Source organism: Methylocystis sp. H4A, from assembly GCF_015709545.1.
Taxonomy (GTDB): domain Bacteria; phylum Pseudomonadota; class Alphaproteobacteria; order Rhizobiales; family Beijerinckiaceae; genus Methylocystis; species Methylocystis silviterrae.
In genome coordinates this window covers 319,609-434,951 of record NZ_JADNQY010000027.1, presented here as the reverse complement: position 1 = coordinate 434,951, position 115,343 = coordinate 319,609, and the positions used below count along the sequence as shown (strand labels likewise).

The 115,343-nt window shown below is 63.7% G+C and carries 97 protein-coding genes and 3 tRNA genes (1 of these 100 running past the window's edge); 49 read left to right on the top strand and 51 right to left on the bottom strand.

What is annotated here, in order from left to right; genetic code table 11:
- Positions 1 to 45: 45 nt before the first annotated feature.
- Positions 46 to 1,074: a hypothetical protein gene (locus tag IYW40_RS16695; protein ID WP_246720859.1), complete on the top strand. Its 1,029-nt coding sequence runs from the start codon at positions 46 to 48 to the stop codon at positions 1,072 to 1,074.
- Between the two features lie 86 nt (positions 1,075 to 1,160).
- On the opposite strand, the gene IYW40_RS16690 is transcribed toward IYW40_RS16695, so the two are convergent.
- Positions 1,161 to 4,040 (bottom strand): bacteriophage N4 adsorption protein A, encoded by a 2,880-nt coding sequence (locus IYW40_RS16690; protein ID WP_246720858.1) that lies wholly within the window; start codon positions 4,038 to 4,040, stop codon positions 1,161 to 1,163.
- A gap of 447 nt (positions 4,041 to 4,487) precedes the next feature.
- Here IYW40_RS16690 and IYW40_RS16685 point away from each other — a divergent pair, with 447 nt between their 5' ends.
- The 3 genes from IYW40_RS16685 (at position 4,488) to IYW40_RS16675 (ending at position 7,473) form a co-directional block, all read left to right on the top strand.
- The gene (locus tag IYW40_RS16685; RefSeq protein WP_196401405.1) at positions 4,488 to 4,643 is read left to right on the top strand and encodes a hypothetical protein; all 156 of its coding nucleotides are present in this window, start codon (positions 4,488 to 4,490) and stop codon (positions 4,641 to 4,643) included.
- Positions 4,644 to 4,723: 80 nt separating this feature from the next.
- Positions 4,724 to 5,899 carry a UDP-N-acetylglucosamine 2-epimerase (non-hydrolyzing) gene (wecB, locus tag IYW40_RS16680; RefSeq protein WP_196401404.1) on the top strand — a complete coding sequence of 392 codons (1,176 nt, stop codon included), beginning with the start codon at positions 4,724 to 4,726 and terminating at the stop codon, positions 5,897 to 5,899.
- 113 nt (positions 5,900 to 6,012) lie between these two features.
- A complete protein-coding gene (locus IYW40_RS16675; RefSeq protein ID WP_196401403.1) occupies positions 6,013 to 7,473 on the top strand; it encodes a glycosyl transferase family protein in 1,461 nt (486 codons plus the stop codon).
- Positions 7,474 to 7,627: 154 nt separating this feature from the next.
- Here IYW40_RS16675 and IYW40_RS16670 read toward each other — a convergent pair whose 3' ends face one another.
- From IYW40_RS16670 to IYW40_RS16660, 3 genes are read right to left on the bottom strand one after another with little or no spacing between them, the layout of a single operon-like run.
- Positions 7,628 to 9,205 (bottom strand): amidase, encoded by a 1,578-nt coding sequence (locus IYW40_RS16670; RefSeq protein WP_246720856.1) that lies wholly within the window; start codon positions 9,203 to 9,205, stop codon positions 7,628 to 7,630.
- Positions 9,206 to 9,253: 48 nt separating this feature from the next.
- Entirely contained in the window at positions 9,254 to 10,729 is a 1,476-nt protein-coding gene (locus IYW40_RS16665) for a SagB family peptide dehydrogenase (protein WP_246720855.1), read from the bottom strand.
- The gene (locus tag IYW40_RS16660; RefSeq protein WP_196401402.1) at positions 10,701 to 12,968 is read right to left on the bottom strand and encodes a TOMM precursor leader peptide-binding protein; all 2,268 of its coding nucleotides are present in this window, start codon (positions 12,966 to 12,968) and stop codon (positions 10,701 to 10,703) included. The genes IYW40_RS16665 and IYW40_RS16660 overlap by 29 nt, the downstream gene beginning before the upstream one ends.
- 608 nt (positions 12,969 to 13,576) lie before the next feature.
- On the opposite strand from IYW40_RS16660, the gene IYW40_RS16655 reads away from it, so the two are divergent.
- The 3 genes from IYW40_RS16655 (at position 13,577) to IYW40_RS16645 (ending at position 17,007) form a co-directional block, all read left to right on the top strand.
- Positions 13,577 to 14,008: a hypothetical protein gene (locus IYW40_RS16655; RefSeq protein WP_196401401.1), complete on the top strand. Its 432-nt coding sequence runs from the start codon at positions 13,577 to 13,579 to the stop codon at positions 14,006 to 14,008.
- Positions 13,996 to 14,463: a nickel-responsive transcriptional regulator NikR gene (nikR, locus tag IYW40_RS16650; protein ID WP_196401400.1), complete on the top strand. Its 468-nt coding sequence runs from the start codon at positions 13,996 to 13,998 to the stop codon at positions 14,461 to 14,463. Before IYW40_RS16655 ends, nikR begins: the two co-directional genes overlap by 13 nt.
- 126 nt (positions 14,464 to 14,589) lie before the next feature.
- Positions 14,590 to 17,007 (top strand): TonB-dependent receptor, encoded by a 2,418-nt coding sequence (locus tag IYW40_RS16645; protein WP_196401399.1) that lies wholly within the window; start codon positions 14,590 to 14,592, stop codon positions 17,005 to 17,007.
- Between the two features lie 6 nt (positions 17,008 to 17,013).
- On the opposite strand, the gene IYW40_RS16640 is transcribed toward IYW40_RS16645, so the two are convergent.
- Entirely contained in the window at positions 17,014 to 17,241 is a 228-nt protein-coding gene (locus tag IYW40_RS16640; RefSeq protein ID WP_196401398.1) for a BrnA antitoxin family protein, read from the bottom strand.
- A 105-nt stretch (positions 17,242 to 17,346) separates the two neighbouring features.
- Between IYW40_RS16640 and dnaG the strand changes: the two genes are divergently transcribed.
- From dnaG to IYW40_RS16625, 3 genes are all read left to right on the top strand, one after another.
- On the top strand, positions 17,347 to 19,251 hold the full coding sequence (dnaG, locus tag IYW40_RS16635) for a DNA primase (RefSeq protein WP_196401397.1): 1,905 nt from the start codon (positions 17,347 to 17,349) through the stop codon (positions 19,249 to 19,251).
- Between the two features lie 201 nt (positions 19,252 to 19,452).
- On the top strand, positions 19,453 to 21,468 hold the full coding sequence (rpoD, locus tag IYW40_RS16630) for an RNA polymerase sigma factor RpoD (protein WP_196401396.1): 2,016 nt from the start codon (positions 19,453 to 19,455) through the stop codon (positions 21,466 to 21,468).
- 66 nt (positions 21,469 to 21,534) lie between these two features.
- Positions 21,535 to 22,125 carry a Uma2 family endonuclease gene (locus tag IYW40_RS16625; RefSeq protein ID WP_348644294.1) on the top strand — a complete coding sequence of 197 codons (591 nt, stop codon included), beginning with the start codon at positions 21,535 to 21,537 and terminating at the stop codon, positions 22,123 to 22,125.
- Here the strand turns inward: IYW40_RS16625 and IYW40_RS16620 are convergent.
- From IYW40_RS16620 to IYW40_RS16610, 3 genes are read right to left on the bottom strand one after another with little or no spacing between them, the layout of a single operon-like run.
- Positions 22,122 to 23,429, bottom strand: coding sequence for an MFS transporter (locus IYW40_RS16620; protein ID WP_196401394.1), 1,308 nt, complete (start codon positions 23,427 to 23,429; stop codon positions 22,122 to 22,124). The genes IYW40_RS16625 and IYW40_RS16620 overlap by 4 nt on opposite strands.
- Before the next feature lie 7 nt (positions 23,430 to 23,436).
- On the bottom strand, positions 23,437 to 24,150 hold the full coding sequence (locus tag IYW40_RS16615; protein WP_196401393.1) for a DUF1345 domain-containing protein: 714 nt from the start codon (positions 24,148 to 24,150) through the stop codon (positions 23,437 to 23,439).
- Positions 24,151 to 24,162: 12 nt separating this feature from the next.
- On the bottom strand, positions 24,163 to 25,095 hold the full coding sequence (locus IYW40_RS16610; protein WP_196401392.1) for a polyprenyl synthetase family protein: 933 nt from the start codon (positions 25,093 to 25,095) through the stop codon (positions 24,163 to 24,165).
- 338 nt (positions 25,096 to 25,433) lie between these two features.
- On the opposite strand from IYW40_RS16610, the gene IYW40_RS16605 reads away from it, so the two are divergent.
- From IYW40_RS16605 to IYW40_RS16595, 3 genes are all read left to right on the top strand, one after another.
- Positions 25,434 to 25,724 (top strand): hypothetical protein, encoded by a 291-nt coding sequence (locus IYW40_RS16605; protein WP_175093313.1) that lies wholly within the window; start codon positions 25,434 to 25,436, stop codon positions 25,722 to 25,724.
- A 477-nt stretch (positions 25,725 to 26,201) separates the two neighbouring features.
- The gene (locus tag IYW40_RS16600; RefSeq protein WP_196401391.1) at positions 26,202 to 27,866 is read left to right on the top strand and encodes an outer membrane beta-barrel protein; all 1,665 of its coding nucleotides are present in this window, start codon (positions 26,202 to 26,204) and stop codon (positions 27,864 to 27,866) included.
- Between the two features lie 219 nt (positions 27,867 to 28,085).
- On the top strand, positions 28,086 to 28,298 hold the full coding sequence (locus tag IYW40_RS16595) for a hypothetical protein (protein ID WP_246720854.1): 213 nt from the start codon (positions 28,086 to 28,088) through the stop codon (positions 28,296 to 28,298).
- A gap of 158 nt (positions 28,299 to 28,456) precedes the next feature.
- On the opposite strand, the gene IYW40_RS16590 is transcribed toward IYW40_RS16595, so the two are convergent.
- Positions 28,457 to 28,531 (bottom strand) — tRNA-Thr (locus tag IYW40_RS16590).
- Between the two features lie 489 nt (positions 28,532 to 29,020).
- Between IYW40_RS16590 and IYW40_RS16585 the strand changes: the two genes are divergently transcribed.
- Positions 29,021 to 29,410 (top strand): transposase, encoded by a 390-nt coding sequence (locus tag IYW40_RS16585; RefSeq protein ID WP_196401389.1) that lies wholly within the window; start codon positions 29,021 to 29,023, stop codon positions 29,408 to 29,410.
- Between the two features lie 5 nt (positions 29,411 to 29,415).
- Here IYW40_RS16585 and IYW40_RS16580 read toward each other — a convergent pair whose 3' ends face one another.
- The 3 genes from IYW40_RS16580 to IYW40_RS16570 all read right to left on the bottom strand — a co-directional run bounded on the left by IYW40_RS16580 (position 29,416) and on the right by IYW40_RS16570 (position 32,742).
- Complete coding sequence (locus tag IYW40_RS16580) at positions 29,416 to 30,258, bottom strand: transglutaminase family protein (RefSeq protein ID WP_196401388.1); 843 nt, start codon at positions 30,256 to 30,258, stop codon at positions 29,416 to 29,418.
- A gap of 10 nt (positions 30,259 to 30,268) precedes the next feature.
- Positions 30,269 to 31,216, bottom strand: coding sequence for an alpha-E domain-containing protein (locus IYW40_RS16575; protein ID WP_196401387.1), 948 nt, complete (start codon positions 31,214 to 31,216; stop codon positions 30,269 to 30,271).
- Between the two features lie 65 nt (positions 31,217 to 31,281).
- On the bottom strand, positions 31,282 to 32,742 hold the full coding sequence (locus tag IYW40_RS16570) for a circularly permuted type 2 ATP-grasp protein (RefSeq protein WP_175093307.1): 1,461 nt from the start codon (positions 32,740 to 32,742) through the stop codon (positions 31,282 to 31,284).
- 383 nt (positions 32,743 to 33,125) lie between these two features.
- Here IYW40_RS16570 and IYW40_RS16565 point away from each other — a divergent pair, with 383 nt between their 5' ends.
- Positions 33,126 to 35,150 (top strand): carbohydrate porin, encoded by a 2,025-nt coding sequence (locus tag IYW40_RS16565; protein WP_348644299.1) that lies wholly within the window; start codon positions 33,126 to 33,128, stop codon positions 35,148 to 35,150.
- Between the two features lie 234 nt (positions 35,151 to 35,384).
- On the opposite strand, the gene IYW40_RS16560 is transcribed toward IYW40_RS16565, so the two are convergent.
- From IYW40_RS16560 to IYW40_RS16550, 3 genes are read right to left on the bottom strand one after another with little or no spacing between them, the layout of a single operon-like run.
- The gene (locus IYW40_RS16560; RefSeq protein ID WP_196401385.1) at positions 35,385 to 35,666 is read right to left on the bottom strand and encodes a hypothetical protein; all 282 of its coding nucleotides are present in this window, start codon (positions 35,664 to 35,666) and stop codon (positions 35,385 to 35,387) included.
- Positions 35,663 to 36,139, bottom strand: a complete 477-nt coding sequence (locus tag IYW40_RS16555; protein ID WP_196401384.1) for a glutathione peroxidase — start codon at positions 36,137 to 36,139, stop codon at positions 35,663 to 35,665. The genes IYW40_RS16560 and IYW40_RS16555 overlap by 4 nt, the downstream gene beginning before the upstream one ends.
- A 37-nt stretch (positions 36,140 to 36,176) precedes the next feature.
- Positions 36,177 to 37,679 (bottom strand): sigma-54 dependent transcriptional regulator, encoded by a 1,503-nt coding sequence (locus tag IYW40_RS16550; RefSeq protein ID WP_196401383.1) that lies wholly within the window; start codon positions 37,677 to 37,679, stop codon positions 36,177 to 36,179.
- Between the two features lie 282 nt (positions 37,680 to 37,961).
- On the opposite strand from IYW40_RS16550, the gene rdgB reads away from it, so the two are divergent.
- From rdgB to IYW40_RS16525, 5 genes are all read left to right on the top strand, one after another.
- Positions 37,962 to 38,591 (top strand): RdgB/HAM1 family non-canonical purine NTP pyrophosphatase, encoded by a 630-nt coding sequence (rdgB, locus tag IYW40_RS16545; RefSeq protein WP_196401382.1) that lies wholly within the window; start codon positions 37,962 to 37,964, stop codon positions 38,589 to 38,591.
- Positions 38,592 to 38,709: 118 nt separating this feature from the next.
- Positions 38,710 to 40,227, top strand: coding sequence for an aldehyde dehydrogenase (gene adh, locus IYW40_RS16540; RefSeq protein ID WP_196401381.1), 1,518 nt, complete (start codon positions 38,710 to 38,712; stop codon positions 40,225 to 40,227).
- A gap of 167 nt (positions 40,228 to 40,394) precedes the next feature.
- On the top strand, positions 40,395 to 40,793 hold the full coding sequence (locus IYW40_RS16535) for a DUF779 domain-containing protein (protein WP_348644293.1): 399 nt from the start codon (positions 40,395 to 40,397) through the stop codon (positions 40,791 to 40,793).
- 190 nt (positions 40,794 to 40,983) lie between these two features.
- A tRNA-Tyr gene (locus tag IYW40_RS16530) sits at positions 40,984 to 41,068 on the top strand.
- Positions 41,069 to 41,251: 183 nt separating this feature from the next.
- Positions 41,252 to 42,346, top strand: a complete 1,095-nt coding sequence (locus tag IYW40_RS16525; RefSeq protein WP_196401379.1) for a HupE/UreJ family protein — start codon at positions 41,252 to 41,254, stop codon at positions 42,344 to 42,346.
- 130 nt (positions 42,347 to 42,476) lie between these two features.
- Here the strand turns inward: IYW40_RS16525 and phaC are convergent, their stop codons facing one another.
- Positions 42,477 to 44,489 (bottom strand): class I poly(R)-hydroxyalkanoic acid synthase, encoded by a 2,013-nt coding sequence (gene phaC, locus IYW40_RS16520; protein ID WP_196401378.1) that lies wholly within the window; start codon positions 44,487 to 44,489, stop codon positions 42,477 to 42,479.
- 247 nt (positions 44,490 to 44,736) lie between these two features.
- Positions 44,737 to 45,867, bottom strand: a complete 1,131-nt coding sequence (ald, locus tag IYW40_RS16515; protein ID WP_196401377.1) for an alanine dehydrogenase — start codon at positions 45,865 to 45,867, stop codon at positions 44,737 to 44,739.
- Positions 45,868 to 45,992: 125 nt separating this feature from the next.
- Between ald and IYW40_RS16510 the strand changes: the two genes are divergently transcribed.
- The 3 genes from IYW40_RS16510 to IYW40_RS16500 all read left to right on the top strand — a co-directional run bounded on the left by IYW40_RS16510 (position 45,993) and on the right by IYW40_RS16500 (position 48,414).
- Positions 45,993 to 46,394, top strand: a complete 402-nt coding sequence (locus tag IYW40_RS16510; protein WP_196401376.1) for a DUF3775 domain-containing protein — start codon at positions 45,993 to 45,995, stop codon at positions 46,392 to 46,394.
- Entirely contained in the window at positions 46,375 to 46,830 is a 456-nt protein-coding gene (smbP, locus tag IYW40_RS16505) for a small metal-binding protein SmbP (RefSeq protein WP_246720853.1), read from the top strand. Before IYW40_RS16510 ends, smbP begins: the two co-directional genes overlap by 20 nt.
- 147 nt (positions 46,831 to 46,977) lie before the next feature.
- Complete coding sequence (locus tag IYW40_RS16500; RefSeq protein WP_196401436.1) at positions 46,978 to 48,414, top strand: amino acid permease; 1,437 nt, start codon at positions 46,978 to 46,980, stop codon at positions 48,412 to 48,414.
- Between the two features lie 43 nt (positions 48,415 to 48,457).
- On the opposite strand, the gene hpnE is transcribed toward IYW40_RS16500, so the two are convergent.
- The 9 genes from hpnE to dnaK form a co-directional block, all read right to left on the bottom strand.
- The gene (gene hpnE / locus IYW40_RS16495) at positions 48,458 to 49,705 is read right to left on the bottom strand and encodes a hydroxysqualene dehydroxylase HpnE (protein ID WP_196401375.1); all 1,248 of its coding nucleotides are present in this window, start codon (positions 49,703 to 49,705) and stop codon (positions 48,458 to 48,460) included.
- Positions 49,702 to 50,577 carry a presqualene diphosphate synthase HpnD gene (hpnD, locus tag IYW40_RS16490; protein ID WP_196401374.1) on the bottom strand — a complete coding sequence of 292 codons (876 nt, stop codon included), beginning with the start codon at positions 50,575 to 50,577 and terminating at the stop codon, positions 49,702 to 49,704. The genes hpnE and hpnD overlap by 4 nt, the downstream gene beginning before the upstream one ends.
- Positions 50,574 to 51,476: a squalene synthase HpnC gene (gene hpnC / locus IYW40_RS16485; RefSeq protein WP_196401373.1), complete on the bottom strand. Its 903-nt coding sequence runs from the start codon at positions 51,474 to 51,476 to the stop codon at positions 50,574 to 50,576. The genes hpnD and hpnC overlap by 4 nt, the downstream gene beginning before the upstream one ends.
- Positions 51,477 to 51,513: 37 nt before the next feature.
- Positions 51,514 to 52,731, bottom strand: coding sequence for a glycosyltransferase (locus IYW40_RS16480; RefSeq protein ID WP_196401372.1), 1,218 nt, complete (start codon positions 52,729 to 52,731; stop codon positions 51,514 to 51,516).
- A gap of 82 nt (positions 52,732 to 52,813) precedes the next feature.
- A complete protein-coding gene (locus tag IYW40_RS16475) occupies positions 52,814 to 53,020 on the bottom strand; it encodes a ChaB family protein (RefSeq protein WP_196401371.1) in 207 nt (68 codons plus the stop codon).
- 15 nt (positions 53,021 to 53,035) lie between these two features.
- A complete protein-coding gene (pyrF, locus tag IYW40_RS16470; protein ID WP_196401370.1) occupies positions 53,036 to 53,728 on the bottom strand; it encodes an orotidine-5'-phosphate decarboxylase in 693 nt (230 codons plus the stop codon).
- A complete protein-coding gene (locus IYW40_RS16465; RefSeq protein WP_196401369.1) occupies positions 53,725 to 54,327 on the bottom strand; it encodes an rRNA adenine N-6-methyltransferase family protein in 603 nt (200 codons plus the stop codon). The genes pyrF and IYW40_RS16465 overlap by 4 nt, the downstream gene beginning before the upstream one ends.
- 165 nt (positions 54,328 to 54,492) lie before the next feature.
- Positions 54,493 to 55,605, bottom strand: a complete 1,113-nt coding sequence (gene dnaJ, locus IYW40_RS16460; RefSeq protein WP_196401368.1) for a molecular chaperone DnaJ — start codon at positions 55,603 to 55,605, stop codon at positions 54,493 to 54,495.
- Between the two features lie 122 nt (positions 55,606 to 55,727).
- Entirely contained in the window at positions 55,728 to 57,626 is a 1,899-nt protein-coding gene (gene dnaK, locus IYW40_RS16455) for a molecular chaperone DnaK (protein ID WP_196401367.1), read from the bottom strand.
- A gap of 361 nt (positions 57,627 to 57,987) precedes the next feature.
- Between dnaK and IYW40_RS16450 the strand changes: the two genes are divergently transcribed.
- The 7 genes from IYW40_RS16450 to IYW40_RS16420 all read left to right on the top strand — a co-directional run bounded on the left by IYW40_RS16450 (position 57,988) and on the right by IYW40_RS16420 (position 67,223).
- Positions 57,988 to 59,085 carry an efflux RND transporter periplasmic adaptor subunit gene (locus tag IYW40_RS16450; RefSeq protein ID WP_196401366.1) on the top strand — a complete coding sequence of 366 codons (1,098 nt, stop codon included), beginning with the start codon at positions 57,988 to 57,990 and terminating at the stop codon, positions 59,083 to 59,085.
- Between the two features lie 10 nt (positions 59,086 to 59,095).
- The gene (locus IYW40_RS16445) at positions 59,096 to 62,224 is read left to right on the top strand and encodes an efflux RND transporter permease subunit (protein WP_196401365.1); all 3,129 of its coding nucleotides are present in this window, start codon (positions 59,096 to 59,098) and stop codon (positions 62,222 to 62,224) included.
- Positions 62,221 to 62,865, top strand: a complete 645-nt coding sequence (locus IYW40_RS16440) for a TetR family transcriptional regulator (RefSeq protein WP_196401364.1) — start codon at positions 62,221 to 62,223, stop codon at positions 62,863 to 62,865. The genes IYW40_RS16445 and IYW40_RS16440 overlap by 4 nt, the downstream gene beginning before the upstream one ends.
- 112 nt (positions 62,866 to 62,977) lie before the next feature.
- Complete coding sequence (locus IYW40_RS16435) at positions 62,978 to 63,802, top strand: carbon-nitrogen hydrolase family protein (protein WP_175093281.1); 825 nt, start codon at positions 62,978 to 62,980, stop codon at positions 63,800 to 63,802.
- Between the two features lie 211 nt (positions 63,803 to 64,013).
- Positions 64,014 to 64,346 carry an integration host factor subunit alpha gene (locus IYW40_RS16430; RefSeq protein ID WP_029649070.1) on the top strand — a complete coding sequence of 111 codons (333 nt, stop codon included), beginning with the start codon at positions 64,014 to 64,016 and terminating at the stop codon, positions 64,344 to 64,346.
- A gap of 82 nt (positions 64,347 to 64,428) precedes the next feature.
- Complete coding sequence (locus IYW40_RS16425; RefSeq protein ID WP_196401363.1) at positions 64,429 to 66,528, top strand: ABC transporter ATP-binding protein/permease; 2,100 nt, start codon at positions 64,429 to 64,431, stop codon at positions 66,526 to 66,528.
- Positions 66,525 to 67,223, top strand: coding sequence for an RlmE family RNA methyltransferase (locus tag IYW40_RS16420; RefSeq protein WP_196401362.1), 699 nt, complete (start codon positions 66,525 to 66,527; stop codon positions 67,221 to 67,223). The genes IYW40_RS16425 and IYW40_RS16420 overlap by 4 nt, the downstream gene beginning before the upstream one ends.
- A 9-nt stretch (positions 67,224 to 67,232) precedes the next feature.
- Here IYW40_RS16420 and IYW40_RS16415 read toward each other — a convergent pair whose 3' ends face one another.
- From IYW40_RS16415 to map, 4 genes are all read right to left on the bottom strand, one after another.
- Positions 67,233 to 68,255, bottom strand: a complete 1,023-nt coding sequence (locus tag IYW40_RS16415; RefSeq protein WP_196401361.1) for an adenosine deaminase — start codon at positions 68,253 to 68,255, stop codon at positions 67,233 to 67,235.
- A 77-nt stretch (positions 68,256 to 68,332) separates the two neighbouring features.
- Positions 68,333 to 69,721, bottom strand: coding sequence for a DHA2 family efflux MFS transporter permease subunit (locus IYW40_RS16410; RefSeq protein WP_196401360.1), 1,389 nt, complete (start codon positions 69,719 to 69,721; stop codon positions 68,333 to 68,335).
- 61 nt (positions 69,722 to 69,782) lie between these two features.
- Positions 69,783 to 70,508 (bottom strand): DNA repair protein RadC, encoded by a 726-nt coding sequence (gene radC / locus IYW40_RS16405; RefSeq protein WP_196401359.1) that lies wholly within the window; start codon positions 70,506 to 70,508, stop codon positions 69,783 to 69,785.
- Positions 70,505 to 71,341 (bottom strand): type I methionyl aminopeptidase, encoded by an 837-nt coding sequence (gene map / locus IYW40_RS16400; RefSeq protein ID WP_196401358.1) that lies wholly within the window; start codon positions 71,339 to 71,341, stop codon positions 70,505 to 70,507. The genes radC and map overlap by 4 nt, the downstream gene beginning before the upstream one ends.
- Positions 71,342 to 71,554: 213 nt before the next feature.
- On the opposite strand from map, the gene opgC reads away from it, so the two are divergent.
- From opgC to IYW40_RS16370, 6 genes are all read left to right on the top strand, one after another.
- Complete coding sequence (gene opgC, locus IYW40_RS16395; protein WP_196401357.1) at positions 71,555 to 72,643, top strand: OpgC domain-containing protein; 1,089 nt, start codon at positions 71,555 to 71,557, stop codon at positions 72,641 to 72,643.
- A gap of 58 nt (positions 72,644 to 72,701) precedes the next feature.
- The gene (locus IYW40_RS16390) at positions 72,702 to 73,463 is read left to right on the top strand and encodes a molybdopterin-binding protein (protein ID WP_196401356.1); all 762 of its coding nucleotides are present in this window, start codon (positions 72,702 to 72,704) and stop codon (positions 73,461 to 73,463) included.
- A gap of 27 nt (positions 73,464 to 73,490) precedes the next feature.
- Positions 73,491 to 74,012 carry a xanthine phosphoribosyltransferase gene (gene gpt / locus IYW40_RS16385; protein ID WP_175093272.1) on the top strand — a complete coding sequence of 174 codons (522 nt, stop codon included), beginning with the start codon at positions 73,491 to 73,493 and terminating at the stop codon, positions 74,010 to 74,012.
- 45 nt (positions 74,013 to 74,057) lie between these two features.
- A tRNA-Leu gene (locus tag IYW40_RS16380) sits at positions 74,058 to 74,146 on the top strand.
- 175 nt (positions 74,147 to 74,321) lie between these two features.
- Positions 74,322 to 75,248, top strand: coding sequence for a hypothetical protein (locus tag IYW40_RS16375; RefSeq protein WP_196401355.1), 927 nt, complete (start codon positions 74,322 to 74,324; stop codon positions 75,246 to 75,248).
- A 152-nt stretch (positions 75,249 to 75,400) separates the two neighbouring features.
- Positions 75,401 to 75,745, top strand: coding sequence for a Rieske 2Fe-2S domain-containing protein (locus IYW40_RS16370; protein ID WP_196401354.1), 345 nt, complete (start codon positions 75,401 to 75,403; stop codon positions 75,743 to 75,745).
- Between the two features lie 157 nt (positions 75,746 to 75,902).
- Here IYW40_RS16370 and IYW40_RS16365 read toward each other — a convergent pair whose 3' ends face one another.
- The 3 genes from IYW40_RS16365 to IYW40_RS16355 form a co-directional block, all read right to left on the bottom strand.
- Entirely contained in the window at positions 75,903 to 76,544 is a 642-nt protein-coding gene (locus tag IYW40_RS16365) for a hypothetical protein (RefSeq protein ID WP_196401353.1), read from the bottom strand.
- 120 nt (positions 76,545 to 76,664) lie between these two features.
- The gene (locus IYW40_RS16360) at positions 76,665 to 77,417 is read right to left on the bottom strand and encodes a hypothetical protein (RefSeq protein ID WP_196401352.1); all 753 of its coding nucleotides are present in this window, start codon (positions 77,415 to 77,417) and stop codon (positions 76,665 to 76,667) included.
- 10 nt (positions 77,418 to 77,427) lie between these two features.
- On the bottom strand, positions 77,428 to 77,799 hold the full coding sequence (locus tag IYW40_RS16355) for a Rieske 2Fe-2S domain-containing protein (RefSeq protein ID WP_109025743.1): 372 nt from the start codon (positions 77,797 to 77,799) through the stop codon (positions 77,428 to 77,430).
- Between the two features lie 163 nt (positions 77,800 to 77,962).
- Between IYW40_RS16355 and IYW40_RS16350 the strand changes: the two genes are divergently transcribed.
- The 3 genes from IYW40_RS16350 to IYW40_RS16340 are packed head-to-tail and all read left to right on the top strand — an operon-like array spanning position 77,963 to position 81,027.
- A complete protein-coding gene (locus tag IYW40_RS16350) occupies positions 77,963 to 78,253 on the top strand; it encodes a helix-turn-helix transcriptional regulator (RefSeq protein ID WP_041926881.1) in 291 nt (96 codons plus the stop codon).
- Between the two features lie 22 nt (positions 78,254 to 78,275).
- Positions 78,276 to 80,249 carry a squalene--hopene cyclase gene (shc, locus tag IYW40_RS16345; protein ID WP_196401351.1) on the top strand — a complete coding sequence of 658 codons (1,974 nt, stop codon included), beginning with the start codon at positions 78,276 to 78,278 and terminating at the stop codon, positions 80,247 to 80,249.
- Between the two features lie 46 nt (positions 80,250 to 80,295).
- Positions 80,296 to 81,027 (top strand): phosphorylase, encoded by a 732-nt coding sequence (locus IYW40_RS16340; protein ID WP_196401350.1) that lies wholly within the window; start codon positions 80,296 to 80,298, stop codon positions 81,025 to 81,027.
- On the opposite strand, the gene hpnH is transcribed toward IYW40_RS16340, so the two are convergent.
- Positions 80,968 to 82,119 (bottom strand): adenosyl-hopene transferase HpnH, encoded by a 1,152-nt coding sequence (hpnH, locus tag IYW40_RS16335; RefSeq protein ID WP_175093264.1) that lies wholly within the window; start codon positions 82,117 to 82,119, stop codon positions 80,968 to 80,970. The genes IYW40_RS16340 and hpnH overlap by 60 nt on opposite strands.
- 323 nt (positions 82,120 to 82,442) lie before the next feature.
- Here hpnH and IYW40_RS16330 point away from each other — a divergent pair, with 323 nt between their 5' ends.
- The gene (locus IYW40_RS16330) at positions 82,443 to 84,641 is read left to right on the top strand and encodes a hypothetical protein (RefSeq protein ID WP_196401349.1); all 2,199 of its coding nucleotides are present in this window, start codon (positions 82,443 to 82,445) and stop codon (positions 84,639 to 84,641) included.
- Between the two features lie 3 nt (positions 84,642 to 84,644).
- Here the strand turns inward: IYW40_RS16330 and IYW40_RS16325 are convergent, their stop codons facing one another.
- Positions 84,645 to 85,463 carry a hypothetical protein gene (locus tag IYW40_RS16325; protein WP_196401348.1) on the bottom strand — a complete coding sequence of 273 codons (819 nt, stop codon included), beginning with the start codon at positions 85,461 to 85,463 and terminating at the stop codon, positions 84,645 to 84,647.
- Between the two features lie 190 nt (positions 85,464 to 85,653).
- Positions 85,654 to 86,631: a hypothetical protein gene (locus IYW40_RS16320; RefSeq protein ID WP_196401347.1), complete on the bottom strand. Its 978-nt coding sequence runs from the start codon at positions 86,629 to 86,631 to the stop codon at positions 85,654 to 85,656.
- Between the two features lie 102 nt (positions 86,632 to 86,733).
- Between IYW40_RS16320 and IYW40_RS16315 the strand changes: the two genes are divergently transcribed.
- The 4 genes from IYW40_RS16315 (at position 86,734) to IYW40_RS16300 (ending at position 90,973) form a co-directional block, all read left to right on the top strand.
- Complete coding sequence (locus tag IYW40_RS16315) at positions 86,734 to 87,663, top strand: 50S ribosomal protein L11 methyltransferase (RefSeq protein WP_196401346.1); 930 nt, start codon at positions 86,734 to 86,736, stop codon at positions 87,661 to 87,663.
- A 75-nt stretch (positions 87,664 to 87,738) separates the two neighbouring features.
- The gene (locus tag IYW40_RS16310) at positions 87,739 to 89,553 is read left to right on the top strand and encodes an aminopeptidase P family protein (RefSeq protein ID WP_196401345.1); all 1,815 of its coding nucleotides are present in this window, start codon (positions 87,739 to 87,741) and stop codon (positions 89,551 to 89,553) included.
- Positions 89,554 to 89,620: 67 nt separating this feature from the next.
- Positions 89,621 to 90,139 (top strand): hypothetical protein, encoded by a 519-nt coding sequence (locus IYW40_RS16305; protein ID WP_196401344.1) that lies wholly within the window; start codon positions 89,621 to 89,623, stop codon positions 90,137 to 90,139.
- 222 nt (positions 90,140 to 90,361) lie between these two features.
- Complete coding sequence (locus IYW40_RS16300; protein ID WP_196401343.1) at positions 90,362 to 90,973, top strand: phosphatase PAP2 family protein; 612 nt, start codon at positions 90,362 to 90,364, stop codon at positions 90,971 to 90,973.
- Positions 90,974 to 90,976: 3 nt separating this feature from the next.
- Here IYW40_RS16300 and IYW40_RS16295 read toward each other — a convergent pair whose 3' ends face one another.
- Together IYW40_RS16295 and IYW40_RS16290 are read right to left on the bottom strand one after the other, a co-directional pair.
- Positions 90,977 to 91,594: an N-acetyltransferase gene (locus IYW40_RS16295; protein WP_196401342.1), complete on the bottom strand. Its 618-nt coding sequence runs from the start codon at positions 91,592 to 91,594 to the stop codon at positions 90,977 to 90,979.
- Between the two features lie 221 nt (positions 91,595 to 91,815).
- Entirely contained in the window at positions 91,816 to 92,961 is a 1,146-nt protein-coding gene (locus IYW40_RS16290) for a type III PLP-dependent enzyme (RefSeq protein ID WP_196401341.1), read from the bottom strand.
- A 651-nt stretch (positions 92,962 to 93,612) separates the two neighbouring features.
- On the opposite strand from IYW40_RS16290, the gene IYW40_RS16285 reads away from it, so the two are divergent.
- Complete coding sequence (locus IYW40_RS16285; protein ID WP_196401340.1) at positions 93,613 to 95,181, top strand: glucan biosynthesis protein; 1,569 nt, start codon at positions 93,613 to 93,615, stop codon at positions 95,179 to 95,181.
- A 3-nt stretch (positions 95,182 to 95,184) separates the two neighbouring features.
- On the opposite strand, the gene IYW40_RS16280 is transcribed toward IYW40_RS16285, so the two are convergent.
- Together IYW40_RS16280 and IYW40_RS16275 are read right to left on the bottom strand one after the other, a co-directional pair.
- Entirely contained in the window at positions 95,185 to 96,000 is an 816-nt protein-coding gene (locus IYW40_RS16280) for a creatininase family protein (protein ID WP_196401339.1), read from the bottom strand.
- Positions 96,001 to 96,045: 45 nt separating this feature from the next.
- Complete coding sequence (locus tag IYW40_RS16275) at positions 96,046 to 97,230, bottom strand: hypothetical protein (RefSeq protein WP_196401338.1); 1,185 nt, start codon at positions 97,228 to 97,230, stop codon at positions 96,046 to 96,048.
- 161 nt (positions 97,231 to 97,391) lie between these two features.
- Between IYW40_RS16275 and IYW40_RS16270 the strand changes: the two genes are divergently transcribed.
- Positions 97,392 to 97,859, top strand: a complete 468-nt coding sequence (locus IYW40_RS16270; RefSeq protein WP_246720851.1) for a DUF411 domain-containing protein — start codon at positions 97,392 to 97,394, stop codon at positions 97,857 to 97,859.
- Here IYW40_RS16270 and IYW40_RS16265 read toward each other — a convergent pair.
- A complete protein-coding gene (locus IYW40_RS16265; protein WP_348644292.1) occupies positions 97,787 to 99,163 on the bottom strand; it encodes a TIGR03862 family flavoprotein in 1,377 nt (458 codons plus the stop codon). The genes IYW40_RS16270 and IYW40_RS16265 overlap by 73 nt on opposite strands.
- 76 nt (positions 99,164 to 99,239) lie before the next feature.
- Here IYW40_RS16265 and IYW40_RS16260 point away from each other — a divergent pair, with 76 nt between their 5' ends.
- Together IYW40_RS16260 and IYW40_RS16255 are read left to right on the top strand one after the other, a co-directional pair.
- A complete protein-coding gene (locus tag IYW40_RS16260) occupies positions 99,240 to 100,262 on the top strand; it encodes an RluA family pseudouridine synthase (protein ID WP_196401336.1) in 1,023 nt (340 codons plus the stop codon).
- 387 nt (positions 100,263 to 100,649) lie between these two features.
- Positions 100,650 to 101,666: a ribonuclease T gene (locus IYW40_RS16255; RefSeq protein ID WP_196401335.1), complete on the top strand. Its 1,017-nt coding sequence runs from the start codon at positions 100,650 to 100,652 to the stop codon at positions 101,664 to 101,666.
- A gap of 181 nt (positions 101,667 to 101,847) precedes the next feature.
- Here IYW40_RS16255 and typA read toward each other — a convergent pair whose 3' ends face one another.
- From typA to epmA, 3 genes are all read right to left on the bottom strand, one after another.
- Entirely contained in the window at positions 101,848 to 103,668 is a 1,821-nt protein-coding gene (gene typA / locus IYW40_RS16250; protein WP_196401334.1) for a translational GTPase TypA, read from the bottom strand.
- A 174-nt stretch (positions 103,669 to 103,842) separates the two neighbouring features.
- Positions 103,843 to 105,321, bottom strand: a complete 1,479-nt coding sequence (locus IYW40_RS16245) for a hypothetical protein (RefSeq protein ID WP_196401333.1) — start codon at positions 105,319 to 105,321, stop codon at positions 103,843 to 103,845.
- Positions 105,322 to 105,454: 133 nt separating this feature from the next.
- A complete protein-coding gene (gene epmA / locus IYW40_RS16240) occupies positions 105,455 to 106,498 on the bottom strand; it encodes an EF-P lysine aminoacylase EpmA (protein WP_196401332.1) in 1,044 nt (347 codons plus the stop codon).
- A gap of 94 nt (positions 106,499 to 106,592) precedes the next feature.
- On the opposite strand from epmA, the gene efp reads away from it, so the two are divergent.
- Positions 106,593 to 107,162 (top strand): elongation factor P, encoded by a 570-nt coding sequence (efp, locus tag IYW40_RS16235; RefSeq protein WP_196401331.1) that lies wholly within the window; start codon positions 106,593 to 106,595, stop codon positions 107,160 to 107,162.
- 114 nt (positions 107,163 to 107,276) lie between these two features.
- Here the strand turns inward: efp and IYW40_RS16230 are convergent, their stop codons facing one another.
- From IYW40_RS16230 to nuoL, 7 genes are all read right to left on the bottom strand, one after another.
- On the bottom strand, positions 107,277 to 107,684 hold the full coding sequence (locus tag IYW40_RS16230) for a very short patch repair endonuclease (protein WP_196401330.1): 408 nt from the start codon (positions 107,682 to 107,684) through the stop codon (positions 107,277 to 107,279).
- Positions 107,685 to 107,835: 151 nt separating this feature from the next.
- Positions 107,836 to 108,981: a DNA cytosine methyltransferase gene (locus IYW40_RS16225; protein ID WP_196401329.1), complete on the bottom strand. Its 1,146-nt coding sequence runs from the start codon at positions 108,979 to 108,981 to the stop codon at positions 107,836 to 107,838.
- 143 nt (positions 108,982 to 109,124) lie between these two features.
- Positions 109,125 to 110,795 carry a ribonuclease J gene (locus IYW40_RS16220; protein WP_196401328.1) on the bottom strand — a complete coding sequence of 557 codons (1,671 nt, stop codon included), beginning with the start codon at positions 110,793 to 110,795 and terminating at the stop codon, positions 109,125 to 109,127.
- Positions 110,792 to 111,580 carry a biotin--[acetyl-CoA-carboxylase] ligase gene (locus IYW40_RS16215; protein ID WP_210327320.1) on the bottom strand — a complete coding sequence of 263 codons (789 nt, stop codon included), beginning with the start codon at positions 111,578 to 111,580 and terminating at the stop codon, positions 110,792 to 110,794. Before IYW40_RS16215 ends, IYW40_RS16220 begins: the two co-directional genes overlap by 4 nt.
- Before the next feature lie 30 nt (positions 111,581 to 111,610).
- A complete protein-coding gene (gene nuoN / locus IYW40_RS16210; protein ID WP_196401326.1) occupies positions 111,611 to 113,044 on the bottom strand; it encodes an NADH-quinone oxidoreductase subunit NuoN in 1,434 nt (477 codons plus the stop codon).
- 13 nt (positions 113,045 to 113,057) lie between these two features.
- Positions 113,058 to 114,566, bottom strand: a complete 1,509-nt coding sequence (locus IYW40_RS16205) for an NADH-quinone oxidoreductase subunit M (RefSeq protein ID WP_196401325.1) — start codon at positions 114,564 to 114,566, stop codon at positions 113,058 to 113,060.
- A protein-coding gene (nuoL, locus tag IYW40_RS16200) for an NADH-quinone oxidoreductase subunit L (protein ID WP_196401324.1) crosses the window boundary here: on the bottom strand, positions 114,566 to 115,343 show its end. Its footprint extends 1,244 nt past the window's final position; 778 of the gene's 2,022 nt are visible here — the last part of the coding sequence; the start codon falls outside the window, past its right edge; the stop codon is at positions 114,566 to 114,568. Before nuoL ends, IYW40_RS16205 begins: the two co-directional genes overlap by 1 nt.

The window sequence follows — 115,343 nt, the reverse complement described above, 5'->3', positions numbered from 1 at the left end:
GAGCGTTGCGTTTGCGAGTGGGGGGCCATCCGTGGCTTGGCTTAAATGAAATGGGCCTTCTTGCTGAGATCGATCGCCTTGGCGTCGATCTCATTGGCCGACGCCGCCGCTGAGGATGCGTTGATGCGCCCGGAGGCGATCAGGAACGCTCCCATCGCCGCGCTGTCGGCGAAGCCGACGATGATCAATCCAGGTCAGGCGGCGACTCTGGCGTTTTCCGCAACGAACGCCGACGTCTGCATGAGTTCAAGCCGCCCGCGCGATCCGAATTTTGTCGTCCACGACCTGTCGGGTAATGTTCTCGTGCGGCCCGCCCGCACGACGACCTATACGATAAAGTGCAAGAAAGGCGCGGCGTCCACGTCGCATCGCACTGTCGTGACGGTAACGCCGGAACGCATCATCCTTTCCGAGATTTTTGACGGCGCGGTTCCTCTCGCGCCTGAAACCCGGATCGAAGATGGCGGGCTTCTCGCTCACAAATGGAAGTCCGTTTATCACGGCTATGGTTCGAACTCGGTCGCCCGCCTTTTCGATGGCCAGGCGCTGGCGATACGCCCGAAGGAGTCAAATTCTGGGAACGAAACGCATGCCGGGCTGATCAGTGGGCCGCATCCGTCTTGGCCCGTCGATATCAAGGGCAATTTGACCATCGAGGCCTCGCTGCACACAGAGAAGCAGTTGCGTCGGCAGAACGCGCCAAATCCATGGGAAGTGGGCTGGCTTTTGTGGGACTACGTCGACAAAACGCATTTCTATTACTTCATCCCGAAGCCGAACGGCTGGGAGCTCGGCAAAGCGGACCCTGCTTATCCAGGCGATCAGCGCTTCTTGGCGTCGGGAAGTCGACCGATTTATCCGATCGGAAATCGATATGTCGTCAAAATTGTTCAGGCCGTCACCCCGACGTCGACGACGATTTCGGCATTCGTCGACGGCGTTCTCTTGACCACCTTCACTGACCGAGAAAGGCCCTATTCGAATGGACTTGTCGGATTCTATTCCGAGGACGCCGCAGCATATTTCCATTCGGTCGTCGTGACGATTCCTCGCTCCGAAGCGGCTCTGAAATAGGGACGTTGCCGCAAGGTCGGGTTCGGGGCGAGGGCCACGTCGCGCTGTCCCGGCGCGTCACAGGCGGACCCCGGGCATGCATGGGGTCAAAAGGAAACTCCGACTGTCGCGTTGAGACCGCCTTGACGGCGACTCTCCCCGAAGGGGAACAAATAGCCAATTTGTGCAGTCAAGATGCCGTCATAGGCGCGGTAGAAGTCTCCGCCCAGCCATGTGCGCACGACCAGCGCCGGACCTGCCCCAAAGGCAAATCGGCGGGTATCCGCGCTATCATATGTCGCCATGCCCATTGCAGCCGCCCCGAGCACGACGCGGGAGTCAGCGTCCCAGTAGGAATAGCCAAGCAAACCCACCGCGTTCTGCAGATACCGACGCTCGCCGGCCCTGTAGGTGCCATAGGTCGCAAAGCTCGTCAGCGGCTGCCATGTCGTCTCATGCGGATAGCTCATGTCTGTCGGTTCGATCGCGCCCGCCGCTCCCGCGCTTGGGGCGCTCGAATAGGCGAATCCGCCGTAGCCATAGCCCCATGACAAGGCGAGCTGATTGAACGGCGCGTTTCGCGTGAAATAGTGCTGCCACTCGGCGCTCACCGAGAAATTAACGCCGTCGAACGGACGCAAGCGCAAACCGAGCCGCGAATAGCTTTCGGTGAAGCGTGTCTGGTCCTGGGACCAAAAGCCGCCGATCAAACCCTCGAGGCCAAATATGTACGGCAGGTAGCGCCCATCGAACCGGATGACCGTTTCAAAGCTCGGCTGAAGCTGATGCCCGCCCCAGCGTTTTCGACGATCGGCGATGCCGTTGAACACCACATTGGTGCGAACGCTCGCATCCGCCTCGACAACCTGCGTTCTGATCACATCTCGATCGCGGGCCGGCCGGGCTTTGAGTGAGGGATCGCTCGACCAGCGGTCGAGCGCTTCCCGAAAGAACTGCGACTCCTTAGAGCGATCGACATAGACGCTCGCATAGCCCGCGTTCAGCAACACTTCGCCGCTGCGCTCGACCGCGAGGCTATTCTCAAAGGCCTCGACGGCGGCGGCATATTCCTTTTGACGCGCATAAAATTGGCCGAGCGTTGACCATCCGGCGGCGTAGTCAGGATGCGTTTGCGTGAAGTCGACGAGTTCGGCGCGCGCGCGCGTCAGATCTCCCTGTTTTTCGTATGCAGACGACCTGGCGGTAGCGATTTCGAGTTCGACCGCCACCCTTTGCGCTGAAGGCAAATCTCCCCGATCAAGCGCTTTCACAAAGTCCGCAAGCGCGCCAGCGCCATCTCCGAGCGTCTTACGAAGATAGGCCCTTTGCGCATAGGCTTGGCCCGTGGCCTTGCCTCGCGCGATGAGCGCGTTTGACGCCCGTAGCGCCTCATCCGTGTGGCCAAGCCCTGCAAGCGCGGCGATCGTCACGCGAAAAACGGCCTCGTCGGCTCGGGGGAAAGCCTCTGCCGCCCTGCCATAGCGCAACGCGCTCACCCAATCGCGAGCGGCCAGAGCCTTGAAGGCCTTTTCGGCGACGAGCGTGTAGCGCGCCTCATCAAGCGCCCGCGTGACGTTGGGCTTCTGATCGGCCGGAAGTCCGTATTTCAAGGCCTGCTCGAAGTCTGCGACGGCGCCGCTCACATCCTTGGCCTGACGACGCATGAAGCCGCGCTGTGCGAGCACCCTCGGGCTTTGCGGGACAGACGCAAGGTAGCGGTTCGCTTCCGCAAGCGCCTCGGCTTTGCACCCTTGGCGAAGGAGCGCCGTCAAGAGGAGGAGAACAGGCTCCTCCGCTTCGGGATCGAGACTATGCGCTTCTCTTGCCGCACGCACAGCCTCGTCCGGCCGCCCCGCTTTTAGCGCGTCATAGCCGCTGTTGAGCGCTTGCTGCAGGGGCGTCGCCGGCGCGCCGACCGGCGAACCGCCCTGTTCATTCGCGCGTTCCGCCTCCGCAAGCGCGAGTTTTAGCCTTTTCACTTGCGCGGGCTCGAGCGCCGGCTGCGCGAGCGCATCCCGAAAGTCCGCAATGGCGCCGCGCAGGTCTCCAGTCGCACGCCGGGCGTATCCGCGCTGCGCGAGCAACGTCGAACTCGGCGTATTGTCCTTGATGAACGCATCCGCTTCTTTTACCGCTGCTTTTACCTGCCGGGATTTGGTCAATGCCGTCATGAGCGCAAAGAGCGGCGCTTCGGCGTTTGGATATTTGGCGCGCAGGGCGCGCGCCGCCTTCACCGCGCGAGCGTAATCGCGTTTCGCGATCGCTGCGTAAACCTCCGCGAGTTCGGCTTGCATAATGCTATCATGCTCAGCCTTGGCGGCTTCCGCGAGCGCATTGCGCAATGGTAATGTTTGGCTCGGCTCAATGTCCGGCGCGGCGAGCGCGTCTTCGAAATCCGCCGCCGCGCCTTTCAAGTCCTGCATGGCGCGACGCAAATATCCGCGCTGGGCGAGAAGACGCCCGCTCGCCTTATTCTGCGAGATATAGCGATTCAGCTCGTCGAGAGCCGCCTGAGCCCGGCCCTGTCGGCTATAGGCTTCGGCGATAAGCCCGACGGGAGCTTCCGCTTTTTTATCGAGTTCGTGCGCCGCTCGCGCCTTCTCTATGGCTTCATTCAGCCGAGACTCGTTGAAGTCCTTATATGCGGCGCTCATTGCAAGATCGAAGAGCGCGACGTCGACTGCGGCGGCCTGCTCTTGGGTCAGCGCGCCGCTGTCTCGTGCGCTGCGCAGATCCGCCTCGGCGCCGGCGACGTCCATGAGTCGCTTGCGCAGATGACCGCGCTGGGCGATCAGCGCCATCGAATGCTTATGGCTGGCGACAAAGGCGTTAATGACGTCGATCGCCTCGCGGATTCGTCCCGATTTGTTTAGAATGTCGGCCAGGAGGCGGACGGGCATCTCGTATGCGGGCGCGAGGCTTCGCGCCCGCTGCGCGTATTTGAGGGCGCCATCGTAATCGCCCTTGGCCAGACGCGCGAACGCCAAGGCAAGCTCCTGGTAGCCAGGCTGGCCTGGCCGCGGCTCCTCGCGAACGCCGTCGTTGTCACCAGCGCGAGCAGCGATTGGCGTCGTGGACGCCAGCGCCAGCGCCAAAAAGAGGATTGTTACGCAAGGCCTTCGAAAAACCCGCCGCACGATTGCGCTCCATCTGCGTTGCAAAAAGCCGAGATTCCGACATCGGAATCTTCGAACGCGCACACGCGAATCAGGAACGAATCATGTTGTTTTTGCTAACCTATAACCGTTAATGAAACAAAAACGGGCGGGGTGCGCCTGGAATTCTGGGGCGATGGCTCTTCGCAAGGTCGCCGCATTCCCATGTTTTGCTTCGCACTAGAAATTGAATTAAAAATCTATACTTACGCCCATGGGGCGCCCAGAAGGTTTGTACACGGAACCCAATCTCGCCGCATATGCAGGAGCAGAAGCCAAATGCAACTTATGGTGTTAATCCTCGTGCTGTTTACATTGATATCCCTCGCCGGCTTCATCGGAGCGTTCTTTTTTGGCGCGGCGGGAGCCGTCGTACTGATGGTGCTGGGTTTATCTATCTCCTTTATCGGAATAGCTTTTTTTACAGGCCACTAAGATGTCTAAATGTTCATTCGACAGCTCAGAACTTCTAATTTATACAGGCCACTAAACTGGCGTCTCTGAGCGGAGCTGAGATGAACGAGTTGACAAGCCTCAAGAAAGGCGAAATTCGCCTAACTAAGTCAAAACTTTGCTGTTTATGCATCGTTGGCACACGACCAGAAGCCATCAAGATGGGCCCTGTCATCGCCGAACTCAATCGTTCGGATTGGGCCTTTCCCTACGTGGTGACGACCGGCCAACACGCTGATGTCGTCGAAGGAGCCCTGAAGGATTTTGGCGTGGTTCCTTCGCGCCGGCTGGACCTCGAACGTCGAAACGGCTCGCTTAACGAGCTGTTTGGCAAGGTAATGGCCGAGATAGATCGCGTGATCGACGAAGTTCAACCTGACTGCGTCATCGCGCAGGGCGACACGACGTCGGTTGCGGTGGTGTCCCTCGCCGCTTTTCACAAGAACGTGCCCTTCATGCATATTGAGGCAGGACTCCGAACGGGAAAACTCAACGATCCCTATCCGGAAGAACTCAACAGGCGAATCGCCGGACTGACCGCGGCCATGCATTTCGCTCCGACCTCAGCGTCGCTCAATAATCTCCTGCGTGAAGGCGTCAATCCTGGCGACTGTCTCGTCACGGGCAATACGGGCATTGACGCCTTGCTGCAGACGGCGGCGCACAAATTGCCTGCCCCGAAGGGGTTTCCGAATTTGCCGCGAGTCATTCTCGCAACGGCGCACAGGCGGGAGAGCTTCGGGGCCCCCATTGAAAACGCGCTACGGGGCATAAGGGCGGCGGTCGACCGGCATGACGACCTCGGGCTGTTTTTCGTCAGCCATCCCAATCCGAACGCTCATGAGCCGGCGCGCCGAATTCTTGGCGGCCATCCACGCATCGTGGTCACGGATGCGATCGACTACGCCGACATGGTCGCGGCGCTGCAGAGATGCTGGATTGTCGTCACCGACAGCGGCGGTCTTCAGGAGGAAGCGCCCGCGCTGGGAAAGCCCGTCCTCGTGCTGAGGAACACCACCGAACGGCCTGAGGCGGTTCGCGCCGGAGCGGTTCGCGTGGTCGGCACAAACTCCGCCGCGGTGTCGAGCGCGATCTCTCAGCTGTGCGACGATCCGGCGCTCTACGCCCGCATGTCTGTCCCGGTTTTCCCTTATGGCGATGGCCAGGCGGCGAAGCGGATCGTCGCCGCGATGCGTGCGCGACTGGTGCGCGCGATTCCAGCATTGTCGGCGGCCTAGGCCGCTTCAACGCTTCGCCATGCCGACCCTTAGCGGCACGGCGCACAAACAAAAAGGTCCGACGCGCGCTCAATCTGCCGAACACGCGAGGCTGAAGAGCTTAAGGACGACCGATGTTTTTTGACCTGACGGACGCCACCGTCGCCTACGTCGACGCGCTGGTGGGACTTTTCCTTGTTTTTGGCGTCGCCATTATTCTTTACAGCCTGGACGATGTCTTCATCGACGTCGTTTACTGGCTTATGAGATTGTCAGGACGGATCCGCGCCGAACGATTTCAGTTTTCTGAACAGACGCTGCTTGAACGGCCGCAACGCCCCCTCGCGGTCATGGTGCCGGCTTGGCGCGAAGAGGCTGTCATCTACGAAATGTTGAAGACCAACGCCGTCCATTCCGCGACGACGGTTTTTTTCGTCGGCGCCTATCCCAATGATGCCGCGACGCAGCTGGAAGTGCTGAGGGCGGCGGCGGAACTTCCAGAAAATGTCCGTCTTGTCGTCGGTCCGCATGACGGGCCGACAACGAAAGCCGATTGTCTCAATGCGATCATCGCGGAAATCGGCGAATATGAGAAAGCCGCAAACATAAAGTTTGAGGGATTTGTGCTCCACGACAGCGAGGATGTGATTCATCCGCTGGAATTTCCGCTGTTCAGCGCGCTCCTCGCCACCTTCGACTTCATCCAGATCCCGGTATACTCCTTCAGGCGCTCGGTCCTTCAGATGACCGCGGGCACCTATATGGATGAATTCGCGGAGTTTCATAATAAGGATCTGTTTGTCCGGCAGCGTCTTACAGGCGTTGTTCCGTGCGCCGGCGTGGCCGCATGCTTCAGCCGAAAAGCGATCGAAGCTCTGAAGTCCTGGCGTCGGGGCGAGGTGTTCGACCCCATCGCTTTGACGGAGGACTACGACGTCGCCTTCGCCATGAAATCGCTTGGCCTGACGTCCGCGTTCGTTCTCAATGAGGCCCCCTTTACGCTCGATATTCCGCTCGGGACCGATCAGGTGCAACGGATCGCATCACCGCTCGCGATCGCGACGAGAGAAAATTTTCCGAGCGACTACCGCGCCGCCTACCGCCAGCGCGCGCGCTGGCTTCTGGGAATCGGCTTCCAGGGAGCCGCGAAGCTCGGCTGGGGGAACACGCTTACCGAGAGAATCTTTTTTCTACGCGATCGCAAGGGCATCCTGTCCGGCATCATCGCCGTCGTGGCCTATTTCCTGGCTTTCAACGCTGTTGCGATCCTTGTTCTTGGAAGGTTGAGCGAAGAATGGCTCATCGCCGGCTACGCAATGCTCAACCCGACCCTGCGGCTGCTGTTTTTCGTCAACGTCGTCCTGCTCATCAACCGGCTCGTCCAGCGAATGATCTTTACGACGTCGATCTATGGGTTGGGCCAAGGGTTGATGTCGGCGCCGAGGGTCATTTTCTCGAACTTCATTAATTTCTCTTCGGCATTGCGCGCGCTCTATATTTTCGTTTGGCGCCACAAAGTGCGCGGAGAACCGTTGAATTGGGATAAAACGAGCCACACCATCCCCGCGCATAATGTTGAAGCGGTTCAAGCTTAAATTTTGAAGCATCTGGAGCACATGCGTTGTGTCGGGGCCGTGAGATGCCGCCCGTCGCGTAACCCGGCGGAGGCGCGAAACCGCCGAACTTCCGCTCGAGACATTCCGCGACGGCGGTCGTGACATTGCGCAGCGTTGCGGACGCGCTAATGATTTACGCATAGTCCGGCGGAGGCGAGAAACCGCCGAACTCCCGCTCGAGGAGTTCGGCGAAGCCGATCGTGGTGCGATCTTCGAGGTAAGGTCCGATGATCTGCACGCCGATCGGCAAGCCGGTCTCGGTTCGATCGATCGGCGCCACGGTCGCCGGGAGGCCGGGGGTCGTGGCAAGCTCCGCCCACACAATTTGCGCATCGAGGTAGGCGTAGGATCTGCCGTTGATCTCGATGCGTCGCGACTCGATCGGCGAATGATCGTGTGGAAAAGCGGGCGTCGGCATCGCCGGGCAGAGCACGACGTCCCATTCGCGAAAGAACTCTCGCCACCGCTCCTGAAGCGCGCTCCGCGCCCCGTCGGCTGCGAGCCAATCCCGATGGCTGATGACCGCGCCGCGCGTGCGTTCGGCCGCGAGGCTCCGGTTCCTTGGCGACAGCGCTGCGGCCGCGCCGCGAAGCCTGGCATAGACGCCGGGCCGCAAATCGGCGCCCCAAAATGCGGACAACAGCCGAACATAGAGACGCGCCGATTCGGCAAGGTCGGGCAGCAAGGGACTCGCATGCGCGAGTTTGGCCCCCGCACGGACGAGCCGCTCCGACAATCGACCGACCGCCGCCCTCACGACGCTCGCGGTACGGCCAAGCGGATGCGTGTCGATGACGAGAACGCGGAAGTCCTTGAGGTTATCGTGCCGGGCGGAGGGCAGAGCCAGCCGATAGCCGGCGCCGGCGCGTTCCTCGTCCGGTCCGGCGATCACATCGAGCGCAAGCGCGAGGTCCGCAGCGCTTCTGGCCATTGGACCGATGACCCCGAGATCGCAATGGCGCGGCAAGGAGGGGGCGCCCGGCGGGGTCAGCCCGCGATTAGGCACAAGACCCGATGTCGGCTTGTGCGCATAGACGCCGCAATAATGCGCTGGCGCGCGCAACGAACCGCCACGGTCCGAGCCGATCGACAGCGGCCCGAAACCGCAAGCGAGCGCCGCCGCCGAGCCGCCCGAGGATCCTCCTGGCGTGAGCCGAAGACTCCAAGGATTATTGGTTGTGCCGTAGATGTCATTGTAGGTCTGCCAATCGCTCAGCATCAGAGGAACATTGGTCTTGCCGAGGATGACGGCGCCCGCATTCTTTAAGCGCGCGACGACCAAGGCGTCTCCTTGCGGCATGAAGCGCTTGAACTGCGGGTCGCCCCATGTCGTCGTCAGTCCGGCAATATCGAAGGATTCTTTCACCGTCATCGGGACGCCTAGCAATGCGCCCGTTCCGCCGCGAGACAGCGCGACATCGGCCGCCTTGGCCGCCTCGCGGGCGCGTTCGAAGTCTCGGGCAACGACGGCATTGACGCGCCGGTCCGCCGTCTCAATGCGCGCGATCGCGCGATCCGTGAGCTCCAGCGCGGAAATCTTTCGCGCCCGCAATGCGGCCACGAGGTCTTTGATCGTGCAGTAATCCCACTCCGATGCGGGAAGGGAATGGGTCTTCTGCGCCAACGCCCCGCGCGACCATGGCGCGGTCGCGACCGCCAGAGCGGATGTCCCTGCTCCGATCAAAACATCGCGTCGTGCTGCGCCAGTCATTGGACGATCCCTGACCGCCGATCTGTCAGTCGCGCTGGCGACGCGCCGTCAATCGGCGACGGGCGTTGAATCGCTTTGAACGCCGCGTCCGATCGCGATCTGGCCGACCGACCCTTCGACGTGAAACCCGAGGCCCGTCATTTTGGCGAAGAGGTCGATGTCGCCGACGCCAATCGCGCAGGCGCCGATCTCCATCTCGGCGGCCATCAGATAGAGCGTCTGCATCAGCACGCCGACATGTTTCAGAACAAGCGCATAGGCGAAGCCGCTATATTTCCAGGACACACGGCCGAAACGCGCCGCCATGGTGACGAGGACTTGCGGGACCGCCGGCGCGCCCATGGCGAATTGCGCGTCCTCCAGCATCGCCGTAAGCCATTGCGCGTTCGTCTCGATCAAAACAAGAGCGTGGCTGCTGGCGTCGTAATGATAAAAGCCGCGCGCCAAGCCCTCACATCGATCAACGGCGAGATAGAGCTCCAATTCGTAACTCGCGCCGCCCGACGGATACGGACGAGGGGCTGTCTCCAACTCCGGCTCATCCTGGTCTTCGTCTGGCGCACGCTCTCGCGATATGATTCTTGCGGCGCCGTCGAGGAGCCGCGCCACATCCGCCAGCGTGATCGGGCGCCGCTCATCGAAGGCGCGCGTCGAGCGTCGGCGCCGCAGCAGTGTCGCAAAGGCCGAAGGCGGCGCCGTCTCAAACGTCTTCAGGTCAATCGCCGGCCCCGGCCAGCTCGGCCGCACCGCGGGCGGCGGCGCTGCGAGATCGGCGTGGGCGTAGAGGCCGCCGGAGGGATTGGCGTGCCGTCCATCGGTGCTGCGGGTGTGGAACAGCAGATCGTGGAAGTCCCATAGAACGAGATCGCCGTCGCCTTCGGCTGCGCGCAGCGCTTGGTCGGCATCGTGACCGGGCGTGAACAGAATCTGGCTATCGAGGAGCAGCGCCAGCAGCTCGACGCCCGGAAAGTCGGCCGAATCGCGGAGCTCTTTTACCGTGCGGGCCTCCGACAGATGCGCGATCATCGCTGTAACGCTTGGGTCGCACAGTCGGAAGAGCGCCATGGCGCGCGGCGATTCGAGCACCAGGTCGGCGCCGCGCCGCCGCATATAGGCGAAGCGCGACAGCACTACCGGGCGATCCTCGTCGATCTCGATCATCCGTGGCGCATAATCGCGCATCTGCGGCTCGACGACGATGAGATCGGGAGCGCTCGGCCCGCGAGCCAGGCGATATTCAACGAGTCCGTAAAGCGCCAGCCTTCGGACGAGTTCGCTCAACTCCCCGTCCCGCTCCCCATCGAAGGCCACGCCCGTCTCGAAGTCGGCGGCGCGCTCTGTGACATCGGCGCCAAACTTTCCGAACTCCACGACCCGACCGTCGAAAAGGGCGGAGACGCCGCCCGTGGCGTTGCGCTCGAGCGTGACGCCAGGATTGAGTCGCGCGAAGAGCCGTGGCGGCGGCGCGAGGGGTTGGGAGGCTTCGCTAAGCAAATCAGGTACGGGGGAACAAAGGGTTGACATCGGCTTCGCGCACCGGCCGCTTGCGCAGACCCAGCGCGATGGGCACGTCGTAGAGACGGCCGGGGCCGAAGCGGCGATAGAAGTGCCGCAGTCCCGGAACGATCACGCGAACCACCGGCACGTCAATGTCCGGACGCGTCTGATCGAGGACGAGAAAATCATGTCCGGCCCGCGCGGCGAGCTTGACGCAGGCCAGCACTTGGTCGCGGCCGTCGAGTTGGGAGAAATTCTTGAACCGCGACCGCCCGAACGACGCCTTGCCCTGCGGCCGCAGATAGGCGTGCTTGCGCAACGGCAGAGGGTCGCCTCCATAATCGTCGTCGGGCCCGAGTTCGGGGCGGCCGCCGAGGCTCTCGATGGCAAGAAACTGGTTGAGCTCGGTCATGGCGCGCAGCGTCGCGATCCTTGGATCGAAATGCGCGCCGGCTGCGACTTCGATATATTCCCGTCCGTCCTCGATCCAATGGGCGACGGCGACGACGACGGGAATGCCAAGATCGCTCGTTACGTCCAGCGCCCAGATGTCTCGACCCATCTTGGCGAAAACGGCGCGCAGGTCGCGCACATAGCTGTCGCCAAGCTTGTCGAGATCGATCTCCGGACGACGCAAACGGTTGTACCACCAGATCGCATATGCGTCCCGTTCAACGAGTTCGAGGAAACCCTGAATAATGGCTTCCTCGATCGTATTGCCCGCCGCGCAACCGTTCGAATCCGCGCTGATCTTATTCGCGCAGCCGGACTCGTGAAAGAAATACAGAAGGCCGGTGGGAACGTATTTGAAGCCTTCGTCGCGCAGCGACCACACTGGCGACCATTCCGCCTCCGCGGCGGGATCGAAGCGCTGTGCGCCCTCGCCGCAGCCGCCGCTTTTCGCGCCCTGCTCATATTGCGCGTCGCTATAAAGCAGGATGTCGTTGGGCAGGATCGCCTCACCGGCCGGGAAATCCGTAAATCGTCTGACTGTCCTGATCTCGTCGCCCTGGAAAATCCCGCAGTAGCGCTCGATCGCCTCCATCAGCGCGCTGGCTTCGCCCTGTTCGGCGACGCTGCCCTTGCCATAGCTGTCTCCGCTCAGGCCAGCCTGAAGGGCGTCGACGGTTTCGGGGCGCGGCGAAAAATTGTGTCTGGCGATGAAGCTTGCGTCGAGCGGCTGTTCGCTCTTGATCCGATCGAGATGCGATACGACGCCGGTCAGCGGGCTCACATGCTTGCGATTGCGGGCAAGGGTGTCGCCCGGCGCGACCGATCTGTAGCCCCCGCTCGTCACGACGCTCGCGCTGCCGGCATGCAGCGGGATGGGCGTGGGCGTTCGCGCGGGATCGCGCTGCTCGGGGTCGCCACAGCTTGGGCATTGCGGCCGAGCCGGCACATAATGACGGGCGACCATCGAGCCCATCATGTCCAGACTGACGATATGCTGGTGCAGATCGGTGCGGAAGCCGCTGGCGATCGCCTTGGCGATCTCCGCGGCGGCGAGGCCAGCGCCGCTCAGGCCGAGCGGATTGGCGCCGAGCGGCGAGACGGCGACGCAGCGCGCCTCCTTGCGGCCGAGGAACGCCTTGACCTGTCGATTCCAGTTCATGCGATCGGCGAGACATCTCCAGCAGGCGCTCTTGCCCGGGCGGAAGATCGGGCCGACCAGCGGGAAAACGCCAGAAGGCTGCACCAGGAGCCAGTCCTGTTTTTTCTCGAGCCGCCGGCGGTTGAATTCCGCGAGCTGGCTTTCGAGATAATCGCCGACCAGCGCGATGATCAGATCGCCTCCGCGCTTCACGACCTTAACGCCGAAAACGTCCAGCGCCTCCTCCAGCGCCCGCGCTCCGCCGATCCCGATGGCTTCGATCTGAACGGAGACCTTCTGCAGATTTTTCGCGGCGACGTCGGGCTGCAGGCCGAGGCTCGCCCAGTAGGCCGCCGCAACGCCATCGGATGCGCCCGCCGGGACGACGAATCGGCGATCAAGCAGCCGCTTGAACGCCTCGTCTATTGAGTCGATGGGAAACTCTGTGGAGAGCGCCTGACGTATGGCGTCGGCGTCCTCTCCCGCGCCGATCCGCTCGGCCAGCGCGCAATAGAGCGCGCCACGCAGGAAAAACTTTCTGTCCTCAGAATAAAGGCAGACAGCGTCAGGCGGCAGGACGTAGACAGAAAAATTCGGCGCGAATCGAAGGACGTCGCCTAACCGCTCTTGTGAAACCGGCTTCGGCGCAAGCGGTTTAGATACGTCAATTGTCATTTGGCTGTCGCGCGCCCCCGTCTCGTCGCGTCCAGGAGCGACGAGATTTGTTCGATTCAGGAATCCGAGAGACGAACGTAGACCCACAGACCCGCGCGGAACATTATGTAAATGTTCCGCACGACCTGACTGCATGCCTCGCCTCGGCCCGCGGTCTCAGGCCGAAGCGCCGATGGCCTATCGGAACCGACTCAGCCGTCACATGCGCAGTGGTGCGTCACCCGCAACCACGGCAGCCGCAGCCACGACAACCGCAGCCACGGCATCCGCCGCAGCCGCGGCAGCCACAGCCCCTACAACCGCGGCATCCACCCCACCACCAAGCGACCTGCTCGGTCTTGACGGCCGGGACTTCTTCGCGATCGAAAAGGCGGAACGAATTCAGCCCCACGTCGAACACTTCCTGTTCGCGGAGGTCGATCGTACGCGTCCGGCTCGTCGTCGGAGCCGTCGAAGCGTCAGCAGGAGAACTATCGACGCAGGCTGCGCCTGCGAGCGACAAAGATACACCCATTACGCCGAGGGCTTTCTTGCCTCGATGTTTGTTCTGTGGGTTGTCCGATGAACGCGCCATAGACTCCTCCCAAAAAATCTGAAAAACCGCACGGATGCAGAGAATAGCGCTCCTCGCGCGCTGGTCAATACTCATCCGGCAAAAGGCGAGCCCGAATGTCTCGACGATCGCCGATGGAATGAAGCCGGCTACGCATGAGCCCGCCAAAGCCTTCCCGCGCATCTTCAGAGATCACATCGTTAACGTCATGGACCGGCTCGCCGGGATATTGGCTCAGTCGATCCTGCGTATCGCCGCTTCGGGAACGCGCGACGCGGCGGCGAACCGCATCCGAGGCTGCGCGATCAAGAAACATGTTGGCCGCCAGAACGCCCGAGCGAACAGCCGGCTTCGGACCGCCGACGAAGACTATTGGCGGCCTATGCGCCTTGGCGTAATGAACGAGCGGTCGCGCTACCGGATTTGTGCTGGGTTGGACCGCATGGCGGAGGCGCGAACAGCCGGAGCCGTCATATGCAGCGCGTAACGATAACGATCGACGAAGAGCTGATGAGCGCGCTCGATCAGTATATGGAGGCAGGCGGCCATCGAAATCGCTCCGAGGCCGTTCGCGATCTCGTCCGCGCGGGGCTGCTCAAAACGCCCGAAGCCGATGACAGCGCCCGCCCCTGCATGGCGGCGCTCGTTTACGTCTACGACCACGAGACGCGGCAGCTGTCGAAAAAACTGATGCATGACCATCACTCTCACGCCGACATGTCGATCGCGACGCTGCACGTGCATATCGATGAGGCGACCTGTCTCGAAGTATCGCTGCTTAAAGGCCAGAAGAATGATGTCGAGCACTTCGCCGGCCATGTGATCGGCGAGCGCGGCGTTCGATACGGGCAGCTCGTCGTCTTGCCGGCGGATCTCGAGCAAGGCGAAACGCCCCACGTCGATCGTCACACGACCGGACGCCACCCGCACCATTCCAGCTAGAGCGCGTCGTCTGTGGCAAATCGGCAACGCTTACGGCAAATTGTTTCGAGCCAATTGACCCAACGCATCGCGTAAGACAATTTTCTAAAAAAATCACAATAGCGCGCACGTACGGGAACCCACGAAATGAGCCGCCGCCGCCTCGCGACCTCCGTCTCCTCCGTCGTCGGCTTCGTTCTTCTGGGCACGGACGCTCTTGCGCATACGATTTCCCTGCCAAAAATCGATGTTGGCGGGCAGCGGCGCTCCGTGACCGTTCCCCACGTGCACACGCCATCGGGGACGCGCATCGTCAGTTCGACGCGCCCGTCGCCGGTCGTCCCCGCCGTCAGTCGGCCCCCAGCTGAGCCGGCGGGACCCCAACCGCCGCCAATCACCTCGTCAAGCGAGAAATTCTTCACCGGCAAGGAGGTGAACGCGCTGCCCTTCAAGCAGCCCGGCGAGGCGCTCGAAATCGTGCCAGGCCTTATCGTCACGCAGCACAGCGGCGACGGCAAAGCCAATCAATATTACCTGCGTGGTTTCAACCTCGATCACGGCGCCGATCTCGCGCTCTATCTCGACGGCATGCCGTTGAACATGCGCACCCATGGTCACGGGCAGGGTTACGCGGACGCGAATTTCCTTATTCCTGAACTTCTCGCCTATGTGCTGGCGCGCAAAGGGCCTTACGACGCGCAGGACGGAGACTTCTCCTCGGCCGGCTCGATTTACATGCAGTATAAGGACAAAATCGACAAAGGCTTTTTCCAGGTCACCGGCGGAAGTTTCGCCTACGCGCGGGCGCTGGCCGTCGTGCCTTATCAGGATTTCGCCGGAGGCTCCGCCTACGGCGCCGTCGAGGCGCAATATTACAACGGACCCTGGGAGCGCGGCGACAATCTGCACCGGATCAACAGCGTCCTGCGCTGGGCGCGGGGAACGCAGCTCGATGGCGCCGCCGTCACGTTTATGGGCTACGCCAACAAATGGTATTCGACTGACCAGATTCCGGAGCGAGCGGTCTATAGCGGGTTGAAATCACTCTGGGGGACGCTGGACCCGACTGACGGCGGCGACACCACCCGCTTCTCGCTCTCTGGCCGCTGGAGCCAGACTGAGGGCAATCACGCCTCTCGCGTCGAATTCTACGCCATGCATTCGACGCTCGATCTCTACAACAACTTCACCTACTACCTCGCGAATCAAACCCTCGGCGACCAGTTCCGCCAATTCGATCGGCGCACCATGGTCGGCGTCAATGCCGAGCATGCGATCAAGTGGGACAGTTTTGGTCTTCCGGTCCAGACACGGATCGGCCTCCAGAGTCGTTACGACGACATTCGCCTCGGCCTGCAGAACAGTTTTCGTCGCACGCCCTATGACACGGTGCGCAACGATGCGGTCGGCGAAGGCAGCGTCAGCGTGTGGACGGACACGACGGTGCAGTGGTCGCCATGGCTGCGCACGGTGACGGGCGGCCGTTTTGACTATTATAACGCCAACGTCACTTCGCTGCAGAGCCTTCTGGGCGCCCCGGTGATCGCGACCAGCGAGGGGCTGCCGGCCTTCCTCTGGACGGGGCCGTTCAACAGCAACTCGAAGGACGCGTCGCTGTTCAGCCCCAAGGCCTCGATCATCGTTGGGCCTTTCCAAAAGACGGAACTCTATTTCAACTATGGCGAAGGTTTCCATTCCACCGACGCGCGCGGCGCCGTGCAGAGCTTCTCGGCGTCGGAGCTTTCCGACACCGACGGCTTCCTTACGGTCTCCTCCATTCCGCTTCTGGTGAAGTCGCGCGGCGCGGAGATTGGCTGGCGCACCAAATATATCGAAGGCCTTGATTCGAGCATGAGCTTCTTCTGGCTCAATCTCGATTCCGAAAACCAGTTCGAGGGCGACAGCGGCACCACGACTTTCGGCCGACCGAGCCGCCGTTACGGCATCGAATTCGCCAATCATTATCGGCCGGTCTCGTGGATCAGCTTCGACGGCGACGTGGCGCTGGTGCATGCGCGCTATCGCGGCGTGGATCAGCTGCAGGCGTTCGCCTGGCTCGATCTGCTCACGCCTGAGGCTCTGCCCTATGGAACGTTTTTAGGAAACGCGCCCGGCAATTATCTGCAAAATTCCGTCGGCATTACAGCAATGGGCGGCCTTGAAATCGGCGAAGCGACGGGTTGGTTCGGCGCGCTGAAATATCGCTACATCGGCTCTCGCCCGCTGACCGAAGACGGCTATCTCCAGTCTCCCGTGACGGGCACCTTGAGCGCGCGGCTCGGCTATCGCTGGGCGGACGGCTGGCGACTGCAGGTCGACGCGTTCAACGTGTTCAATTCACGGTCGGATCAGATCACCTATGGCTATGGCTCGCTGCTGCCGACCGATCCGCTGTATTCGGCATGCGTCAATGGCGTCGCGCCGAGCGCGGTCTGCGGCGTAGGGGTGATGGACCGGCATTTCAAGCCGCTGGAGCCCACAGCCGTGCGTTTGACGTTCGGCGGTCCAATCAGTTTTGAGTCGCTGCCAGACTTCACAGCGCCCCTGCGGGTCGTGTCGGACTGAGCCAGTTCAACCCGCCTTGCGCTGCTTCACATAGCTGCGCAGGACGGCGTTGATACGCCGCTGATAGCCCGGGCCTTGCGCCTTGAAATAGTCGATCAGGTCTTTATCGAGGCGGATCGAGATCGCCTGTTTTTTTTGCGGCGTGACGACTTCAGCCTTGCTCCAGTCGATAGGCTCCAATTCGGCCCAATCGGGATCGTCGGCGACGGCGGCGTCGATTTCCGCTTCGGTCATTTTCTGTCTCAACATTATGCTCCGCTATCTGGCCGTGAGTCGGGCGGGCGAACCATGATCCCGGTGAATTCGCTCCCTGCCGCAAAGGAGTGCTAGGGAGAGCCGATGCGCTTTTCCCCTTCCTTCCTCGATGAGATACGGGCGCGCCTGCCCGTCTCCGACGTCGTGCGCCAAAAGGTGAAGCTTCGGAAGGAAGGCAGAGAGTGGCGGGGCCTCTCGCCCTTCAACGCCGAAAAGACCCCCTCCTTTTACGTCAACGACCAGAAGATGCGCTGGTTCGACTTTTCCGCCGGGAAGAACGGCAACATCTTCGATTTCGTCATGGAGACGGAGGGGCTCTCGTTCCCCGAGGCGGTGGAGAGACTGGCGGCGCTCGCGGGGCTCCCCCTGCCCGTCGAGACGAAAGAGCAGCAGGAACAGGACCAACGGCGCGCGACGCTTGGCGAGGCGCTGGAAGCGGCGGCGGTCTTTTTCGAAAAGCAGCTCGCCGGCGCCGCGGGGCGCGAAGCGCGCGCCTATCTCGACCGCAGACAGATTCCCTTGGCCGCGCGCGAAAAATTCCGTCTGGGTTTTGCGCCGCCCGAGCGCCATGCGCTGCGCGATCACCTCGCCGCCAAGGGCGCTAGCGTCGAAACGATGATCGAGGCGGGCCTGCTCGTCCATGGCGAGGATATCGCCGTTCCCTACGATCGTTTCCGCAATCGGGTGATGTTTCCGATCTGCGACCGCGCCGGTCGAGTCATCGCCTTCGGCGGCCGCGCGCTGGAGGCGGACGCTCAGGCGAAATATCTGAATTCCCCCGAGACGCCGCTCTTTCACAAGGGCGCGACGCTCTACAATCTGCATAACGCCCGCAAGACGGCGCATGAGACCGGCGCGGTGATCGCCGTCGAGGGCTATGTCGACGTCATCGCGCTGGACGCCGCGGGCTTCCCCAACGCCGTCGCCCCGCTCGGCACGGCGTTGACGCCGGAGCAATGCGCCCTGCTCTGGCGCCTGGCCGAGGAGCCGATCCTCTGCTTCGATGGCGACAAGGCCGGATTGAAAGCGGCCTTTCGGGCGGTTGATACGGCGCTGCCGCTGATTGGTCCCGGGCGCTCGCTGCGATTCGTCCTTCTGCCGGACGGCCAGGACCCTGACGAACTGCTGCGCTCAAGCGGGGCCGAGGCGCTCGCGGAAGCTTTGAACCACCCGCTGCCGCTCGTCGATCTCCTGTGGATGCGCGAAACCGATGCGGCGACGCTGGACACGCCCGAGCGCCGCGCCGCGCTCGAGCGGCGGCTGCGCGAGATCGTTGGTCAGATTGGCGATGACGACTTGCGACGTCATTACCTCCAGGAGCTGGCGCAGCGGCTGGAGCGCCTCTTCGGCCAGGATCGGCGCGGCCAGTTTCGACGCCCAGACGCCCCTCGGCGAGGCGCGAGCGGTCGCCGGCGCGCTTCCGACGAGGGCGCCTTGACCATTGGTCCAGGCCTGGCGAATTCGCCGCTGTTTCGCGGCGTCAAGTCCGCGATTGCGCCGCGTGAGGCGCTTATCCTGTTGATCCTGATCAACCATCCGGATCTGATCGACTCCCGCGCGGAGGATCTGGCGACGCTTGATCTTGAGTCCGCCGACGCGCGCGACTTGCGCGACGCGCTCCTGCGATTCGCGGAGAGCAGCGCGGGCGATAAACTTGAGCTTCACCCGTTTTTAGCGTCGCTTGGACTTGCGCGGACGGTCGCCCGGCTCCAGGCGATGGCCGCCCATTCGACGCTCTGGAGCGTGCGCCCCGAGGCTGCGGCGGCGGACGCCGGCGAGAGCCTGCGACAGGCTTTCGCCTTGCATCGCAGATCATTGGCGTTAAATAGAGAGTTGCGCGCGGTGCAAGCGTTGCTGGCCGACAACCCCAACGAGCGGAATAATGCGCGGCTGAAGGATATTCAGACTCAGTTGTCGGCGCTAGATGGCGCAGAAGCAGCGGTGGAAGGATATGGATCGCTTTCCGGCCGGCCCTCGCGGAATTTGTGAAAGTTAGCGCCGGGGTGAAGAGGGGACGGAAAGCGCGCCGCTAGCGGGCGGTGCGAGGGTTTGGTGCGGTCGGCCGGGCTTTTTTCGTCCGCTTGCCGCGCTTTGGCGTAGAGAGGGCCGGCCTCTCTGGCTATTTTTGGAAAACTTGCGCCTTGCCTGGTTCGGGGAGCCGATCCGGGGCGAGGCGTTTGGAGCTTGTGGATGGCGAAGAAAGACGAAACTAAGGTCGAGAACGAAACCGTAGCGGCGACGGAGGCTTCCGACGGACCGCTTCTCGATCTCAACGACGCCGCCGTCAAGCGGATGATCAAGCTCGCGAAAAAACGCGGCTTTGTCACCTATGCCGAGCTGAACGCGGTGCTGCCGTCCGAGGAAGTGTCGTCGGATCAGATCGAGGACGTCTACGCGATGCTCTCGGAAATGGGCATCACCGTCTCTGAAGGCGACGACCCGGACGACGTCGAGGCTGAGGAACAAGCCGCCGAAGAGGAAGAACCCGAAGGCGGCGAACTCGTCGAGACCCCGCGCGCGACCGCGGTGGCGACGCGCACGTCGGAGCCCGCCGATCGCACCGACGACCCCGTACGCATGTATCTGCGCGAGATGGGCTCGGTCGAACTTCTGTCGCGAGAAGGCGAAATCGCCATCGCCAAGCGCATCGAGGCCGGGCGTGAGGCGATGATCGCCGGGCTCTGCGAGAGCCCCCTGACCTTCCAGGCGATCATCATCTGGCGCGAGGAATTGGAAGCCGGCAAGGTCTTGCTGCGCGACATCATCGATCTCGAGGCGACCTACGCCGGCCCTGAAGGCAAGGCGGCAAAGACCGCTGAGCCGGCGCCCGCGGCCGACCTGGCGCCGGCGACGGCGCCGCGCACCCCGCCCGCCGGGCTGCAGGAGGACGTCCCGCCCGCCGAAGAAACGTTCGAGGAAGAAGACGACATGGAAAATTCCGTGTCGCTCTCTGCGATGGAATTGGAACTGAAGCCGAAAGTCCTCGAAACCTTCGCGCGCATCGCCGACGCCTATAAGAAGCTGCGCCGACTTCAGGACCAGAACGTCGAGAACAAGCTCAAGAACGAGACCCTGACCCCCGCTCAGGAGCGCAAATACAAGACGCTCAAGAAGGAAATCGTCGCCGACGTCAAATCGCTGTCGCTGAACCAGAACCGCATCGAAGCGCTGGTCGAGCAGCTTTACGACATCAACAAGCGACTCATCGGCTATGAGACGAAGCTCCTGCGGCTCGCCGACAGCCACGGCGTGATGCGCGAAGACTTCATCGACAAGTTCCACGGCTCGGAGCTCGACCCCAAATGGGTCATGCGCGTCGCCAAACTCGGCTCCAAGGGCTGGAGGGAATTCGTCGCCGCGGACAAGGATCGCATTAAGGATCTGCGAACCGAAATTCACGCGCTTGCGACCGAGACGGGACTGGAAATCTCCGAGTTCCGCAAAATCGTGCATATGGTGCAGAAGGGCGAGCGCGAAGCCCGGCAGGCGAAAAAGGAAATGGTCGAGGCGAATCTGCGTCTCGTGATCTCCATCGCCAAGAAATACACCAACCGCGGCCTGCAATTCCTCGACCTCATCCAGGAAGGCAACATCGGTCTGATGAAGGCCGTCGACAAATTCGAATATCGCCGCGGCTATAAATTCTCCACCTATGCGACGTGGTGGATTCGTCAGGCGATCACCCGCTCGATCGCCGACCAGGCGCGCACCATCCGCATTCCCGTGCATATGATCGAGACGATCAACAAGATCGTGCGCACCTCGCGCCAGATGCTGCATGAGATCGGCCGCGAGCCGACGCCCGAGGAACTTTCCGAAAAGCTCGCCATGCCGCTCGAAAAAGTGCGCAAGGTCCTCAAGATCGCCAAGGAGCCGATCTCGCTCGAAACGCCGATCGGCGACGAGGAAGATTCGCATCTTGGGGATTTCATCGAGGACAAGAACGCCGTGCTGCCGATCGAGGCGGCGATCCAGTCGAATCTGCGCGAGACGACGACGCGCGTCCTCTCCTCGCTGACGCCGCGCGAAGAACGCGTGCTGCGCATGCGCTTTGGCATCGGCATGAACACCGACCACACGCTCGAAGAAGTCGGCCAGCAGTTCTCGGTGACGCGCGAGCGCATCCGCCAGATCGAGGCGAAGGCGCTGCGGAAGCTGAAGCATCCGTCAAGGAGCCGGAAACTGCGGAGCTTCTTGGATAACTGACGTCCCTGCCCGAAGCACGGGACGTGCTAAGGTGCGCGTATGAACCCGCATTTACGACCCGCTTCATTGCCGCTGGAAACGCAAGCCGCCGAAGGCATGCCTCGACGGTGCTGGACTGTCGCAGAAGTCGAAGAGATGGTGCGCGTCGGCATCATCGACGAAGACGAAAGATTCGAGCTGATCGGCGGGGAGGTTGTGCCCATGTCGCCCAAGGGCGCTCGGCATGAGTGGATTAAGATTGAGCTGAATCGATTTTTGCAACGTGTTGCGCCAGCCCATCTTACCATCGCGCCGGAAACCACGCTGCGTCTTGACGCGCGCACGTTCGTCGAGCCTGACTTTTGTGTCTTTCGTCGCGATCTCGACCTTAAGGCGCTCGACGGCCCCGCCGTCTTGCTTGCCGTTGAAGTCGCGGATTCGAGCCTCAATTACGACAAGGGCCGCAAGAGCGGCATTTATGCGGCGTATGGCGTTCGCGAAGTGTGGGTCATCGACGTCATTCGCGCGACAATATGGGTTCATCGCCGGTTGGGCGCCAGCGGCTACACCGATATTGCAGAACTTTCCTCAAGCGAGCTTGCGACGCCGATGCTCGCGCCCGAACTTGCCGTGCGCCTGTCGGACCTCGGCATCGCGCCGACGACGGAGCAGGCCTAACATTCTTCTCGCTCAATCCGAGAATTCGTCTTCGTATCCGGCATCGTCGCATAGACGATGAGCGAAACAAAAATCGCGGCGCTCGCATAGTAGAAGAACCAGCTCTCATGGCCATGCGCCTTGAACCAGAGCGCCACATATTCCGCCGAGCCGCCAAAGAGCGACACAGTCGCCGCATAGGGCAAAGCGACGCCGGTGACGCGGATCGCCGCTGGAAAGAGTTCAGCCTTCACAACGGCGTTGATCGAGGTATAGAGCGCGACGATCAGCCAGGCGCAGCAGATGAGCGCAAAGGCGATCCATGCGTCGCGCGCAGTCTGAATGGCGGTCAGCAGCGGAACCGTGAAGATCGTTCCCAGCACGCCGAAGGCGATGAGCATCGGTCGCCGGCCGACGCGGTCCGACAAGGCGCCGTAGATCGGTTGCAGACAGAGCGCGAAGAGAAGCGAGCCGGCCGCAATCCACGTCGTCTCCGCATCGCTCAATCCGGCGGAGAGCTTCAAGAATTTCTGCATGTAGGTCGTATAGACATAGAAGGCGATGGTGCCGCCGAGCGTCAGTCCAACGACCGTCGCCGTCTCGCGCTTATGCGCGAGGAGCGCGCTGAGCGATCCGCGCCGCCGCTCGGCGCGAGACGCCTTGAAGGCGGGCGTTTCCGCAAGATCGCGGCGCATATAGAGCGCCACGATCGCGAGCAGCGCGCCGAAGGCGAAGGGGATGCGCCAGCCCCAGTCGCGCAGCGCCTGAGCGTCGAGCGCGACATTCTGCAAGATGAGCAGCACGCAAAGCGCGAGCAATTGGCCGGCGATCATCGTCACATATTGAAAGCTCGAATAGAAACCGCGGCGCTCGGGATGCGCCATCTCGGCGAGATAGGTCGCGCTCGATCCATATTCGCCGCCAAGACTGACGCCCTGAACGAGACGCGCGAAGAGCAGCGTCGCCGGCGCGCCGACGCCGATCGTCGCGTAGGTCGGCGCGAGCGCGATGAGGAGCGAACCCAGACACATCAGCAGCACCGAGAGCATCAGCGCGGCGCGCCGGCCGCGCCCGTCCCCGATCCGTCCGAAGACATAGGCGCCGATCGGCCGCATCAAGAAGCCAAGCGCAAAGACGCCGGAGGCCGACATCATCTGCGCGAGGGGGTCTTCGCCAGGAAAGAATGAGTCGGCGAAATAAAGCGAAAAAGCCGAATAGACGTAAAAGTCGTACCATTCGACGAGATTGCCGACCGAGCCGATCAAAATCGCGCGCAGTCGCGCCGCTTCGGTCTTGATGTCGATCGCCGCCACGTCTTCTTTCATATGTCCTTCAGACCAACTGGCTGGCGACGTTCACCATGAGCGCGAGGATGGTGGTGTTGTAAAAGAATGCGACGATGCCATGCGTCGCGACCAGCAGTCTCATCTGCGACGAGCAGGTTTCTATGTCGGCCGTCTGAAAGGCGACGCCGATGACGAAGGAAAAATACAGGAAGTCGATGTATTGCGGCATCCTGGTGTTGGGGAAATGCAGTCCGCCGCGCGCCGTCGGCGGCTCGTCCGGATCATGCTCCTCCTCGAAATAAAATTCATGCGCATAATGAAAGGCGAATGTCAGGTGCAGGAACAGCCAGGAATTCAGCACCGTGACGATGGTGAGCGCGACGGCTGCGCCCTTTTCCAGGCCTTCCATTGACTTCACCGAACCAAGCTCGACGACGACGGCTCCGAAAGAGGCTGTGGCGATCGCGGTCGTGAGCAACAGCATTGCGAAGCGGCCTTCGTCCAAATGCTGCGCGCGTTCGCGGATCGTATCGTGAGTGGCGCCGGCGATGAGCAGGTAGACAAGAGCGAAATAGCAGAGCGCGACCGCGTTCCATGCGACGAGCGCGCGTGCGACCGGCTGCATCGCCTGCGGCAGAAGAAATCCGACCAGGAGACCGAACGCGAGACTAAGAAAGAGCTGCGGACGCGCGCGAACAACACGAAATGGCGCCAGGATCGCCGAGGCCCGCCGACGGCTCCTTACTCCTTGTCGGGGCATCGGCGCGATTCCTCAGTTGCGCCGCGCGGCGACGAAACGGGCGGCCTCCGCCAGAATGTCGGTCGCCTCCCCCAGTCCTGTTTCGCGCAGCGCCGCCGTCGCTTCCGCGACCAGCGAGTCCCGTCTCGCGCGCGCGGCGTCGAGACCGAGAAGACCGACAAGAGTCGCCTTGCCGCGTTCGGCGTCTTTGCCGGCGCGCTTGCCGAGCGCAGCGCTGTCGCCCTCTGCGTCAAGAATGTCGTCCGCGATTTGAAAAGCGGCGCCAAGCGCTTCGCCATAGCGCGTCAGCGCACGCGCCTGCGACACAGACGCGGCGCCGAGGATGCCTCCGGCGTCGACAGCGAAGCGCAACAGAGCGCCAGTCTTCATCGCTTGCATCTGCAAGGTTTCTTCGAGCGTGAGCGGCGTCGCCGCGGTTTCCGCGGCAAGGTCGAGCGCCTGTCCGCCGACCATGCCGCCAAGCCCCGCCGCGCGCGCCAAGGCGAGCACCAGCGCCGCGCGCACGCCAGCGTCCGGGTGCGTCGTCGGATCGGCGACGACGTCGAACGCGTAGGTCAAGAGCCCGTCGCCCGCGAGGATCGCCGTCGCCTCGTCAAACGCCTTATGAGTCGTCGGCCGGCCGCGGCGCAGATCGTCATCGTCCATCGCCGGCAAGTCGTCATGGACGAGCGAATAGCAATGAATCATTTCAAGCGCGCAGGCGGTGCGTAGCGCCGCTTCGCCGACGACGCCAAAGAGTCGCGCGGATTCGATGACGAGAAAGGGCCGCAGCCGCTTGCCGCCGCCGAGCGAAGAATAGCGCATCGCTTCGAGAAGGCGCGCGGGCCGGGCGATCTCGCCAGGAAGCGGCGCAGGCGCGAGCAGCGCGTCGAGCGCAGATTCGGCGGCGTCGGCGGCGGCGTCGAGACGGCGTCGGAATTCCTCGGCGCATGCGGCTGCATCCATGAGAGCGATGTCCTCCAAAGCAAACGACAGTGGCTGCTAGCAAATTTACGGTCCAATCCCAAGGGCGCCGCGCGCGCTCCTTTATGGCGAAAACTCGTCGCGTTTCGGGCTTTTCCTAAGCGGCGAACGCCTGAATGTCGCACGATGTTGTATTTTTGCGACAGTCATTGCAGAGAGCATTTATTAAACTCCGCCCGACGCCAATGCGGCTTGCGGCATCCCCAAGCGGTCGTCGGCCGCGGCGTCGTAAAGACTTCTCGCGGCGCGCATGCGATCGGACTGGTCCGTCGCCGCTTCGCCTGGATGCGGATGATCCAGCGTCACCCTAGGAGAAACGCATGAAGAAAGTTCTGCTGCTGACGACCGCCCTCATGGCGGCCGCGCCGCTTACGGCGTGCAACACGCCCGGTGAACGCGCGGCAGGCGGCGCCGTGATCGGCGGACTTGGCGGCGCGGGCATTGGCGCGCTCGCGTCCGGCGGACGCGCGGGCGGCACGCTCGCCGGCGCGGCGATCGGCGCGGCCGGCGGCGCCATCGTCGGCGCGGCGACCGCTCCGCCGCGGCGCTGCGCGAAATGGGGCTGGGACTATTACGGCAACCGCGTCTGCGTCGCTTTCTATAACTACTAAGAGCGCGCCAAATTTTTTAAACCGCAGGCGCTTGCCTGCGGTTTTTCTTTTCTGCCCACGCGATAGCCACGCTCTGGGCGCAACGCTTCTTGATCTTGGAGTTGAGACCACTAATTTGAGGCGAGCGGCGCCGACTGGAGAGAGTTCATGCCGGAAGGCTTAACCAGACTGATGATTATAGGGGCGATCGGTTTCTTTCTCGGCGCCGCGATCGTCGGCTATTACTCAGGCTGAAATTCTTCAACTCAGCTTGATGGATGCGCCCGGAAACCAAAAGGCGCGGGCGCGCTTCGGGACAAAGCCGCGAAGCCAAAAACGCTGAAATGACCAGAAGGTGATGTGGCTGCAAGGACACATCCAAACCACAAAATGTTTTGGAAAGGCGTCTTTGTGCTGCGCGCCGATTGACTGGGCCCCTAAAGCCGCGTCGAAGCTGGCAGGGAATTTTCCTGTTTTTCCACTGGCTTGGGGTGCGCGATGAAAAAGGCGATTGTCTGTGCGGCGAAATTTCATGTCGCTCTGGCGATCGGCTCCGCATGTGTCCCGGGGCTTTCCTTCGCTCAGAGCGCCGGGACGCCTTCCGTCCCCTTTCCCATTTGGACCGGCTTCTATGCGGGCGTGAACATCGGCGGCGGATGGGGCGCCGACGCCCGCAACGGCAATATCTGGCGACCAGACGGCTTGAATGGCGGGGTGACCAACAGCCTCACGGCGCTCGGCGCTGGCGGCGGCGTCAGCGGCGGCGGTCAGATCGGTTACAGTTACGCGCTCTCGCCCCTAGCGGTCATAGGCGCGGAAGCCGATCTTCAGGGCACGAGCCTGCTGTCCGGCAGCGGCCTCTCCCCAGGCTATTTGCAGAACAGCAATGGCGCGGTCAGCTACGTCCCGGGATGGCTCGGCGGCGGCGTTTCCATTCACTGGTTCGGAACGGCGCGCGCGCGCATCGGCGTCACCCCCCTGCCGACGCTCTTGTTGTATGGCACGGGCGGTTTTGCCTACGCCGAGGTCGAGAACGCTTACGGCGGCTCCTTGGGCAATCAGGTCTCCGCCGTACGGACCGGCTGGACGGCGGGCGGCGGCGTCGAATGGATGTTCATGCCGAATTGGTCGGTCAAGGCTGAATATCTCTATACCGACGTTTCCGGCGACAGTGGCGCATACAGCGGCGTTTATGGAAGCGCCAGCAACCGCACGCGCTGGAACACGCTGCGCACGGGGGTGAATTATCATTTCGACTGGGGCGCGCCTCCGGCGGTCGCGCGCGTCGACGCGGAAATCGCGTCGACGTCTCTTGTGCCGAAGTCCGCACTATCGATTGGCGTCGGCGGCAATCTCAATCTAGCGACGTTTGAGCAGCAGAATCTTTATTGGGCCGGAACCTCAAATAACATTGATAGGCTGGGACGGCTTTTCGGCTATGGCTTCGCGGGATGGAACACGGGCGTCAATCTGACTCCTCAAGTCCGATTAGCGCCGATTGGGCAGATCAACTACTTCAATCACTTTGAAGGGACCAACTGGCTCTGGGGCTCTAAGTTTTCCTATACGTATTTGGATTCGAAATCCTCGCGGTCCAACGTGCTCATCCCTCAGTTTGGCGCGTTTAACGTCACGCTCGACGGCCAAAATAACAATTTCGATAGAGAATTTAATTTCTTCGGGACGGGCTATCTTCAGTCCTATCAGGCGAGCATAAACCATCAGCTCGTTCTGACGCCCTTTATCGGGCGCGCATTCTCGAACGGGTTTCTCTATCTCGGCGCGGGGCCGTCCCTTTCCCAAATTCAAACAAATCTGAATAATTTGACTGGCTTTCGCAATTCGCAGGGCGCGCCGATCAATCAAACCGCGCTTCCTGCGAATTATCAAAATTCCCATTGGGTGTGGGGCGCGGCCGCGACGGCTGGCGTCACCTATTTCCTGACGCCGTCCTGGTTTGTCGATTTCAACTATACGTTCTCCCAGACAAGAAGCACGACCAGCTACTATCTGGCCTGGTATGCCGCGCCGGTGCCCGGTTTTGACATCACCTCCATCGGCTATACACCGGCGAGCACTTCGGGCGCGCTCAATACTCAATCATTCAACGCCTCGCTCAATTTCGCGTTCGATCTGAACGGAGGGAGCGCCGATCCGAATTAGCGCCATCGACCCCTGCAGCGTTCCAGGCTGCGGAAGCTGGCGAAGAGTTGCGCGCGAAGGAACGGCGCAGACGCGCCATACGCGGGGCGCCCGCGCTTGAAGAGGCCGGCGGCGACGCGCTGCGCGCAGACGCAGGCGAGCTTGCGCGCTAATTGTTGGTTAACCATGTTAATCTAAATGAGTGCAGACGAGGCGCAATCAGGAGACGGAGCAATGGCGATGAGCAACAGGACCAAGATTGGAATCATTCTGGCGGTTGGGGTTCTCGCGGGCCTCTCGTCGGCGTTGCTGTCCGTGCTGCTATTGGCGGTGGCGGGTTTCCTGATCGCCTGGGGCCAGAATCCCAAGGGCGTTGAGGACTTTTTCGAAAGCCTTCCCTTGAGCGACTACAGCTCAAAAGCCTTCTCCCGCTTGAACGCGTTCCTCTCCTAAGATCTCCCGCCGCGCGGCGCGCCTCGCGTCGCCGTCCGCTCGCCAGCATCGAAAAAGCCTGCCGGACCTCTCTGGCGGGCTTTAGCTGCGTGGAAAAGACGACGCCGCTTTGGGCGGCGCTCGCGTCCGGCGTCGAACTGACAGAAGAATTATTGAGCTGGTGCTGCAAGAGAGGATTGAACTCTCGACCTCTCCCTTACCAAGGGAGTGCTCTACCACTGAGCTACTGCAGCGCTTGATCGCCCGAAACGCATGAAATCGCGTCCGACGCGTTCGGGGCCTGTGTGCCACAGGGACGCGCAAGTCGCAAGCGCGCGCGCGTCCAGCCCAGGGCTTCGAACTCGAGTTAATTTCAGCTCACTCTCAGCGTCATGCCCGGCCTTGTGCCGGGCATCCACGCCGGTCAACCGCGAAACGCTTCGCGCGGAGACGGTAGGTTCGGCTCATATCCTCACATTTGCCTCGCGTCATCGCGTGGATGGCCGCGACAAGCGCGGCCATGACGCGGCGAGATGACCCCTCGTTAACCTGGATTCGGAGCCCTGGCGTCCAGCCCAGGCGGCGGCTGAACGCACGCCTTCGCCGGACGACCCCGCCGAAAACAGGTTGTGTTGTCTAAATTTACAACCTAAGATTGAGCTACCGATCGACCTTGTCGGCCCTTCACCTCGAAGGCGTGTCCGCCCGGGTCGACGTCGCAATGCGCCGCGACGGAGGATCAATTGATTGAGAATTATCTTTCTGACGAACATTGGCAGGCCGTCGCTCCCGTCCTTCCCGGAAAAGAAGGCGACCCAGGCTGTAGAGCCCGCGACAATCGGCTTTTTCTCGAAGCGGTGTTTTGGATTTTTCGCACCGGCTCGCCCTGGCGCAGCCTGCCGCCGCAGTTCGGCAAATGGTACACGATCTATACGCGCTATCATCGCTGGGACAGGAAGGACGTCTGGCCGCGGGTCGTGGCCGCGCTCAGCCACAACGGCAAATGCGATTTCCAATATGACAAATACGGGCTGCGCTTCACGCCGTGCGATGAAATTGACTTAGCCGAGCGCGCGCGAATCGACGCCGACGGGCGCCAGCGCGCCGCAGTCGGCCAATTGGTCGAAGTCTAAGACCCCTACTGCGATTGTGACTGCGACTGCGATTGGCTGAAGGCCGCCGCCCGCGCGACGCGCACTTTGACGTCCAGCGTTTCGCCCGCACCGCCTGAGTGCGCGCCGCGGATCGGCGCCGCGCTCAGATAGTCGAGCGCGACGGCGACGCGCACGTGATGTTCTTGCGGCGCGACGCCATGCGTGGGATCGAAGGCCACCCAGCCGAGATCCTCGACATAGGCCTCGGCCCATGCGTGGCCGGCGACCTGATCCTCGCCATCGCTGCCGAGGAAATAGCCGCTCACATAGCGCGCCGGCGCGCCGATCCCGCGCGCGCAGGCGATGAAGAGATGCGAAAAATCCTGACAGACGCCCTTGCGATGCTCGAAACATTCCGCCGCCGTCGTCGCCGAATGCGTGGCGGCGGCGTCGAATGTGAGCGCCTCGTGAATCGCGCCAAGCAGCGCGTGAAGCTTCGCGAGCGTTCCGCTTTCCTTCGCCGTCGTTTCGCGTGCGAAATCTACGATCGCTGCGCTCGGCGTCGTCAGCGGCGTCTCGCGCATGTAAAGGATCGGCGGAAAGCGCTCGACCGCGCCTGACACGACTCCGGTCATGTCGAAGGTCGTCACCTCTCCTTCGACCACCGTGGAGATCGATTCGATCGGCCCATCGACAGAGAAGCGGTGAAGCGTATTGCCGAACGCGTCTTCCGACTGCACCAGTCGGCAATCGCGATCGACGTCGATGCGCCAGTCGACGACATGCTGCCCATCGTGATTGCGCGGCGACAGGCGAAGATGCTGCACGGCCATTCGCGGCGGCTCCGCGTAGCGATAGGTCGTTTCGTGCCGTATGCGGATGCGCATCTGATTTCGCTCAGAAGAGATATTGCTCGGAAATGAGCGCGGCCAGTCGGTTGTTTTCAGTGATGAAGGACTGCACGAATTCGTGCAGCCCGCCCTGGAACACGCTCTCCATATTCAGCTTTTCGAGCTTGCCATAGACGCCGCGGGCGTGACGCTGCGACACACCCTGGCGCCCGTGGGCGCGGGCAAGATTGTCGAGATTGCGCACGATCGACTCATAGCAGGAAATCAGCGAGCGCGGCATCTCCGGTTTGAGGATCAACAGATCGGCGACGAGCCAAGGCTTCATGCTCGTACGATAGACCCAGTGATAGGCGGTATGCGCCGATACGGCGCGCAGAATGGCCGACCATTGGAAATAGTCGAGCGAACCGCCGACGATCTCCTTCTCGGGCAGCAGCACATGATATTTGACGTCGAGCAGACGCGCCGTGTTGTCGGCGCGTTCGATAAAAAGCCCGACGCGCGAGAACCAATAGGCGTCGTTGCGCAGCATGGTGCGATAGGCGCCGCCGTCATAGGTCAGCGACGTCTGCTTGATGACCTCGAGAAAGCGCGCAAGCTCCTGCGCGCAAGGGACGACGCCGCGCGATTCCAGCGCGCGCATTTCAAGATAGGCGTCGTTGATCGACTCCCACATTTCGATGGTCAACGCCGTGCGCACGGCGCGGGCGTTGGCGCGCGCCTGCTCCAGGCAGTTGCGGATCGATCCCGGATTTTCCGGCGCGAAGGTGAGAAACTCGATGACATTGGCTTCATCGACGGGACGTCCGGAGGCGTCGAACGTCAGCGCCGCGCCCGACGACAGCAGCACGCTTTCCCACTCGGTTTCTTCGCCGCCATAGGCCTTCGGCAGCGCGGCGAGGCGTCGCGACGCCTGAATGGCGCGCGCCAGAAAGTCGGCGCGCTCCATATAGCGGGCGAGCCAGTACAGATTGTCGGCGGTGCGGGAAAGCATCAGCACGTCCGTTTATGAGTCGTTGGCGATCATCGGTGGTCGTTGCGGCGTATGCGAGCGTCTTATCACGCTTGCCCCATCGGCTCCTCGGCGACCCACGCGTCGTCGATCACCCAGGTGTCCTTGGTGCCGCCGCCCTGGCTCGAATTCACGACGAGCGACTTCTCCGTCATCGCGACCCGGGTCAGACCGCCCGGCACGACGCGGGCGCCATTGGCCCCCTGCAGCACGAAGGGCCGCAGATCGACGTGGCGCGGGGCGACGCCGGTCGCCATGGCGATCGGGCATGTCGAGAGCGCCAGCGTCGGCTGCGCGATGAAATTCTCCGGATGCGCCTTAAGCTTGGCGCGAAACTCCTCGATTTGCGCCTTGGCCGCATGCGGTCCCACGAGCATGCCGTAGCCGCCGGAGCCGTTGACTTCCTTGACGACGAGTTCATCGAGATGGTCGAGCACGTAGGTCAGCGCTTCGGTTTCGCGGCAGCGAAAGGTCGGAACATTCTGCAGGAGCGGCGCTTCGCCTAGATAAAACCGAATAATGTCAGGCATATAGGTGTACATCGCCTTGTCGTCGGCGGCGCCGGCGCCCACTGCATTCGCCAGCGTCACATTGCCTGCATGATAGGCGCCCATCAGCCCAGCGACGCCGAGCGCCGAATCCGGCCGGAAGCACAGCGGGTCGAGGAAGTCGTCGTCAATGCGCCGATAGATGACGTCGACGCGGCGCGGGCCCTCGGTCGTGCGCATGTAGACGACGTCGTCGCGAACGAAGAGATCGCGCCCCTCGACAAGCTCGACGCCGAGCTTATCGGCGAGAAACGAGTGTTCGTAGAAGGCCGAATTGTACTGGCCGGGCGTCATCAGGACGATCGTCGGATCGCCGTTGGCGCGCGGCGGCGCGACCGAGCGCAAGGTCGCAAGCAGCTCATCGGGATAGTTTTCGATCGGCGCGACGCGATGCAGCGCGAAGAGCTCCGGGAAAAGCCGCATCATCACTTCGCGGTTCTCGAGCATATAGGAGACGCCAGACGGCGTCCGCGCATTGTCCTCGAGAACGAAGAAGCCCTGATCGTCGGTGCGCACGATGTCGACGCCAGCGATATGCACGTAAATATCGTAGGGCACGCGCCGGCCCGCCATATCGGGGCAATAGGCGGGGTTGCGATAGACGAGATCGGCAGGAACGATTCCAGCCCTCAAGATCTCGCCGGCGCCATAGATGTCGGCAAGAAACGCGTTGAGCGCGGTGACGCGCTGGATCAGACCTTTTTCAAGCGTCGTCCATTCGCTGCGCGCGAGTATGCGCGGCAGGATATCGAAGGGAATGAGCCGCTCGGTGGCCTCCTGCGCGCCATAGACCGCGAAGGTGATGCCGATGCGACGAAAAAGCAGCTCCGCCTGCTCGCGCCGCGAGGCCAGGAGTTCGGGCGGAGTTTCCGCGAGCCATTGCGAGAGCTTGCGATAAGGGGCGCGGGTGCGGCCGTCCGCTCCAGCCAGTTCATCGAACTGCGTTATGCGTGAGTCCATTGCAAGAACTCCCTCTTGGCGGCCCGCCTTTGTTTTCCGCGGCTGGCGGCCTTTTTTACAGTTCAAAGCAAGGACTGCGCCAATAGTCGCTGCGAAAATCTGTCACAGAGTTTTACTATTTGGCAAAGGATGATTCGCGCTGCGCTTGGTTCTGGCGCAGCCTTATCGCTATCCAACGGAGACGAAGTCGGCAAGGTTCTTAAGCGCGCATGCAGAGGCCTCGATCCTGCCCGACTTCGAGCGTCGCCGTCCCTCGACATGGAGCGCCGACGAGCGCCGCCGCGCGCCTGTCTTTTGTCGTCGCTCTTAGTCTTGCACTTTGCGCACTGAACGCGAACGTGGTGCGCTGCGAAGACCGGCCGCCGGTCTTCAGCTGGGTCGGCATGTATATGGGCGCGAGCCTCGGCGGCGCCGTTCCTCTGCACGCCGGCGAGCGGCTGCAGGCGGCGAGCGGCTTCGGCGCGCCCGTCTTCGATCTTTATCCGAGTGGCGTGACGCGCCCAGGCGTCACCATCGGCGTGCAGGTCGGATATAATTGGCAGCGTGGCCCCTTCGTCTGGGGTTTCGAAACCGATCTCAGCCTTCTCGACGGCAGGCGCGGCCCGCAGGGGCTTTTCCCCGCCTCGCCGGCCTTTGTTCCCGGCCTTCCGGCGTACGCGCTCTCCGCCAATTCGAGCGCCAATTTCTTCGCGAGCATTCGCGGGCGGGTCGGCTACGCATGGGACCGCTCGCTCTTCTATCTGACGGGCGGCGTCGCGGCCGGCGGGGCGCGCGGCCCGGCGACGCTGACGCTCGGCTCCGGAGGACCCGACGCCATTTTCTCTGCGCCCTGGTCACAGTCGTCGCGGATGAAATATGCGATCGGCGCCGGCTTCGAATACGCCTTCGCCGACAATTGGTCGGCGCGCGCCGAATATCTCTTCCTCAATCAGTCGCTGAACACTCAGGTCTTCGACAATGGCGCCGGCTATTCCTATGTGTCGCGCATGCGCAATGAGAACCATCTGCTGCGATTCGGTCTGAACTATCATTTCGGCGCAAAGAGCGAGATTTCTGGCGAGTTGCACTACGGCCAGCACGCACATAACGGCCAGAATTCGGGCAATGGCGGGAACGCGGACGATCCGGACGCCCCTGAACGCTACAGCGTGCATGCGCAGACGACGAATGTCGTCCAGGCCTATCCGCGGTTTCGCGCGCTCTATGACGGACCCAACAGCTTTCCTTCCGGTGGCAAGGCCAATGTCGGCTCCACCACCAATCTTTTCCTTGGCCTGCGCCTGTGGGAGGGCGGCGCCGTCTACCTCAACCCCGAGATCGACGCCGGCTATGGGCTCGCCAATTCGGTCGGCGCGGCGTCTTACGTCAACGCCGCGGTCGCCAAGGTCGGCCGCGCGGCTCCCTATATGCGCTTCCAGCGTTACTTCCTGCGCCAGATCATCGGATTGAATGGCGGCGAGCGGCAGAGAGACCCTGATGTCGGCGCCCGGAGCGAAGTGCTGGAATCGACGCAAAACCAGATCTCGGGCAAGGTCGACAAGAATCGTATCGTCCTCACGCTTGGAAAATTCGCGGTCGGCGACGTGTTCGACGACAATGTTTACGCGCACGATCCCACGACCGGCTTTCTCAACTTCGCGTTCAACACGTTGGGCGCCTTTGACTACGCGGCCGACGCCTGGGGTTACACCTACGGCCTCGCGGCAGAGTGGAAGCAGGACTGGTGGACGGCGCGCGGCGGCGTGTTTCAGCTCTCGACGATCCCAAACGGCCTCGACATCGAGCCGCAACTGTTTCGACAATTCATGGGCGTCGCGGAATTCGAGGCGCGATATGATCTTTTCAGTCAGCCCGGCGCGATCAAATTTCTCGTCTATGGCGACAACGGCTATCTGAGCAAAATCGATGACGTCATCCGTTACGCCTATCTCGCCGGCGATTTCCCGCCGCGACTCGACACCGCCCGAGGGCGCGCCGTGAAAACCGGCGGCGGGATAAACGTCAGGCAGCAGCTTGCGCCGCATCTTGGGTTTTTCCTGCGCGCCAGCATGGCCGACGGGCGCTATGAGACGGTCGATTACACGGATATCGACCGCTCCGTCGCATTCGGCTTCGTCGCCGGCGGCGCGCTCTGGGGATGCGACGACGATGAGATCGGCGTCGCCGGCGCCTTCAGCGGACTACATGGTTCACGCGTGCGCTACTTCGAACTTGGCGGAACCAGCGTCTACATCGGCGACGGCGCGCTCTCCTACGCCGGCGAGAAGAATATGGAGGCCTATTACAAGATCGGCTTCGGCAAGAATATCGATGCGACCCTCGATTATCAGCTGCTGGTCAATCCCGCGCATAACAGCGCGCGCGGTCCGGTCAATGTCTTCGGCCTGCGTTTGCGCGCGGCGTTCTGAGAATTCGCTTCGCTCGCAATGACGATCTCGACCCAGCGAACAGTGCGACCGGAACCCCTGCGATATGAAATCCCTTCGAACGGCTTGGCTGTCATTCCCGACGCGCGCGTAGCGCGCGATCGGGAATCCAGAGCAAGACCAGTTTCTGGATCGGCTCTGGATTCCCGGTCAGGCCTTCGGCCTGCCGAATGACACGGCCCAAGCGAACGGATCAGCCGGAATCCGCATGACGCTTCAAGCAAGATATTCCGGCAGCTTTTGCTCGAACTCCGGGAAATAGCCAGCGACGACGCTCATGTCGAAGCGCGCGAGAATGCTCTCCTTTGCTTCGCGGTCGAGAAGAAAGCGGAAGGCGGCGTCTATAAATCTTTGCGCATCGGCGCCGCCGCCGAGCCGCAGTAGATCCTTTCGCGAGAGCGTGACGCGATGCTGTGTTTCGCTTCCCTGATCGCGCACCGTCACGTCGAAGACGAGCGGATCGCCGTCTTCGATCATGCGCGCGTCAATGGCGGTCACAGCAGCGCCTCCACATCCTTCGCGATCTGCTCGGGCGTGTCGGTCGGCGCGTAACGCTTCACGACATGCCCCTCGCGGTCGATGAGAAATTTCGTGAAGTTCCATTTGATCGCTTCGGATCCGAGAATTCCCGGCGCCTCGCGCTTGAGCAGGCGATAGAGCGGATGCGCGGTCTCGCCATTGACGTCGACCTTGCCGAACAGTGGAAAGGTGACGTCGTAATTCGCCGAACAGAAGGACGCGATCTCCTTCTCGGAGCCCGGCTCCTGCGCGCCAAACTGATTGCAGGGAAAGCCCAAGACGACAAATTCCCGATCGGCGAATTTGCGGTAAAGCGCTTCGAGCCCGGCGTATTGCGGCGTGATGCCGCACCGGCTCGCGACATTGACGACCAGCATGACTTTGCCAGCGTAGTCGGCAAGCTTCCTCGGCTGGCCGTCGATCGTTGTCGCTTCGATGTCGAACAGCGTCATGAAACCCTCGCAATGAAAGGAAGTTTGCGGTCCCGGATTACGCGACCAGCGTTCCCGAAGGCTCGGAGTCGCTTTCCGATGCTTCCTCCAAGCCGTATTCCTTCATCTTCCGATAGAGCGTCGAGCGACCAATTCCAAGTCGCCGCGCAATTTCCGACATCTGGCCGCGGTAGTGCGTCAAGGCGAAGCGGATCGTGGCGGTCTCGATGTCCTCGAGCGTGCGCATTTCGCCGTTCGATCCAATCAGCGACATCGCATTCGGATCGCGGATTTCGACGCGAATGATCTCGCGTTCGCGCGGCGCAGTCGCGGGGGCGCCCGGCGCAGGCGCGGGCGGCACGCGCACTTCATAGCCATGGACATGGGCGGCGATTTGCGGAAATTCGGCGACCGTCAGCTCGTCGCCGTCGGCGAGCACGACGGCGCGAAAGACGGCGTTCTCCAATTGGCGGACGTTGCCCGGCCAGTCGTAGCTCGTCAGCAGCGACAACGCTTCCGACGTCACGCGGCGGATATTGCGGCCTTCCTCGGCGGCGAAGCGCGCCGCAAACCGCCTGGCGAGATCGGCGACGTCCTCGCGGCGACCGCGCAGCGGCGGAATGTTGATCGGGAAGACGTTGAGCCGATAGAAAAGGTCCTCGCGAAACAGCCCGCGTTTGACGAGATCGATGAGATTTTGATTGGTCGCCGAGATCAGTCGAATATCGACCCGGATCGCGCGCTTCGCGCCGACGGGATCGATTTCGCCTTCCTGCAGCGCGCGCAGCAGCTTCACCTGAATATCGAGGGGCAATTCGCCGATCTCGTCCAGAAACAGCGTCCCCCCGTTCGCCTCAACGAATTTGCCGCTGTGCTTCTCGGTGGCGCCGGTGAAGGCACCCCTCTCATGGCCGAAGAGAATCGATTCGACGAGATTGGCCGGCAGCGCGCCGCAGTTGACGGTGACGAAGGGTTTGCCTTTGCGATCCGACGCGCCCTGGATGGCGCGCGCCACGATCTCCTTGCCGACGCCCGACTCGCCTTCGAGAAGCACCGGAATGGAGGAATGCGCCGCGCGCTGGCCGAGCCGGATGACGCGCGCCATGTCGTCGCTGCGCGAGACGAGGTCCTTGAATGTCAGCGCGCCCTGCGCCCGGCGGCTGATGCGGCGCACTTCGTCGGCGAGCGCATCGGCGGAGAGCGCGTTCTTGATGGAAATTTGCAGGCGTTCGGCGCCGACCGGCTTGACCACAAAGTCATGGGCGCCGGCGCGCATCGCGGAAATGACGGCCTCGATCGACCCATGCGCGGTCTGCACGATCACCGGGGTCGCGAGTTTCATGTCGCGCATCCGGGTGAGCACGCCCATGCCGTCGAGGTCAGGCATGACGAGGTCCAAAATGAGCAGCGCTATGGCCTTGGCGCCGGGCTGCGTCAGCCGCGCAATCGCCTGTTCGCCGCTTTCGACGGTCTCGGTCTCGTAACCAAATCGCCGCGTCATAGCTTCCAGCAGACGACGTTGAACGGGATCGTCGTCTGCAATGAGAATGGTCGAGGTCATTTCGTCCCTTGCATTCCGGGATAATCGAGCGGCGAAGTCGCCGCGTCAGGCTTGGCGCGTCCCGGAACCGTCTCGGCGGCTCCTCAATCGTTGCCAAGCATAGTAAAGGCGGGGTTAACCGCGCCAAGACAAAACTTTGTAGCGCCTTCCGACCCTTCGACCAAGACCCCCAGAGGGCGATCCTGGCGATTTGACGGCGAACCGCTGCAAGTTATGGAGATATCAGCGCCATGGCGACGCCCCCGCCGGCGCGCCAGGAGCCGCGCGGCGGGAGGAAATCTGATGGATCCGCGCAAAATCGCCGGCAAGCTCGTCATCGCCACGCACAATCCCGGGAAGCTTTGGGAACTCAGGCAATTGCTCGAGCCGCATGGCGTCGAGGCGGTTTCCGCGGGAGAACTCGGCCTCGAGGAGCCCGAGGAGACCGAACCGACCTTCGCCGGCAACGCGCTCCTAAAGGCGCGCGCTGCCGCGACGGCGTCCGGATTACCCGCCTTTGCCGACGATTCCGGTCTTTGCGTCGCGGCGCTCGATGACGCCCCCGGCGTCTATTCGGCGCGCTGGGCGGGGGAGGACCGCGACTTCAAGGCCGCCTGCGCCCGCGTCGAGCGCGAGCTTGAGGCGCGCGGCGCCAAGCCGCCCTATCGCGCGCATTTCGCCTGCGCGCTCGCCGTCGTCTGGCCGGACGGCCATATCGAGCAGTTCGAGGGCCGCGTGGACGGCGTTCTGGTCTTTCCGCCCAAGGGCGAGAAGGGCTTTGGCTATGATCCGATCTTTCGGCCCGACGGGCTCGACAAGACCTTCGGCGAGATGATGTCGGCGGAAAAACATGCGCTCCCCGGCGACGGCTCGCAGGCGCTGTCGCATCGCGCCCGGGCGTTTCAGGCGCTGGCGAAGGCGTGTCTCGACTAAGACAACCGGCTCGGGCGCTTGGCGTCAGGCACTTGGCTTCAGGCACTTGGCGTAACGCCGCGCTCCAACTACCTTCTCAAAGAAAAAGCCGCCGCTGCGGAAACGCGAGGAACGCCCCATGACCAAGCATGAAACTTTCGCCGCGCTCACACCGCCGTTCAAGGCCCGCTACGGCAATTTCATCAACGGCGCATGGGTGGACGCGAAATCCGGCCGCGTCTTCGACAATGTCTCGCCGATCACCGGCCAGAAGGTTTGCGAAATCGCCCGTTCCGACAAGGACGACGTCGAAGCCGCGCTCGACGCCGCCCATGCCACGAAAGACGCCTGGGGCAAGACGAGCCCGACGGAACGCGCCATCATTCTCAACCGCATCGCCGACGTGATGGAGGCCAATCTCGGTCTCCTCGCCGCCGCCGAAACCTGGGACAATGGCAAGCCGATCCGCGAGACGAGCGCCGCCGACATTCCGCTCGCGATTGATCACTTCCGCTATTTCGCCGGCGCCATTCGCGCCCAGGAAGGCGGCATTTCGGAAATCGACCACGACACCATCGCGTATCATTTCCATGAGCCGCTCGGCGTCGTCGGCCAGATCATCCCCTGGAACTTCCCGATTCTGATGGCCGTTTGGAAGCTTGCGCCGGCGCTCGCCGCCGGCAATTGCGTCGTCATCAAGCCCGCCGAGCAGACGCCCGCAAGCATTCTCGTCTGGGCGGAGCTCGTCGGGGAGCTTCTTCCCAAGGGCGTGCTCAACATCGTCAACGGCTTTGGGCTCGAGGCCGGCAAACCGCTCGCCTCGTCGAACCGCATCGCCAAGATCGCCTTTACCGGCGAGACGACGACCGGCCGGCTCATCATGCAATACGCCAGCCAGAACCTCATTCCGGTAACGCTGGAGCTTGGCGGCAAGTCGCCCAACATCTTCTTCGAGGACGTCGCCCGCGAGGACGACGACTATTTCGACAAGGCGATCGAGGGCTTCGTCATGTTCGCGCTCAATCAGGGCGAGGTCTGCACCTGTCCGAGCCGCGCGCTTGTGCATGAGAAAATCTACGACCGCTTCATGGAACGCGCGTTGAAACGCGTCGGCGAGATCAAGCAGGGCAATCCGCTCGACCCTGAAACCATGATCGGCGCGCAGGCCTCGTCCGAGCAGCTCGAAAAGATCCTGAGCTATATCGACATCGGCAAACAGGAGGGCGCGAAGGTGCTCGCCGGCGGCGAGCGCAACGCGCTCACGGGCGAACTCGCCGGCGGCTTCTATGTGAAGCCGACCGTGCTCGAGGGCCATAATCGGATGCGCGTGTTCCAGGAGGAGATTTTCGGTCCCGTCGTGTCGGTGACGACCTTCAAGGACGACGACGAGGCCTTGGCCATCGCCAATGATACGCTCTACGGCCTTGGCGCGGGCGTGTGGAGCCGCGAGGCCAACCGCTGCTATCGCTTCGGCCGCGCCATTCAGGCGGGGCGCGTCTGGGTGAACTGCTACCACGCCTATCCGGCGCACGCCGCTTTTGGCGGCTACAAACAGTCGGGCATCGGCCGCGAGAATCACAGGATGATGCTCGATCACTATCAGCAGACGAAGAACATGCTGGTGAGCTACAGCGAAAAGAAGCTGGGCTTCTTTTAGCCCCCACCCCAGCCCTCCCCCGCTTCGCGGGAGAGGGAGCGAAACTCGCCCTTCACCGGAGAAGCGCGGAACGCCGATCGCTAGCGTCCCCTCTCCCATACGAAGGGTAAATGCGCAAACCGGGAACACCCGGTTTGCGAAGCGGAGGGAGGGACAGGGAGGGGGTAGTGACCACGACAATCAAACTGGCGAGAGTCATCGCCACGCCCGCGGCGCTTGATCTCATCGCGCGGCTGCGCGGCGTACATGGCGCCGTCCTCTTCCACCAGTCGGGCGGCTGCTGCGATGGCTCGGCGCCAATGTGCTATCCGCAAGGCGATTTCCTCGTCGGCGACGGCGACGTCCTGCTCGGCGAGATCGGCGGCGCCCCCTTCTACATCGGCGCGGCGCAATTCGATTATTGGAAGCACACGCAGCTCGTCATCGACGTCGTGCCGGGCCAAGGCGGCATGTTCTCGCTCGACAATGGCACGGGGCTGCGGTTCCTGACGCGTTCGCGGCTTTTTTCCGACGCCGAGCTGGCGCATCTGGCGTCCGCGACGCCGGCCGCCGATTCGCCAGCTTGAGCGCTGCGTTCGCAGCGCGATGCCTCTGCTCGAGTTCTTGCGTCCCAATGGATGGCGAATGGCGGCGCTCGAGCGGGCTCAGCGTCCCCCCAGCCTGCCGGGGAGTTTAAGGTTGACACTTCGCCGCAGGGGCCGCATATGCCGCTGCATCGGCCGCCTCATCGCGGTCGCCGTCTCTTTGCGAGACGATGGGGGAATGTCCCGAGCGGCAAAGGGGGCGGACTGTAAATCCGCTGGCTAAGCCTTCGTAGGTTCGAGTCCTACTTCCCCCACCAATTCAAAAGCTCAGAATCTCACGCGAGCGCCGGCCCGGCGCTTCCCGGCCGCAACGGCTGCGCGGCGCGAAGCCTACGCATGGCGGGCGCGGGGGCCCCGCCGGCGGAACGCTCCCGCTTCCGCTGTCTTGTCCAGCGCAGCGGCGTTTGGCATGTTGCGCGGCCACGACAGGGGGAGCGCGTATGACCGGGGTTTTCAAGATAGTCGCCGCCGTAATCTTGTTTTGCGTCGGCCTCGCGGCTCCGGCCATGGCGCATACGCCCGATATTTCCACGGGTAAAATCCTTCCCAAGGACAATCGGACCTATGCCGTCGAGGTCGGCTTTCTCGCCACCGATCTTGAGCGCATGTTTCAGGACACGATGGGCGAACGGACCAGCGTCGACCTCTCGGCGCCCGGCGCGCTCGAAGCGGAAATCGGCAAATTTGTCCAAAAGCGTGTCGCGATGCGCGATGCGACGGGCCGAGCCTGCATCGCCAACGTCGAAAAATCCGGCGAAGACCCAACCAACCAGGACAGCGCGCTGATCGTCGTGCGCTTCGACTGCGGCGCAACGACCGGCACGCTCTTCTATGACGCGACGAAGCTCCTCGCAGCGCAGGGCGCAAAGGGGAAGCATCTGGTCACGCTCGAGGGAAGCGAAAACGCCGGCCAGACCATGCTCTACCCCGACGATCCCCCGCTCGATCTGTCAAAGCCGATGGAAACCACCGCACAGCTGATGTGGAAGTTTCTCAAGGCCGGCGTCGAACACATCGTCACCGGCTACGATCATCTGTGCTTCCTGTTCGCGCTCATTCTGTGGGCGACCCGCATCTGGCCGGTCGTGAAGATCGTCACCGCCTTCACCATTTCGCATTCGATCACGCTGTCGCTGGCGGCGCTTAATATCTTCACGCTGCCCTCGACCTTGGTCGAAGCGCTGATCGCCGCTTCGATCGTTTTCGTCGCTGTAGAGAACTATTTCTCGCGCGATGTCGACAACCGGTGGCGCAACACTTTCTTATTCGGCTTCATCCATGGGTTCGGCTTCGCCTCGGCGTTGACCGAAATGGGCGTGCCGCAGGGCGGCGTCGTGCCGGCGCTCGCCGCTTTCAACATCGGCGTCGAACTTGGCCAGATCGCCATCGTCTTCGCGGTCATGCCGATCCTGTTCTTCATCGACAAGCAGACAGGCGGCAAGCGCAGCGAAAAGCTCGTCTACGTGGCCTCGGCGCTGATTGCGATTGCGGGGGTCTACTGGTTCTTTGAGCGAATCGGGGTTCTTCCCGGATGAGGCTCTAGGATGACCTCATCGGTTGTCGCGGGCTCGCTGCGTCTAGGGACACGGTGAGACGGCGCGCGCGCTAAAGCGTGGGCCGCGGCGTCACGTTTCGCGCCGCGACCCTGCTGGATCCACCTGCCGCCTAGCTTTTTGCCCGCACATATTCCCCGGGCGCGTCGCAGATGATCTTGAGCTTGCCGCCGCCAGGCCGGCGCGCGGGGACTTTCTCGGGCGCCTGCGCCGTCACCCAGGCCAGCCAGTGCGGCCACCAGGAGCCCTTGGTTTCCTTTGCCTTCTTGATCCAGTCCTCGAAAGCGCCCTTCGGGGGGCCGCCCGTCCAATATTGATATTTGTCTTTGGAGGGCGGGTTGATGATCCCCGCGATATGGCCCGAGCCGCCGAGCACGAAGGTCACCTCGCCGCCGAAAAACCTCGCGCCGCGAAACACGGATTGCGCCGGCGCGATATGATCCTCCCTGGTCGCAATCTCAAAGACCGGCGCCTTCACCTGACGCAAATTGAGCCGAACGCCGTCGATGACCATCTCGCCGCGGGCCAGACGATTTTCGAGATAGCAGCTGCGCAGGTAGAAGGAGTGATTGGCCCGCGGAATGCGCGTCGAATCGGAATTCCAATACAAGAGATCGAAAGCGGCGGGCTCGACCCCCTTCATGTAATTGTTGACGACATAATTCCAGATGAGTTCGTTCGGCCGCAGCATATTGAACGCGTTGGCCATCTTATAGCCTTCGAGATAGCCGGTGCGCGCCATGCTTTCGTCGAGCGCGGCGAGCCGCGCCTCGTCGACGAAAATCTGCAGATCGCCGGCGTCCGAAAAATCGACCTGCGTCGCAAAGAAGGTGACGCTGTCGATGCGATCGTCGCCGGTCGCAGCCATATAGGCGAGCGTCAGCGCGAGCAGCGTGCCGCCGACGCAATAGCCCGCCACCGTGACCTTACGTTCGCCCGTCGCCTTCTCGATCACGTCGAGCGCGGTCAGCACGCCCTCGTGCATATAGGCCTCGAACCCCTTCGTGGCCTTGGTCTCGTCGGGATTGACCCAGGAGATGATGAAGACCGTGAAGCCCTGCTCGACGGCCCAGCGCACGAAACTTTTCTCGGGGTTGAGATCGAGCACATAGAATTTGTTGATCCAGGGCGGCGTGATGAGCAGCGGCCGCGCATAAACTTCCGACGTCGTCGGCTCATATTGAATGAGCTCCATCACGTCATTGCGCCAGATCACCTTGCCGGGCGTATTCGCCAGATCGACGCCGAGTTCGAATTTCCGATCCGCGCTTTGGCGAATTTTCAGGACGCCGCCGCCCGCGGAAATGTCTTCCGCGAGCATTTTCAAGCCGCGAACCAGATTCTCGCCCTTGGCGTCCATCGTGGCGCGCAACAACTCGGGATTGGTCGGCACGAAATTGGAAGGCGAGATCGCGCTCGAAATCAGCCGCGTATAAAAGACGGCCCTGGCCTTTGTCTGCGGATCGAGACCCTCGGCGCTCTCGACCATGTCGCCCGCCCAGCGCGACGCGAGCAGATAGGATTGCCGCAGCCAGTCGAAGAACGGATTCTCGTTCCATTCAGGCCCCGAGAAGCGCTTGTCGGAGAGATCCGAGGGGACAATTGGGGCGACATTCTCGCCGCCGTATCGGCGAAGCGTCTGCCGCCAAATCTCGCTCAACCCGCTGTAAAGATCGGCCTGGGCGACGGCGGCGCGGTCGGGCTTCGACAGCCAATATTCGGCGACGGCGCCGAGAGTCTTGGTGGCGTCGGCGACGCTCGCGGCGAGTTCGCTTCGCGTTTCGTCGGGATTGGCGCCGCCGATCGCCGCGGCCAGCGCCTTGCGGCCCTCGTCCACGAGCTGCGCCATGTTGTCGGCGATCGCTTCGATATCAAGCCGGGCGAATGTCTCCAGATTGGCGAGCGGCGCGAGAGCTCCGGCGCCGTTGGGCGTCGCGGGCGCGGCCTTTTGCGTCGAAACACTGGGCGTGGAAGGCTTTTTCGCCGCAGTCTTTTTCTTGGCCTTGTTCTTGGCCTTGTGGGACGGCTTCACCGGCGTTTCGGACTTGCCGAGCGCGGAGACCTTTTCCGCCGTGGCCCCTCGTTTCCGGTTGGCGGCGGGATCCTGGTCCTGGTTCGCGCTCATGCCCTAAACCTGTCTGTTTTTCGAATGATGGGGCGCGCCGCTCCGCAAGGGCCGCGTCGCTCTGGTCTAACAATTGCGCGCTGATGAGAAAAGCTCTGCCGGCCTGGCGCGAGCGGTGCGCCCCGGCGACATAAGCGCGAATTATTACAATGCAATGCCGAAGCACACGCCGGAGCGACCGCTCTCCAGCATGGGTTGTGCGAAAAAGTCGCATGGACCGGAACAGATAACGTCATTCAGCAGGATGCTATGCGGCGCCGGCGCTGTCCAGCGCCATGAGCTGCGGCGACAGCGGCAGGCCATGCGCGGCGGCGACGGGCGGCGACAGAATGCGGCCGGCGGAAATTTCCAACCCCGCGCGAAGATGCGGGTCGTCCTCGATGGCGCGACGCCAGCCCTTGTTGGCGAGCGCGAGCACGAAAGGCAATGTGGCGTTGTTGAGCGCGAACGTCGACGTGCGCGGCGTGACTCCGGGCATGTTGGTGACGCAATAATGCACGACCCCGTCAACGACATAGGTCGGGTCGGAATGGCTCGTCGGCCGTGACGTCTCGCAGCAGCCGCCCTGATCGATCGCGACATCGACGATCACGGCGCCGCGCTTCATCGTCGGCAGCATGTCCCGCGTGATCAGGATCGGCGCCTTGGCGCCTGGCGCGAGCGCCGCGCAGATGACGAGATCGGCGCGCTTCACCGATTCGGCGATCGCGGCGCGGGTGGAATAAATGGTGCGCGCCGCAAAACCGAAACGCGTTTCGAGACGCCGCAGCGCGTCGGGGTTGCGGTCGGCGACAAGCACGCTTGCGCCCATGCCGAGCGCAATCGCCGTCGCCTGGGCGCCGACGCTGCCCGCGCCGAGAACGAGAACGTCAGCTGGCGGCACGCCCGGCGCGCCTGCAAGCAGAACGCCGCGGCCGCCCGCCTGCTTTTCAAGAAAATGCGCGCCGATTTGCGGGGCGAGCCGGCCGGCGATTTCCGACATCGGCGCGAGCAGCGGCAATCCGCCGCCCGGCGCCGTGACCGTCTCATAAGCGATGCAATGCGCGCCGCTCGCCATGAGTTCGCGCGTGAGTTCAGCGTCCGCGGCGAGATGGAAATAAGTGAAGAGCACATGGTCCGGCCGCAGGTAAGCAATCTCGCGCCGCTGCGGCTCCTTCACCTTGACGATCAATTGCGCCGCGGCAAAGAGCGCTTCAGGACCATCGACGAGCGTCGCGCCCGCGGCGGCGTAATCCGAGTCCGATAGCCCCGCGCCCTCGCCCGCGCCGCGCTCGATGAAGACTTCATGTCCCGCATGGGCGAGTTCGGCGACCGACGACGGCGTCAGGCCCACCCGATATTCGTTGTCTTTGGTTTCTTTGGGCGCGCCGACACGCATTTCCGGCTCCAAAATACGGCGTCGACTTGGGTAAAAATCTCGCCTTCGGGGAATATATGCAAAGGGCGACCTTTCAATACAAGGGCGAAGGTCAAGCGCGTTTTCAGAACTGCGGAGAGGAAGAAATGCCGACCATCAATACGGACAAAGTCTGTTTCGTCGTCGTCAAGGCCCGTGAACTTGAGAGCGAAGATGAGGGAATCGACGCAGACGCGTCGAACGCCACGGACGACGGTTTCGTCAGCGTGTTGACGGAGGACGCGTTCCCCACGATTCGCGACGAGGTTTCCTCCTTTATCGAAGCCATGGACATCGACGAGCAGGTCGAGCTCGTCGCGCTGATGTGGGTGGGACGCGGCGACTTCGCCGCCAGCGAATGGGACGAAGCTCTCGCGCAAGCGCGAGCCCGGCACGAAGGCGCGACATCGACCTATTTGCTCGGCGTTCCGCTTCTCGCCTCGTTTCTTGAGGGCGGCCTCGCAGAATTCGGCGAGAGTTGCGAGCTTTTTGCCGCCGACCGGCAGTGATGGCTCCCGCGACGTCGAGAATGCCGGACAGGACCTCGATACCAGAGCGAAGGCGACCATATTACGGTCATGCGGCGAAGCATCGAGGAGATCCCCCATGAATCGCAGGATTTTTGCTGTGGCCCTGGCTCTATCCATCGCGGCCTTTTTCGCCCCCCGATTGGCCTACGCCGAAGATCATCTGGCTGAAGCCATCACCCACACCAAACAGGCGATCAGCGAAGGCAAGCAGGGAAAGGCCGAGGCGCTGACGATGCATGCGGAAGAAGGCTTGAAGCACGCGAAGGCCGCCGAAGCGCAAAAGCCGAACGAGCATACCAAACAGGGCATCTCGCATCTCGAAATGGCGATTGACCACGGCAAGCAGAAGCACCCCGACGTCGCGACGAAACACGCCGAAGAGGCGCTGACTCATCTCGAGGCCGCGAAGAAATAGGCCGCGGCGCCCGGACAAAACGAGAGAGCGGCCTTACTGGGGCCGCTCTTTTCTTTTGCGGCTGCGCATGGCCGGGCGGCCATGACAGCGCCGCCTGGATCGCCTATGGACGTCGTGGCGGACACGCCCGCCGACGGGCCTTTTTTGATGAAGCTTTCCTCCTCCCTGCTGCGCGCCAAGTCCATCGAATCGCTGCAAGCCGAAGCCGACCGACCGGGCGGATTCCGTCGCGTGCTCGGGGTCTGGCAGCTCACCGGCATTGGCCTTGGCGGCCTCATTGGCGTCGGCATTTTCGTGCTGACCGGCGTGGTGGCGGCGACCCAGGCGGGGCCTGGCGTCGCCCTCTCCTTCCTGATCGCCGGCGTCGCAAGCGCCGCGGCGGCGCTCTCTTATGCCGAATTCGCCGGCATGATTCCTGTCGCCGGCAGCGCCTACACATATGCCTACGCCGTGCTTGGCGAACTCGCCGCCTGGATCATCGGCTGGGACCTTCTGCTCGAATATGCGCTGGTCGTCGCCGTGGTGGCGATCGGCTGGTCGGCCTATTTGCAGGCGCTGCTCGCGCAATTCGGCCTCGCGCTTCCCGAATGGGCGAGCGGCGCGCCGGGAACCGGCGCCGGCCGCGTCGTCGATCTTTTCGCCGCGCTCGGCGCGCTTGGCGTCGCCTTCCTGTTGACGCTGCGCATTGAACTCGGCGCGCGCTTCAACACGGCGATGGTGGTCGTCAAAATCGCCGCGGCGCTCTTGGTGATCGTGGCGGGACTCCCCTATGTGCGCGTCGAGAACTGGACGCCCTTCATGCCCTTCGGCTTTTCCGGCGTAGCGCAGGGCGCGGCGGTCGTGTTCTTCGCCGTGTTTGGCTACGACACGTTAACGACGGCGGCCGAAGAGGCCCGCGCGCCGCAGCGCGACGTGCCGCGCGCCGTTCTTCTGTCGCTCGTCGTGGCGCTGACGCTCTATATCGCCATGTCGCTCGTGCTCACCGGCGTCGTGCGCTACGACACGCTCGACAATCCGGCGCCGGTCGCGACCGCTTTCACGTCGCTCGGCCTGCCCTGGGTCGCTTTCGTCGTGTCGCTTGCGGCGGTCGCGGGCATCGCCAGCGTGATGCTGGCTTTTCTCCTCGCCTGCGCCCGCATCTGGTTCGCCATGAGCCGCGACGGACTGCTCCCGGCCTGGTTCGCGAGGCTGCATCCGCGCTTTCATACGCCCTATCGGCCGACGCTGATCGCCGGCGCGCTGACCGCGCTCGTCGCCGCGCTCTACCCGATCAAGGAAGTGGCGGAGCTTGTGAACATCGGCACGCTCTCCGCCTTCGTCGTCATCTGTTCGGCGATCATCGTGCTGCGCCGCACGCGCCCGGACGTGCCGCGCAGCTTTCGCGCGCCTTTCGTCCCCTTCACGCCGCTCGCCGGCATCGGCTTCTCGCTGTGGCTGTTGTCGCGCCTGCCGGCGGTGGCCTGGGAGCGCTTCGCGATCTGGATGGCGATCGGCCTCGCGATTTATTTTCTCTACAGCCGCCGCCGCAGCCGACTGGCGCAGGGCGTCAACGCGGCGAAAGATCCCCGGCAAATTTCGCATTGATGAGGCGCAAGCGCGCTTCCTCACCATGCACGAAGCGTCACATTCAACTGGCCGTCGTCGCCAGCTCCGCCGCTCTATCCCCTGATCGTATCGAGCCCTCGATCGTCGCCGGCAGGCCCGTATTCGTCCAGTCGCCGGCAAGCCAAAGATTGTCCCAGCGCGACTTCGCATCGGGCCGGCGCCTTTCCTGCGCCGGCGTGGCGGCGAAGGTGGCGCGCTTCTCCTTGACGATTTGCCAGGGCGGCAGCGCCGCCGGCAGGCCCGTCGCGGCGGAGACCTCAGCCCAGATTTTTTCCGCAAGCGCTTCGCGCGAATCGTCGATCAGCCGGTCGGCGCCGCTGATCGTTACCGAGAGCCGATCGTCGAAGGCGAAGAGCCATTCGGTGAGCGTGCCGATCATGCCGAGAAGCAGTGGCTGGCCCGGCGGCGGCGCGATCTTGAAATGCGCATTGAGGATTGCGCGAAAATCGTCGGGCGCGACGAGACCGGGGAGAAGCTCCTGCGCAATCCATGGCGGCGTCGCGAGGACCACCGCGTCGCCTTTTTCCAGCGTCACTTCCGCGTCGCCAAAGCGCAGCGCAGCGGCGCGCGACCCCTCGAAAGCGATGTCGCGCAGACGCGCGCCGAAGCGCGGCTCGACGCCTTTGGCGCGAAGCGCGCGCAGCGCCGGCTCGATGAAGGCGTCGCCGAGGCCGCCTTTGGCGACCATGGGACGGCAGGCGTCGCCGCCCGCCGCGAGCGTCTCGCGCAGCACGGCGCCCGCGAGCGTGGCGGACGCCTCTTCAGGTTCGGTGTTCAGCGCCGAGAGCAGAACCGGGCGCCAAAGCTTCTCCCACAGCGCGCCGCGGCAACGCATGGTTTCGCCGATGGTCGCGCCGTCCTTCGCGAAGAGAAGCTTTCCCGCGCCCAGATAGTCGAGCGGCCCCGTGCCGGGAACGCGGCGGTCGGCGACAAACACCCACCAGGGAATGCGCGAGGCGTTCGGGCGCAGCGTCCAGCGCTCAGCCGTGCGCGCGTCGAGAAAATCGAAGGCGCATTCGCTGGGACCAACGAGCGCGTCGCTCGCGCCGATGCGTTTGGCGTAATCCCGCGCCGCCCGATTGCCTGAGAGCAGCAAATGATTGCCGTTGTCGATCGTCAGGCCGAGCGAAACGTCGAAATAGGAGCGGCAGCGTCCGCCCGCCATGCGCGCGGCTTCGTAGAGCGCGACGCGCCGTCCGGCGTCGGCAAGGCGCAGCGCGCAGGCGAGCCCCGCGAGGCCCGCGCCGACGACATGAACCGTTTCGCTCACGTGAAGGCGTGTCGCAGGAAGGCGCTCACGAGCTTGAGACGCGACGCCCGCACCGGCGCGCGCGGCGCCGAAAAGCCGCGAGCGGCGAGACTGTCGAGGATCGAACGATAGCCGGCGGCCATGAGATAGGGCGCCTTCACCGCGCGCTTGGGCAAGCCCGCCATCACCAGATCCGCCTGGTCGTAATGTTCGCGGGCGCGGCTGAGGACCGGGGCGCACACCTCTTCGAGCGAAGGATGCGACAGCACGGCGTGCGGCGCGAAGCTCATGACCCCCGCGGACTCAAGCGCCTGGCGGGGCAAATAGAGCCGCCCCCGCGCAGCGTCCTCGTCGAGATCGCGCAAGATGTTGGTGAGCTGCAACGCGCGCCCGAGGTGGTAGGCGAGCAGTTTCGGACCCGTCGGCAAATCGCATTCGGCGCCCGGCTCATCCTCCGCGAGACCGAACGCGCGCACCGACAGCCGTCCCACGGCGCTCGCGACGCGGTCGCAATAGAGCTCAAGCTTTTCCCAGTCCGGCGCGCAAATATCCTCCTCGACGTCCATGGCCATGCCCTCGATCACCGATTCGAAATCGGCGCGCTCGAGTCGGAAGCGGCGGACGGGTTCAGAGAGAAAGCTCACGCGCGCGCGGATGCGGCCGGCGTAAAGCTCATCGAGGTCGTCGCGCCATTGGTCGAGCGCGGCGCGGCGCGCGGCGCGATCGCCCTCGTCGTCGGCGATGTCGTCAACGGCGCGGCAGAAGGCGTAAATGGCGAACATCGCATCGCGCCGCGGTGGATCGAGGATGCGCATCGCGAGATAGAAGGAGCTTCTGGTCGCGATGGCGCGCGTGCGCAGCGTCGTGGAATCGGCAAGCGCGTCCATGGTCATTGGCGCGTCCTTGGGCGCGCGTTCGGAAGGGCCTCGGAATCTGCGCGGCGTGGACGCGAAATGCGGCGAAGAAGCGCGCCAAGCGCGCCCGCCGCCCCCTTTAGCGCAAAGCTGAACTTGGCGTCGTGAACCTTGTCGCGAAGCGGGTCGGCGACCGCGAGGCGCGCAACGAGCTGTTCGGCCAATGTCTGGATGGCGCCGACCTCCATGGCAAGCCGCACGTCGTCGATCAGATCGGCGAAGGGACGCGACTGCGCGAGCAGACGCCCGGTTTTTTCGTTGAGGTCGCGGATCGTCGCCAGGAGCGGCGGCGGCGCCGACTCTTGCCCCAGCATCTCGACGGTCGCGCCATGCGCCGCGAGCGCATCCTGCGGCAGATAGACCCGGTCGAGATTGCGGTAATCCTTGCCGCAATCCTGCAGGTGATTGATGATTTGCAGCGCCGCGCAGAGCGCGTCATTGGCCGGCCAGACCCGGCCGGGATTCTCGCCATGGAGATCGCAGACAAAGCGTCCGACCGGCATGGCCGAATAGCGGCAGTAATCGATGAGATCGTCCCAGTCGCGATAGCGTAATTGCGTGACATCGCGCTTGAAAGCGAGGATCAGGTCGCGCGCGTGCTGCGGGTCGAGGCGCCGCTCCTCGCATGTTTCTCGCAGGCGACGCGCCACCTCCGCATCCTCTTTCGCTTGTCCCATCAGGGCGGCGTCAAGCGCGTCCAGCAGATCCAGCTTCTCTTGCGCGGAAAGCGTCGGGTGGTCGGCGATGTCGTCGGCGGCGCGAACGAAATCATAGAAGGCGAGGATCGGCGCGCGGTGCCGCGGCGCAATGAGAAAGGAGGCGACGGGGAAATTCTCGTCGCGATGGGTCTTTCCCGAACTCGTCTGCGCAATATCCATATGACGCCGTCTTGCCGCTCCACGGCGCTGGCGCGCCCTAAACCTCGATTTGGCGGTTCGCCTCGATCTCGCCGGGCGTTTCGAAGCGCTGCGCCGCCTTTTGCGCGCGCGGCGCCTGATAGCGGCCTTTCCATTCGCCGCCGCGGCCGCTTAGGTGCCGCCAAGCCGATTCAACCGTAAACCACGTATAGCATGCCGCGACGCCTGGCAAAGCAAAGGCGCGCCATCGCGACAGGCCATAAAAGCGCAGCGTCGGCATATAGGCCTGCGCCATCAGGAGCCATGAGACGAGCGCCGTCTCGCGCGCCGGCGATTCGCCGAACAGCGCCAGATAGGGCGGCGCAAGATAGGCGGCCGCCAAGCCAAAGAGCGCGCCCGCGAGACGCCAGGGGGAATAGCTGAGCTGCGCGTAGGCCGAGCGCACCACCATTCGGGAGATATCGGCAAGGCGCGGATAGGCGCGCAGGCTGTGGACGTCTTCGGTCAGACCCAGCCAGATCGGCCCCTGCGCCTTCATCAGCGCGCCGAGCGCGCAATCGTCGATCAGCGCGCCGCGAATGGCCCGCAGGCCGCCAGCGGTCGCGAGCGCCTCAGGACGCAGCAGCATGACCCCTCCCGCGGCGCCCGCCGCCGGGTGATCCGGATCATTGATGTGGCGGAACGGATAAAGCTTCTGGAAGTAGAAAATGAACGCTGGGACGAGCCAGCGCTCCGCGACGCTTTCGCAACGAAGTTTGACCATGAGCGAGGTGAGAACGGCGCCGCGCGCCGTCGCACCCGAAGCGAGGCGGGCGAGCACATGCGGCGAAAATTCGATGTCCGCGTCGCAAAACAGCACGAAATCCGGGTCGATCGGCAAGCTGCGCACATGATCGAACCCGCGTTGCATCGCCGCGAGCTTTCCCGTCCAGCCCGCATCGGGTCCACGCGAGGAGAGAATCGTCAGGCGGCTCGAAGCGCCGCAGGCGGCCGCGCAGCGGCGCGCCGCCTCGGCGGTGCCGTCGTCGCTCTCGTCATCAACCAGAACAATGTCGAAGCGGCCATGGAACTGTTGCGCGAACAGCGACGCCAGGCTTTGTTCGATGACGTCGGCTTCGTTTCGAGCCGGAACGATCGCCACGACATGGGTCGCCGGAACCGCGGCGTGACCGCCCAGGTTCCGGTCATGTTCGGTCAGCCGCCAGAACCCGCCGCGAAGCGCGATCAAATAGAGCCAAACGAACAGCCCGAGGGCGGAGATGACAATCGCGAGCATGGGCGAATCGGGGTAAGGATTCGACGAAGACCCACTTTTTATCACTCGCGCTCAAGGCAGGCCAGCGCGCCTTCCCCCTATCCTATCGGCTGACCCAGCCGGCCTCGGTCTTGATGTAGCTTCGCTTCACGGCGGCCCAGGCGATGCGGTGCGCCGCCTCCTCCTGCCGCGGGTCGCCGCGATGGGCGTCGAAGGCGTGGTTGAAGGCTTCGCGATAGATGTCCTGCGCGTGCCCAGGAAGGATGTGCCGGAGATTTTCGGGCAGGTCGGCGTTGCTGTCGTAGGGCATGCGACGGACCCTCGATCAGGCGCCGGTCATCTCGCCTAAGATGGCCTCGGCGGCCGCTGCGGGCTCCGTTGCGCGCGTGATCGGCCGACCGACCACGATATAATTGGCGGAGGCTGCGACCGCTTGCCGCGGCGTCATGACCCGCTTCTGATCGCCGACATCGGCGCCCTGCGGCCGCACCCCCGGCGTCACCAGCAGCATGTCCGAGCCCACCAGCGGCCTTATGGACGCCAGCTCCATCGGCGACAGGATGAGGCCGTCGACGCCCTTCTCCTTGGCTTGGCTGGCGCGGCGCGCGACGAGCTCGCCGACGCCGCAGGCATAGCCCGCTTCTTTCAGATCCGCGTCGTCATAGGAGGTCATCACCGTCACGGCGAGGAGCTTGAGCGCGCCGCCCGAGGCGCCTTCGCGAGCCGCCGCCATCGTCTGGGGAAAGGCGTGAATGGTGAGAAAGTCGACGCCGAGCCGGGCGATCTGGCGCGTCGCGCGCTCCACGGTGACGCCGATGTCATGAAGCTTCAGATCCAGAAACACGCGCTTGCCGGCGGCCTTCAGTTCACGCGCGAAGTCGAAGCCGCCCGGCGCATAGGCGAGCTCCATGCCGACCTTGAAGAAGGAGACCGTCTCTCCCAAAGCCGCGACCATCGCCAGCGCCTCTTCGACGCTTTCGACGTCGAGCGCGACGATCAGCCGGTCCTGCGGCTTCACGCCTTGCGCTTTCCGACGAAGCCGGCGTAACCCGCTTTGCGATAGCGCCAGACGCGCGCGGGCGGAATGTTGAGCACGACCGGCGGCGATCCCTTGCCGACATAGGCGCCGTTGACGCCATTGGCGTGCATGGGCATCGGCGATTTGGTCAGGCCGTAAGTGAATTGGATGAAGAGCCCCTCGTCGCCCATCAGTTCGAAGGCCTGGTTCAACAGCTCGACGCGATCGCGCTCCGGCCGCACCAGGAGCGGCAGGCTGGAGACGACGGTGGCGATTTTCCCCGGAACCTTGCCGTCGAGCGTCGCCTTGAGGCCATAGGCGTCGCCTTGCACGATGTTGACGCCGGGAAAGCGTTCGGAGAGCAGATGGCAGAACCGGCTCTCATATTCGACCAGGACGAGGCGCTCGGGCGCGATGCCGCGGGCGAGCAGCGCCTGAGTCACCGGCCCGGTGCCGGGACCGAGTTCGACGATATGGCCCTCTCGATCCAGTTCGACGAAGCCGGCCATCGTCTTGGCCAGCGCGCGTCCCGACGGCGAAACGGCACCGATGAGGCGCGGATTTTCAATCCATTGACGGATGAAGCGCGCGTTATCCACGAGCCTCGCGCGCCCACTGGCTTTGTGCGTTCTGTGCGGCAACGACGCCCCTCCCGATCGGCGCGATGAAACGCGCAAACGGCCCCCGCGATCGGAGGGCCGTTGGGCGGATGATAGGAGAGCCGCGCGTCAAAAACAACGTGGCGTCTTTTAGCCTTCTGCCGCCTACCCCCCGAACAGATCCTTCATCCGCGCGAAAAAGCCCGTCTCCTCGGGATGCGTGTCGAGCGAGGACTCCTCCTCGAATTCGGCGAGGAGCTCCTTTTGCCGCTTCGTCAGCTTTTGCGGCGTCTCGACGCTGATCTGCACATGCAGGTCGCCTTGGTCGCGCCCGCGCAGCACCGGCATGCCCTTGCCCTTGGCCTTAAGCTGGCGTCCGGACTGCGCGCCCTCGGGAATTTTGAGCTTCACCTCGGAGCCGTCGAGCGCATGGACCTTGATCTCGCCGCCGAGCGCCGCCCGCACCATCGAGATCGGCACGCGGCAATAGAGGTCGGCGCCGTCGCGCTGGAAGAAGGGATGCGGCTTTACGGAAAGAAAAATATAAAGATCGCCGGGCGGCCCGCCCCGCAGGCCCGCCTCGCCTTCGCCAGCGAGCCTGATGCGCGTGCCGTCTTCGACGCCCGGCGGCACATTGACCGAAAGCGACCGTTCGATCGTCTTGCGTCCCGCGCCGGCGCATGAAGGGCAGGGGTTCTCGATGATCTCGCCGCGCCCCTGGCAGGTCGGACAGGTGCGCTCGATCGCGAAAAAGCCCTGCTGGGCGCGCACGCGTCCCATGCCGCCGCAGGTTGTGCAGGTCTTGGGCTTCGAGCCTTTTTTCGCGCCTGTTCCCGCGCAGGCCTCGCAGGTCGCCGAGGTCGGGATTTTCAACGAGGCGGCCTTGCCGTGATAGGCCTCGTCGAGGGTGATCTCCATATTGTAGCGCAGATCCGAGCCCCGCTCGCGGCCACCCGAACGGCTGCGCCGCCCCATGACGTCGCCGAACAGATCCTCGAAAATGTCGGCCATGGAGGCGCCGAAGCCCTCGCCTCCGCCGAAGCCGCCGCCCTGTTCAAAGGCGGCATGGCCGAAACGGTCGTATGCCGCGCGCTTCTGCTGGTCGCACAGACACTGATAGGCTTCGTTCAATTCCTTGAAACGCGCTTCCGCCTGCTTGTCGCCGGGGTGTCGATCGGGATGGCACTGCATCGCCGCCTTGCGGAAGGCGATCTTCAATTCGACTTCCGTGACTGTGCGGCTGACGCCCAGAACTTCGTAATAGTCGCGTTTGGACATGCTTGATTTCTGATGGTGCGCGGCGGGCCTGGCCGCGATCACATGAATACAAGGAAACCCGGCGTATTCGCGCCGGGTTCCCGTTTCGCTACCGCATCGGAGCGGCTATGGCCAGTCCCGGCTTACTTCTTGTCGTCGCCGACGTCCTTGAACTCCGCGTCGATCACGTCGTCCTTGGGCTGCTCCTCGGATGCGCCAGTCCCTGAGGCGTCCGCCTGCTGCGCCTTATACATCGCCTCGCCGAGCTTCATCGAGGCCTGACTCAATTCGTTCGTCCTGGCCTTTATCGCGTCCGCGTCGTCGCCCTCGACGGCGCTCTTCAGCGCGGCGATGGCGGCTTCGATGGCGCTCTTGTCCGCGGCCGAAACCTTGTCGCCGAATTCGGCGACGGATTTCTCCGCAGCGTGGACCGCGGCCTCGCCATGGTTCTTGGCGTCGACGAGTTCGCGGCGGATTTTGTCCTCCGCGGCGTGCTCCTCGGCGTCCTTGACCATTTTATCGATGTCGGCGTCGCTCAGGCCGCCAGACGCCTGGATGCGGATCTGCTGTTCCTTGTTCGTCGCCTTGTCTTTCGCCGTGACGTTGACGATGCCGTTCGCGTCGATGTCGAAGGTCACTTCCACTTGCGGCATGCCGCGCGGCGCCGGCGGAATGCCGACGAGGTCGAACTGGCCGAGCATCTTATTGTTCGCAGCCATCTCGCGTTCGCCCTGGAAGACCCGGATGGTGACGGCGGTCTGATTGTCTTCGGCCGTCGAGAACACCTGGCTCTTCTTGGTGGGGATCGTCGTGTTCCGGTCGATGAGGCGCGTGAACACGCCGCCGAGCGTCTCGATGCCCAGCGACAGCGGCGTCACGTCGAGCAGCAGCACGTCCTTCACGTCGCCCTGCAGCACGCCCGCCTGCACCGCGGCGCCGATGGCGACGACTTCGTCAGGGTTGACGCCCTTGTGCGGCTCCTTGCCGAAGAACTGCTTCACGACCTCCTGCACCTTGGGCATACGGGTCATGCCGCCCACAAGCACCACTTCGCCGATGTCCGCCGCCGAGAGTCCAGCGTCCTTCAACGCTTTCCGGCAGGGCTCGACCGTGCGCTGAATGAGATCGTCGACGAGCGCTTCGAATTTCGCGCGCGTGAGCTTCAGCGTCAGATGCTTGGGCCCGGTGGCGTCGGCGGTGATGTAAGGCAGATTGATTTCGGTTTGCGTCGCCGACGAGAGTTCGATCTTGGCCTTTTCGGCGGCCTCCTTGAGGCGCTGCAGGGCGAGCTTGTCCTTCGTGAGGTCGATGCCCTGCTCTTTCTTGAACTCGCTCGCGAGATATTCGACGAGGCGCATGTCGAAGTCTTCGCCGCCGAGGAACGTGTCGCCGTTCGTCGACTTCACCTCGAAGACGCCGTCGCCGATCTCCAGGACCGACACGTCGAACGTGCCGCCGCCAAGGTCATAAACGGCGATCGTGCCCGACTGCTTCTTATCGAGGCCATAAGCGAGCGCCGCCGCGGTGGGCTCGTTGATGATGCGCAGCACTTCGAGGCCGGCGATCTTGCCGGCGTCCTTGGTGGCTTGGCGCTGAGCGTCGTTGAAGTAGGCGGGGACGGTGATGACGGCTTGCGTGACCGTCTGGCCGAGAAAGGCCTCGGCCGTCTCCTTCATCTTTTGCAGAATGAAGGCGGAAATCTGCGAAGGCGAATATTGCTTGCCGGAGGCCTCGACCCAGGCGTCGCCATTATTCGCTCGGACGATCTTATAGGGGACGAGACCCATGTCCTTTTTGGTCATCGGGTCGTCGTAGGTGCGGCCGATCAGCCGCTTGATGGCGAAGAAGGTCTTGTCGGGATTCGTCACCGCCTGACGTTTGGCGGGCTGGCCGACGAGGCGCTCGCCGTCGTCAGTGAAGGCGACAATCGAAGGCGTCGTCCTGGCGCCTTCGGCGTTTTCAATGACCTTGGGGCTCGACCCTTCCATGACGGCCACGCAGGAATTGGTCGTGCCGAGGTCGATGCCGATAATTTTGCCCATATCGTTTCCTTTCGCTGGTGAACGCCGAACCCCGAAGCGGTCCGGTTCAAAAGGCGAAGGACGGCGGCTCGCCATGAGCCCGCCGCGCGATCCTTCACGCTTAGCTCTCCCAAGATTGTGTTGCGCTCACCCGGCCGCAAGAGCAGGCCGCGTATAGAAGAATCATTTCCTTGCGACAAGGCGTCCGGGCTGCGCTGGGGCGCGTCCCGTCGCGGGCCAGCCCGGTTTAGCCAGCGCTTGGAACAAGATTTCGCTTCAACAAAATTTGTCTTTACCTATTGACCAGATGCTGACGACTGACGATTATTGAAACTCGTCAGAAGGAACTCAATGCGGCTCTGGCGTCAATGGACAGGCTTCAATGCTCAACTATCGCTCGAGTCTTTGTGCGCTCGCTGCAGTTCTGACCGCGGCGCTGGCCGCCTGTGACGGCAAGGGCGAGCGGGCCGCCCAAGAGAGCGAGCAGGGCGAGCGACCGGTGCTGGTCGCGCCGGCGCGCTACGCCGCGCAATCGCAGGCGCGCGAATTTGTCGCCACCATTCGCCCCAGGGTCGAGTCCGACCAAGGTTTTCGCATCGCCGGGAAGGTGGTCAAGCGTTTTGTCGAAGTTGGTCAGCGGGTAAAGGCTGGCGACCCGATCGCGGCGCTCGACGAGCAGGATCTGCGGCTGCAGAAGGAGCAGTCCGACGCCGAATTCACCGCGGCGCGGGTGGCGCAAACTCAGGCCGTCGCCGATGAAAGGCGCGCCGCCGAACTGCGCGCCAAGGGCTGGACCGCGCAGGCGGCGCTCGATCGGGCGCGCGCCGGCGGCGAGGAGGCGCGCGGGCGGTTCCGACGGGCCGAGCGCGCGGTCGAGCTCGCCCGCAACGCGCTGGACTACGCCATGCTGCGCGCCGGGGCGGACGGCGTCGTCACGCAAACGCTGGTCGACCCGGGGCAAGTGGTCGCAGCGGGGCAGCCTGCCGTGCGCATTGCCCATGCCGGCGAATTGGAAGCCGCCGTCGCGCTGCCGGAGGCGTTCGCCGCGGCCGCTGGAAAGGGCGAGGCGACCTTGACGCTCTGGTCGAAGCCCGGCGCGGTCTATCGCGCCAAGCTGCGCGAACTCAGCCCTGCCGCCGATCCGGTCACGCGCACCTTCGCGGCGCGCTTCTCTATCCTTAACCCGGATGCCGCCGTCGCGCTCGGCATGAGCGCCACGCTGCACATTTCCGCTTCGGACGCGCAGCCCGTCGTCAGCGTGCCGCTCTCGGCGATCTACAATCAGGGCGCAGGACCCTCGCTTTGGAAAGTTGATGGCGAAGGGAACTTGCAGCTCGTTCCGGTGACATTGGTGCGCCTGGAAGCCGACGCCGCGCTTGTCGCCGGCGGCGTCAAGGACGGCGACAACATCGTCGTCCTCGGCGTCCACAAGCTCGATCCCAACACAAAAGTCCGCGTGATCTCGCGGCAATCGCTTTGAGGGTCCGGCCATGGCTGGCGTAAACCTTTCGCGCTGGGCCGTTCAACGGCCGACGCTGATGCTGTTTCTGATGATCGCGATCAGTCTGACCGGCGTCTATTCCTACATGCGGCTGGGACGCGCCGAGGATCCGTCATTCACCATCAAAGTCGCCGTCGTCACGGCCTCATGGCCAGGCGCGACGGCCACCGAGATACGCGATCAGGTCGCGGATCTGATGGAGAAGAAGCTTCAGGAGCTGCCCTTCCTCGACAAGATCGAGAGCTATACGAAGCCAGGCTTTCTGGCGATGCAGGTGACCTTCAAGGACACGACTCCGCCAAAGGACGTGCCGCAGCTCTTCTATCAGTTGCGCAAGAAGCTCGACGACATCGCGCCGACGCTTCCGGCCGGCGTGCGCGGCCCGCAAGTGAACGACGAATATGGCGATGTCGACACGGTGATGTATGCGGTGACCGGCGACGGCGCCGACTATCATGTCCTCGACAAGGTGGTCCAGACGCTACGCCAACGGCTGCTCGCCGTGCAGGATGTGATCAAAGTCGACGTTTACGGCGATCAGGGACGCCGCATCTTTGTCGAATTCAGCGAGGCGAAGCTCGCAAGCCTGGCGATCCTGCCTCAAGCTGTCTTCGATTCGCTCGCCAAGCAGAACGCCATCAACGACGCCGGCGTTTTCGAGACGTCGTCGAACCGCGTGCGGGTTCAGGTGACGAGCGATCTTAAAGGCGCGGACGCCATCGCCGCGATTCCGATCGAAGCGAACGGCAAGGTGATCCGCCTCGGCGACATCGCCAATGTCTACGCCGGCTTCGAAGACCCGCCGAGTTTTCTCGCGCGCTTTAAGGGCCAGCCGACGATCGTCGTCGGCGTCGTTATGGGAAAGGGCGCCAACGTCCTCAAATTCGGCGAGAACGTCGGCGCAGCGGTCCAGGAGATACGCGAAAAGACGCCGGTCGGCATTGACATCGACCAGGTCGCCGATCAGCCGAAGGTCGTCGAGGAGGCGATCGGCGAATTCACGCGTTCGTTCCTCGAGGCTCTGGTGATCGTGCTCGGCGTAAGCTTTGTCTCGCTCGGCTTTCGGACCGGCATCGTCGTCGCGCTCTCCGTGCCTTTGGTGCTCGCCATCGTTTTCATCTTCATGGGGCCGCTCGGCATCGATCTCCAGCGCATCTCGCTTGGCGCGCTCATCATTGCGCTCGGCCTTCTCGTCGATGACGCGATCATCGCCGTCGAGATGATGATGGTGAAGATGGAGCAGGGCTTCAATCGGATCAAAGCTGCGACCTTCGCCTGGGAGTCGACGGCCTTTCCGATGCTGACCGGCACGCTCGTGACCGCCGCGGGGTTTCTGCCTGTCGGATTCGCTAATTCCGCAGTCGGCGAATATACGGGTTCGATGTTCTGGGTATTGCTCGTCGCGCTAATCGCCTCATGGTTTGTCGCGGTGATGTTCACGCCCTATCTCGGCGTGAAACTGCTTCCCGATTTCGCCAAGCTGCATCCGCATCGCGATCCGGACGAGATCTATCGGACGCCCTTTTATCGCTGGCTACGCGCCGTCGTCACCTGGGCGGTCGACTATCGGGGCGTTGTGATCGCAGGCGTGATCGGCGTTTTCGCGCTCGCTGTCTTCGGTTTCTTCGTCGTTCCCAAGCAATTCTTCCCCTACGCAGAGCGCATGGAGCTCTTCCTCCAGTTGCGCCTTCCCGAAGGTTCGTCCATCGGCGCTTCGCTCGAGGCTGCGAAACAGGCCGAGACGCTTCTCAAGGACGATCCGGACGCGGCCCTTTACACGAGCTATGTCGGACAGGGACCGCCGCGGTTCTGGCTCGGCCTCAATCCGCAGCTCCCGAACGAAGCCTATTCCGAGATCGTCATCGTCGCCAAGGACATCGAGGCGCGCGAGCGCTTGAAGAAGAAGCTCGAGGCCGCCATCGCCAACGGCGCTTTGCCGCAAGCGCGCGCGCGCGTCGATCGCTTCTATTACGGACCGCCGGTGGGATTTCCCGTGCAGTTTCGCGTGGTCGGCTCCGATCCGGCGACCGTCCGCGCCATCGCCTATCAGGTGCGCGACGTGATGCGCGGCGACGAGGGCGTCGACGATCCGCATCTCAACTGGAACGAGCAGACGCCGCGCGTGCGCCTCGTCATCGATCAGGATCGCGCGCGGCTCCTCGGGCTCACGCCGCAGGATGTGTCGAACAGGCTGCGTCTAGCGATTTCCGGCGTGACGATCACGACGTTGCGCGACGGGATCGATCAGGTCGAAGTGGTCGCGCGCGCCATTCCTCAGGAGCGCGGCGATCTCTCGAGGATCGGCGACATGGTGATCTATGCGCGCGACGGCAAGGCGGTGACGGTCTCGCAGGTCGCGAAGATCGTCTACGACCACGAAGAGCCGATATTTTGGCGGCGCAATCGCGACATGAGCATCACGGTGCGCTCGGGCGTCAAGGACGGCGTGCAGGCGCCGGATGCGACGACGCGCATCTGGCCGCAGCTTGCCCAGATTCGCGAACATCTTCCGCCGGGCTATCGCATCGAGATTGGCGGCGCGATCGAGGAATCGAAAAAGGGCAACGCGTCGATCTTTGCGGTTTTTCCGCTCGTCGGCCTCGTCATGCTGACGATCGTGATGTTCCAGCTGCAGAACTTCACGCGCGTCGCGCTCGTGATGATGAGCGCGCCGCTCGGCGTCATCGGCGCATCGCTCGCGCTCAATGTCGCTCACGCGCCGTTCGGCTTCGTCGCGCTGCTTGGCCTCATCGCGCTCTCGGGCATGGACATGCGCAATTCGATCATTCTCGTCGATCAGGTGCGACAGGACCTCGAGCGCGGCGAGAAATATCGCGAGGCGATCATCGGCGCGACGATTCGGCGCGTGCGCCCCGTCGCGCTGACGGCGCTGGCGGCGATTCTCGCCATGATTCCCCTGTCGGGCTCCGCCTTCTGGGGGCCGATGGCGCTGACCATCATGGGCGGGCTGTTTGTCGCCACTTTTCTCACCGTTCTGTTCCTGCCGGCGCTTTACGCGACATGGTTCCGCCGTCATCTTGGCGAGGGATTGGCCGAAGCCAAGGGCGCGCGGGCCCAGACTCTGGCCGACGGGCTTGCGAGGGGAGCGGCCGAATGAGCGTGGTGGGGGCTAGCACGCAGAACGCGCGCGAGACCGAGCAGCGCGCGAGAATCATCGCCACCGCAGAGCGGCTCTTCCGCGAGATCGGCTTCCAAAAGACCACGGTCGCCGACATCGCCCGCGAATTGCGGATGTCGCCGGCGAACGTCTATCGCTTCTTTGGCGCCAAATCGGAAATCAACGCCGCCGTCGCCCGCCATCTGATGAACGAAGTCGAACAGTCGGCGCAGAGCATCGCGCATGGGCCTGGTTCGGCGGAGCAGCGGCTGCGCACGCTCATCCTGTCCAATGAGGCGATGAACGCCGAGCGCTACGTCGCCGACCGCAAGCTGCACGACATGGTGGAAGCGGCGCTCGACGAGAATTGGCCGATCATCTCGGATCACATCGAGCGAATCGACGCCGCGCTCGGGGACGTCATTCGCTCGGGCATGGAGAGCGGCGAATTTGCTGAGGGCGATGCGCAGCTCGCGGCGCGGCTGGTGCACGCCGCCTGTATTCGCTACTGCCACCCGCGGCTGATGGTGGAGTGCGCCGATCGCCCGAACCCGACGAGCGCGCAAATGGTCGAATTTTGCATTGCAGCGTTGCGCGCCGGCTTTCGCGATCTCAACCGATCGGCGACGTTGTCGCGCTAAGCGCGATTCGACCTATACCTTCGGCGCCGGCGACGTATAATGAGCGAGCGGCGCTATTCGTTAGGATGCGACTGTGAGTCGCGGGAGCAACGGCGAAACAATCGGGCGGTCGATGAAGGTTACTCTGGTTCAGATGAATTCCGTTGGCGACAAGGCCTTGAACCTCGCCAACGCCCGCGCTTTAATCGAGCGCGCCGTTGTTCAGGAGCGTCCGGACTGGATTTGTCTTCCTGAGGTCTTCGATTTCATCGGCGGCTCGCGCGCCGAGAAGATGGCCGCCGCCGAGGAGCTGCCGGGCGGTCCCGCCTATCAAATGTGCCAGGCGCTCGCGCGCGAGCACAAGGTGTTCATCCACGCCGGGTCGATTCTTGAAAAAGCGCCGGGCGAGGAGCGGTTGCACAACACCAGCGTCGCCTTCAACCGCGAGGGCAAGGAGGTGGCGCGCTACCGCAAGATCCACATGTTCGACATCACGGCGCCCGACGGGGCGAAATATCACGAGAGCGCCGCGTTCAAGCCGGGCGACTCCGTCGTCACCTATGACTGCGAGGGCGTCACCGTCGGCTGCGCGATCTGTTACGACCTCCGCTTTTCATATCTCTTCCAGGCGCTCGCGGATAAGGGCGCGGATATCGTCGCACTGCCGGCGGCGTTCACGCTGGTGACCGGCAAGGACCATTGGGAAGTGCTGTGCCGCGCGCGCGCGATCGAGATGCAGGCCTATCTCTGCGCGCCGGCGCAGACGGGCGCGCATAAGGCCGGGCATGAGACGCGCTTCACTTACGGCAATTCTCTGATCGCCGACCCTTGGGGCCAAGTCGTCGCCAAGGCTTCCGAAGGGCCGGGGCTCGTCTCATCCTATGTGGACGTCGAACGCATTCGTAAAATTCGCGCCATGATCCCGGTGGCGCAGCACAAGGTGAAGCTCGCCGTTTGAGGGTTCCGCTATCGCCTGCCCGCAGGTCAGAGTTCGATCGTTTCGTCGGGACGTAGAACACGTGATCGCCCTTGCAAATCGGTCATTTATGCGTACTATGAGGGTATGGGTTCAGCGCCCATTTATTGCCATGTTGCGATTGCCAGAAGCTTCGAGGGGGAGTTGTGTTCAGCCCAGTCCCGACAGAACGATCATTGGGCGCTCTCTTCTCATGGTAAGGAGAACCGCTCCAGGCAGCACCTTGACGCGGGCGGCGCTGCGAGAAGCCGTCTATGGCTGCTGCCCGTCGCTATCCCGCGCCGAAGCCCGCAAAATCTTGGACGCGACTTTTGACGAGATCAGCGAAGCTCTGCTCCGCGGCGAATCCGTAAAACTGCGTTCTTTCGGGACTTTCAACGTGCGCGCCAAGCGTGAGCGCATTGGCCGCAATCCCAAAACTGGCGTCGAGGCCACGATAACGTCGCGCCGTGTGCTGACCTTTAAGGCCTCGCCCGTGCTTGTCGCGTATGTCAATGGCGACGCGGTCATTCCTGAAGAGGACTGACTCCTCTATCATGGGGCTAGACGGCAATCGCCGGCGACGCGGTCGCGGCGAGCCGAACGGCTTCTCATATCCAAGGTGAAAGATGCGGAAATTGAGCGTGGCGGTCGCGGTCTTCGCGGCGCTTACCGCGCTGGTCGGCGCCCATAAAGGCGACTCCAGCCTGTTCGTCCTCGTCGCCGCGGCGGCGCTCTGCGCCTATACGACATGGCGCGCGGCCGACATGTCGAGCTTCCTGAAAATCTTCGCCTTCATTTTCTCAACGGAGACCATCGTCTTCGGACTCGTCGGCCTCGCCCAGGCGGAAGGCCTCTGGCCGGAGTCGATGAAAGACTATGCGCCGCCCGAAACCATGCCGCTCACCGTGGCGGTGTTCTCGATCATCGTTTACGCCATCTCGCATATTCCCGTCGTGCGGGAGATGACGCGCATCGCCGATCTTTATTTCAGTTCGCGCGATCGTGGCGAAGGGCGCGTCTGGCCATTCCGGCCCTTTGCGGCGCGAGAGAGCGCGATCGCTATCGCCATGGTGGTGGTGCTGGTGCTCCTCAATCAAGGACAGGTCGGCATCACCGTCCGCCTGTCCTTCTTCAATCGCGACTGGTACAACGCCATTCAAGAAAAGAACGCTTCGGAGTTCTGGCGGCAGCTGCTCTTCGTGTTCACGCCATGGGCCTTCGTTTACGTCGCCTCCGTGATCATCGAATTTGTCCTGCAGTCGATGCTGATCATCCGCTGGCGCCGGTGGCTGACGGAACATTATATCGAGCGCTGGCTCGGCGCGCACACGCATTACGGGATGGCGCTCGCCGGGAGCGGCGCTGACAATCCAGACCAGCGCATCGCCGAAGACGTCAATCGCTTCATCAGCGGCGGGGAGGAAGGCTATGGCGTCTACTCCTATTCGATCCTGCTGATCTCCACCTTGAGTTCGCTCGTTTCCTTCGCCTATGTGCTGTGGGATCTTTCCGGCAATTATCCGCTGCCTGGAACGGAGATCTATGTCCCCGGCTTCCTGTTCTGGGCGGTGCTGATCTATGCGGCGGTGGGAACGCTGGTGACGCATCTTATCGGCCGCACTCTCACCGGGCTCTACTTCGATCGGCAGAGACGCGAGGCCGATTTCCGCTTTTCGCTGGCGCGTATGCGCGAATATAGCGAGCAGATCGCGCTGCTCGGCGGCGAGCCTGCCGAGCGCGGCTCGCTGCTCCGGCGCTTCGCCGGCATTATCGCCAACTATCTGGCGATCGTGCAGAAGCGTAAGCAGCTGATGGTGTTCACGTCCACCTACGGACAGTTGTCGCCGATCATTCCTTACGTGATCACGGCGCCCTTCTATTTCGCCGGGCGCATTACGCTCGGCGTCATGACGCAAACGGCGAGCGCTTTCGGGCGGGTGGAGAGCGCGCTGACCTTCTTCATCAACTATTACACCTCTCTCGCCAATTTTAAGTCCGTGCTCGACCGCTTGTCGTCCTTTGACCACGCGATCGATACGGCCCGCCGGCAGACGTCCGCGACGCAGATTGTCTCTCCGACGGACGGCGCTGATATTCGCCTGCACGGGCTGACGCTGGCTTTGCCCGACGGGCGCCAGATCGTGACCGTCGACGATCTGACGCTCGCCGCCGGCCAGTCGGCGCTGCTCACCGGCCCGTCGGGTTCCGGCAAGTCGACGCTGTTTCGCACCATCGCCGGCATCTGGCCTTATGCTTCGGGCGAGGTGCTGACTCCGCGCGGCGCGAAGGTGATGCTGGCGCCGCAGCGGCCCTACATCCCGATGGGCGCGCTGGCCGACGCCATCGTCTATCCCGGCCACGTCGACGACTATTCGCGCGCTGACGTTCAGGAGGCATTGCGCGCGGCGCGGCTTGCGCCTTTCGTGGAGCGCCTCGACGAGGAAAACAACTGGGGTCAGCGGCTTTCAGGCGGCGAGCAGCAACGCGTCGCGATCGCCCGCGCGCTTCTCGCCAAGCCGGATTGGCTTTTCCTCGACGAAGCGACGTCGGCGCTCGACGAGCAACTCGAAGAAGAGATCTACGCGATGCTGCGCGAGCTGCTGCCCGCCACGACGATCGTCTCGATCGGCCATCGGTCGACGCTGCACGCCTTCCACGATCGATACATCGTCATGGAGCCGGCACCCGGCGGCGTCTTTAGCCCGCGCGACAAGGTGCTCGCGTGACGAAAGAGTCGGGGCGCGAAGGCGGACGATCGCTCAAGACGCGGGTCAAGACCGCGCGCAAGCGGTCGCTCTCCTCGACGCTATGGCTGGAGCGCCAGCTCAATGATCCTTATGTCGCGCGCGCCAAGCGCGAGGGCTACCGCTCGCGCGCCGCCTATAAGCTCATCGAGATGGATGATCGCTATCATCTCTTTAAGCCGGGCGACCGCATCGTCGATCTTGGGGCCGCGCCTGGCGGCTGGTCACAGGTCGCCGCCGCGCATGTGAAGGCGAAAGAGGGCAAGGGCAAAGTCGTCGCGGTCGATCTTCTCGAGATGGAGGCGGTCGACGGCGTCGAATTCGCGGTGAAGGATTTCAACGATCCCGACGCGCCGGAATTCATCAAGAACATGCTCGGAGGCGACGCCGACGGCGTGATGTCGGACATGGCCGCGAACGCCACTGGCCATCGGGCGACCGATCATCTGCGCATCGTCGCGCTGGCCGAGCTTGCCGCTGATTTCGCTTGCGACGTGTTGGCGAAGGGCGGCTTCTTCATCGCGAAGGTGCTGCAGGGCGGAACCGAAGGCCAGCTGCTCACGCGGCTCAAGCGCGATTTCGCGACGGTGCGGCACGTCAAGCCGGAGGCGAGCCGCGCCGGTTCGGCCGAACTCTATGTGCTGGCGACAGGCTTTCGCGGGCGCCGCGCCGAATAGGCGATGCGCTTAGGCACCGCGCGCACGGGCGTAGGCGTAGACCTCGGCGATCCTCTCTTTCTTGTCATCGTCAGAAAGAAACGAGGCGGCGAAACTGTTTTTTGCGAGCTGCGTCAGCTCGGTTGCTCCGAATGCGAAAGCCTGCTGAATGGCGCGGTAGTTCTCGTTTACATAGCCGCCAAAATAGGCCGGATCGTCGGAATTGACGGTCACGACGACGCCTGCCTCGAAAAGCCGCTGAATCGGATGCGCGCGCATATCGGGATAGACGCGAAGGCGTATATTCGACAGCGGACAGACGGTCAGCGGAACCCGCTCGCGCGCGAGCCGCTGAACCAGGGGCGCGTCATCGATCGCGTGAACGCCGTGGTCGATGCGCTCGACCTTTAAGCGATCCAGCGCTTCGGAGACATAGGCGGCGGGTCCTTCTTCGCCCGCATGCGCCACGGCGCGCAGGCCGAGCGAACGGGCGCGCTCATAAACCTCGGTGAACTTGCCCGGCGGATTTCCGGCTTCCGCGGAATCCAGTCCGATTCCGGTAATGCGATCGAGCCAGGGGCGCGCCGCTTCGAGCGTGGCCATGGCGTCCGCCGCATCGAGATCCCGCAGGAAGCACATGAGGAGGCGCGAGGTCGGCCCGCCCTCGCGCGCGACGTCGTTCAGAGCTGCGCTCAATCCCTCCACGACTGCGCCCAAGGGAACGCCGCGACGGATATGCGCCTGCGGATCGAAAAAGATTTCGGCGTGGCGAACGTTTTCCTCGCGGGCGCGGTCGAGATACGCGCGCGCCAGATCGTAGAAGTCTCGCTCGGTCAAGAGCGCCTGCGTCGCCTGATAATAGAGATCGAGAAAGTCCGCGAGGTTTTGGAAATCGTATAAGCGGCGCATCGCCTCGACCGAAGCGTACGGGAGTTTGACGCCGTTGCGCTCGGCAAGCGCGAAGGCCATCTCGGGTTCCAGCGTCCCCTCGATATGAAGGTGAAGCTCCGCCTTCGGGAGTCCGGCGATGAAGTCTTGGGCTGCGTTCGACATAACATCCTCGTTTCAGCCGATCTGGCGCGCGCGATCCTCATCGACAAGAGCTCTCCGCCCACCGATCGGCCGTGAGATTACACGCGTTTTCGGCGCCCGGTCAGGTCGTCGCCCGCATTGGGCGCGAGCGGCAGGAAGCTCATCACCGAAAACATCGAGATCAACGCCACGACAATGAAGGCCGGCGTGAAATCCGCCGCCTGCAGCGCGCCGCCGCCGCGCAGCGCGCGCGTCGCCTCCAGCGCCGCCGCGCCAATGGCGACGCCCGTCGACAGCGACAATTGCTGCGCGACGGAGGCGAAACTCGTGGCGCGGCTCATCGCATCCTGATCGACGTCGGCGTAGGCGATGGCGTTGAGCGCCGTAAACTCCAGCGAGCGGAAAAAGCCGCCAACGAGCAGCACGCCCATGATGACCAAATGCGGCGTCGCCGCCGTGAAACTGGCGTTGAAGGCGAGAAAGCCGGCGGAGATGAGCGCATTGACGATCAGCACCCGCCGAAAGCTGAAAATCCGCAGGATTGGCTGCGCGGTCGTTTTCATCGCCATCGCGCCTGCCGCCGAAACGAAGGTCAGAAGTCCCGCTTCATAAGCGGAGAGTCCGAAGCCCGCTTGCAACAGCAGCGGTAGCAGGAAGGGCGTTGCGCCCAAGCCAACGCGAAACAGAAAGCCCCCAAAGACCGCCGCGCGGAACGTCGGGATCTGCAAGAGATCGAGATCGACGATCGGATAGGGCGCGCGTTTGGCGTGGCGAACATAAGCGAAGAGCGCCCCTGCCCCGAGCGCGACGATCAAAACCACGACCGGCGCCGGCGCGAAGCCGCGCCCCGCGATCGTGAAGCCAAAGACGAGGCAGGAGAGGCCGACGCCTGAAAGGATCGCGCCGGCGACGTCGAGCGGGGGCGTCCATTCCTCGCGCATGTCCGGAATAAAGCGCGTGACCAGCATGACGCCGAGCGCCCCGATCGGCACATTGACCCAGAAGATGTAGCGCCAGTGAAAATACGTCGCGATGAAGCCGCCGATCGGCGGGCCGATCATCGGGCCCATGAGCGCCGGGATGGTGAGATAGGCCATGGCGCGCACAAGTTCGTGGCGCGGCGCGGTGCGCAGCAGCACGAGGCGTCCGACCGGCGTCATCATCGCGCCGCCGAGGCCTTGCACGATCCGGAACGCCACGATCGCGCCGAGCGAATTGGACAGGCCGCAGAGAATGGAGCCGAAGGTGAAGACGATGATCGCCGCGCGAAAGACGCGCCGCGCGCCAAAGCGATCCGCCGCCCAGCCCGAAAGCGGAATGAAGACCGCGAGCGATAAAAGATAGGACGTCAGCGCGAGTTTCAGCGCCACGGGATCTTCGTGAAGATCGGCCGCCATCGCCGGCAGCGCCGTGGCGAGCACGGTGCCGTCGAGCTGCTCCATGAAGAGCGCGGTGGCGATGATGAGCGGCGTGACGAAATAGGACAATACGCTCAGCCCGCTTTTGAAAGTGTCGCGTCAAGCCTGACGCCTGTGCACGGACTTGGCGTCAAATGAGCTTCAGCCCTCGGAAGCTGGCATGGCCATGGCGGCCGACGATGAGATGGTCGTGGACGGTAATGCCGAACGGCTGCGCGATGGCGGCGATGTCCTTCGTCATGCGGATGTCGGCGGACGATGGCGTCGGATCTCCGGATGGATGATTATGCGCCAGGATGAGCGCGCTCGCGCCAAGCTCCAGCGCACGTCTGACGATTTCGCGCGGATAGACCGGCGTATGGTCGATGGTGCCGACGCCCTGCACCTCGTCGGCGATCAGCGCGTTGCGCTTGTCGAGGAACAGGATGCGAAACTCCTCCCGCTCGGCGAAAGCCATCGCCGTTCGGCAATAGTCGAGCACCTCCATGAATGAGGAAAGCACAGGACGCTTCTGCAGGGCGCCGCGCGCCAGGCGTTTTGCTGCAGCTTCCACAAGCTTGATTTCGACGATCGCCGCTTCGCTGAGGCCCTCAACCTCACGAAGCCTTTCCGGCCGCGCCGCGACCGTCTCGGCGAAGGAGCCGAAGCGCGTGATCAAGGCCTTGGCGAGCGGCTTCACGTCGCGGCGCGCGATGGCGCGAAACAACAGCAGTTCTAGCATTTCGTAATCGGCAAGCGCCGCTTCGCCTGCATCCATGAAGCGATCGCGCAGTCGCTGCCGGTGACCGTGGTAGTGGGGCGCGGACTCGCGCAGGCCTGAGCCGTCGCTGGATGCGGCGTCAGCCGCCTTCTTCATGCGTCGGCGCGCGCGGCAGAGGGATTATCGAGCCCCGCCGGCGACTTGGTGAAGACTTCCGCGCCCGTTTCGGTGACGCCGATCGAATGTTCGAACTGCGCGGAAAGGGAGCGGTCGCGGGTGACGGCTGTCCAACCGTCCGACAATATTTTTACTTGCGACCGCCCGAGATTGATCATCGGCTCAATGGTGAAGAACATGCCCGGCCGCAACTCGACGCCCTCGCCCTTCACGCCATAGTGCAGAATATTCGGCTCGTCGTGGAATACGCGCCCGAGCCCGTGGCCGCAAAAATCGCGCACCACCGAACAGCGCTCGCTTTCGGCATAGTGCTGAATCGCCGCGCCGATGTCGCCGGTCGTCGCGCCAGGCTTGACGGCGGCGACGCCCCGCTCAAGCGACTCATAGGTAACGTCGATCAGTCGTTGCGCCCGTCGTGGAATTTCGCCGACGGCGAACATACGGCTGGCGTCGCCGTGCCAGCCGTCGAGGATGAACGTCACATCGATATTGACGATGTCGCCTTCGCGCAAAGGCTTGCTGTCCGGCACGCCATGGCAGACGACATGATTGATCGAGGTGCAGATCGACTTCCGGTAGCCGCGATAGTCGAGCGGCGCGGGATAGGCGCCATGCGCCATGGCGAAGTCGAAAACCAGATCGTCGAGCGCCTGCGTCGTCACGCCCGGCTGGACGTGTTCGACCAGCATGTCCAGCGCCTCCGCCGTCAGCCTGCCCGCGGCGCGCATGCCCTCGAAATCGTTAGGACCGTGCAGCTTGATCTGTCCGCTTTTGCGCGCGGTGGGTGCGAGATGAGATTCGATAAAGGTCATGTTACGTGGCGGCTCGGCTTTACTGGGCGAAGGGTATGCTCGACAAGGTAATGGTTTGAGGCGGCAACGCAAGGCTGCCGCGGGAGGCCGCCCGCGATTCCGTTGGAAAGCCCGCAACGCGGTCTTGGCGGGACAGCCGCGATTCAATATCAAAGGAGGCATGCGGCTTGCTACCGCGCCACGGGCGCAGGGACAAAAGGGCGTCGAAAGCGGGTGCAGGGAAAGCGAGTCGAGGGCATAGATTTCTGGCGGGGCGCGGCCCTCGCCATCATCCTGGTGAATCACATCCCGGGCAATGTGCTCGGCGCGATCACGCCGCGCAATTTCGGCTTTTCTGATGCAGCCGAAGGCTTTGTTTTTCTTTCGGGCGTTTCGATCGCCCTGGCCTATGGCGAAAAATTCAGGCGTAATGTCGTAGACGCCGCGGCTTCGCTCTACGGCCGCGCCCTGCGCCTTTACGGCGCCCATCTCGGTCTGACCGCGGCGGCGTTGGCGCTTTATGGCGTCGCGAGCTATTTCACGCCCTGGGATTTCCTCGGCTCCGAGAACAGCCGCGCCGCGCCTTTCGCCGACCCGGCGCGAGGCGTCGTCGGCATTCTCGCGCTCAGTCACCAAGTCGCTTACTTCAACATATTGCCGCTCTATGTCGTGCTGATCGCGCTTGCGCCGGCGCTCTTCGCATGCGCGTCCCACGGCGGTTTACGCATGCTTGCGGCCTCGGCCGCGGTTTATGCCGCCGCGCGCCTGTTGGGATTCAACGTTCCCACATGGCCCGAGCCCGGCTACTGGTATTTCAATCCATTCGCCTGGCAATTTATGTTCGCCCTGGGGATCTACTGCGGCGGCGCGCTTAAAACGCGCGGGGTGCCTTATCACGCCATCGCCTATCGACTCGCTCTCGCCTTCACCATCGTTTCGACGCTCATCGTCTCCAACGCGTTTGGCCTGGCGCCCGGGCTTGTCGACGCCGCAGGGCGCTATCTCGACTGGGACAAGACGGATCTTGGCGTCGTCCGCATCGTCGATTTCGTCGCCCTCGCTTATGTGCTTCATTTCTCGAAGATCACCGCGGCGCTGAGCCAAACGCGGCTTTTTGCATTCTTCACGCTGCTCGGCCGCAACGGCCTCTCGACCTATTCAAGCGTCAGCCTGCTGAGCGCGCTCGGGCAGATTTTGCAGGAAGCAAGCCTCGCTTCGCCCGCCCTTGACGTCATCTTCATTGTGGCCTGCCTGGGCCTGCTGCGCCGCATCGCCGCCGCCGTCGAGCAATTTACCCTGGTCGCGCCCGCCGCTGCGGAATGAGCGCCAGGGCTGGCGTTCACGGCCGCCATGGTCATAATCAGCGACAGGGAGGCCCGTAATGGCGCAAGAAACGGCGGGCGACAGGCCGGCAAGCGCGGCGGTTCTCGTGATCGGCGATGAAATCTTGTCCGGCCGCACGCAGGACGTGAACACAAGCTATATCGCGAATTATCTGGCGCAGATCGGCGTCGATCTTCGCGAGGCGCGAATCGTGCCCGACGAGACGGAGGCGATCGTCGAAGCGCTGAATGCGCTGCGCGCCCGCTACACCTATGTCTTCACAACCGGCGGCATTGGGCCGACCCATGACGACATCACCGCCGATGCGGTCGCCCGCGCCTTCGGCGTCGACATCTGCGAGGATCCGCGCGCCATAGCGCTCCTTCGGGAACGCTTTTCGGAAGGCGAGCTGAATCCGGCGCGCCGGCGGATGGCCCGCATTCCAAAAGGCGCGGAGCTGATTTTCAACGCCATTTCCAAGGCGCCGGGATTCTGGATCGGCAATGTCATCGTCATGGCCGGCGTGCCGATGATCATGCAGAATATGATGGACGTGGTCGGCCCGCGGCTCGCGGCCGGCCCGCCGGTGCTCGTCGAGACAATCGAAGCTTACGGCGTTCCGGAAGGCGCCTACGCCGCGGGACTGGAAGCGATCGCGCGCGGCCATGATGGCGTGAGCGTCGGCTCCTATCCGTCCTTTACGAGCGCCGGATTCAGGAATCAGATTGTGCTGCGCAGTCGCGACGCGGCGCTCTTGGCGCGCGCGACGTCCGCGGCGCGCGCGATGCTCGCGTCGCTATCGAAGGAAAACGCGCGCTGACGCGTGACCGCGGGAGGTTTGAAGCTGATGTACGGGTCCGACAAGATCTTTCCGGTCTCCTGGGACATTTTTCACCGCGACGCGCGCGCGCTCGCCTGGCGTCTCGCTTCTATCGGCGGATTCTCGGCGATTGTGGCGGTGACGCGCGGCGGTCTGGTGCCCGCGGCGATCGTGGCGCGCGAGCTCGGCATAAGGGTCATCGAAACGATCTGCGTCGCGAGCTATCACGAGGAAACCGAGCGTGGCGAGATCCAGGTGCTCAAGCCTCTGACCGACACGATTCTCGCGCGGCCAAGCTCCGAAGTGCTCATCATCGACGATCTCGTCGACACCGGCGCCACGGCGAAAGCCGTGCGGGACACGCTGGCGAATGCGCATTTCGCCACTGTCTACGCCAAACCGCAGGGCCTGCCGATGGTCGACACCTTCGTCACCGAAGTCTCGCAGGACACCTGGATCTTCTTCCCCTGGGACACGGGCCTGTCGTTTCAGGCGCCGATCGGCGCGCCGGACGCCAAGCCCGAGGGCCGGCGACGACGGCGCATATAATCCGCTTGGCGGCGTCGGGTCCGCGCCCCTATAAACGAGCGCTCCGCGGGCGTGGCGAAACTGGTAGACGCAACGGACTTAAAATCCGTAGGGCCGCAAGGCCTGTGCCGGTTCGATTCCGGCCGCCCGCACCACGCAAGCGTCTTTCCTGTTTAGCGCCATCGCTGAGATTAGCATTTCCACATCTCTGCAGGGGCTCTGCCTAGACAAGCGCTACCGAGGGCCATTAGCTTAAGCTCGACAGAATTATCGTCGGCGCTCAGTTTCGGCGCTTTCGAGTTTTTAATTTCAAAGACGTAGGACGATGAAATGAGAAACGATACATCCTCATTTTCACGATCGCTGTTTCAACTCGCTGCGATCATGAGCGCGCTGATTTGCTTCACCCGGTTCGGCCACGCGCAGAATGTCAGCGCTCAGGTGAATTTCATCAACAATGTCGGGCAGCAAATAATCGTCGGAGCCTATGGCCCGACAGGATCGAATCTGCTCCCGGGAGTTTCCTTTTCCGGCGGATGCACCTCTGACTCGAATAACAACTTAATCGTTCCTCAAGGCGCGACGTGCACTGGCTCGGTGAGCTGGCCTTCCGCGCAAAACAAGGTCTGCGCTAACACCCAGTCGATGACGGGTTGTACGCCTGCCTCTCTGCAACCGATGACGATTATCGAAGTATCCGGCACGGGTTCCGGGCTTGGATATGACATCAGCGTGATCCCGAGGAACGTGGACGCGAATGGCGTCGCCTGCAACGACCCGCAATGGCTTCCGAACTGCACCTATTATGACTATGGCGTCGTACAGTCCGGCTACAACGTGTCCCAGTTGAATCCTAGCCAGGTTGACCCTGCCAACCAGCAGAACAAAACTTCATCGCCGGGGTATTGCGCCAGTCAGGGGCCCGCAAATTACAATTTCGGCGTTCAAGTCTCCTGCAGCGCTGGCCACGCCACCTTCACCTGCGGAGGGACGCCCTCTTTGGGACCTGCAAACTATCCAAGCAAATGTGGCTACAGCTCGCTCGCGCCGACTCTCAAGAACTGCGCAGGCAATTTGGGGACGGGCTGCTATCAGGCGTTCTTCAGCCCCATGAGCGACGGCGGCAGCAATCCCATGGGAACACAAACTGGCAATGGTCTCTACTACTGCGGCTATCCGTCGGGTACGGTGCAGCCCTACGACCAATGCGCAAGCCTTAACGATCCGCTCACAATAACCTTCTCTTCGCCGCAGTGAGGCGTAACCGGGCGACCGCAAGGCCCGCGCCGGTTCGACTCTCTGCCATGCAACCGCTGTCTCGTCGTTGCGCGCCCGGCTCGTCGCCGCACTTTCCCCTGGTCTGCAATTTGCTACCGCCTTCAGAAGTTGATCTTCTGAAGGCGATCACGATGGCGTTCACAGCGATCTGTACCACCGGGGCCGTGAGCGAAGGCGGCATGGGCCTCTTCCATGCCGGCAAAAAGAGCGTGCTCCTGGTTTGGCCGACCGGCGGCGAACTCAAGGCCTATCGAGGGCGCTGTCCGCATGCGGACATGCCATTGAGCGAGGCGACCTTCAACGGCCTGACCGTCACCTGTCCGCACCACCAATGGGGGTTCGACAGCGCAAGCGGCAAATGCGTGACGCATCTCGTCCGCAATGCGCTCCACCCCTATGCGCTTCGCGTGGAGGGCGACGAAATTCAGGTCGACGTCGGACCGGTAAAGCCGGCGCGCTCGTCGGCGCCGGCGTGATTGCGAACTGCAGTCGCACGCACAGACTTGCGCTCAGGTAGACGCAACGACTTAAAAGCCGCAGGGCCGCAAAGGCCCCCTGCGAATTCGATTAGCGTTGCGCGGGGACGGTATGCGCCGAGAGCGGGCGCAGCTTTGCGCCCTGCCCTCGTCGAATTTACGCAGCCTTCTTTTGCAGCTCGGCAATATAAGCCGTCGCCTTTTCGACAAGCGCGGCGATCCGCTTCTGCACGACCGGCAGATTGTCCTTCGCCTTGAGAAGGGCCGACTGCAGCTCGCTGATAGCCTTTGTCGTCAGCGGATGCGTCTTCAGCTTCGTCCACTCGGCCCGCAGATCGAGATTCGCCAGCCAGGCGAGCGTCTTCTCGGTCAGCGGATGCGCCTTCACCGCCTCGACCTTGGCCTTGAGATCAATCGTCGAGAGATAGGCCAGCGCCGCCTTCGACCCTTCCTCGGCATGCTTGCGCGCGACGGGGAGAAGTTCGACAAATTTCACGGCGCCGCGCTTCGTCTCGCGCAGGGCGATCTCCGTCAGAACATTGGCCTTCAGCAGGGCGTAGAGTCTGGCGTTCAGCTTGCGCAGCTCTCCTTCGAGCCGCAGGATCGTAAACTCCTGCTGCCTGAGCTGGTTGACGACGCCCTCATGCAGCGAATTGACGCTCTGCAGCTCCGTTCTGGCGCGCTGCAGCTCCGCCTCGAGTTGATTCACATGATCCCTGATGGAGTCGACCATCGGGAAAGAAAACTTACCGGCCTCGAGGTCGGCCAGTGCGCGTTCGCCTTCCGTGTTCGTAGCCATGCTCACTCCTCTCGCTCCGTTCGAACGACCATCGGCGGCCGATGGTTAAGACTTCGTTTCGCCCGGCGAAAACATCAGCAGTTTTTACAGTGGTGCATCGTCGCGGCGCTACGGCGCAGCCTACACCCGCCGCGACAGCGAGCGCAGGAATCCCTGCATCTCGTCGGTGAGATCGGTCTCGATCGCCGGCGCCATCTTCAGCAGCATATTGGCGATGAAGGCCTGATCGTTGCGCGTTTCGGCGAGGCATTCCTGCAACTCCGGCACGCTGTCCTCGATATGCGCCATGAAGGCGACGCCCTTCTCCAGGGTCTCGGTCCATTTGGCGCGCGTCCACAACGCCAGCGGATAGACGATCTCGTTCACGAAATTCGATTTGCGCGCCTTTTCGAAGAAGCGCAGGCCGGCGTTCCAGTTTTCGCGCGCGCGCATGGGTGGCGGCGGGATGTCGCCTGCAAGCATTTTCTGCGCGGCCTGCCCGACATGATCTTCAAGGCTCATCGGCGAGGCGATGGGCGAACGGAAACTCCACAGCGCCGTCGATCCTGGAAACTCCTGGCCGAGCTGCTCGGTGAGCGCCGCGTCGACCTTTTCAACCGCCGCTTTGTCGCCTTTCAGCGCCGCGGCCATGCAGAAGGCAAAGAGCGCGTCTCCCCCGTAATTCACCGCGGCCGCGCCTTTTATCTGCTGCGGCGTCAGCTTTGGCGTCGCGCCGTCGGCAGGGACCTCGACGTCGCCCGCGCGCAGCGCCGTGATGAAACTCGTGATCTCGAGCCACGGCACATAATTCGCGATGAAGGCGTCGGGATCGACATGCACGATCGCGAGATTGAGCGGTTGCTTTCGTTTTTGCAGTTCCGCCATATCGGTCATAGAGCGCCTTTCATTCTTCGGCGAGCAGCACGCCGGTGAGGCAGACGTCGCCCTCGTCGACGACGAGTTTGATCGGCGTCAGCCGTTGGCCCTGACAGGGGCCGATGAAGCAGTGGCCGGTGTCGATGTCGAACTGCGCATGATGCCTGCCGCATTCGAGGAAATTGCCTTCCTCGTCCATGAAGTGGCCGGGATTGACGTCGAGCCGCTCGCCTTCATGCGGGCAGGCGTTTTCGAAGCCGTAGAAATTGTTGCCCTTGCGCGTGATCAGGATCGGATAGGGGGCGGCGTCGCCGCTCGCCTCGGCGCGCATCAGGACGAATCCCGTCGCCTCGGAGTCCTCGATCTCGTCTGTCCGACAAATCACATAGAGTTCGTCCATCGGCTCACCTTTCGGACAAAGTCGCGCGCCACGCCGGCGCCAGGCGCCCTTGCCTTGCCCTGTAGCAATCGATGAGCCAGATGCGACTTGACGATATAGCTAATTCACTATAGTCCATGCGCATCGGCGCGAACTGGGCGTCCAATACATCCCCCAAGCCGAGATGACCGAAGACTCGCCCGCCGCCAAGGCGCCCCTCGACGACCACCTCCTCAAGGCGCAGCTCGTTCGCAAGATCGAAGCGCTACTCAAGGAGCGCGGGTTGAAACAGGTGCAAGCCGCGCAACTCTTCGGCGTCAAGCAGCCGGACGTGTCGAAGCTGCTGCACGGCGATTTCCGGCAGTTTTCGCTGGAACGGCTCATGCGATTTCTCGTCGCCCTGGGGCAGGACGTGGAGATCGTCGTGAAGCCGCATCATGAGTCGGCGAAGTCCGCGACGCTCAGCATCGCGTGACCGCACATACGAAGGGATTGCAATGAACGTCGCCGCGCGTATCGACGCTAATTTCACCGCCGTTTCCAGCGAGGCGCTGGAGACGAGCATTCAGAACGCCAAGCGCGCGCTTCTGTCGCTCGGCAAAGGCGATGGACATTTCTGCTTCGAGCTCGAAGCCGACACCAGCCTCTCGGCTGAATATGTGCTGATGCGCCATTTCCGCGCCGAGCCGGTCGACGCCGAACTCGAGCGCAAGATCGCGGTTTATCTGCGCCGCTGTCAGGGCGATCACGGCGGCTGGCCGCTCTACCAAGACGGGCCTTTCCACATCAGCTCCAGCGTCAAGGCGTATTTCGCGCTCAAGATGATCGGCGACGACATCGACGCGCCGCATATGGCACGCGCGCGCGCGGCGATCCTCGCCTATGGCGGCGCGGCCAAGAGCAATGTGTTCACGCGCGCGCTGCTGGCGCTTTACGGCGAAATTCCGTGGCGCGGCGTGCCGGTGATGCCGGTCGAAATCATGCTGCTGCCGAAGTGGTTTCCCTTCCACCTCGACAAGATTTCCTATTGGGGCCGCACCGTTCTCGTGCCGCTGCTGGTGCTGATGACGAAGAAGCCGCGGGCGAAGAACCCGAGGAACATTCACATCGGCGAACTCTTCACGACGCCGCCGGAAGAAGTGAAGGTGTGGCCCAAGGGCGAACACCAGACCTGGCCCTGGGCGAATATTTTCGGGCAGCTCGACAAGCTTCTGCGTTTGATTGAGCCGCACATGCCCAACGGCCCGCGGGAGCGCTCGATCGAACTTGCCGTGACATGGACGACCGAGCGTCTCAATGGCGTCGACGGACTTGGCGGCATCTTTCCGTCCATGGTCAACAGCCTGCTGATGTATGACGTGCTCGGCGCGCCGGACGCCGACGAGCGCAAGAAACAGGCGCGCGAGGCGATCGAGCGGCTGCTCGTCGCGACCGATACGGAAGTCTATTGCCAGCCCTGCGTTTCGCCGGTGTGGGACACCTGTCTGACGGCGCACACGCTGCTTGAGACGGGCGACGAAGACGCGCGCGAACAGGCGCGCCAGGCCTGCGAATGGCTCGCGCCCTTGCAGGTGCTCGACGTCAAAGGCGACTGGGCGGCGCAGCGGCCCGACGTTCGGCCCGGCGGATGGGCCTTCCAATACGCCAACGCCTATTATCCGGACGTCGACGACACGGCGGTCGTCGTGACGGCGATGGATCGCCTCACGGCGAATGACGCGTCCCGCCCCTATGACGAACGCATCGCCCGCGCCAAGGAATGGATCGTCGGGATGCAGTCGAAGAACGGCGGCTGGGGCGCCTTCGACGCCGACAACACATGCCACTATTTGAATCACATCCCCTTCGCCGATCACGGTGCGCTGCTCGATCCGCCGACGGCGGACGTTTCCGCGCGCTGCGTGTCCATGCTGGCGCAGCTCGGCGATACGATCGACTCGAGCGAATGTCTCAAGCGCGGCGTCGACTATCTGCTCAAAGAGCAGGAAAAGGACGGCAGTTGGTTCGGCCGCTGGGGCGCGAATTACATCTATGGAACCTGGTCGACGCTGTGCGCGCTCAACGCCGTCGGCCTGCCGCATGACCATGACGCTTACCGTCGCGCCGTCGCCTGGCTCGTCGCGATCCAAAACGAGGATGGCGGCTGGGGCGAAGACCTCGCGAGCTACAAGCGGGACTACAAGGGCTATGAAAAATCCCCCTCGACGGCCTCGCAAACCGCCTGGGCGCTGCTCGGGCTGATGGCGGCGGGCGACGTCGACCATCCGGCGGTCGCGCGGGGAATCGCCTATCTGCAGTCGACGCAGAACGGAGCTGGCCTATGGAATGAGGCGCGATTTACCGCGACGGGTTTTCCGCGCGTCTTCTATCTGCGCTATCATGGCTATGGAAAATTCTTCCCGCTCTGGGCGCTCGCGCGCTATCGCAATTTGCAGCGCGCCAACAGCAAGCGCGTGCAGGTCGGGCTCTAGAAGCGCTTTTTTCGATGGAGCTGACACGGCCTTGGCCGGAGGAGCAATGGCGCGCGCGACAGGCCGTAGAAAAACCGCCGAACTGAGCGCCCTCGCGCCGATTCTCGTCATCGTCGGCATGAAGCGCGAGGCCGCCTGCGCCGCCGGCGAAGGCGTCACGACGTTGTGCAGCGGCGCGAATGTCGCGCGCCTTCGGCAAGCGCTCGACGCGCTTGGCGAAACTGATTTTTCCGCCGTCGTCAGCTTCGGACTCGCGGGCGGACTGGATTACGCGCTGCGGCCCGGCCATGTCGTCGTCGCCGACGCCATCGTCGGGGGCGACGCGCGGCGCGACACCCATCCGCGGCTCGCTTCAGTGCTGATGAAAGGCGCCGCGACCGCCGGCTGCAAGGTTGCGCCCGGCGCCATCATCGGCGTTGACCAGCCGGCGATGCATCCAGCCGCCAAGGCGGCGCTGCGTGAAGGCGCCCAAGCTGTCGCGGTCGACATGGAATCGCATCTTGCCGAAGAATTCGCGCGGCGGCGCGACATTCCTTTCGTCGCGCTGCGCGCGATCAGCGATCCGGCGGCGCGCGCGCTGCCGCCGCTCGTCGCCAAAGCGCTGACGCCCGAAGGCGACATCCACGCCCTCGGCGTCGCCCGCGAGCTGATCCGCGGGCCGCATCAACTTGGCGGCATGATCCGGGCGGGCCTCGATTCCCGCGCCGCCTTCGTCTCGCTAAGCCGCTGTGGACCGTTGCTCGGCCCGTTGCTGCGCCTCGTGCTCGCGGATCTCTGAGAGCTTGGCGATGTTTTCGTCATAGACATATTCGGCTGGGCGCTGGTTCTCGAGCGAGACGTCAGGCGCCATCGGCCCCTCGGTGCGCACGCCAAAGAGCGCGACGGCGGCCGCCCGCCAGGGCCGGCGAACCGAATCGGCGACGGCGGTCGCCTCAAAACCGGAGTGCACCATGCAGTCGGCGCATTTCTCGTAATTGCCGACGCCGTAGGCGTCCCAGTCGGTCTCCTCCATCAGCTGCTTGAACGTCGGCACATAGCCTTCGCCCAGCAGATAGCAGGGGCGCTGCCAGCCAAACACCGTGCGCAGCGGCATCCCCCAGGGGGTGCAGCGATAGCTGACATTGCCAGCCAAAAAATTCATGAACAGCGTCGACTGGGAGAGTTCCCAAGCCTTCCCGCCCCGGCCGCGACGCAGAATGGCGCGGAACAAGTCCTTGGTGCGCGTGCGGTTGAGGAAGTGAGTCTGATCCGGCGCCCGCTCATAAGCGTAACCCGGCGATAGCGTCATCCCGTCGACGCCGAGCGCCGTGGTCGCGTCGAGGAATTTCGCGACGCGCTCGGGATCAGCGTCGGAAAAGAAGGTGCTGTTGGTGGTGACGCGGAAGCCCTTGGACTTGGCGAGTTTGAGCGCCTCGACGGCGCGCTCATAGACCCCGTCCTGGCAGACCGCGCGGTCGTGCATTTCCTTGTCGCCATCGAGATGGATCGACCAGGTGAAATAGGGGCTCGGCTTGAAGAGGTCGATCTTCTTGGCGAGCAGCAGAGCATTGGTGCAGACGATCGCGAACTTGCGCCGCGCGACGACGCCTTCGACGATCTGAGGGAGGTCCTTGTGCAGAAGCGGCTCGCCGCCGGCGATCACCACCACCGGAGCGCCACATTCGTCCACCGAGCGCAGCGCGTCCTCGACCGAAAGCCGCTTGTTGAGGATATGATCGGGATAGTCGATTTTGCCGCAGCCGGAGCAGGCCAGATTGCAGCGGAACAGCGGCTCCATCATGAGCACGAGCGGATAGCGCCGCACGCCCAAGAGGTGCTGCTTGACGAGATACGCGCCGATTTTTGCGATATAGCGGAACGGAATGGCCACGGCTGACCCCTTGATGACTTGACGGGTTCAAGGCCCGTCAGCGCGAGTCGCGGCCGAACGGCCCAGCCGCAGACAATAATCTCGCCGTCTAGCACGAATCGTTCAGGAAGGGGAAGCGGGGGCGCCGCGCCGCACCAAGGTCCGATGAGCGACAAGCATCGACCGGGAGCGCCGCCAATGCGCTGCGCCGCAGCGGCGCTCCGCCCTTGCGCCGGGGCGCAAATCCGTCTCAATTCGCCGGCAACGTCACCAACCCACATTGCTTTTTCCAAGGGAGCGGACATGCGCAGCCGGCTGGTTCCAGCGTCGAGAGCGTCCGCGCGATGACCGCCTCCGCGCAGCAGGCGCGCGTCCCCGACGCATCGGCCCCGCGGCGGCGCTTCGGACTTTTCGACGCTCTGATTTCGCCGCTCGCCCGCCTGTGGAGCGGCGATCTCAACCTCGGCCGCGTCGGGATGGCCGCCGCCCTGCCCGTTCTGGGCTGGGTCTTCTACACAACCTCGTCCGGCATGATCGACATCATGCAGAGGGAGCCCGGAGACGTGATCGGGATCGCGGGCACGCTGATCGCGACGACCGCCGTCCTCACCATGCTCGCCTCAACATCCTGGTCGCTGGGCGTCGATCTTGCGGCGCTCATCGCGCGGCGGCGCATGGCCCGCGAACGCATGATCATCAAGACCGGCGTGACCGCGCTGGTCTTCGCCTTCGTCTTCTCGATCTCCGCCTTTTTTTCATTCACCTACTACTACAACAACATCTTCAAGCTCTCCTCGCGCAAGATCGTCGCCGAGCTTCAGCCGATGGAGCTTGCGACGGAAGTCCTGCTGCCGGCGACGAAAGACATCGCCGCCGCTTACGAGGCAGCCTCCACGCGCATCGCCGCGACGCCCAGCTACAAGGCCTATCTCGATTCGATCGACGGCCTCATTGCCACCGCGCGGCAAGCGGGACCGGCGCTGCGCGACGCCATTCGCAAGCGGCAGGAGGCGCAGCAGGCGGTCATCGCGCAGGCCGCGAGCCAGGCCGCGCTGGAAATGGAAAGCGCGCAGGCGGCGATGCGTCAGCTCGAGGATGCGCGACGCGACATCGAGGCGCTTGAGCACAGCATCGCGGAGCTCGACGTCATCATCAAAGCGAAGCAGGACGAGATGACGTCCATGGCCGCCATGGCGCGTCAGGAAGAACAGCTCGCCGTTGACGCCGCGCACGGACTCGATGGACTGGGCGCGACCTGCGGCCCAAATTGCCGCGGGCATCAGGAGAAAGCCGCCGAAGCGATGCGACGCGTGTCGGCGCTCAGGCAGACGCTCGCCGGCCCCGCGAACGAACGCGCCAACGCGGTGAAGCGGCGCGACGCGCTCAACGCTCAAACGATCACGCTAAAGCATAAGGCCGAAACCGCGAGCGCCGCGTCCGGCAGGCCGATGCCGAAGGGCGAAGCCGCGCTCGATCTCGACGCGACGTTGCGCGACCTCGCCGCGCTGCGCGACCAGCTGCGCCTCGAGCCGACGTGGCGCGCCGTGCGCGACGCGAAGCCCCTATGCGAACCGATTCTCGCGGCGGCGCGGCAATCCAACGCGTTGCCGGGAAGCGTGCCGCGCGACTTCACCTGCGAACCGCAGGGGGAGGCGCGCGATCTGCTCTCGGCGCGCGACGAAACAATCGCCGCGCGCGCGGCCTTCGATAAAAAATGCGGGCTCGAAGCCGGGCTGCGCGACGAACTCTCCGTGATTGTCGCCAAGATCCGCGCGGCGCCGGCGTCTGACAGGGGCGCCGCGGCAAACGGCTTCAACGATGCGAAAACCCTCGTCGACGCCTGCGTCGTCTCCGGCAAGGCGGCTGGGCTGTCAGACGACGAGGTGCGCGAGCTTTTGAAAAAAAGCGACGCCTATTTGCGCACGCACAGTTCCGAGCGCAATAAATTCGAACTGGCGCGCGAAGCCTTCTGGAGCTTCACGCCCGATTCGACGATGGCGATCGGCGTCGCAATGGCGCAGGACGCCTTTCTGTTCATCATGAAATTCCTGTCGGAGATTTTCAAACGCGGCTATGAGGCGCGCGAGCGGCGTCAGTTCGCCGCGCCGATCGATCTCTCCGACGACGAGGAGCAGCCCGTCGACATCCGCGCGATGAAAGCCGTGCTGCGCGCGGCGCGCCCGGTTCACGGCGACATGAGCGAGATCGACCCTGACGCGGAAGCAATGTCGGCGCTGCCGCCCAATGTGCACGACAATATCGTCGCCATTCTCAATCGGCTCGTGCGCGACGAAATCGCTCATGTCGACCGCAAGGGGGCCTATCTCGTCGACAACATCACCGTCGGGCAGATTGAGGCGCGGCTCTTCGCGGCGCTGAAGCCGCGCGCCGCCCGCGCCTTGCATTATTCTGCCGACGGCGTCGTCAGCGGCCCGCGCGCCTATTACTCGGACGCCGGCGCCGCGAACCTGCCACGGCGGCGCTCCGGCGCGCTCGAGCGCTACCTGATCGCCGAACCGATGGAGAGGCGTTCGCCAGGTTAGAGTTCAGGCGGCGACGGAGGTTGCGCGCGCGGCGCGCAGCGACGGAAGGTAGCGCAGGCAAAGACCCTGCGGCGCGTGAAGCAGACCGGAAACGACGCTGATCTCGCGCCAGCGGGGATAGCTCGCCGGCAAAAACTGCAGCGCCAGGCCGACAGCTCCGAGAAACTCCGTCTCGCTCACAAAATCGTCGGCGCCAAAGGTCAGCGTCGCGTCCTGGCCCGTTTCGGCGCCCCGCGCCAGAAATTCGAGCGTTGGCGTCGCCCAGCGGGTCGCTCCCAGCGCATCCTCGAGCGCGCTCCAGACGTCCCGCGGATCGATGAAGCGAACGAGGTAACGCGCCGGCGCGGCGTTGTAGCGCGTCGCCTCGTCTTCGGTCACGAGATCCGGTCGCGCATCGAGCTCGGCGTCCGCCATGGCGAGGAGCGCCGCCGGATGTCGACGCCAGTCCGCGGCGCTCGCGCTCCAGACGGCGCTCTGCTGATAGAGGCGTCCGTGGCCGCTTTCGCCGTCTTCGGGCCGGAAACGCGCGCGCAAAAAAATGGCGCGGCGAGAATTGGGCTCCGCGGCGACCCGCGCGATGAAGGAGCCGCGTCGCCGAGCAGCCGGATCGACGAGATCAGGCTCGAAGCGACGAAGCGCCATCAGACGCGGCGGCGAAAGCAGCCGATCGTCGGCCGGCTGCAGATTGCAACTGCGCAAGGTCACGCCATAGCCCGCGGTCGCCGGCACGCGCAGCGTCGCGCCAAAAGCGAGCTTCCCATAGTGCAGCCGTTCGAGAGAAATCTCAGCCGTTTCGTCGCCATTCGGCGCAGCTATGCGCATCGCGCGTCCTTTCGCGCGGGAAATCCGCGCGATCACCCTATGCGCAGAGCCTTAAGCAAGAATTGACGAAAATTCGCTTCAGAGCAGGTCCCGAAAAAGTTGACAGACTTTTTCGATGAGGACCTGCTCCAACATTTTGATTTGAGCGATTCCTTATCGATCACATGGTTCCATGTGATCGGGAAGCGCTTCACGCGCTCTCCTCGATGCGCGCGTCGAGCTGCGCATAGGAGAAAGTGAAGGCGCTGTCGAGGCCGAGCGCGGCGTAAAGAAACGGCTCGGCGGTGAGAAACGGCCGCCAATATTCATTATAGGCGCGGGCGCCTTCGAGGCCCGCGCGGCGAAACCGGCGCTCGCCAGGCTGATGCGGATCGATGTTGGGATTCTGAAAGCGCTTGACGAAGCCATAGGCCGAGCAAACCGTGAAGCGCACCGATGCGCCGCCGTTCGGCGCCTCCAGAGCCCGCAGCCGATCCAGCCACTGCGCGGCGCGCAGCGATTTGCGCAAGGCGTGCAGCGCCACCGCAGGATCGCAGGCATAGGTGAAGGCGCTCGGCCCGAGGCGGGCGAACAAGCGCTCATATTGCGAAAAGACGACGACGAGCCGCTTGAGCTTTTTTTCAGGCGCCAGCGCCAAGCGGTCGATGAGGCGCGCGAGATTGCCGGACCAGCCGGAGTCCTCGAGCCGCACCAGCGGCAGCACGATCACGATGGCGTCCGCCTCAAGCATCTGCCTGGCGAGCTTGGCTTTGACATCATTGAGAATGGCGACTTCGGCGCCGTCCGGCGGCACGGCGATCTCGCCCGCCGAGTCGATGATCTCCAGAAGCCAGGGACCCCGTAGCACCGCCGCCGGCGGAGCTTCGCCGTTGACCGTCAGGCGGAAGCGATATTCGTAAGTGTCGAGCGTGTCGGTGGCGAGGCCGCCCTCGGCGAATTCGCGCCGCAGCCGCTCATAGTCGCCCTGTTCGACCGACAGCAGATTGGCTTTCTTTGGCTCAGCGCTCTCGGCGAAATATTCCGCCTCGGTGATGGGCTGCAGCGCGGGGCGCAGGCGCGGCGAATAGCCAAAGGCGCTTTGCGCGACGCAGTCGACGAGCGAGGCGAGCAGCGACGACTTGCCGCCCTTCTTGGGGCCGATCAGACAGATCGAAAGTCTTTCGGTCATTCACGCCTTCAACTCGTTGGAACCAGCCTCTAGCGCGACAATACAGACCGATGGCGCCTGGCGAAAGGTGACGCGCGCGCCCCGGCCGTGGTAAGCGCGCGCATGCTTGAAGGCCTTCCCCCCAATAACGCCAGCCACATGCTGCGCCTCGATTGCGACGAAAAACGCGCCCGCGCCGTCGCCGACCTCATCGTCGAAACCTTCGAGCCGACAGAGACCGCCGCCGCCGCTTTCGAGGTGGATGACGGCCCCCAATGGTCCGTCGAGGTCTATTTCGCGACCGCGCCGGACGAAGCGCAGATCCTCGCCCTGATCGAGGCCGCCGCCGACGCCGAAACGGCGCGGGCGGCGCGCTTTTCGACTGTCGCCGAGCAGGACTGGGTGGAAAACGCTCTTGCCGGATTGGCCCCGGTCCGCGCCGGCAGGGTGCTGGTCCACGGCGCTCATGATCGGGGCCGGCGGCGCCCGAACGACATCGGCGTCGAAATCGAGGCGGCGCTTGCCTTTGGCACCGGCCATCATGGCACGACGCTGGGTTGCCTTAGGGCGCTCGAGAGAATCGCCAAGCGCCGGCGCCCACGCCGCATTCTAGATGTGGGGACAGGCACCGGCGTTCTGGCGATCGCCGCCGCGCGGCTCTTTCACCAGCGCGTCGCCTGCGGCGATATCGATCCCGTCGCCGTGGCGACAGCCTCGGCCAACGCCCGCGCCAATGGCGCCGGCGCCGATGTTCGCCCGGTCGTCGCCACCGGGCTCCGCCACGCGTCGCTGCAAGGCCAATATGATCTGATCTTCGCCAATATCCTGGCGAAGCCTCTGCGCCTGCTTGCGCCGGAGATTGTCCGCGCCGCAGCGGCTGACGCGGAGCTGGTGCTTTCGGGACTGCTGGCGCGCGACGTGCGTGGCGTGCTCGACGCCTACCGCGCCCAGGGGTTCTTCCTGGCGGAGCGGGGCGACATCGACGGGTGGGCGACTTTGGTTCTTAGACGCGGCGGAGCGTCCTGCTCCCCCTCCCTGCCCTTTCCCCTTTAAACCGGAGCGGGATGGAATGGGGAAAGGCGCGCGCGAAGCATTGCCCTGCGGCAGGCGCGCGATTAGCTTTGCTCCATGTTCGAAGCGAAATTCCAAACATTCGTCGACGACGCCCTGCGCGGCGACAGCGCGGCGCGCCTCAAGGCGCTGCGCACTGAGCTGAAACGGCAAGGACTCGACGGCTTTCTCGTTCCGCGCGCCGACGTCCATCAAAACGAATATGTGCCCAAATGCGCGGAGCGCCTCGCCTGGCTCACCGGCTTCACCGGGTCGGCCGGCTTCGCCGTCGTGCTGGAGAAGGGGGCCGCGCTCTTCGTCGACGGCCGCTATGTCATTCAGGTGCGCGGCGAGATCGACGCGAAGCTCTTCAAGCCGCTCGACATCGCCGAAACGACGCCAGCCGCTTGGCTCAGCGGACAAGCGCGCGAAGGCGCGCGCATCGGCTATGACCCTTGGGTGCACACCAGCGCGCAGATCGAACGCTTCGGGAAAATTCTCGCGGAAAAGAAGATCGAACTCGTTCCGCTCGACGCCAATCCGATCGATGCGCTTTGGATTGACCGGCCGGCCGAGCCGACAGGCGCGGTGGCGATTCATCCGGCGCGTTATGCGGGCGAGAGCGCCGGCGCGAAGATCAAGAAGCTGCGCGCCGCGCTAAAAGATGCGGATGCGGCGTTGATGTCCGATCCGCATGCGATCTGCTGGGCGTTCAACATTCGCGGCGCCGATGTCGCGCATACGCCGATCCCGCTGTGCTTCGCCCTGCTGCCCAAGGACGGCGCGCCTGCGCTCTATATCGACGATGCGAAGCTCGCGCCGAAGGTGCGCGCCGCGCTCGAAAAATTTCTGACGCTGAAATCGCCTGAACGCCTCGTCGAGGATCTCGTGCAGTCCGGCAAGCGCGGCGCGACCATTCTCTTCGATTCCGCGACGGCGCCGGCGAAACTTGTCGAAACCTTGCGTGCGGCGGGCGGCAAGCCGCGTCTCGCCGACGATCCGGCGACGCTGCCGAAAGCGATCAAGAATGAAAGGGAGCTCGAAGGCGCGCGCGAAGCTCATATCCGCGACGGCGCGGCGCTGACGCGATTCCTCGCCTGGTTTTCCGAAACCGCGCCGAAGGGCCGGCTCACCGAAATCTCCGCGGCGGAAGCGCTCGAAACCTTTCGCCGCGAAAACGGCGACCTGCGCGACATCTCCTTCCCGACGATCTCGGCTTTCGGCGAACATGCGGCGATCCCGCATTATCGGGTGACGGAAACCAGCAAACTCAAGATCGGTCGCGGCGTCTATCTCGTCGATTCCGGCGCGCAATATCTCGACGGCACGACCGACGTGACGCGCACCGTCGTCGTCGGTCCGGCCTCGAAACAATTGCGCGAACATTTCACCCGGGTGCTCAAGGGCCATATCGCCATCGCCCGCGCCGTCTTTCCCAAGGGCGTCTCGGGCGCGCAGCTGGATGCTTTCGCGCGCCGCGCGCTGTGGGAGGCAGGGCTCGACTTCGATCATGGGACGGGCCATGGCGTCGGCGCTTACCTCTCGGTGCATGAGGGGCCGCAGCGCATCTCGAAACTCGGGACGACGCCGTTGCAGCCGGGCATGATTCTGTCGAACGAGCCCGGCTATTACCGCGCCGGCGAATATGGGATCCGGCTCGAAAATCTCGTCATCGTCGAGAAGCGCGAGATCAAAGGCGCCGAACGCGAGATGTATGGTTTCGAGACCATCACGCTTGCGCCTTTCGATTTGAATTGCGTCGAGCCGAAATTGCTGTCGCCGGAAGAAATCGGCTGGCTCAACGCCTATCACGCCCGGGTGCGCAAGATCCTGTCGCCGCTCGTGGACGCGAAGACGCGCAAATGGCTGCGAGAGGCGACGACGTCGATATGATGAATCTCGAAACGGATGACGTTGATCTGTTGATCCTCAGAACTCCGCTTGCTCGGAGGAAATTGTCATGAGCACTGGCGCAGAATCGACTCGGAACGAACCCATCGCGGCATTGGCCGGCGAGGCCTTCGCGAAAGCCGTTACGACGCTGGCGCGCGGACGCATGCTGACGCCCTTCGGCGTGGCGCGGTCCGACGACGGCGTCGACCAGCCGCAACAATTCGTCGTGAGCGAGGCCGGCAGGATCGATGTCGCCGAAAGCGTCGAGGCCGCGCTGCAATGGCTGGAGGACGAAGCGCCAAACGCCGACGTCTGCCTGATTATCCTCGACGGGTATTTCAGCAGTGATGACGGCCGCATCGACGCGGTGGTCGGCCGCGCGCTGTCGCTGAAGCGACAGTTGATGGTCGAGATCGCGCTGCCTTACGAGAGCGCCGAAGACGACGAGGGTCTTGAGTTTTCAGACCCGCAATATCGCTTTTCCGGCGTCGCCGAAGACGGCGTGGAGATCGAAACGGTTGACGTCGACGCCGACGCCTTCGACGCCGTCTTTCGCAGCGCCTTCGCCAAACACGCGCCGGCTTAGCGCAGGTTCCGAAAAAGTTGACAGACTTTTTCGGGAGAGAACCTGCTCGGACGTTTTGATTTTGAGCGACTCCTTATCGATCACATGATTCCATGTGATCGGGAAGCGCTCTAGCGGCGTCATCAAAACATCACATAAACGTCACGCAACCTCTATCGCTTCGTCACGTAAACGCAGCCTCCGCGTCGCGAAACCGCAGCGTCCGTCGCGTAGCGTTGCGTCATGGCGTTCACATCGGACCAGCTGGCGAAGCTGACGCGAGACGCGTCATCAGAGCCGCAAGCAAACATCGGCGTCGCCGCCACTTGGGGCCAACGTCTCCTCGAACTTGACCTCGCGGCGGTTCATCTCTTCTCTCGAACGGCGCGCTCCGCGATCGGCAGATTCCTCGCCGTCGCCATCAGCAAGCTCGGCAATGGATGGATCTATCTCATCCTCGCGCCCATCGTCCTCATCGGCCTCGGCTGGCAAGGGCTGCATGTCGCGGCGCTCGCGGGATTGAACGCCGCGCTGCTGCATATGCTCTATCCGATCATCAAGCGCCGCTTCGGCCGCAGGCGTCCGTTCCATGTCGACGCGCGGCTGCCGTCGCTGCTGAAGACGCTCGACGATCACTCCTTCCCAAGCGGCCACGCCATGACGCTCACCGGCGTGCTCGCGCCCATCGTCATCGCCTGGCCGGCGACGTCGCTATCGGCCGGCCTTCTTCTGCTGTCGATGGCCTGGTCGCGAATCGCGACGGCGCACCACTATCCGAGCGACGTCGCGGCGGGCGTGGCGCTTGGCGCCGGCCTCTCCTATCCGCTGGCGAGCGGGATACTGGCTTATTGGTGAAAGTCACGCGGCCTGCGGCAAGTCGAGCGCGGGCGTAGACGCGGGAATCACGCGCCCCTGCGCGGCCGACAGCGCGCCGTCGACAAGCTCCAAGCCAAGAAAGCGCGCGCGCTCGACCGGGCCCGGCATCGTCAGCCGCTCGGTGAATCGCCGCTCGAAACCAAAGCGCGCATAATAAGGGGCGTCGCCGACGAGCAGCACGGCGCGATGGCGCAAGTCGGCCGCGCGCGCGAGCGACTCGCGAATCAGCGCGCCGCCGACGCCCAGCGAACGCGCCTGCGCCGCGACGGCGAGCGGACCCAGCAGCAGCGCCGCACGCCCGCCGGCAAGAACCGGCCAAAGCCGCAGCGTGCCGATAAGCCCGCCGACGCAGTCGGTCGCGACCAGCGCGAGGCCGGGCGCCGGCGCCGATCCGTCGCGCAGCCGCTGGCAGGTCTTCCAGAACCGGGCGGGACCGAAGGCGTCGTCGAGCAAAGCTTCGCGCGCCGCGACATCGGCGAGCGTTTCTTCGGCGAGCGTAAATGGACCCCGCGCCTCCAGGCGCGCATGGGACATGGCGGAGCAGGCGCGCCTGGAGGCGCGCGGTCCAGCGTCAAAGTCGTGGTGAGCAAGAAAGGCCATCTTTTCCTCCCTTAAGAAGGACAAGCGACCCTCGCGCCTGGCGCATGACGCGCCCGCCGATCGGGACTGGGTTGGGATTGTTTCCGTCCTCGCCCTTCGAGACGCGAGCTTCGCTCGCTCCTCAGGGTGAGGGCGGACAGGGCAGCCGCCATCACGTTTCCCTCATCCTGAGGAGGCCTCGAAGAGGCCGTCTCGAAGGACGAGGGAAACGATCGACTCGCTCAGATCACATGCGTCTCGAGCGGCGGGAAACCGTTGAAGCCCACGGCCGAATAGGTCGTCGTATAGGCCCCGGTTCCTTCGATCAGCACTTTCGCGCCGATCTCGAGCGAGACCGGCAGCTGATAGGGCTGCTTCTCGTAGAGCACGTCGACGCTGTCGCAGCTCGGGCCGGCGACGACGCAGGGACTCGTCGGCGCGCCGTCCGCCGGCGTGCGAATCGGATAGCGGATCATCTCGTCGGTCGTCTCGGCGAGGCCGTTGAACTTGCCGATGTCGAGATAGACCCAGCGAATCTCGCTGTCCTCCTCCGACTTCTTCGAGATCAGCACGACTTCCGCTTCGATCAGCCCGGCGTTGCCGACCATGCCGCGGCCCGGCTCGATGATCGTCTCCGGAATGCGGTTGCCGAAATGCTTCGACAGCGCACGGAAGATCGCATTGCCATATTGCTTCACCGCCGGCACGTTCTTGAGATATTTCGTCGGGAAGCCGCCGCCGAGATTGACCATCTGCAGATTGATTCCGCGCTCCGCGAGTTCGCGGAAGATCTCCGACGCCGACTTCAGCGCGGCGTCCCACATGCGCGGATTCGTTTGCTGCGAACCGACATGGAAGGAAACGCCATAGGCGTTGAGACCCAGCCGGTGCGCATGCTCCAGAACGCCCGTCGCCATCTCGGGCGCGCAGCCGAATTTGCGCGACAAGGGCCATTCGGCGCCGGAGCCGTCGCAGAGAATGCGGCAGAAAACCCTGGAGCCGGGCGCGACGCGCGCGATCTTCTCGACTTCAGCCTCGCAGTCGACCGCGAAGAGCCGCACGCCGAGCGCATAGGCGCGCGCGACGTCACGCTCCTTCTTGATCGTATTGCCGAAGCTGATGCGGTCGGGCGTCGCGCCGGCGGCGAGGACCTGCTCGATCTCGACGACGGACGCCGTGTCGAAGCACGAGCCGAGCGAAGCGAGCAGCGAGAGCACTTCCGGCGCCGGATTGGCCTTCACCGCATAGAAGACGCGCGTATCCGGCAACGCCTTGGCGAAGCCGACATAGTTTTCGCGCACGACGTCGAGATCGACGACGAGGCACGGTCCGTTGTCGCGCCCGTTGCGTCGGCGCTCGGCGAGGAAATCGAGAATACGGTCGGTCATTGTGGCCCCCTGCGCGGCGAACCGCGCCCAGAATCGTTGAGCGTCAACGGACACGCCGCTCCGTTCGCCCGCGCGCGATGGAGACGCGACGAACGTTGGGTTTAGCTGTCCAAGGCCTCGCGAGCGCAAGCGCTCACATGGCTGGTTGATGCGCCGTTGACTGGACCGATGCGAAATGATGCACGCCTGAGCGCGCACGCTTTCGCGGGTACAGCCATCGATTGGAAGGGGAGAATCCCGATCCGCACGCCCGGCAAGAAAGACAAGCCTCTTCGGTACGCCGACCTTTGGAGGGTCGACAGAGACGAAAAAGCCCGGTCCGTCGTTGCTTTAAGTCGCGATCCTCCGCAGAGACGGAGTTCGCCGGTTCGCCTCCGGCTGCCGGTTTTACGCTGGCGGTTGACCGGCCTCTTGTCCGGATCCCCGCCTACCGACACACGACCACAGGCACGTGCGATTTGGGCAAGGACTTAGATACGCGCTTTTGCCGCTGTGACAAGCGGTTTTTGCCCCATGCGATTATTTTTTCGGCGGGTGATGCATGTTGGTCGCGCGCGCCCGCCTTGAGCCGCCAGCTCCTTGCGCGAGCGAGACGATAGGGCTAGAGCAGCAATCAATCAGCGAAGGCAAGACCTTGGTTCGGATGCGGAAATGACGCGAATAACACGGCGCCAATTCGCCGGGGCGCTCTCTGCAATAGGCGCGCAATTTGCGCTCAACGACCCAGCGCTGGCGGCCACTGACGTTCCCAAGCCGCGGTTCGATTTTGAGAACGTCGTTCAGCGGGCGCACGACCTGGCGCTGGCGCCCTTCGACACTGCGGTTCCGCCGCGTCTGCCGGATCCCTTCGACGCTTTAGACTTCGACACATGGCGAGGGATTCGCTTCAAGCGCGATCATGATATTTTCGCGGGCGCGGACGGCGGCTTCCGGCTAGAGACGTTCCATCTCGGCTTTCTCTATCGTCGCCCGATGACGGTGAATATGATCCGCGACGGCATCGCGACGCCGATTCCCTATTCGCCGACGCTCTTCGACTATGGCCGCCTCAAGGTCGAAAAGGCTCCCCCCGTCAACACCGGCTTCGCCGGCTTTCGCCTGCATTTCCCGGTTAACGAGCCTCATGTTCACGATGAGGTGATCTCCTTCCTCGGCGCGAGCTATTTCCGCTTTCTCGGCCGCGATCAGAATTATGGGCTTTCCGCGCGAGCGCTTTGCGTCGAGACCGGCTCCGAGCACGAGAGCTTTCCGTTCTTCCGTGAATTCTGGGTCGAAACGCCGGAGAAGGGCAGCAATCACGCGACGCTCTATGCGCTGCTCGACGGCGAGGCTGCGACAGGAGCCTTCAGATTCGATCTCTTCGCTGGACAGGAGAGCGCGCTCGAAATCCATGCGACGCTTTTCCCGCGGCGCACGGGGATGAAGCTCGGCCTCGCGCCGCTCACGTCGATGTATCTGACCGGCGAAAACGACCGGGATGTGCGCGACGGCTTTCGCACCGAATTGCACGATTCCGACGGGCTCTTGATCCATACCGGCGCCGGCGAATGGCTCTGGCGCCCGCTCGCCAATCCTCCCCGCGCGCGGATCTCGTCCTTTCTCGACACCAATAATCGCGGCTTTGGGCTGCTGCAGCGCGACAGGACGTTCGAGTCCTATCAGGATCTTGACCTCGCCTATGAAAACCGCCCGAGCTATTTCGTCGAACCTATCGGCGACTGGGGCGAAGGCCGCGTCGAACTGCTCGAACTGCCGACGCGTGACGAAACCAACGACAATATCGTCGCGAGCTGGACGCCGGCAAAGTCGCCTGAGCCCGGCGCGCCCTTCGTTTACGCCTATCGTATCACCGCCGGGCTCGACATGCCGCAACTCGCGCCCAATGGCATGGTCGTCAACACCTTCGAGGCGCCGGCGCGAGCGCTTGGCTCGGCCGAGCCCGTTAATCCGGGGGCGCATCGCTTTATCGTCGATTTCGCCGGCGGCGATCTCGCCTATTATGTCGGCGATCCGGGCCAGGTCGAAGCGGTGGCGACGACGAGCGCCGGGCGCGTGCTGCGCGCGAACGTCGCAGCCAATATGCACATCGACGGTCTACGCGCGCTCTTCGACGTCGCGGTGGAGCCGGGCAGCACCGCCGATCTCCGCCTGTTTTTGCGCGCGCATGGACGCGCGCTCACCGAGACCTGGACCTATCCCTGGACAGCGCCCGCGGCGTAACGCTCAGTCGTCCATGCTCTTGAGCCGCGTCAGGTCGAACGCCTCGACGTCGCGCAACAATTCAACGAAGGCCGTCGCCCAATAATCCGCCACCGCTTCGCCCTTTTCAGCGCTGGCTTTGGACGCATCGCCCATGGCGCCCGCAGGCGAGAGGTCCTGCGCCATCCAGCCAAAGCCAGCGGGTCGATCTGCGCGCAACCAGGCGAAATCGCGCTCGAAGTCGAGCGTCGCCGGCGGAAAGTTTTTGGCGCGCGCCATGTCGACGAGGTCCGGCCGGAAAGCGAGCATGAGCGACGTTTCGATTTCGCCGCCATGAATACCGTGGCGCAGCTCCGCCGCAGAGAAAAGTCCGTCCGGATAGCCGAAACGCGCCCAGGAGACGATGACCGCCAGCGCGCCGAAACGGGCGCGAAGATCGAGCGCCGTCTGCGAGAGGAGCGCCGAATTGCCGCCGTGTGAATTGAGGAGCACCAGCTTTCTCACGCCTGCGCGCAGGACGCCCTCCGCAATCTCGAGGAGGACGCGCGACGCGGTCTCATTCGTCAGCGTCAGCGTGCCGGGAAAGTCGCGGTGCTCGGACGAAACGCCGACGCTCTGAAGCGGCAGAAAGACCGCTTCGAGATCATCGGGCAGGCGCGCCGCGACTTGATCGATGCATCCTTCCATGATCATCGCGTCAACCCCGAGCGGCAGATGCGGCCCGTGCTGCTCCACCGCCGCGATCGGCAGAACGGCGATGACGCGCGACATGTCGTGCGCGCGCATGTCGCGCAGCGAGAGTTCCGACCAGAAGGGCGACGGCAGCATAGCGCGCAGCATAAGCACGTTCCTTGCGAAGGGGAATGCTGGCGGGCGCGCCGCGTATCAAAGCCCCGTCAGTTTCATGAACAGCTTTTGAGCCATCTCGGCGACAGGATATTTGAACAAGAAGAGTGGCGGCATCGGCAGCAGCGCCGCGGCGAGAATGATCGCCAGCAAGCGAATGCTGACAGGCGCCAAGCGCATATTTCGCACAACGCCGACGCTATTGCCGAGATCGGCAAGCGATTGCAGGTCCGGCGTCCCCAGCAAAGGCTCTCTGTCATGAGACGCTTCGCCAAACCATTTGCGCTCGAAATCCTCGACGTATCGCGCGGCAAGCACCGTGTAGTCGCGTAGTCCCCGTTCCCTGCATTCCATCAGCTTGAAGGCGAAGAAGCAGGGCGGACCGAGAAACAGCACGATGTCGATGATCACAATCATGGCCGTCGCCAGATAGATCGGGTCAAACGACGCGCCCGCCGACATTTCCTCGGCGAAACCGGCGGCGACAAGCAGAGAGATGGCGAACGCCAGAGGCGCCAAATGGGTTTGGACGACTTCGAGATATCCGAGACCCCCGACGCCGTCGGGATGCGTCGGCGTCAGGTGAAGCTCCATTCGGGCCAAGCGCCACAGGAATCGCCACCAGAGCGCGAGCCGCCAAACCCAACGAAACGCCAGAAAGCGAAAGAGCGGTAGACAGACCATCCAGTACCACAAGCCCGCAAGCGGCATGAGGGCCAAGGCTCGGCCCGATTCGGGCGACGCGGTCTTTCCAGAAAGATGAAGCTGCGCCGCGAAAAGAAACATCAGCACTGTCGCCGCAAGCGAGGTCGCATCCGGAATCCAGGAATTGCTCCAGCGGGCGAGGCTGCGAACTTCAGCCTGCAAGGTGGGAAGCGCCGCTCTCGACGCCACGCCGGAACGCAGCAGGGTCGAGAGAAACGCCCTCGCTTGCCGATCAAACGTAGTTTCGCAAAAGAACAGCAGCGGAATGACCGCCAGCAACCGAATGTGTCCGCCGATGACCGAGAGCGTAAAGAACTTTCCGCGATCGCCTTCAAGCGCCGCCAAGGCGACGAGGACGATCCAGGGGATCAGTCCGAGCGCGATCCCCAGGGGGAGCGTATTCGGCCCCGGACGGACGAGGCCAAGCCGCCTTCCCAGCCTCTGAAGAGGCCCGCCGAGAAGCGAGAATTCGCTGAGCAGGTCGTCGGCGTTTTGCGGGCTGGCGGCGGATTGGCTCATGCACCCCTTCCGATGGTAAGCGCTGGGTTCGTTCGGGCGACGTCTTGCCGCTCTTGCCGGCGACACCGACATACTACCGCAAGCGACTTCGCGCGAATGCCGTGCTGCGCCCACCTTCCGAACGGGCGCGCATGGCGCGCGCGAGACAAGGACCGACGCTCATGGCGAATGACTTCACCCGACGCGAGACGCTGCGGTTCGCCGCCGTCGCGGCGCTTATCCCCGGATGGGCGCGCGCCGAAGGCGCGACGAAGGTCGTAATGCATAAGAACCCGACATGCGGGTGCTGCGGCGCGTGGAGCGCGCGCATGCGCGAGGCCGGCTATGTCGTCGAAGAGATCGTCGAAGCCGATATGCCGTCGGTGAAGAAGCGCCTCGGCGTGCCTGAGCCGCTGTCCTCCTGCCACACGGCCGAGATCGACGGCTACATCGTCGAAGGCCATGTTCCCCCGCAGGCGGTCGCGCGGCTCCTCAAGGAGCGGCCGGACGCCATCGGCCTCGCCGCGCCGGGCATGCCGGCGGGATCGCCCGGCATGGAGGGCGGCGCAGCGGAGGTCTACAGGCTGTATTTGTTCGACGCGTCCGGGGCGCGCCCATTTGGCGACTGGCGGGGCGACAAGCCCGTCTGATCGGGCTCGGGCGGCGCGATCGATTGATCCTGCGAAAGGCCGAGATAGCGGGCGGCGCCGCGGCCGGCCGCCAGTCCGGTGGCGAAGGCCGCCTGTAACAGATAGCCGCCCGTCGGCGCGTCATAGTCGAGCATCTCGCCCGCGACGAAAACGCCCGGCAGCTTCTTGAGCATCAGATTGTCGTCGAGTTCGTCGAAGGAGACGCCGCCGGCGGTCGAGATGGCGCGCTCAAGACCTCCGACGCCCGTGACGGTGAGCGGCGCATTCTTGATGAGCCCGGCAAGCGTTTCCGCGTCGCGCGGCAGGCCCTCCCCTCGCCCCTCGCGCAGGAGCCCGATCTCGACTTTCGAGAACCCGGCCTTGCGCAGAAAATTTGCATGCGACTGTTTCTGCGGACGCCGTGACAGCTTGCGCGTCAGGCAATCGAGACTGGTGTCGGGCCGCAGATCGATCGACAGCGTCGTCGGGCCGTGTTTTTGCGTGACGTCGCGCAACTGCGAAGAGAGCGCGTAAACCGGCCCGCCTTCGAGTCCGGCGCGCGTCACGACGACATCGCCGCGCGCCGTAGACGCGCCATGGCGCAGCAACGCCGTCTTGATCGGCTGGCCTTCGAAATCGTCGCGAAAGATCGCGCTCCACTCGATCAGCGCGCCGCTGTTGGCGGCGACGAGCGGCGTGACGCGCACGCCTTCCGCGCCAAGCCGCGCCGCCCAGGCGCCGTCGGAGCCGAGCCGCGGCCAAGAGGCGCCGCCGAGCGCCAGCACCAAGGCGTCGACTTTGCGGGTGAATTCGCCATCCGGGCCGATCAGGCGCAGCGCCCCCGATTCGGCGAAGCCCGCGAAGTCATGGCGGGTCACGATCGTGACGCCAAGCCGCGACAGCCGCCGCAGCCAGGCGCGCAAGAGCGGCGAGGCCTTGAAGCTTGCCGGAAAGACCCGGCCGCTGGAGCCGACGAAGGTCGTCTCGCCAAGCTCGGCGCAGAAGTCGCGCAGCGCCTGCGGCGGCCAGGCGCGAATGAACGGCGCAATTCTCGCGGCCGCCGCGCCATAGCGGGAGATGAAGCGCTCCAGGCCTTCGCTGTGGGTGATGTTGAGCCCGCCCCGCCCCGCCATCAGAAATTTGCGCGCGGGGCTCGCTTTGTGCTCATAGATGACGACGCGCGCGCCGGCGCGCGCGAGGGCGTCGGCGGCGAAAAGGCCGGCGGGGCCCGCGCCAATGACGGCGCAGAACGGTGCCTCGGCGTCGCTAATGGAAGAGCCTCCCTTGGGCGGCGTTTTTCGATGCGCAGAATGGCGAAGGTTCACGCCTCCGCTCGCGCCACGCCCGCGTTTCGGTGGCTCTCATATCATGTGCGCGCTGGCGCGCGGAAAAAAAGCTGAAATGACAGTCAAGGCTCTGCCTCAAATTGACGCATCCGCCGAGCGCTTCGAATTTCTCGTTGCGCCGCAGCACGCCGGCGCCCGGCTCGACCGCTTTCTCGCCGAACAGCCGGAGATCGTCGCCGCGCATCTGTCGCGCAGCCGCATCAAGGGGCTGATCGAGGACAACCGCGCAACCCTTGCCGGCGAGACGGCGCGCGATCCGGCCAAGAAGCTCGGCGCCGGAGATCACGTCACGCTCGACGTGCCGCCCGCGACTCCGGCCGAGCCGCAGGGCGAAGATATCGCGCTCACCATCGTCTATGAGGACGCGCATCTCCTCGTCATCGACAAGCCGGCCGGCCTCGTCGTGCATCCGGCGAGCGCGCATGAGAGCGGCACGCTGGTCAATGCGCTGATCGCGCATTGCGGCGACAGCCTTTCCGGCGTCGGCGGGGTGAAGAAGCCCGGCATCGTGCATCGTATCGACAAGAATACGAGCGGCCTTTTGGTCGTCGCCAAGACCGACGCCGCGCATCATGGCCTCTCCCGCCTCTTCGCCGATCACGGCCGCAAACTGTCGCTGACGCGCGAATATTTCGCCTTCGTCTGGGGCGTTCCCGACCGCGCGCATGGAACAATCGACGCGCCGCTCGGCCGCCATTCGACGCAGCGCGAAAAAATGGCGGTTGTGTCGGAAGCGCGCGGCCGCGAGGCGATCACGCATTGGGAGAAGGTCGAGGATTACGGGGTCGCGTCGCTGCTGCGCTGTCAACTGGAGACCGGCCGCACGCATCAGATCCGCGTGCATATGGCCCATATCGGACATCCGCTGATCGGCGACAATACCTATGGCGCGGGTTTCAAAACCAAGGTCGCGAAACTGGCGCCCGCCGCGCGCGAGATCGTCGAGCGTTTGGACCGCCAGGCGCTGCACGCCGCGACGCTCGGGTTCGAGCATCCGGTGACGAAAGAGGAGATGATGTTTGAAAGCGAATTGCCGGAGGATTTGGCGGGGTTGAGAGAGGCGCTCGCGGGCGTTTGAAGGCCGGCGCCAAAAACCTGGCGCTAACATACGACATCTTGGCGAACTTACCGGCTCAATAAGCGACGCGCATCCTGAGCGCGTCATGCCCGGCCTTGTGCCGGGCATCCACGCGGCGCCGCTCCGCAAATTTCGCAGCGCCGCGCCGCCTCTCGACGTGGATGGCCGGGACAAGCCCGGCCATGACGGGCTGAGATGTTGCGCCTCGGCGCCCGCTTCATGGCTTCACCTCTTTTCGCGCGCCGCTCTTCAATGCGCCATCCTTCGGCGAAGTTTCAATCTTTCCGCGACGCCGCGTTCATCGAAATCGAAGGGAGCAATGCTTGCTCGCCTGCGCCGCCGCGATTACCCTCGCGCGCGTTGCCGAAGTTCTTTGGAGTTGGCGTCATGCGCGCACGCGCTGTTCGAATGCTGCTTTGCTCGTCATTGTCGCTCGTCGCCTCAGGCGCGACGGCGGATACGCCTGCATCGGGAACTTTTCTAGCCCGTCAGTCCTGTCCCGCGCTTCAATCGATCAGAACCGGCGCCAATCCGGGCAATGTCAGCGTCGAGCCGAATGGGCATTATTCAATTTTCGCCAAGAACAAGCCGAACGCGACGCATTATCTCATCGATGTCCCCGACGCTCAGCCGGGGCGCCGGTGGGTCGCGGTCGGATGCGGCGAGGCGACGCTCGCTGAGGGCGGCGGCAAGCCGGGGAGCGGCGGCGAAGACGCCTCCAGCGAGCCAGAGCATGACGGCGGTGCGGCGGCGCAAAAGCCGGATTACATCCTTGCCGTGAGCTGGCAGCCGGCCTTTTGCGAGGGCAAGCCCGACAAGACGGAATGCGAAACGCAGAAAGCCGACCGGTTCGACGCGACGCATTTCACGCTGCATGGGCTCTGGCCCAAAAAACAATATTGCAATGTCGATCGCCACATCGTCGCCGCCGATAAGGACAACCGGTGGAACGGCCTGCCCGAGCCCGAACTCTCCGACGCGACAAGGCACGCGCTGTCGGACGTCATGCCGGGAACGATGTCGCTGCTCGAACGGCATGAGTGGATCAAACATGGCACGTGCTTTCCGGGAAGCGCGGCGGAAATCTATTTTTCACGGACGCTCGCGCTGATGTCGCAGCTCAACGCCTCCAAGGTTCAGGGGCTCTTCGCGGCGCATATCGGCGAGGAAATCACGCGCGACCAACTCAAGGCGGCCTTCAATGAGACCTTTGGCGACGGCGCCGCCGATCGGGTGCGCGTCGCCTGCAAGAGAGACGGCGGCCGCAATCTCATTGTCGAGATGACCATCGGACTGGTGGGAGACGTCAAACCCGACAGCAAACTCGCCGATCTCATGGCCGCCGCGCCGGCGACGGACCCCGGCTGCCCAAGCGGAATCGTCGATCCGGTGGGGTTGCAGTAGGCGGAGCGCCAATCCCCTCGCCCCTCATCGCACTTCTCCCCGCAAGCGGGGAGAAGAGGCGTCAGGCGATTCGCGAAAAAATCATGCGCGCGCGACGTGCAGAAGGCGCTGCGCCGCTATCCCCTCTCCCCGCTTGCGGGGAGAGGTAAGGTGAGGGGCTTGGGCGATTGGCGAGCCGCCCTCACTCCACCAGAGCGGCCTTGCCCTTGGCCTTCTTGCGATCGTTGGGGTCGAGAAACACCTTGCGCAGGCGGATCGATTTCGGGGTCACTTCCACGCGCTCGTCGTCCTCGATATAGGCGAGCGCCTTCTCCAGCGTCATCTGGATCGGCGGCGTCAGGCGCACCGCTTCGTCCTTCGACTGGGTGCGGATGTTGGTGAGCTGCTTGCCCTTGAGCACATTGATCTCGAGATCATTGTCGCGCGTATGCTCGCCGACGATCATGCCCTTGTAGACCTTCCAGCCCGGCTCGATCATCATCGGGCCGCGATCCTCCAGCTTCCACATCGCGTAGGCGACGGCCTCGCCGGAATCATTGCTGATCAGCACGCCGTTGCGGCGGCCCTGAATCTCGCCCTTGTAGGGCGCATATTCATGGAACAGGCGGTTCATGATCGCCGTGCCGCGCGTGTCGGTGAGAAGTTCGCCCTGATAGCCGATCAGGCCGCGCGTCGGCGCATGGAAGACGAGACGCAGGCGATTGCCGCCCGACGGGCGCATCTCGATCATCTCGGCCTTGCGCTCGTTCATCTTCTGCACGACGACGCCGCTATGCTCCTCGTCGACGTCGATGACGACCTCTTCGATCGGCTCGAGAATCTCGCCGCTCTCATCCTTCTTGAAGACGACCTTGGGGCGCGAGACGCCAAGCTCGAAGCCCTCGCGGCGCATGGTCTCGATCAGAATGCCGAGCTGCAACTCGCCGCGGCCCGAGACGATGAAGGCGTCGCCCATCGGCGCGTCCTCGACGCGCAGCGCGACATTGCCTTCGGCTTCCTTAAAGAGACGCGCGCGGATCATGCGGCTCGTGACCTTGTCGCCTTCCGTGCCCGCAAGCGGACTGTCATTGACGAGGAAGGTCATGGACAGCGTCGGCGGATCGATCGGCTGCGCCTGCAAGGGCTCGTTGACGTCGAGCGCGCAGAGCGTGTCGGCGACGTTGAATTTCTCAAGGCCGGCGATGGCGACGATGTCGCCGGCTTCCGCCTCTTCGATCGGCTGGCGCTCAATGCCGCGAAAGGCGAGAATTTTTGACACGCGCCCCTGCTCGACGATCTTGCCGGTGCGGTCGAGCACCTTCACCGCCTGATTGGGCTTCACGCTGCCGGCGAAGACGCGGCCGGTGATGATGCGGCCGAGATAGGGATTGGCCTCGAGCAGCGTGCCGAGCATGCGGAAGCCGCCGTCCTCGACGGTGGGCGCCGGCACATGCTTGACGACGAGATCGAAGAGCGGCGCCATGCCGTCCTGCGGGCCGGTCGGCTCCTCGGCCATCCAGCCTTGCTTGGCGGAGCCGTAGATGATCGGGAAGTCGAGCTGCTCGTCGGTGGCGTCGAGCGCGGCGAAGAGATCGAAGACCTCGTTGACGACTTCCGAGACGCGGGCGTCGGGCTTGTCGACCTTGTTGACGCAGACGATCGGCTTCAGGCCGATCTTGAGCGCCTTGCCGACGACGAATTTCGTCTGCGGCATGGGGCCTTCGGCCGCGTCGACGAGCACGATGGCGCCGTCGACCATCGACAGGATGCGCTCCACCTCGCCACCGAAATCGGCGTGGCCGGGCGTGTCGACGATATTGATGCGCACGTCCTTCCAGGTGATGGAGGTGGCCTTCGCCATGATGGTGATGCCGCGCTCTTTTTCGAGATCGTTCGAATCCATCACGCGCTCGGCGACGCGCTGGTTTTCGCGAAAGGCGCCCGACTGCTGAAGGAGACGGTCGACGAGCGTGGTCTTGCCATGGTCGACGTGGGCGATGATGGCGATGTTGCGCAGCTGCATGTTCAAAGGCCGGCCAGGTAAAACAGCCGCCTCTGCGGCCGCCCGAGAGCGGCCGGGAACTGGAGACGCTGGCTGTTGTTGCGATGCAGCGTCTCATACCCCAAGGCGGGGGAATTTGGAAGCGGAGCCGGCCTGGGCGGTCCTCCCAAGGCCAGACCCCGCCCGAACCGCAGGCTACCGCGCCGGGCACTGCTCCCGGCAGCGCCGCCAGGCGGGGATGCATTGCGACCCCAGGCCCCCATCCGCGAGACAGGCGTCACGCTCGGCGTTGCATTCCCGCAAGCACTGCTCCCGCGGCGTCGGCGGAGGCGGCGGAGGCGGCGGAGGCTGCTGCGCCGTGAAGGTGGTGAGCGGGCCAAGCTCCTGCTCGATCATGCTCATCGGGCTGAAAACGAAGGAGCTGCCGTCGTCAGGCCCGCCCCACAGAATGCCGTGCAGGCTCGCCTGGCTGGCGGTTGGCAGGATGGAGAAGACGGGCGAGCCGCTGTCGCCATTGTCCGTCAGCTTGTTCGTCCCGCTCACCCGCCCGACGCGGCTCTGGCACAAGAGCCTGACGTCGGTGTCCGCGACATTGACGTCGATGCAGGTCGCGCGCACGTCGCCGAAAGCCCAGCCCGTCGTGCGGCCGACCTTGTTGAGCCTCATGCCGACGACCGAGTCCGGCGTCTCGCTCATGATCCGGAAGACGCCCGGGAAGCTGTTGATCGTCAGCGAGCCGACATTATTCGTCGTTCGCGCGATTTCGAAACGGCCGCGGTCGATTCGGTAGTCGGCATAGGCGCTGTCGCTGAAGCGGCATTTCCTGCCCGAGGGGCACACGCCGCCGGTGAAATATGGCGGGTCGCTATCCTCGTCGCCGATCTTATTGCCCGAAAACAGCGGATCATTCGGCTGATGGAAATCGTCGTCATTGCTGACGCCGCGATTCTTGGTGCAATGAGAATTGGTCACGAAGCCGTCGCGGCCATTGCGCACGACGTTGAATCCGAGCGTGCAGATCTTGAAGGCGAAAACGCCGGTGTCGATTTCGATCTGAACGCCGCCGGGAACCGGCCGGCTTTTGTCGCGCAACGAGGCGTGGAAGCGGATCGGCTGCGTTTCTTCGATGATGAGCGCTTCAAACGGAACGCCGAGCGATTTCGCCAGAGCTTCGAATCTTTGGCGCGACGGATCGCCGACGACGCCGATGGTCACGCGATTGCGGCGTTCGTCGAGATCGACGAAGACGATCTCCTGGCCGTCAAGCGCCGGGCTGAAGCTTTTCTTCCATTTGGCGAGTTCGACGACGTCGTAGTCGCCCTTGATGATGTTCGGTTCTTGAGCGCGGCCTTTGGCGGCGGCGTTTTGCGTCAGGAACTCCGCGCCGAGCACGCTGGCGATGGCCGACGTGACCTGCGACCGCGCGGCTTTCATCGCGTCCGCGCTGCGCAGTTCGGCGGCGTTTTTCATATAGACCTGCAGCGCGCCCTTATCGTCGAAATACATGCCCCCAAAGCCAGGCGCCTGCTCGCCAATTTTCACGAGCTTATCGTCGAAAGTTGCGACGGGCGTGGCCGGCGGCGCTGCGGGCGTTTCTTTCTGCTGCGCCATGGCGGCGGTCGCAATCGTCATGGCGATCGCCACAACAGTTTTCAGCAATAATTTAAGGCCCATCGCGCCCTCCATGAAATCATGCGCGGCGCGCGAGCGCGTATCGCCCGCGTTCGCCGCTAAATGGCGCCAATATGGACGTCCTTGCCAGCGTAGGACGTACGCGCCAGCACCACGTCGTTTATTTGAATGAGAACTAGAGCGCCGTGCCGCGCTCGGCCACTGGCGTCCACAGCACCTGCTCGATGCGCTCAGCTCCCGTTGCGAGCATCACGAGCCTGTCGAAGCCCAGCGCAACGCCGCAGGCCGGCGGCATCTCGGCCAGAGCGGCGAGAAAATCCTCATCGATCGGATAGGTCTCGCCGTAGATGCGGCGCTTCTCCTGCATCTGCGCCTCGAAGCGCCGGCGCTGCTCCGCCGCGTCGGTCAATTCAGCGAAGCCATTGGCGAGCTCGACGCCGCAGACATAGAGTTCGAAGCGATCGGCGAAGCGCGGATCATCGGCGTTGGCGCGGGCGAGCGCCGCCTCGCTCACCGGATAATCCGTCAGAATGGTCGGCCGCTCGCGACCGAGCATAGGCTCGATCTTTTCGGACATGATCTTGCTGAACAGATCCGACCAGCCGTCGTCTTCGACGACCCGTATGCCGTCCCGCGCGGCGGCGCGGGCGAGCCCGTCGCGGTCGCCGAGCAGCGGTTCCAAATCAATGCTGGCGTGGGTCGCAAAGGCGTCGCAGACGCTGATGATCTGCGGCTCCTCGAATGGATCGCAAACGCGTCCCATCCAGGCGAAATCCGTCGCGCCCGCCGCCCGCGCCGCGCTCGCCAGCAGTCCGGCGCAGTCCTCCATCAGCCGCAGCGTCGGCGCATCGGCGCGGTACCACTCCAGCATGGTGAATTCCGGATGGTGCAGGGCGGAGCGCTCGCGATTGCGGAAGACGCGCGCAAGGGTGAAAATCCGCTCCTCGCCCGCCGCGAGCAGCTTCTTGCAGGAAAACTCCGGCGAGGTATGGAGATAGAGCCGGCTCCGCTCGCCACCCGAGCCGATCAGCTCCGTCGCGAAGGCCGAAAGATGGGTTTCATTGCCGCCCGATAGCTGAAGCGCCGCCGTTTCGACCTCGGCGAAGCCTTCCGCGGCGAAGAAACGTCGGGTGGCGGCGGCGATCGCCGCCCGGCCCTTGAGAAAGGGCTTGCGGTCGGCATAAACATCCCGGGCCCACCAAGGCGACGCGCGCGTCATAAGGTCTCCGCGAGGCGGGGCCCGGATTGCCGGCGCGCCCGAAATATGGTCTGACCGCCGTTCATAAACTAGGCCGGCAATAAGGGATACGGACGTGAAAGTCATCGCCAGTTCGATTCGCAAAGGCAATATCATCGAGAGAGATGACGGGCAGCTTTACGTCGTCCTAACCGCCGAAAGTTTTTTTCCCGGCAAGGGCACGCCGACGACGCAGATCGACATGCGCCGCCTCTCGGACGGCGTCAAAACTTCGGACCGCTACAAGACGACCGAACAGGTCGAGCGCGCCTTCGTCGAGGATCAGGATTTCAGCTATCTCTACAATGACGGCGACGGCTATCACTTCATGAATCAGGCGAGCTATGAGCAGATCATCGTGCCCACCGATGTGATCGGCGATCAGGCGCAGTGGCTGCAGGAGGGCATGGTCTGCATCCTGTCGATGTTCAACGGCGTGTCCGTGGGCATTCAGCTGCCGCCGCGCGTGACGCTGGAGATCATCGAGACAGAGCCGGCGATGAAGGGCCAGACCGCATCCTCGTCTTATAAGCCGGCGAAGCTCGCAAATGGCGCGCGCGTCATGGTCCCGCCGCATATTCAGCCGGGCACGCGCGTCGTGATCCAGACCGAAGACGGCGCCTATGTCGAGCGCGCCAAGGATTGAGGGTAATCCAGCCGTCATGCCCGGCCTTGTGCCGGGCATCCACGCCTGAATTACGCGCTGCTTTCGTGGATGGCCGGGACAAGCTCGGCCATGACGGAAACTGACCTGCGCCCCCTACCCCAAAAATTCGCGCAGCTTCTTTTCCGCGCCGGCTTTATCCTTCAGCTCGCATTCCCAGATCGTGAGCGCGCGCCAGCCCTGCGCCGCGAGCGCCGCCTGATGCGCCGCGTCGCGCGCGACGTTCCTGGCGATCTTGGCGCGCCAATAGTCGGCGTTGGCCTTGGGGCTGCGCGCGCCGCGCGGACAGTCATGCCCGTGCCAGAAGCAGCCATGGACGAAGATCGCGCGCTTGGCGCCGATGTAGGCGATGTCGGGAGTGCCGGGAACGTCCTTGCGATGCAGCCGATAGAACGGCGCGAAACGTCTCAACATCGTCCGCACGGCGATTTCGGGAGCGGTGTCGCGCCCCTTCACCGCACGCATGATGGCGGAGCGCTGTTCGCGACTTTCTTTCACGCTCACGCGTAAGACCCCCTCCCCAACCCTCCCCCGCGGCGCTTCGCTTGCGGGAGAGGGAGCAGAGACCGCTCGTCATAAAGGTTGCGGCTGGCGCGGCAGCGCTGATCGCGACGATTCCCTCTCCCGCGAAGCGGGGGAGGGTTAGGGAGGGGGCTCAAGCCGCCTCCCGCTCGATGCGCGTCTTCAGCAACTGCTCTAACAACTGCCCCGCGATATGCCGCACGACTGGAACGACGACGCCGTCGCCCGTCAAATGATAGGCGTCGCTATAGGTCGCGGGGAGCAGATAATCTTCCGGCAGTCCCATCAGCCGCGCCGTCTCGCGCGCCGACATCAGCCGTGAGCGCACCCTGCCCTTGTCGACGACCAGCACATATTGCCGGCTCGAGCCGCCGGCCGGCGTGCGCAGGCAACCGGCGATCTCGTCAAAGCGCGCCTCGGCGCGCTGGACCTTTGCGCCATGCTGATAGCGCGTGCGGCGATAGAGCGTTCCAACCATTTTGCGCCCGGCGCGTTTCGCCTCGGCGATCTTCGCGAGATTGGCGTCGCTCATCATGGCGATGAGCGCATTTGTCTCGGCGATGCTGCGCCACTCCACATCGAGCGGTCTGTCTTCGATCACGTCGAACAGAGTTGTGTTGCGCAGCGGCGGCGCCGGCACATTCCACCAGAGCCAATTGGCGCGAAGCGTTTGCGGCAGGCGCTCATGCGCCGCGACAAGCGCGCGCGTGTGAAACGGCGTGTTTGCACTCTTCCTCATCAACGCAGAAGGAACCGCGACATCCTCCCGCACAGCGATAATGAACAGCCGCGGGCGCGATTGCGGCACGAACAGCGCCGCGTCAATGACCAGCGCGCCAAATCTGTAACGCTCCTTCGCCAGCGCCTCGCAGATTCTTTCAAAATCCTTGCCGCCATGCGAGGTGAGCGCGCCGCAGACATTTTCGAGCACGATGAGCGACGGCGCACGCCCCTCTTGGCGCAGCGCCTTCATCAAATCCCAGAACGGCCAGAACGTCCCGGACCTTTCGCCCTTCAGCCCCGCGCCGGCGCCGGCGAGCGAGAGGTCCTGACAGGGAAATGACGCCCAGACGAGATCGGCGCGCCCAGGCAATTGCGCCGTGGAGATCTCGCGCACGTCGCCGACGTGCAGCTCCTCGCCGCCCCAATTGGCGCGGTAGCTTTCGGCTTTCTTGCGATCGAAGTCATTGGCGAAAAGGCAGCGCCAGCCGTCGCCGAGCCCGGCGCGGGCCATGCCGCCGCCGGCGAAGAATTCATAATAGGCAGGCCGATCGTCCACGCGCGATTCGCTCCGAGTGCAGCGTATCCGCTTGGCGCCGCCGCCGCGACTGAAAAGAAGCGCACGAACCCCTCTCCCGGCTGCTTCGCAGCCACCCTCTCCCGATGAAAGAAGGGTTCTCGCCATTTTTGAAAGAGCCGACGCTACGTCGCGACGACCATCACGTGCACGGTCGGCTTCTTGCCCCAGACGGACCCGACCGCGCCGCGTACGGCGCGCTCGATCGCGGTTGACACGGCGTTGGCGTCGCGGCGGCGCGGACGCGACAGCGCCTCGAAAGCGGCAAAGAGCGCCTCGTCGATGACTTCGCCCATCTCCTCGCCGAATTTGCCGCGTTTCGGCACGCCGGCGAAGACGACGTCCGGATCGCCGACGAGTTCGCCCTTGCGGTCAACCGCGAGCGCGATGGAAATGACGCCGGTGACCGAGAGGCGCACGCGTTCGCGCACGGCGCCGTCGTCTTCGGCGATTACGACGTCGCCGTCCTTCATCAGACGGCCGTGCGGGGCCTTCCCGATGATGCCCGGCGCGCCCGGCGCCAATCGTACGATATCGCCATTACGCGCCGAGACGACCTGGGACACGCCATGCGACTTTGCGAAGGCCGCATGCGCCGTGAGATGATGCGCCTCGCCATGCGCCGGCACCGCGATCTGCGGCCGGATCCACTCGTACATTTGCGTGACTTCGCCGCGCCGCGGATGGCCTGAACAATGCACGAGGTGATCGTGGTCGGTGATGACCTCGACGCCAATGTCGCAGAGAGCGTTGATGACGCGAAAGACGTCGCGCGCATTTCCCGGAATGACGCGCGAAGAGAAGATCACCCGATCGCCCGCGACAAGCTTGATCGCCGGGTGTTCGTTCACCGCCGCCCGCGCCATGGCGGCGCGTGTTTCGCCCTGGCTTCCGGTCGCGATGACGACGGTCTTGTCGCGCGGCAAGGTCGGCAGCAATTCGGGCGCGTGAAATCCGGGCAGTCCGTCAAGATAGCCGCAGTCTCGCGCGACTTGGATGGCGCGATCCATCGCCCTCCCGGCGACGACGACGGTGCGCCCGCAGGCCTGCGCCGCTTCGCCAATGCCGCGCAGCCGCGCGATATTGGACGCGAAGGTGGTGACCAGCACCCGGCCCGGCGCTTCGGCGATCAGCGTGCGCAACGTGCGCGCAACGTCGGCTTCCGAGAAACTGTCGCCCTCGCGCAGGATGTTGGTCGAGTCGCAGATGAGCGCCGTGACGCCCTCGTCGCCAAGCGCGCGGAGCCGCGCCTCGTCAATGCGCGTCCCGACGCCGGGCTGCGGATCGATTTTCCAGTCGCCAGTGTGGAGCAGCAGGCCGAGCGGCGTGCGGATCGCGAGCGCATTCGCTTCCGGAATCGAATGCGCGACGGCGACATATTCGACCTCGAATGGATCGAGATCGAGCTTTGCGCCGGCATGCGTCAGGGAGATGTCGATCTTCGGCGCGCCAGGTTCGTTCAACCGCCGCACTTCAAGGAGACCCGCCGCAAAGGGCGTAGCGAAGACTCGGCATTTGAGCCGCGGCCATAAGGTCGCGAGCCCGCCGATATGATCCTCATGCGCATGGGTGATGCAAATGCCGACGAGATCGCGCGCGATCTTCTCGACGAAGGCGATGTCGGCGAAGACGAGGTCGACGCCGGGCGCCTCCGTCCCGGGAAAGCCCAGGCCGCAGTCGACCATCAGCCATTTGCGCGCTTTTGGCGGCCCGTAGCCGTAGAGCGCCAAGTTCATGCCGATTTCGCCCAAGCCGCCGAGCGGCACGAAGACGAGGTCCGCGTCCGGCGTCGTCATGCGACGCCTCCCGCCGTGGTCCGCCGCGGGCCGAGCGACACGTCGCCCGCCTCGATGACACGCTCGCCGTCACGCGTCGCCAACACAAGCCGGCCGATCGCGTCGATGGTCGCGAGGCGTCCCTCGACTGTCTCAAGCGGAAGCTCAACGCGAATGTGGGCGCCGAGATAGGCGGCGTCCACCAGCCAAGCGTCTCGAATAGGGGCGAAACCCTCGCCGCCGCGCCAAAGATCAAGCGTGTCGAGGAGCGCGTCGGACAGATGCGTAAAGAGCGTCGCGGCGTCTGGCGCGTTCGGCCCGATTGACGCAAGCGCGCGCGCTTCGAAGGGTAGATCGCACGGCGCCTCGGCGCAGTTGACGCCGAGCCCAATGATCGCGACCGAGGCGCGGGGCGCGCGCGCGTCGCCTGTCGGCACGCCGACATTCTCAAGCAGAATTCCGCCGAGCTTGGCGCCATCGAGCAGAAGATCATTCGGCCACTTCAGCGCGAAGCGGCCGGCGCTGCCTATCGCGGCGCGCAGGCCGCGCATCGCCGCGACCCCCGCCACGAAGCCGAGCTGCGGCGCGACGGCGGCTTCGCCAAAATCGCCAAGAACAAGGCTCGCATGAAGATTGCCCGGCGGCGAAATCCATTCGCGTCCCAGACGGCCATGGCCGCGCGTCTGCCGTGCGGCGACCACCCATAAAGGTCCGCGCTCGCCCGCCTCGATCAGACGTCGGGCTTCGTCATTGGTCGAATCGACGCTCTCCAGCGCGAGGAGGCGCACGCCGCGGGCGCGCGCCAATGATCCCAACTCCACGCGCGAATTACCTCCCTAGAAAAGCGACTTCGCCGCCGCCGCCGCCGCATCCATGACTGGGGAGGGATAGACCCAAAAGCCAAGCAGCGCCAGCGTGGAAGCGCCAAGCACCGCGCGCAGCGCCATCGGCGCGCGGTCGAAGGCCGGCGCCGGATCGTCGAAATACATGACCTTAACGACCCGCAGATAATAATAGGCGGCGACCGCGCTCGCCAGGACGCCGATCACCGCGAGGCCAAAGAGGCCAGCGTCGACGGCGGCGAGGAGCACGTAATATTTGGCGAAAAAGCCCGCGAGCGGCGGAACGCCGGCAAGCGAGAACATCAGCATCGCCAGGAAGAAGGCCATCCAGCTATTGGTGCGCGACAGGCCGGCGAGGTCGGAGACGTTCTCGACATATCTGCCTTCGACGCGCATCGCGAGAATGGCGGCGAAGGTCCCGAGCGTCATGATCAGATAGATCGTGAGGTAAATCGCGACGCCGCGCACGCCCGCCTCGTCGCCGGCAGCCAGTCCGATCAGCGCAAAGCCCATATGGCCGATCGAGGAATAGGCCATCAGCCGCTTGATGTTCTCCTGTCCGATGGCCGCGAAAGAGCCGAGCAGCATCGAAGCGATGGCAATGAAGATGATGATCTGGCGCCATTGGTCTTTCACGCCCGGGAAGGCGGTAATGACAATGCGCACGGTGATCGCCACGGCCGCCATTTTGGCGGCCGAAGCGAAGAAGGCGGTGACCGGCGTCGGCGCGCCCTGATAAACGTCGGGCGTCCACATATGGAAGGGCGCCGCCGACATTTTAAAGGCGAGCGCGGCCAGGACGAAGACAAGCCCGAAGATCACGCCGATCGGCGGAGAGGTCGAGACGGCCGCCGCGATGCCGGAGAATGAGATCGTTCCGGCGAAGCCGTAGAGCAGCGACGCGCCGTAAAGCATCATGCCGGAAGAGAGCGCGCCGAGGACGAAATATTTCAGCCCGGCCTCCGACGATCGCCCGTCGTCGCGCGCAAAGGCGGCCATGACATAGAGCGCCAGCGACATCAGTTCGAGGCCGAGATAGAGCGCGATGAGGTTATCGGCCGAAATCAGCAGCAACATGCCGAGCGTCGAGAGAATGATGAGCACCGGATATTCGAATTTTTCGAGTCCGTTGCGTTGCAGCCAGTCGACGGACAGCAGAATCGACACGATCGCGCCGATGAGCGTCAGCGCTTTCATGAAGCGCGAAAACCCGTCGTCGATATAGGCGCCGTCGAAAATGCTCGTGTCCGGCGTGCTCGACAGCGCGATCGCGACCAAGGCGAGGCCCAGAATGCCGACGGCCATTTCGTCGACAAGGCCGAAACCGCGCTCGCCGCGAAAAGCGCCGATGAGGATAAGCGCCATCACGCCGACGGCGAGAATGGTCTCGGGAAGAAAATGATGCGCGAGTTGAACGAAAAAGGGCATCGTCAGCGATCCGTCATTGGCCAGCGGCCGCGAGCTTAACCGCGTCGATGAGCGCCGTATGGGTCTGGATGAGATTGTCGACCGACGCCTGCGTCGCGTTCAGAATGGCCTGCGGCTGCACGCCGTAGTAAATCGTGAGCAGGACAAGCGGCGTGAAGATCGCAATCTCGCGCGGCGTCAGATCGGCGATGTTCTTGAGGCTGGCCTTGTCCAAGACCCCGAAGATCACGCGGCGGTAGAGATAGAGGGCGTACGCCGCAGACAGAACGACGCCGCTCGTCGCGATCAGCGCGACCCAGCTATTCGCCTGGAACGTGCCGGTCAGCGACAGGAATTCGCCGATGAAGCCCGTCGTTCCCGGCAGGCCGACATTGGCCATGGTGAACAGCATGAACACGAAGGCGTAGATCGGCATGCGGTTGACGAGGCCGCCATAGGCGGCGATCTCGCGCGTATGCATGCGGTCGTAGATCACGCCGACGCAAAGGAACAGCGCGCCGGCGACTAAGCCGTGCGAGATCATCTGGAAGATCGCGCCCTGCATGCCTTGAGCATTGAGCGTGAAGAGGCCCATCGTGACGAAGCCCATATGCGCGACGGACGAATAGGCGATGAGTTTCTTGATGTCTTCCTGAACGAGCGCGACGAGCGAAGTGTAGACGATCGCGATCACGGACAGCGCGTAGATGAGCGGCGCGAAATTGGTCGAAGCGTCCGGAAACATCGGCAACGAGAAGCGGATGAAGCCGTAGCCGCCCATCTTCAGGAGAATCGCCGCAAGGATCACGGAGCCGGCCGTCGGCGCCTCGACATGCGCATCAGGCAGCCAGGTATGCACCGGCCACATCGGCATCTTCACCGCGAAGGAGGCGAAGAAGGCGAGCCACAGCCAGGTCTGCATCTCCTTGGGGAAGTCGGTATGCAGCAGCACGGTGATGTCGGTCGTGCCGGCCTTGCCATACATGGCGAGGATCGCGACCAGCATGAGGAGCGAACCGACGAGCGTGTAGAGAAAGAATTTGAAGCTCGCGTAGACGCGCCGCTTGCCGCCCCAGATTCCGATGATGAGAAACATCGGGATGAGGCCGCCCTCGAAGAAGAGATAGAACAGCACGATGTCGAGCGCGCAGAAGACGCCAACCATCAGCGTCTCGAGCACCAGGAAGGCGATCATATATTCCTTCACGCGCTTCTGGATCGAGTCCCAGGAGGCGAGAATGGCGAAGGGCATCAGGAAGGTCGTCAGCAGGACGAAGGGCATCGAAAAGCCGTCGACGCCCATCTTGTAGACAAGGCCCGAGCCGAGCCAGTTTTTCTCCTCGACGAATTGGAACGCCGCGCTTGTCGTGTCGAAGCCGGACCAGATGAAAAGCGACAGCGCGAAGGTCGCAAGCGTCGTCGCGAGCGTCGCCCATCGGATGTTGCGCAGGCTCGCTTCGTCATCGCCTTTCTGCGTCAGCAGGAAGGCGACGCCGACGAGCGGCAGGAAGGTGACGCCGGAGAGAATGCCGAAACCAAACATCAGCGCAGCCCCCCGGCGATAAAGTAAGTGACGACCGCCGCGACGCCGATGAGCATGGCGAAGGCGTAGTGATAGACGTAGCCGGTCTGCAAGCGCACCGCGAGCCTGGCGCCATCGGCGACTCGCGCCGCCACCCCGTCAGGCCCGAGGCCATCGATAATCGCGCCGTCGCCGCCCTTCCAGAACAATCTGCCAAGAGCGAAGGCCGGCCGAACGAACATGAAGTCGTAGAGCTCGTCGAAATACCATTTGTTGAGCAGGAACCGGTAAAGCCGCGGGAAGGTCCTCGCGATCGCCTGAGCGGTTCCCGGCTTCAGCACATAGACATAGAGCGACACGAGGAAGCCCAGAACCATCATCGCGGTCGGCGCATAGCCGGCCCAGGCGGGAATGGCGTGCATCTCGTGCAGGATCTCGTTGTGCGCGCCGGTGAAGAGCGCGCCCTTCCAGAATTCGGCATAGGCGTGACCGGCGAAATCGGGCTCGAACACATAGCCGGCCGCAAGCGCGCCAACGGCGAGCACCGCCAGCGGGATCAGCATCACCAGCGGCGATTCATGCGGCGCGTGGTGGCCATGATCGTCATGCACGTGATCGTCATGGCCGTGAGCATGCGCGTCCTCGCTCGCCGGTTCGTCATGCGAATGATTGACCGCGACGGGATGCGCCGGGCGATGGCCGAAGAAGGTCATGAACACCAGACGCCAGGAATAGTAGGAGGTCAGTCCCGCGGCGACGACGGTCGCGACGAAGCCGATCATCGCCGTTGTGTGGTGT

Coding starts and splice junctions, on each gene's coding strand:
- IYW40_RS16695 (WP_246720859.1), top strand. CDS start 46: ATGAAATGGGCCTTCTTGCTGAGATCGATCGCCTTGGCGTCGATCTCA.
- IYW40_RS16685 (WP_196401405.1), top strand. CDS start 4,488: ATGCAACTTATGGTGTTAATCCTCGTGCTGTTTACATTGATATCCCTC.
- wecB (WP_196401404.1), top strand. CDS start 4,724: ATGAACGAGTTGACAAGCCTCAAGAAAGGCGAAATTCGCCTAACTAAG.
- IYW40_RS16675 (WP_196401403.1), top strand. CDS start 6,013: ATGTTTTTTGACCTGACGGACGCCACCGTCGCCTACGTCGACGCGCTG.
- IYW40_RS16670 (WP_246720856.1), bottom strand. CDS start 9,205: ATGACTGGCGCAGCACGACGCGATGTTTTGATCGGAGCAGGGACATCC.
- IYW40_RS16665 (WP_246720855.1), bottom strand. CDS start 10,729: ATGTCAACCCTTTGTTCCCCCGTACCTGATTTGCTTAGCGAAGCCTCC.
- IYW40_RS16660 (WP_196401402.1), bottom strand. CDS start 12,968: ATGACAATTGACGTATCTAAACCGCTTGCGCCGAAGCCGGTTTCACAA.
- IYW40_RS16655 (WP_196401401.1), top strand. CDS start 13,577: ATGCAGAGAATAGCGCTCCTCGCGCGCTGGTCAATACTCATCCGGCAA.
- nikR (WP_196401400.1), top strand. CDS start 13,996: ATGCAGCGCGTAACGATAACGATCGACGAAGAGCTGATGAGCGCGCTC.
- IYW40_RS16645 (WP_196401399.1), top strand. CDS start 14,590: ATGAGCCGCCGCCGCCTCGCGACCTCCGTCTCCTCCGTCGTCGGCTTC.
- IYW40_RS16640 (WP_196401398.1), bottom strand. CDS start 17,241: ATGACCGAAGCGGAAATCGACGCCGCCGTCGCCGACGATCCCGATTGG.
- dnaG (WP_196401397.1), top strand. CDS start 17,347: ATGCGCTTTTCCCCTTCCTTCCTCGATGAGATACGGGCGCGCCTGCCC.
- rpoD (WP_196401396.1), top strand. CDS start 19,453: ATGGCGAAGAAAGACGAAACTAAGGTCGAGAACGAAACCGTAGCGGCG.
- IYW40_RS16620 (WP_196401394.1), bottom strand. CDS start 23,429: ATGAAAGAAGACGTGGCGGCGATCGACATCAAGACCGAAGCGGCGCGA.
- IYW40_RS16615 (WP_196401393.1), bottom strand. CDS start 24,150: ATGCCCCGACAAGGAGTAAGGAGCCGTCGGCGGGCCTCGGCGATCCTG.
- IYW40_RS16610 (WP_196401392.1), bottom strand. CDS start 25,095: ATGGATGCAGCCGCATGCGCCGAGGAATTCCGACGCCGTCTCGACGCC.
- IYW40_RS16605 (WP_175093313.1), top strand. CDS start 25,434: ATGAAGAAAGTTCTGCTGCTGACGACCGCCCTCATGGCGGCCGCGCCG.
- IYW40_RS16600 (WP_196401391.1), top strand. CDS start 26,202: ATGAAAAAGGCGATTGTCTGTGCGGCGAAATTTCATGTCGCTCTGGCG.
- IYW40_RS16595 (WP_246720854.1), top strand. CDS start 28,086: ATGAGCAACAGGACCAAGATTGGAATCATTCTGGCGGTTGGGGTTCTC.
- IYW40_RS16580 (WP_196401388.1), bottom strand. CDS start 30,258: ATGCGCATCCGCATACGGCACGAAACGACCTATCGCTACGCGGAGCCG.
- IYW40_RS16575 (WP_196401387.1), bottom strand. CDS start 31,216: ATGCTTTCCCGCACCGCCGACAATCTGTACTGGCTCGCCCGCTATATG.
- IYW40_RS16570 (WP_175093307.1), bottom strand. CDS start 32,742: ATGGACTCACGCATAACGCAGTTCGATGAACTGGCTGGAGCGGACGGC.
- IYW40_RS16565 (WP_348644299.1), top strand. CDS start 33,126: ATGTATATGGGCGCGAGCCTCGGCGGCGCCGTTCCTCTGCACGCCGGC.
- IYW40_RS16555 (WP_196401384.1), bottom strand. CDS start 36,139: ATGACGCTGTTCGACATCGAAGCGACAACGATCGACGGCCAGCCGAGG.
- IYW40_RS16550 (WP_196401383.1), bottom strand. CDS start 37,679: ATGACCTCGACCATTCTCATTGCAGACGACGATCCCGTTCAACGTCGT.
- rdgB (WP_196401382.1), top strand. CDS start 37,962: ATGGATCCGCGCAAAATCGCCGGCAAGCTCGTCATCGCCACGCACAAT.
- adh (WP_196401381.1), top strand. CDS start 38,710: ATGACCAAGCATGAAACTTTCGCCGCGCTCACACCGCCGTTCAAGGCC.
- IYW40_RS16525 (WP_196401379.1), top strand. CDS start 41,252: ATGACCGGGGTTTTCAAGATAGTCGCCGCCGTAATCTTGTTTTGCGTC.
- phaC (WP_196401378.1), bottom strand. CDS start 44,489: ATGAGCGCGAACCAGGACCAGGATCCCGCCGCCAACCGGAAACGAGGG.
- ald (WP_196401377.1), bottom strand. CDS start 45,867: ATGCGTGTCGGCGCGCCCAAAGAAACCAAAGACAACGAATATCGGGTG.
- IYW40_RS16510 (WP_196401376.1), top strand. CDS start 45,993: ATGCCGACCATCAATACGGACAAAGTCTGTTTCGTCGTCGTCAAGGCC.
- IYW40_RS16500 (WP_196401436.1), top strand. CDS start 46,978: ATGAAGCTTTCCTCCTCCCTGCTGCGCGCCAAGTCCATCGAATCGCTG.
- hpnD (WP_196401374.1), bottom strand. CDS start 50,577: ATGACCATGGACGCGCTTGCCGATTCCACGACGCTGCGCACGCGCGCC.
- hpnC (WP_196401373.1), bottom strand. CDS start 51,476: ATGGATATTGCGCAGACGAGTTCGGGAAAGACCCATCGCGACGAGAAT.
- IYW40_RS16480 (WP_196401372.1), bottom strand. CDS start 52,731: ATGCTCGCGATTGTCATCTCCGCCCTCGGGCTGTTCGTTTGGCTCTAT.
- IYW40_RS16475 (WP_196401371.1), bottom strand. CDS start 53,020: ATGCCCTACGACAGCAACGCCGACCTGCCCGAAAATCTCCGGCACATC.
- dnaJ (WP_196401368.1), bottom strand. CDS start 55,605: ATGTCCAAACGCGACTATTACGAAGTTCTGGGCGTCAGCCGCACAGTC.
- dnaK (WP_196401367.1), bottom strand. CDS start 57,626: ATGGGCAAAATTATCGGCATCGACCTCGGCACGACCAATTCCTGCGTG.
- IYW40_RS16450 (WP_196401366.1), top strand. CDS start 57,988: ATGCTCAACTATCGCTCGAGTCTTTGTGCGCTCGCTGCAGTTCTGACC.
- IYW40_RS16445 (WP_196401365.1), top strand. CDS start 59,096: ATGGCTGGCGTAAACCTTTCGCGCTGGGCCGTTCAACGGCCGACGCTG.
- IYW40_RS16440 (WP_196401364.1), top strand. CDS start 62,221: ATGAGCGTGGTGGGGGCTAGCACGCAGAACGCGCGCGAGACCGAGCAG.
- IYW40_RS16435 (WP_175093281.1), top strand. CDS start 62,978: ATGAAGGTTACTCTGGTTCAGATGAATTCCGTTGGCGACAAGGCCTTG.
- IYW40_RS16430 (WP_029649070.1), top strand. CDS start 64,014: ATGGTAAGGAGAACCGCTCCAGGCAGCACCTTGACGCGGGCGGCGCTG.
- IYW40_RS16425 (WP_196401363.1), top strand. CDS start 64,429: ATGCGGAAATTGAGCGTGGCGGTCGCGGTCTTCGCGGCGCTTACCGCG.
- IYW40_RS16415 (WP_196401361.1), bottom strand. CDS start 68,255: ATGTCGAACGCAGCCCAAGACTTCATCGCCGGACTCCCGAAGGCGGAG.
- radC (WP_196401359.1), bottom strand. CDS start 70,508: ATGAAGAAGGCGGCTGACGCCGCATCCAGCGACGGCTCAGGCCTGCGC.
- map (WP_196401358.1), bottom strand. CDS start 71,341: ATGACCTTTATCGAATCTCATCTCGCACCCACCGCGCGCAAAAGCGGA.
- IYW40_RS16390 (WP_196401356.1), top strand. CDS start 72,702: ATGGCGCAAGAAACGGCGGGCGACAGGCCGGCAAGCGCGGCGGTTCTC.
- gpt (WP_175093272.1), top strand. CDS start 73,491: ATGTACGGGTCCGACAAGATCTTTCCGGTCTCCTGGGACATTTTTCAC.
- IYW40_RS16375 (WP_196401355.1), top strand. CDS start 74,322: ATGAGAAACGATACATCCTCATTTTCACGATCGCTGTTTCAACTCGCT.
- IYW40_RS16370 (WP_196401354.1), top strand. CDS start 75,401: ATGGCGTTCACAGCGATCTGTACCACCGGGGCCGTGAGCGAAGGCGGC.
- IYW40_RS16365 (WP_196401353.1), bottom strand. CDS start 76,544: ATGGCTACGAACACGGAAGGCGAACGCGCACTGGCCGACCTCGAGGCC.
- IYW40_RS16360 (WP_196401352.1), bottom strand. CDS start 77,417: ATGACCGATATGGCGGAACTGCAAAAACGAAAGCAACCGCTCAATCTC.
- IYW40_RS16355 (WP_109025743.1), bottom strand. CDS start 77,799: ATGGACGAACTCTATGTGATTTGTCGGACAGACGAGATCGAGGACTCC.
- IYW40_RS16350 (WP_041926881.1), top strand. CDS start 77,963: ATGACCGAAGACTCGCCCGCCGCCAAGGCGCCCCTCGACGACCACCTC.
- shc (WP_196401351.1), top strand. CDS start 78,276: ATGAACGTCGCCGCGCGTATCGACGCTAATTTCACCGCCGTTTCCAGC.
- IYW40_RS16340 (WP_196401350.1), top strand. CDS start 80,296: ATGGCGCGCGCGACAGGCCGTAGAAAAACCGCCGAACTGAGCGCCCTC.
- IYW40_RS16330 (WP_196401349.1), top strand. CDS start 82,443: ATGACCGCCTCCGCGCAGCAGGCGCGCGTCCCCGACGCATCGGCCCCG.
- IYW40_RS16325 (WP_196401348.1), bottom strand. CDS start 85,463: ATGCGCATAGCTGCGCCGAATGGCGACGAAACGGCTGAGATTTCTCTC.
- IYW40_RS16320 (WP_196401347.1), bottom strand. CDS start 86,631: ATGACCGAAAGACTTTCGATCTGTCTGATCGGCCCCAAGAAGGGCGGC.
- IYW40_RS16315 (WP_196401346.1), top strand. CDS start 86,734: ATGCTTGAAGGCCTTCCCCCCAATAACGCCAGCCACATGCTGCGCCTC.
- IYW40_RS16310 (WP_196401345.1), top strand. CDS start 87,739: ATGTTCGAAGCGAAATTCCAAACATTCGTCGACGACGCCCTGCGCGGC.
- IYW40_RS16305 (WP_196401344.1), top strand. CDS start 89,621: ATGAGCACTGGCGCAGAATCGACTCGGAACGAACCCATCGCGGCATTG.
- IYW40_RS16300 (WP_196401343.1), top strand. CDS start 90,362: ATGGCGTTCACATCGGACCAGCTGGCGAAGCTGACGCGAGACGCGTCA.
- IYW40_RS16295 (WP_196401342.1), bottom strand. CDS start 91,594: ATGGCCTTTCTTGCTCACCACGACTTTGACGCTGGACCGCGCGCCTCC.
- IYW40_RS16290 (WP_196401341.1), bottom strand. CDS start 92,961: ATGACCGACCGTATTCTCGATTTCCTCGCCGAGCGCCGACGCAACGGG.
- IYW40_RS16285 (WP_196401340.1), top strand. CDS start 93,613: ATGACGCGAATAACACGGCGCCAATTCGCCGGGGCGCTCTCTGCAATA.
- IYW40_RS16280 (WP_196401339.1), bottom strand. CDS start 96,000: ATGCTGCGCGCTATGCTGCCGTCGCCCTTCTGGTCGGAACTCTCGCTG.
- IYW40_RS16275 (WP_196401338.1), bottom strand. CDS start 97,230: ATGAGCCAATCCGCCGCCAGCCCGCAAAACGCCGACGACCTGCTCAGC.
- IYW40_RS16270 (WP_246720851.1), top strand. CDS start 97,392: ATGGCGAATGACTTCACCCGACGCGAGACGCTGCGGTTCGCCGCCGTC.
- IYW40_RS16260 (WP_196401336.1), top strand. CDS start 99,240: ATGACAGTCAAGGCTCTGCCTCAAATTGACGCATCCGCCGAGCGCTTC.
- IYW40_RS16255 (WP_196401335.1), top strand. CDS start 100,650: ATGCGCGCACGCGCTGTTCGAATGCTGCTTTGCTCGTCATTGTCGCTC.
- typA (WP_196401334.1), bottom strand. CDS start 103,668: ATGCAGCTGCGCAACATCGCCATCATCGCCCACGTCGACCATGGCAAG.
- IYW40_RS16245 (WP_196401333.1), bottom strand. CDS start 105,321: ATGGGCCTTAAATTATTGCTGAAAACTGTTGTGGCGATCGCCATGACG.
- epmA (WP_196401332.1), bottom strand. CDS start 106,498: ATGACGCGCGCGTCGCCTTGGTGGGCCCGGGATGTTTATGCCGACCGC.
- IYW40_RS16220 (WP_196401328.1), bottom strand. CDS start 110,795: ATGACGACGCCGGACGCGGACCTCGTCTTCGTGCCGCTCGGCGGCTTG.
- nuoN (WP_196401326.1), bottom strand. CDS start 113,044: ATGCCCTTTTTCGTTCAACTCGCGCATCATTTTCTTCCCGAGACCATT.
- IYW40_RS16205 (WP_196401325.1), bottom strand. CDS start 114,566: ATGTTTGGTTTCGGCATTCTCTCCGGCGTCACCTTCCTGCCGCTCGTC.